Raw genomic sequence first — 115,343 nt, forward strand, 5'->3', positions numbered from 1 at the left:
CCGTCGATCGGCCTCACCGTGCCGCTGTTCGTCGCCATCATCGCCGTGGCGATCCTCGGCGTGATGGCCGGCGGCGTGGCGACCTGGTTCGGGCAGCGCCACTGGCGACGCGCGGCACGGCTGCACGAAGCCGATGCCCGGCAGGCGCGGATGGAACTGGCCGACTGGCGGGTCCGTGCCGCAACTGCGCCGCGCAACGAGCAGCAGCGTCTTCCGGCACCGCTGTCGCAGGGGGCGGCCTACGGGCTCCCGGGGCGAGACAAGCACGACGCGACGTTGTAGAACCCGCACCGTCGCGCCACATGATCGGCTGCGGCGCAGCCTGATCCCGAATTTGAGCAGACGTCCCCTGAACATGTCCCTGATCGTCAAAATCTGCGGCCTGTCGACGCGCGAGACTCTCGACGCGGCGCTGGCGGCCCGCGCCGACATGGTGGGCTTTGTGTTCTTTCCGCCGTCGCCGCGGCATATCGACCTCGATACCGCACGGGCGCTCGGCAAGCAGGCCAAGGGCCGGGCCGTCAAGGTCGCGCTGTCCGTCGATGCCGACGATGCGCTGCTCGCCAACAGCATCGACGCACTGCAGCCGCAGATTCTGCAACTGCACGGCAAGGAGACCGTGGCGCGCATCCGTGACATCAAGCAGAAGTTCGGCCTGCCGGTGATGAAGGCGATCGCGGTGGAAACCGCCGCCGATCTGGCGTCGCTGCCCGGCTATGCCGCGGTGTGCGACCGCATTCTGTTCGACGCCAAGCCGCCGAAGGACGCGACGCGCCCCGGCGGCCTCGGTGCCGCGTTCGACTGGCACCTGCTCGAGGGCCTCAAGCTGCAGCTGCCGTTCCTGGTGTCCGGCGGCCTCGATGCCGGCAACGTCGCCGAAGCCGTGCGGGTGACGGGCGCTGGCGGCGTCGACATTTCTTCCGGCGTGGAGCGCGCGCCCGGTATCAAGGATCCCGACATGATCCGCGCCTTCATCCGCGCCGCGCGCGCCAGCGAAGAGTTGATGACCCCATGAATTCAGCATTGCCCAATTCGTTTCGCTCCGGCCCTGACGATCGCGGTCATTTCGGCATTTTCGGTGGCCGCTTTGTCGCCGAAACCCTGATGCCGCTGATCCTTGATTTGCAGCAGGCCTATGAGGATGCCAAGGCCGATCCGGCCTTCCAGGCTGAGATGAATGGCTATCTCAAGGACTATGTCGGCCGTCCCTCCCCGCTGTATTTCGCCGAGCGCCTGACCAATCACCTCGGTGGCGCAAAAATCTATTTCAAGCGCGAGGAGCTGAATCACACCGGCTCGCACAAGGTCAACAACGTGCTCGGCCAGATCATGGTGGCGCGCCGCATGGGCAAGAAGCGCATCATCGCCGAGACCGGCGCCGGCCAGCATGGCGTGGCGACGGCGACTTTGTGCGCCCGCTTCGGGCTCGAATGCATCGTGTTCATGGGCGCGGTCGACGTCGAGCGGCAGCAGCCTAATGTGATCCGCATGGAAATGCTCGGCGCCAAGGTGGTGCCGGTGCAGGCCGGGGCGCGCACGCTGAAGGACGCCATGAACGAGGCGCTGCGCGACTGGGTCACCAACGTCCACGAGACCTTCTATTGCATCGGCACCGTCGCCGGCCCGCATCCCTATCCGATGATGGTGCGCGATTTCCAGTCGATCATCGGCACCGAGACCAAGGCGCAGATGCAGGAGGTCGAAGGCCGGCTGCCGGATTCTCTGATCGCCTGCATCGGCGGCGGCTCCAACGCGATGGGCCTGTTTCATCCCTTCCTCGACGATCCCACCGTGCAGATTTTCGGCGTCGAAGCGGCCGGCCACGGCCTGACCCAGTTGCATGCGGCGTCGATCGCCGGTGGCCGCCCCGGCGTGCTGCATGGCAACCGCACCTATCTGCTGATGGATGAAGACGGCCAGATCCAGGAAGGCCACTCCATCTCGGCGGGCCTCGATTATCCCGGCATCGGCCCGGAGCATTCCTGGCTGCACGAAACCGGCCGCGTCACCTATCTCTCGGCCACCGACGACGAAGCGCTTGCCGCCTTCCAGCTGCTGTCGAAACTCGAAGGCATCATCCCGGCGCTGGAGCCGGCGCACGCTATCGCCAAGGTGATGGCGCTCGCACCGAAGCTGCCGAAAGATCACCTGATGGTGGTCAATCTCTCCGGCCGCGGCGACAAGGACATTCCGCAGGTGGCGGAAATTTTGAAGGGCGCGAAGCAGTCATGACCACCCGTATCGACACCCGCTTCGCCCAGCCGAAGACCGAAGGCCGCGCGGCGTTCGTGACGTTCGTGATGGCCGGCGATCCCGATCTCGCCACCTCGCTGGAGATCGTCAAGGCGTTGCCGAAGGCCGGCGCCGACATCATCGAGATCGGCATGCCGTTCACCGATCCGATGGCCGATGGCCCGGCGATCCAGGCCGCCGGCCTGCGCGCGCTGAAGGCCGGCACCACCCTGAAGAAGACGCTGGCGCTGGTTGCCACCTTCCGCAAGGACGACAACGCCACGCCGATCGTGCTGATGGGCTACTACAATCCGATCTATATCTACGGCGTCGACAAGTTCCTCGTCGATGCAAAGGCCGCCGGCGTCGATGGCCTGATCATCGTCGACCTGCCGCCGGAAGAAGATACCGAACTGTGCCTGCCGGCGATGAAGGCCGGCTTGAACTTCATCCGGCTGGCGACGCCGACCACCGACGACAAGCGGCTGCCGGCGGTGCTCGAAAATACCTCGGGCTTCGTCTATTACGTGTCGATCACCGGTATCACCGGCAGCGGCAGCGCCAAATCTGCGGATGTCGGCGCCGCGGTTGCGCGCATCAAGCGTCACACCGGCCTGCCGGTCTGCGTCGGCTTCGGCATCCGCACGCCGGACGCGGCACGCGATATCGCTGCGCATGCCGATGGCGCGGTGGTGGGCTCGGCGCTGATCGATGCGCTGCGCGCCACGCTGGATTCCGAGGACCGCGCCACCGCGGCCACCGTGAGTGCCGTGGCCGACTTGGTGTCGGCGCTGGCCCAGGGTGTTCACAGCGCCACGCAGGCCGCGGAATAAGCCACAATTGCAGCCGATAGAACGGCTCGAATAGCGGGTTGTTCGCCCCCGATCGGGCAGCCATATAACGAGTGCGACGCCCCACGCGACGCGGAGATCGAGATGAACTGGTTAACCAACGTCGTCCGGCCGAAAATTCGCAGCATCCTGCGCCGCGAGACCCCGGAGAATCTGTGGATCAAGTGCCCCGATACCGGGCAGCTGGTGTTCTACAAGGACGTCGAGCAGAACCAGTTCGTCATCCCCGGCTCGAACTATCATATGCGCATGAGCGCCACCGCGCGGCTGAAGTCGATCTTCGACAACGAGACCTGGTTCGACGTCGCGCTGCCCGAGGTGACCGCCGATCCGCTGAAATTCCGTGACGAACGCAAGTACGTCGATCGTATCAAGGACGCCCGCACCAAGACCAGCCTGCATGATGCCGTCAAGGTCGGTTACGGCAAGCTGGAAGGCGCCGGCGTCGTCGTTGCGGTGCAGGATTTCGACTTCATGGGCGGCTCGCTCGGCATGGCCGCCGGCGAAGCGCTGGTGCGCGGCTTCGAGCTCGCGGTCGAAAAGAAATCGCCTTACATCGTGTTCGCGGCCTCCGGCGGCGCGCGCATGCAGGAAGGCATCCTGTCGCTGATGCAATTGCCGCGTACTACCGTCGGCGTGCAGATGCTGCGCGAGGCTGGGCTGCCCTATATTGTGGTGCTGACCAATCCGACCACTGGCGGCGTCACTGCCTCCTACGCCATGCTGGGCGATGTCCAGATCGCCGAGCCCGGCGCACTGATCGGCTTTGCCGGCGCCCGCGTGATCGAGCAGACGATTCGTGAAAAGCTGCCGGAAGGTTTCCAGCGCGCTGAATATCTGAAGGATCACGGCATGATCGATATGGTGGTGCACCGCCACGATCTGAAGCCGACATTGGCGCGGCTGTGCCGTATCCTCACCAAGTCGCCGGCGGTGGAAACCGTGTCGCCGCCGCGTCCGGCGCTGGAGCCCATCACCATTCCGGCCGAGATCGCTGCCAGCCCGGACGCCGTGCCGGCTGCGCCCCACGCGTGAGTACTCCTGCCGTCGGGCGCCCCACGCCCCTCGACGACCTGCTGGCCCGGCTGTCGACGCTGCATCCGCAGCGCATCGATCTCGATCTGGGTCGGATGCAGCGATTGCTGGCACAGCTCGATCATCCCGAGCGAAAGCTGCCACCGGTCGTCCATGTCGCCGGCACCAACGGCAAGGGCTCGACCATCGCTTTTCTGCGCGCGATCCTCGAGGCCGCCGGCCTGCGCGTCCATGTCTACACCTCGCCGCATCTGGTGCGGATCAATGAGAGCATTCGTCTCGGCCAGATTGGCGGCGGCGTGCTGGTCAGCGACGAAGAGCTGCTGGCGACGCTGCAGCATTGCGAACGGCTGAATGCCGGCGCGCCGATCACTTTGTTCGAGATCGAGACCGCGGCGGCGTTGTTGCTGTTCGCGCAGCATCCGGCCGATGTGGTGCTGCTCGAGGTCGGCCTCGGTGGCCGGCTGGATGCGACCAACGTGATCGAGACGCCCGCCGCCTGTGTCATCACGCCCATCAGCATCGATCACACCGAATTTCTCGGCGATACGCTGATGAAGGTCGCCGCCGAAAAGGCGGGGATCATCAAGCGCCGGGTGCCGGTGATCATGGCAGAGCAACTGCCCGAGGCCACCGCGATCATCGAGCAGCAGGCCCGCCGCATGTACGCGCCGCTGCATTCGGCGGGGCAGGAGTGGCATGTCAGCATTGAGCGCGGCCGGCTGGTCTATCAGGACGATCGCGGGTTGATGGACCTGGCCGCGCCAAAACTGTTCGGGCGGCATCAATTCTATAACGCCGGTCTGGCGATCGCGACCTTGCGAGCGTTGGACAATTTCAGGATCGACCCGACTGCCTATGAGGCTGGCATAGCACGCGCGGAGTGGCCGGCGCGGATGCAGCGTCTGACATCCGGAAAGCTGCTGGAGATGGCGCCGGCCGATGCCGAGCTGTGGCTCGACGGCGGCCACAATGCCGACGGCGGCCGCATCGTGGCCGCGGCGCTGGGGGATCTCGAGGAGCGGGTGTCGCGGCCTTTGGTGGTCATCGTCGGCATGATGGCTAACAAGGACGCCGGCGGCTTTCTCGCCAACTTCGCCGGGTTAACGCGGCATATCATCGCGGTGAAGATCCCGGATCGCGACGGCGCCATGGGCTTGGATGCGCTGAGCGACGCCGCGCGCCATCTCGGCATGCGGATCGAGACCGCTGCGAGCGTCGCAGCGGCGCTGCATGCGCTGACCAAGCTTGCCTACGAAGTGCCGCCGCGTATCCTCATCACCGGTTCGCTCTATCTCGCCGGCCATGTGCTGGCGGAAAACGGCACGCCGCCGACATAGACTCTCGGGGAGAAACGATGCGCTTTGCTGCGATCGCCGACGTCCACGGCAATTATCTGGCGCTGCAGGCCGTGCTCGCCGATATCCGCGGTCAGGGCATCGACGACATCGTCAATCTCGGCGACATGGCCAGCGGCCCGCTCGATGCGCGGCGCACGCTGGACATCATGATGGGCCTCGATGCCACATGTGTGCGCGGCAATCACGACCGATATCTCACCGACCATAAGCCCGAGGACATGTATCCGTCCGACCGCTTTTCTCATGGCCAGCTGGAAGAAAAGCATCTCGACTGGCTGCGTGCGCTGCCGTTCGCCACGGTCTATCGCGACAGCGTCTATCTCTGTCACGCAACGCCCTCCGACGATAACACCTACTGGCTCGAAGCGGTGACGCCCGACGGCGTGATGCACATGGCCAGTATTGAGGGCATCGAGGACAAGGCCAAGGGCATCGAACAGTCACTGATCCTGTGCGCCCACAGCCACATTCCGCGCGCGGTAAAACTTCGCGACGGCAGGACGATCGTCAATCCCGGTAGCGTCGGTTGCCCCGGCTATCGCGACGTGGCGCCGTTTCCCCACATCATGGAAACCGGCACGCCGGATGCGAGTTACGCCATTCTCGACGGCGGCAGCGATGGCTGGCAGGTGACGTTTCGCCAGGTGCCCTACGATCACGATGCGATGGCCAGACTGGCGCGGCACAATGGACGGCCCGAATGGGCCAGTGCGCTGGCGACGGGCTGGATCCGATAGGATTCTGAGAGACGCTGCCCCTCATGGTGAGGAGCGCGTCTTCGCGCGTCTCGAACCATGAGATATTGCGCGCCGAGCTTGCGGCCATCCTTCGAGACGCGGTCAAGAGACCGCTCCTCAGGATGAGGCAAACAGTCCGTAGGCCCTCAGGATGAGGTCTGCGCAAACAAAACGGCCGGCGACATGGTCACCGGCCGTCAAAACAATCAGCGGGAAGCGATCAGACCGCAGCGGTGATCCACTGCTGCAGCTTCTGCTTCGGCGCGGCGCCGACCTGGCGCGAGGCCATCTCGCCACCCTTGAAGATCATCAGGGTCGGGATCGACATTACGCCGTATTTCGAGGCGGTCTTCGGGTTCTCGTCCACATTGAGCTTCAGGATCGTGACCTTGTCGCCCATGGCAGTGGAAATCTCGTCGAGCGCCGGTCCGATCATGCGGCAGGGGCCGCACCATTCGGCCCAGAAATCGACAACCACCGGGCCGGTCGCCTTGAGCACTTCGGCTTCGAAATCGGCGTCAGAAACCTTGCCAACGGCCATTGTATTCCTCGTTCTGTTGGTGAGAGAGCGCGTCGGATGAATCGCGCTGGGATGATGCATCCAACCTATGAACGCACCCTTGCCGGGTCAAGGTTTGCTCACGGCGAGATGATGGTGAGCAGTGCTGCGTCCAGCGCGGGGGCAGAAATCTCCATCATTTCAAGGCTCTCGGTCCAGAGCAGGGCGGCCCGGACGGGCCTGTCGGGATAAAGCCTGGCCAGCACCGCGCGATATTGGGCCAACTGGCTGACATAGCTGTCCGGCGCCTCGGTCGCCTTGCGTGGCGGCGCGTGGTTGGTCTTGTAATCGACGATCCAGACCTCGCTTGGCGTCACCGCCAGCCGGTCAATCCGGCCGGAGACGATTCGTTTGCGCGGGCCGAGCCGGCCGGCGATCGCCACCTCGGCGCGGTTGCCCGGTGCAAACAGGGGCGCAAAGCGGGCGTCGTCGACCAATGCCAGCAATTGCGCGGCCAGCGCCGCGCGCGCGCTGTCGCTCCAGTCCGCAGCGTTGCGGGCCAGGAAGCGCAAAGCGGCATCGCTGCGGCGTGCGATGTCCACATCCGGCAGCGATTGCAGCAGTCGGTGCACCAGCGTGCCGCGCTGCAACGCCATCTTGCGTTCCTGATCGGATTCGCCGTTCTTGAGACGGCGCTCGCCGGCGTCGGACTCCGATGGCCGCAGCACATGGTCGCGGCGCGGCTCGGCGGTGACTTGCGCGCGCAGCCACGCCGGCAGCGCGATCGGCGCAACAGCCGCAGCGGCCGTCGTGGTTCCCGGCGGCGGCGTGGCGTCTTCGAGCCGCGAATAGCGTTTCACCACGCCGTCCGGCGGCGGCACCGTCTGCATGTGCAGGCCGGAATTCTCCAGCCCTTTGCAGATCAGGTCGTACCACGACAGCGGCCGCACTTCGTTGCGGTTCCCCGGCATGCAGCCGCCGACGATCAGCCGGTCGGCGGCGCGGGTCATCGCCACGTAGAGCAGCCGGCGATACTCGTCCTCGGTCTCCTCGATCATCGCGGCGCGGGCGGTCGCCACGGCCGGCGGATCGTCGGCCTTCTTGCCGGCCCACACCACCACGCCCGCCGTGTTCGGCGCGGCATTGCCCTGCGGCAGATGGATCAGGTTGAGACGTTGCGAGATCCGCCGGCGACGAGGTGGTGTCGACCAGGAACACCACAGGCGCCTCGAGCCCCTTGGCGCCGTGCACGGTCATGACGCGGACCTCGTCGCGCGAGATTTCCATGTCGCGCTTTACCTCGGTGTCGGCGGCGCGCAGCCACGCGACAAATCCCTGCAGCGAGGCAGGCGCCTTGCGCTCATAGCCCAGCGCCAGTTCGAGAAATTCGTCGAGTGCGTCATTGGCCTCGTGGCCGAGCCGGCGCAGGATTTTTGCGCGGCCGCCGTCGCCGCCGAGCAGCCACGCATAGAACGAAAACGGCGTTTCGCCGGCGAAGCGCCGCTCGCAGGCCGCAAGTCGTTTGAGCGCGCCGTTGAGCTTGCCGTCGCCGGCGGCGTGGTGATCGAGGGCGGCGCGCAGCGAGCCCGGGCGATCCCAGGCCAGCTTGAACAGGTCGTCGTCGTCGAGGCCGAACAGCGGGCTCTTCAAGGCTGTCGCCAGCGCCAGATCGTCCTGCGGCAGCAGCAGCGCGTCGGCCAGATTCATCAGGTCGATGATAGCGATATGTTCGGTGAGCTTCAGCCGGTCGGCACCGGCGACCGGAATGCCGGCATGCTTCAGCGCCTGGATGATAGCATTGAAGGCCTTGCCGCGGCGGCGCACCAGCACCAGCATGTCGCCATAGCGCAAGCGTCGCCGCTTGCCGATGGCGCCGGTTTCGGTGCCCTCGGCGATCAACGTCCTGATCTCCGCTTGCACGCGGCGCGCCAGCTTCACTTCGGGACTGGTCTCGGAGACCGCATCGAATGGCGCCTGCCAGCCTTCGAGATCCTGGCGCTCATCGGGCTGCTGCAATTCCCACAGGTCGATCAGGCTGGGGCCGGCGTCGGCGAGCGACTCGTGGATCGGATAGGCGTTCTCCGCGTGAATGCTGCGATAGATCGCCTCGTCGCGAAACACATGATCGACGGACTGCAGGATCGCCGCACCGGAGCGGAACGAATAGGTGAAGGCCACGGGATCGAACTTCAGGCCGGCAGCCTCGAACCGCGTCTTGAAATACTGCCGGCGGTCGGCGAATTCGCGGGGAACGGCGCCTTGGAACGAAAAGATCGACTGTTTCTCGTCGCCCACCGCGAACACGGTGCGCTTGACGCCGTCGCGCGCACCTTCGCCGGTGGTGAATTCGGAGATCAGATGGGTGACGATGTCCCACTGTCGCGGGCTGGTGTCCTGCGCCTCGTCGATCAGCACGTGGTCGACACCGCGGTCGAGCTTGAAATGCACCCAGGCCGAGGACACGTTGTCCAGCATGGCTAGGGTCCTGTCGATCAGGTCATCATAGTCGAGCAGGCCGCGCTCGTTCTTCTCGCGGCGATAGTTCTCGGCGACATTGCCGGCGATCACCAGCAGCGCCTGGGTGCGCTCGCGCATGGCCACCGCGCGGCGGCGCGCCAGCAGGCCGGACAGACGCTCGCACTCGTTCTTCAGCGTGGCGGCAAGGTTGGGATGGCCGTCATTGATCTTCTTGGTGGCGAGCGCCTTGCGCGGCTCCATGCTGGCGGTGAAGAACACCCGGAGATATTCGTCGACCTGCGCTGCGCCGTGGAAGTCCAGCGCCGTGCGCAGACGGCCGGCCTGGTCGTTGTCGGTCTTGGTGCCACCGGCAAATATCCCCGCCGCGTCTTTCCAGCGCCGCCGCGGCAGATGCGGTCCATCGACGATGTCCAGCTCTACGGCTTCGGTGGAATCGTCCGCCGCCACGCCGAGTGCTGCAGTCAGTTGCGCCATCGCCGCGTCGGTCGAGCCGGCGCGTGCGATCCAGGCGAGAAACTGGTCGCGGCTGAGCGAGGCCTCGCGCACCACGTCGCGGAAGGTGACGTCGGCGGCCGAGGTCATGGCGATCGCCAGCGCGCGGCCCTCGCCGCTGTCCGGCGCGGCGGCGGCCTGCAGCAGCACCGCCAATGACGCCCGCTCCATCATCTCGTTCTGGTCGCGGTCGTCGAGCACGCTGAAGCGCGCCGGGACATTGGCCTCGAACGGAAACTGCTGCAGCAGCCGCGTGCACAGCGCGTGGATGGTCTGCACCTTCAGCCCGCCCGGCGTCTCCAGCGCGCAGGCGAACAGTTCGCGCGCCCGCATCCGCATCCTGCTATCGAGCTTGCCGACGCCGGCATTGCGGATCTCGGCGTCGAGCGCGGTATCGTCGAGGCTCACCCAGTGGCCGAGCTTGCTGAACACCCGCTCCGCCATGTTGGCGGCGGCAGCCTTGGTGAAGGTGACGCACAGGATCTTTTCCGGCGGCACGCCGTCGAGTAGCAGCCGGATCACCCGATTGACCAGCACATAGGTCTTGCCGGAGCCGGCATTGGCCGAGACGAACACCGAGGCGCCGGGATCCGACGCCAGCGCTTGCTTGGCGCGCGCGGCGTCGGGAATGGTGCGCGGGCCGCTCAAGATTCGGCTCCGGCGTCGCCGGCGGCCGACCATTCCTTGATCCGCGCGAGATCGTCGTAGCTGCCGTAGCGGTTCGACCACATGGACAGGTTCAGCGAGGCATAGGGCGTCGCCTCGTTCTCGAACTTGCGGATCAGGCCTTCGAGCTTGGCGCGCGCCTCGTCGGCGGCCTCGTCGGGATATTGCGGCTCGTCCTTGCGCTCGATCTTCAGTTCGAGCACGCGCTCCTCGCCGGGCGGATTGTTGCCGCTGAGCCGGACATAGACGAGTTCGCTGACCGAGGCACCGGCAGCAATGCCCTTGAAGCCGCCTTCACGCAGGATCGCGGCTTCCAGCGTCGGCTGTGGCGACAGGCCCATGCGAACCTGCTTGCCGGTGGGCGGCTGGCCGGTCTTGTAATCGAGGATCGCGAAGGTGCGGTCGTTGCGATGCTCGATGCGGTCGGCACGAGCCGACAGATAAAAGACGCGGTCGCCTGCGAGCGGGATCGCAATCTCGCCGCGCACTTCGGCGTCGATGCCGGCGACATTGATGCGCCGGTCGGTCTCCCAACGGGCAAACCAGTCGGCGATGCGCAGGAAGCGCGGCCACCACAGCGCCCGCGATTCCGGTCGCGTCATCAGCGGCGCGAAGTGGCCTTCGCCGATTTTGCGCAGCACAGCGGCCGGATCGTCCGGCAGCGCCTTGCTGTAGGCTTGCGTGAAATCGCCGAGCGAATCGTGGATCGCCGAACCCCTGTCGGCGGCCGACAGCGGCATGTCGACGGGATCGAGCGGCGCCAGCTTGAGGATGAACTTGGCGTAGATGGTGTAGGGATCGCGCAGCCAGTCCTCGATGGCGGTGACCGACAGCCGCAGCGGGCGCGCTTCGCGCGGCGGCTTCGGCATCGGCTGTGCGGTCGGCGTCACATCGAGCGGGCGGTCCAGTTCGTCGGCGTATTGAACATATTTGTCGCCCGCCGCGACGGCCGCTTTCCAGCGCTCGGCGCCGGCAACGGCTTCGAGCCGATGCAGAAAGCGCGATGCCACCGCCGGCGCGCCGCCGACCTTGGCCGCGTGGCTGAGGATCACGTCGTCGGCGCCGAGCAGCTGCGCGAAGTCGTGCGCGCTCAGGCCGATGCGGCGCTCCGGCAGATCGAGGCCGAGCTGGTGCCGCATCGGGCGGCTAAGCCACGGATCGATCCGCGGCGACGGCGGCCAGATGCCTTCGACGAGGCCGCCGAGGATGACGCGATCATTCTGCGTCAGCCGCGCTTCCAGCGGGCCGTAGATGCGCAGGCTGGCATCGGCCACCTCCGGGCGTCGCACCACCCGGTCGGCGAACGCCGTCTGGAAGACCTCGGGATAGTCGCGAAGCTGCACCGTCAGGCCGCTGAGCCGCAGTCTCTTCTCTTCGCCCGACTCTGTTTCCACGATCTCAAAGACGAGAAGATCGTCGAACGCCGCAGTCAGCGCCGTTCCTTCGCGTCCCTCGAAAGCGACACTCGTTTCTTGGTCATCGCGCGACAGCGCCATGAGCACGGTCCGATGGCATCGGGCGACATCGGAAAAATCCACCGGCTTCGACGGGTGAATGCTCTCCAGCGGCGCCAGCGCGTCGCGAAGCGTCGCGATCAGGGCCGCGGCCTGGTCGAGTGCGGCATCATCGAGCCGGGCGCGCGGCTCCGAAGCATGCAGCATCGAGATCTCGCGGCGTTTCAGCTTGCCGAGTTCGTCGCGAAATTTTGCAAAGTCCTGCGCCAGCCCGTTGCAGCCCGCAGCCGGCCGTGTGCCGCGCAGCAGCGCCAGCTCCAGCGTCTCGATCGCCGCCTTCCATGCGCTCGCGGCCTTGCCGAGGCGCAGCAGCGGATGTTTCAGCAGGGCCAGCAAGGTCGCCGGCTCCAATTGTTCGGCGGCGGCCTCGGCAGCGAGCCGCGCGAAAATGCCGGTCGAGGTGTCGGTCAGCGCGTCGCCGCCGGAATCGTCGAAGCTCAGGTTCCAGCGGCCGAGCGCCGCCATCACCCGCCGCGCCAGCGCGCGGTCGGGCGTCACCAGCGCCGCCGACTTGCCGAGTTCGTGCGCCTCGCGCATGGCGACCGCGATGGCCAGCGCTTCCATTTCCGGATTGGCAGCGGCGATCACCGCGAGGTTCTGCATGCCGTCGGCAATCTTCTGCATTGCCAGGGGCTCGGCGAGCCGGCGGTGCCACTGCGCGGTGGCGTTGGACGGCCGCATCGCCTCGGAGGCCAGCAACTCGCGGCCGCGTAGCGCCGCTTTGCCGAGTTGTGCGACGTCGCGCCTGGTAATGCCGAGGCGTTCCAGCAATCCGTGCAAGGCGAATTGCGGATGGTTGGAGGCCGACGATGTGGTGTGACCGAATGCATCCTTGATGCCGCCGATCAGTTTCCAGGCGTCGTCGTCGAGATCCGTATCGAGGCCCGGCAGCACCACCGCGCCATGTGGAAGTTCAGCGACGGCTTTTAGGAATTTCGCCGTGGTCGGCATCGAACCGGTGGAGCCTGCGGCAATCACCGGGCCGCCCTGATGGGCCAGCAGTCGCTTTGCTTCTGCGTCGATCAGGAGATCTCGCCGGCTCGCCGGTTCGATCGCGCCCTGCGCAGCGAGTATGGGCGGCCAGACCTCTTTCGCAATATTCAGGAACTGCAGCGTCGGCTGCCAGTATTTGTCGAGCGCGTCCGGCACCAGCCCGTCCAGCGCGCTCCAGTCGACCTTGCGCGTCGCCATGTCGTCCATCAGTCGCGCCAGATCGTCAGCCAAAGCCAGCGTCGAAGCAGGGCCGCCGACCACCAGCGGCGCCTGCGTGGGATCGCCGGGCGCGAGCTGTTTGGCCCAGGCGGCAATCGGCTGCGCCAGCAGCAGCCGGCGCTGCAACCCGTCCAGCGCGGGCGGCATGTCGAGCGGGTCCAGCGCATCCGGCGAGATCGCCTGCGCGAAGTCCAGTTCGTCCTCGTCGACGTCGCCGAGCGGAACGATGCGCGGCAGCAGGACGGCGTCGGTGCCGAGCACGTCGAGGAAGATTTCATGGGCCATGCGCCCGGCGCGGCGGGTCGGCAGATAGAGCGTCGCCTCTGCCAGTCGCTCGGGATGGCTACGCGCGGAAAACCCCTCGACCAGATCGCCATCGACCAGCGCCGTGATGACCGTGCGCAGAAACGGCGCCGACGATGGAACACTGAATACGCGCATGGGCATCCTGATTCGCGAACAGGATGCATCATGGCATGGGCAGCAAGGTGGCGGGAGTCAGGGAGGAGGCGAGGTCTCAGGCCACGCTGGCGAGAAACGCCTCTTCGGCGGCATGCACGGCATCGGGCGTGCCGACATGCATCCAGACGCCGTCGAGCCGCAGCCCGTAAAGGCGTTCCTGCTCATTGGCGCGATCGAACAGTTGCGTCAGCGGGAATTCGCCGGCCGGCGCACCGGCGAAAAGCGCCGGCGACATGATCGCAACGCCGGCATAGACGAACGGCACCACCTGGTTTTCCCTGCGGCGGCGCAGCGTGCCGTCCGGCAGCATGGCGTAGTCGCCGGATCCGGAATAGCCGATGCTGCTGGCGGTCGGCGCCATCAAGAGCAGGATATCCATTTTCGCCGGGTCGAAGGCTTCGGCGAGCCGCGCCAGATTGGGCCGCACGCCGTCGATCCACATGGTATCGGCGTTGAGATGGTAGAACGGTTCGTTGCCCAGCAAGGGCAGCGCCTTCACCACGCCGCCGCCGGTGCCGAGCACCATGTCGCGCTCGTCGGAGATGACGACCCGGGGATTCGTGCGGGTGGCGACGTGATCGATGATCTGGTCGGGCAGGTAGTGCACGTTGACTACAGCTTCCTCGACGCCAACCTCGGCCAGCTTGTCGAGCACGTGGTCCAGCAGGGCGCTGCCGGCGACCTGGACCAGCGGCTTCGGCATGTGATCGGTAAGCGGGCGCATCCGCAGGCCGAAACCGGCGGCGAGGACCATGGCTTTGCGGGGTTTCACGGACATGATCGAATCGGTCTCGACAAATCGCTGGCGGTCTCAAATTCTGACCGGATCATAGCATGAGCCGGCCGGGGGTGCTTGAATCGATCAAGCCATAGGCGGAGGGCATGACGCCGATGCGACATCCTCCCGGGCGTCCACGGTTCAGGCGGTCTCTTCGCTCTCCGACCGCTTGGACTTTTTCTTCTTGTCGCCTTGCTTGAGGAAATTGACGCCGATCTGGTCGCCGTTGACCCAGGCCAGTTCGCAGCGGCGATAGGCCAGACCGGTCGATGACAGCAGCAGGAAGAACTCCTTGAGATGCAGCCCCTCGACCGAGCCCTCGACGGTCAGCTTGGCGCCAACCTCAGAAATGTCTTCCATGGTGCAGGCGCGACGCCAGGTGCCGTCGATGCCCATCATATGCGCCGGGAAGCCACGCTCGAATACGACGCGCTCACCCTTGCGCCGTTCTGTCGTTGCCATGTGCTCACCTCTTCCACCGGAACCGCCCAATCCCGCCGATCTCGACGGAATACGCACCCAAAATAGGCGCGCCGGGGCTAATAACCTGTAAAAGCACGGGTCAATTCAGCGGCGGTGGTACATTTGCCGCATACCAGGCCCGAAATGCGGCCAGAGTCGGGTGCGCCAGCGAGCGATTCAGATAGGTCCAGAGCCGTGGCTGGTGCCGCAGGTATTGCGGCTTGCCGTCGCGCCGGTTGAGCCGCGCGAAGGTGCCGAGCAGGCGGGTATTCCGCTGGGCCGACATGACCGCGTAAAGCTCGACGAAACCGGCGGGGTCAAAATCCGGATCGGCGGCGCGGCGGGTTTTGACATAGCGCGTCAGCAGGGTCAGTTCGAGGGATTCGGGGATGTCGATCCGGGCGTCCTGCAGCAGCGACACCAGGTCATAGGCAGCAGGACCGAGGACGGTATCCTGGAAGTCGATGACGCCGACCCGCCGGGTTTCCACACGGTCGGCGAGCCAGATCAGATTGGGTGAGTGGAAATCGCGCAGCACCCAGGTCTTCGGCGCCGCCGCCGGGATGGCCAGCAGCTCGCGCCACATGGCGATGAATTCCGCGTGGATCTCCGCGGGGGGCGCGGCGTCGCGATCCGGCAGGTACCATTCCGGCATCAGCCCGACTTCGACCAGCAGCGCCTCGGTGTCGAACACCGGAATGGCATAGCTGATCCCCGGCGCCACCTGCAGGGTCTCCGGCAATGTCTGGCCATGCAGCTCGGCCAACATGTCGGTCGCCGCCTGGTAGCGCTCGGCGATCGGCGCCGGGGGATCGCCTTCGATAAAGCTCGCGGTGCCGAAATCCTCGGTGATCAGGAATCCTGCGTCGAGGTCGGCGTGATGGATCGCCGGTGCAGAGAAGCCGAATTTGCGCAGGCCGTTGGCGATGGCCACGAACGGCGTCACTTCCTGCGCCAGATGCACCGCGGCGCTGTAGGACTTGCCGCCATAGGCGGCCGCGCCGTCCGGCTTGCGCGGCGCGTTCATCAGGATCACCACGCCGTCGTCGCGGGTCAGCCGCGCATAGGAGCGGGTCGAGGCGTCGCCGGCCATGCGCTGGCGTTTCGCGTCGAGGTAGCGCGCGCCATCGAGAAAGCCGCGCAGCGCCTGCAGGCGCGCGACCACGGCGGTGGCCTTGCCATAGCCGGTGATCTCGGCGGCGCGCGCCGACGAGCCCAGCGCCGGACGATGGCTGAGCGCGATGTCGATGCGGTCCTCGGGCAGCGCTCCGGGCGCGCGCTCCGGCCATTCGATCAGCGCCACCGCGCCGTCCGGCAGCGGCGACAGGCCGATCTCCTCGAGTTCGATGGGATCGTTGACGCGGTAGAGGTCGGCGTGAACCAGCGGGAACGACGGCAGCTCGTAACCCTGGACCAGTGTGAAGGTCGGGCTCGGCACTTCCAGCTCATCGTCGCCGGCGAGGTAGCGGATCATCGCCCGCGCCGCCGCGGTCTTGCCCGCGCCGAGATCACCGGACAGGGTGATGACATCGCCGGGACCGATCAGTAGCGCGAGATCGGCCATCAGGTCGGCGGTGGCGGCTTCGTTGACCAGCGCCAGCGAAAATGTCGCGGGTGCGCTCATTCGGCGGCGTTGCGATGCGCGGTCTGGTCGAGCGGGAAGTCGCAGGTGACGGTGGTACCCTTGCCGACGACGGAGTCGACCCGCACCTTGCCGCCATGCAGCTCGACGAAGGAGCGCACCAGCGACAGGCCGAGTCCGGCGCCGCGATGGCGTGAGCCGTTCGAATGGCTCTCGAACCAGTCGAATACCTTGTCCTTCACGTCAGGCGCAATGCCCGGCCCGGCATCGGTCACGGCGAACACCACATTGTGGTCCGAACGGCGGACGCTCAGGGAGATCGCTGCATCCTGCGGTGAGAAGCCGACGGCGTTGGCGAGCAGATTGTACAGCACCTGCACCACCCGGCGTTCGTCGCCGGTGAAATTTCCGATGCCGGGATCGACGTCGACCTGCAGCGTGATGCGGTCGCGCGCCAGCCGGTCCTGGATACCCTCGGCCGCAGCGTCGATGGTCTTGCGGATGTCGATCGGGCCGAGATTCAGCGTCATGGCGCCGGCGTCGATGGTGGCGAGATCGAGGATGTTATTGATGATCGCCAACAGCGCATTGGTCGAGGTGGTGATGTAGCTGAGATATTCGGCCTGCTTGTCGGTCAGCGGGCCGGTCGAGGGGTCGCTGAGGAAATGCGCGAAGCCGATGATGGTGGTGAGGGGCGAGCGCAGCTCGTAGGAGACGTGGTGGACGAAGTCGACCTTCATCTGGTCGGCGGCTTCCAGCGCCTCGTTGCGCTCGCGCAACGCGCGCTCGACGTTCTCGGCGTCCGAAATATCCTGGAACGTCAGCATGGTGGCGCCGTCGGGCAGCGGCATGGTCATGCAGCCCAGCACGCTGCCGTCCTTGCGCTCCAGCTTCAGCGGCACCGCGACGCGATTTTCGATGCCGGTAATGGCGCCGCGCAGGGTCTGCCAGGCCGAGGTGTCGTCGAACAGCGGCCGGCACCAGCCTTCCACGGTCTCGATATGCGGATGCTGCTGCAGCGCCTCGTCGGACAGCTTCCACATTTTCGCGAAAGCGGGATTGAACGACTGCGCGCGGCCGTTGCTGCCGAACACCGCGACCGCTTCGGCAAGGTTGTCCAGGGTCTCGCGTTGCACCCGGATCAACCCGTCGAAGCGCCGCGCCAGTTCGAGGCTTTCGGTGACGTCGTCGAACAGATAGGTGACGCCGCCTTCGGGATTGGGCGTGGTGACGATGCTGAGCGCGCGGCCATCCGGCAGATACCAGACATCCTTGGCGGGCTCGATGGCACGGTAGGCTTCATGCAGCTTGGTCTTCCAGGCGCGGAAATCCGGCTGCTCCGGCAACTTTCGCGCGGCACGGAGACGGTCGAGCACGCTGGAATCGTCAGGATTGTTGTCGAGGAAGGCGCGGTCGAGATCCCACAGCCGGCGATAGGAGTCATTGTAGAACGCCAGCCGTCGCTGTCCGTCGAACACCGCGACGCCGGATGACAATTGATCGAGGGTCCGGCGGTGCGCCTCCGCCATCCGCACCAGCGCGGCTGACAGCGCCGAGGCTTCGGAGGCGTCGATCGCCATGCCGGCGCTGCCGCCGGAGACATTGAGCGCGTGCACGTCATAGATCCGGCGCTCGCCGCCCATGACGATCGGCACACGCGCTTCGAACGGCTGGTTGTCGTTCAGCGCCTGGGCCATGTTGCCGCGGTCTTCGCTGTCGAGCAGTTCCAGGTTGCGGGTGATGGCGTCGGCGGGATTGCTGGCTTCGGTGGCGCGCGCGTAAGCGGCGTTGGCGAAGCTCAATGCGCCCTTGGCGTCCCTCGCCCAGATCGGCCACGGCGCTGCGGCGGCGAAGCCGCGCAGGGTTTCGGTCTCTTCCGACAGCTGCTTGTAGCGCAGCGTCATCTCGGCAAGTTCGCGGCGCAGGCCGCTGAGTTCTCGGATCCGAACGATGGCCTGGCCACCGATGGCGCGGCCCATGGCCTCGATGGCGCGACCTGTCGAAGTGGTGAGGTTGAGCAGAAATCCTTCGCCGGCATCGAGCAGCGCGTCGACCGCATGGTCCATCAGCAGCGCGGGCTCGGGCGACAGCCAGGTTCCAAAGGCCAGGATGCGCTGTGGCTGATGAGCCTGCGGATCTTGCGACATCACCAGGGACGTGTCGCCGGAGATTTCGGGGCGGGTGTCGCCCGCCGCCCATGAGATCAGTACCTGCGGTTCCGCAAACAGCAGTGCGCGAAAACGGTCGGCCTCGACCTGCAGCCCGTGCAGGTCGCTGCGTAGCCGCACCTCGGTCTTTGCAGCGCGGATTCGCGTGCGCATCAGCAGGATCGTGGCAACGACGGAAAAGCCGAGCACCGCCAGCGCCATGGTGAGCGCGGCGATCTCCTGGCGATCGAGTTCGAAAAAGGTAGCGAGATTGCCGTCGGTTAGGGGATCGGCGGCAGCGCGGGCTCCTGAGGTCGCCCAGACCACGGACGCGCCAAGGCCAACAACGCCGTCGCGCACCAGTGAAGTGCACGAAAGCAAAGTCCGACGCATCGCCGCGATCACGCCTGACATTATTCGCCCCAAAACCACACGAGTCCTCGACCGGCATCCCCCACCGATCGCGAATCGATTGACTTTATCCTCTTCGGGAGTCAGCGGGTAAGAGTCCAGACCGTGAACGCAAAGCGGCCGGCGGAAAAATGCGAGTCGTTTGAATTTAATTTTCGCGACGTGTGGCGAAAAGCGCGTCAGCGCCCGGTGGAACCGAAGCCGCCGCTGCCGCGCTCGGTCGCAGTCAACGCAGAAGCCACCACGAGTTCCGCGCGGGCGACCGGCGCGATCACCATCTGCGCGATGCGTTCGCCGCGGTGGATCGTGAACGGCGCAGTGCCGTGGTTGATCAGCAGCACGCCGATTTCGCCGCGATAGTCGGCGTCGATGGTGCCGGGCGCGTTGAGCACGGTGACGCCGTGCTTGGCGGCGAGGCCGGAGCGCGGTCGCACCTGTGCCTCGTAGCCCGACGGCAGCGCGATGGTCAGGCCGGTCGGCACCAGCGCGTGCTTGCCGGCGTCGAGAACGAGCGGCGCGTCGCCGGGTACCGCGGCCAGCAGGTCGAGACCGGCGGCATGGGCGGTCTGATAGGCCGGCAAAGCGAGTCCTTCGGCGTGGGCGAGTTGCTGGACATCGACGATGACGGGGGCGCTCATGACTTTTCTTTCGTGACGGTTTCGGCGATGCGCGCGACCAAGGCTGTCGCGACCTGCTCTTTGCTCATCGCCGGCCAGGAATCAACGCCGATGTCGCCGTCGTCGTTGCGCGTCAACAGATGCACGGTGTTGCGGTCGCCGCCCATGATACCGGTCGCAGGCGAGACATCGTTGGCGACGATCCAGTCGCAGCCCTTGCGCGCGATCTTGGCTTTCGCATTGTCGATGAGGTGTTCGGTTTCTGCGGCAAAGCCGATCACCAGCGGCGGCCGGTTGTCGTGCAGCTTCGAAACCGTCGCGAGGATATCGGGATTCTCCGTGAGCTGCAGCGGCGGCAGCGCCTTGCCATCCTTCTTCAGCTTTTGCGCGCCCTCGCTGACCACGCGCCAATCGGCGACGGCGGCGGCGAAGATCGCGATATCGACGGGCAGAGCGGCTTCGACAGCGGCGAGCATGTCGCGCGCGGATTCGACCCGCGTCACCGTCACACCAGCGGGATCCTTCAATTCCACTGGACCCGACACGAGCACCACCTCGGCGCCGGCCGCGGCCGCCGCGGCTGCGATGGCATAGCCCTGCTTGCCGGAGGAGCGATTGGCGATGTAGCGCACCGGATCGATCGGCTCGTGGGTGGGGCCTGCGGTGATCAGCACGCCCCGGCCCTTGAGTGGCTGCGCCTGCGGCGGTCGCAGCATCGCATCGGCGGCGTTGGCGATCTCCGTCGGCTCGGCCATGCGGCCAGTGCCGGCTTCGTTGGCTTCGGCCATCTCGCCGGCATTGGGGCCGATCATCGCGATGCCGTCGCGCTGCAACTGCGCGACGTTGCGGCGGGTGGCGGCGTTGTTCCACATCAGCGGATTCATCGCCGGCGCCAGCAGGATCGGGCGATTGGACGCGAGCAGCGTCGCGGTGGCGAGGTCGTCGGCATGGCCATTGGCCATCTTGGCCATCAGGTCGGCGGTCGCCGGCGCGACGATCACGAGATCGCATTCGCGCGCGAGGCGGATGTGGCCGGCGTCGAATTCACTCTGCGGATCGAACAGGTCGGTGTAGCAGCGCTCGTTGGACAGGGCGGAGGCCGCGAGCGGGGTGACGAATTGGGTTGCGGCGCGGGTCAGCACCACCCGGACATGGATGTGCCGCTCCTTCAGCCGCCGGATCAGGTCGAGCGCCTTGTAGGCGGCGATGCCGCCGCCGATGATCAGGGTGACGCGGGGCTGGCCGGTCACGTTCCGGGGCTGCGGCGGGGCGTCGTTCGGGGTCGAAATTTCTTGCGACGGCGTTGCGGCAAACCCGGGGCGATTTTGCGACGCGTCGCGCAGGATCACCCGCACCTCGTCCTCCACCGACCGGCCGTTGCGGGCGGCGCGGAGCCGCAATTCGTCGCGGATGGCGTCGTCGAGTTTCCGGATTGTCAGGCTGGCCATGGTCGCATCCACCGTCGTTTGATTGCAATGCTATCACATAATGAAAGCACTGCAATCAATTCGGCGTCAGCGCACCGACAGGAGGATGCCGATGAAGGTCAGCGCGATGACCCAGATGCCGACGGTGCGCCAGCGCGACTGCCGTGCCCGTGCCCGGGCAATCGCTGCGATGGTTTCGGCGTCGAGCCGCATCCCGTTGCGGCTCATCTCTTCCAGCTGCTCGAGCGCCGCCACCGCGCGCGTCGCGATCGCCGGCAGGCCGGAGACGATGCGACCGAGTTCGCCGGCGCCGGACATGGCGCCCTGGATCTTGCCGAGCGGTCCGAGGTTGCGTTCGATCCATTCGCGGACCACGGGGTCAGCGACCTTCCAGATGTCGAGCTTCGGATCGAAGCTGCGCGCGACGCCCTCGACCACCACCATGGTCTTCTGCAGCAGGATCAGCTCCGGCCGCGTGCGCATGTCGAACAGGCCGGTGACCTCGAGCAGCAGGGTCAGCAGCTTGGCCATGGAAATTTCTTCGGCCGTGCGGTTGTGGATCGGCTCGCCGATGGCGCGGATGGCCTGGGCGAAATTCTCCACCGAGTGATGTGCGGGCACGTAGCCGGCCTCGAAATGCACTTCGGCGACGCGGCGATAGTCGCGGGTGATGAAGCCGAGCAGGATCTCGGCGAGGAAGCGACGTTCCTTCATGCCGAGCCGGCCCATGATGCCGAAGTCGACGGCGACGAGGCGGCCGGAGTCATCCAGAAAGAGGTTTCCGGGATGCATGTCGGCGTGGAAGAAGCCGTCGCGCAGGGCGTGGCGCAGAAAACTCTGGATCACCTTGCGGCCGAGATCGGGCAGGTCGACCTGCGACGCCGCGAGCCGCTCGTGATCGTTCAGCGCGATGCCGTCGATCCATTCCATGGTGAGCACGTTATGCGAGGTGCGGTCCCAGTCGACCTGCGGCACGCGGAAGTCGGGATCGTCGCGAGTGTTCTCCGCCATCTCCGACAGAGCGGCGGCTTCCAGCCGCAGGTCCATCTCCATGGCGACCGAGCGCGACATGATATTGATGATCTCGATCAGCCGCAGCCGGCGCGCCTCGGCTGAGAACTGCTCGGCCTTGTTGGCGACGAAGAAGAAATCGCCGAGGTCGCGGCGGAAGCGCGCGGCAACATTCGGCCGCAGCACCTTGACCGCGACGGAGCGGCGCGCGCCTCTGTGCTCGACCTCGGCGCGATGCACCTGGGCGATGGAGGCCGCCGCCACCGGCGGGCCGAAGCTGGTAAGCGAGCTGCGCCACCGGGCGTTCCAGCGACGCCGCGACCACGCCTTCGGCTTCGGTCATGGAGAACGGCGGCAGCCGGTCCTGCAGGCTTTCGAGATCGCGGGCCATGGCGACGCCGACCACGTCGGGCCGCGTTGCCAGAAACTGTCCGAGCTTGAGATAGGCCGGGCCGAGCCGCGTCAGCGCGCGCGACAGCCGCGGGCCGGACTTGACGCCCGGCCGCTCGATCAGCCGGGCGATGCGCAGCGCGAGCTGGCCGGGCGGCGGCACCAAGGAGGGATCGACGACGCCGAACACGCCTTCGCGCGCGAACACGAAACCGGCGCGGGCGAGCCGCGCCATGTGGGTGATGGCAGAGATCACAAACGCCAGCCCGAATGCAGGGCGACGATGCCGCCGGACAGGCTCTGATGATTGACGCGGGAAAAGCCGGCGCTGCGGATCATCTCCGAGAAAATGTTGGGCCTGGGAAACTTGCGGATCGATTCCACCAGATACTGGTAGGATTCGGCGTCGCCGGTCACCGCCTTGCCCATCGGCGGGATCAGCTTGAACGAGAACAGGTCGTAGATCCTGTCGAGGCCGGGGATGTCGACGGCGGAGAATTCCAGGCACAGGAAGCGGCCGCCGGGCTTCAGCACGCGATAGGCTTCAGCGAGCGCGCGGTCGATGCGCGGCACGTTGCGGATGCCGAAGGCGATGGTGTAGGCGTCGAAGCTCTTGTCGGGAAACGGCAGTTCTTCGGCATTGCCCTCGATGAAATCGACGCGGTCGTCGAAGTGCTGGGCGATGGCGCGTTCGCGGCCGACGTCCAGCATCCCCGAATTGATGTCGCAGACGGTGGCGTGGAAGCCATAGCCGGAGGCCTTGGCCGCGCGAAACGAGATGTCGCCGGTGCCGCCGGCCACGTCGAGCAGCGCGAACGGCGCGTCATTCCGCGGCGGGTTGAGCGCCTGGATCATCACATCCTTCCAGACGCGATGCAGCCCCATCGACATCAGGTCGTTCATCAGGTCGTAGCGCTTCGCCACGCTGTGGAACACGTCGTTCACCAGCGTCTGCTTGTCGTCCACGGGGACGTCCCGGAAGCCGAAATGGGTGGTTTCGCCGCCCTTATCCATGGTTTTCATCCAAAAGCCTCATCGCGGCGGACCATAGCGTGGCCGCCGCAATGGCGCTATCACGTCCCCGTCTCAAGGTGAATGACATAGAAGCATGCCCGAACTCCCCGAAGTCGAGACCGTCCGCCGCGGCCTGCAGCCGGCCATGGAGGGTTTTCGCATCGACCGCGTCGAACTGCGCCGGCCCGACCTGCGGTTTGCCTTCCAGCCGGATCTCGCCGCCCGGCTGACCGGGCGCACGGTCACCAGCCTCGGCCGCCGGGCAAAGTACCTGCTGGCGGACCTCGATTCCGGCGACGTGCTGCTGATGCATCTGGGCATGTCCGGCTCGTTTCGCGTGGTGTCCGACGGCACGCAAGCGATGCCCGGCGCGTTCCACCATCCGCGCAGCGACGAGCGCGCCCACGACCACGTGGTGCTGCACATGTCGTCGGGGGTCTCGATCATCTACAACGACCCGCGCCGCTTCGGCTTCATGAAGATTTTCGCCCGCAGCGAGATCGAGAACGAACCGCTGCTGAAGGACCTTGGCCCCGAGCCGCTCGGCAACGCCTTCGACGCAGCGATGCTGGCGTCAGCCCTGGCCGGCAAGAAGGTCAGCCTGAAGGCCGCGCTGCTCGACCAGCGTGTGGTCGCCGGCCTCGGCAATATCTATGTCTGCGAGGCGCTGTTCCGGTCGCATCTGTCGCCGCGCCGGCTGGCCGCGACGCTGTCGACCAAGAAGGGCGAGCCCACCGAGCGCGCCGCCAAACTGGTCGAGGCGATCCACGCCGTGCTGAACCAGGCGATCAAGGCCGGCGGCTCGTCGCTGCGCGATCACCGCCAGACCTCCGGCGAGCTCGGCTACTTCCAGCACTCGTTCCAGGTCTACGACCGCGAAGGCGAGCCGTGCCAGACCGACGGCTGCGGCGGCATCGTCAAACGCTTCGTGCAGAACGGGCGCTCGACGTTCTGGTGCCCGAAGTGTCAGAAATAAGTGACGTTCGGTAACGATTCGATGCAAGGCATCCGGGCAATTGGCGGCAGCAGGACGCTACAGGCCTCTGGAATTCGGCGCATCGATCCGTAATACTATCCCTGTGATCCGCGACGCCGTCCAATGAGCGTCGCTATCCGGAGAAAACGATGATCCGTCATCCCATTCACATTCCGCAGCTTCATCACGTGACGCTAAAGACCACGCGCATGGAGGACATGGTTGCGTGGTACGGCGTTGTTGCCGGCATGAACGTGCATTTTGCGTTTCCCGGCGGCACCTGGCTGAGCAATGATAGTGCCAACCATCGGCTGGCTCTGCTTGCCAGCCCTGCGATCTCCGATGATCCCGCTAAACTGGCGCACACCGGGTTGCATCACATCGCCTTCGAATTCGCCGACATGGATGGCCTGCTCGACACCTATGCGCGTCTCAAGGAGGACGGCATCGAGCCGCACATGGCGCTCGACCATGGCATGACGCTGTCGATCTATTACGTCGATCCCGACGGCAACAGCGTCGAACTTCAATGCGATACGTTCGGCGACTGGGAGCTCTCCACGCAATGGATGAGGACCTCGCCCGAATTTGCCGCCAACCCGATCGGAGTCGCCTTCGACGGCGACCGTCTGCTGGAAGCGCGAGCGGCGGGCGCCACCGCCGAGGAAATCCACCGCCGCACCTATGCCGGCGAATTCCTGCCGAGCGGGCCGCTCGACTTGCGGATGCCGCTGTAAAGCAAGCGCTTTTTGTTTCGCAGCTTGCGGCTTACAGCCACCCGTAATGCCGGAACCGCAGATACAAGAATCCGCAGATCGCCGCGATGCCGCCGATCACCGTGTGGTAGCCGTATTCCCATTTCAGCTCTGGCATGTGCTCGAAGTTCATGCCGTAGATGCCGGCGACGGCCGTGGGCACTGCGAGGATCGCGGCCCAGGCGGCGAGGCGGCGGGTGATCTCGTTCTGCTGCGACTGGCCGGCCACGGGCGCTCGCGGCCCATCCTTCGAGGCCGTCGCTGCGCGACGGCGCCTCAGGATGACGGCGTGTCTGTGGAAACGGCTCAAAGCATGTTGCCCCGTACTGGCGCCAGTCCCTCGTCGACGTCTGGGAACGGTTCAGTAAACGGCTCCATGCTGTCGAGCAGCGCCAGCAAGCCGCGTTTGCGTACCAGCTCGATTACCAGTCGGTCGCCATCGCGATGCATGATCGCCTTATCGCCGGGCAATTCGAATTCAACGGGGATACGGACGGCCTGGTGGCGGCCAATCCGGAATAGCTTGACGCGGCGTGGATCGGCCATCGGCGCCTCCGTGGCATAGGCCGCAGCATGTGCCAGGACTGGCACGATTTCCAGTCCTGCCTTCTGGTCGATCACCCAAGGGAAGGGCGCGCTGAACGGGCGTCAACGGTCGCGGTGTCAGGTGAGCGGATTGTGTGGAACTCTCCGTCGTCATCCTGAGGCGCTCGCCTCTTGGCGAGCCTCGAAGGATGCGGCGCCGGGTGCCTGCGGCCCATCCTTCGAGGCCGTCGCTGCGCGACGACGCCTCAGGATGACGGCGTAGTTTGTGGAAACGGCTCGGCAGAACCGTCGCGGCTGTTGGCGCCGCCGCCTCTCAACAAACTCCGGTCGTTTTCACAATCGCCGCATGCGGCTCACGATGCGGTGGCGTGACCTCGCAGTTCCTTCATCTGCCCCTCGCCTTAGAGCGATTCAAATCCTGCCTTGTTCATTTACGGCCGCGCGGCTGGTAGACGCAGCGACGACGATTGATCCCGGATTTGGAAGTGAACGACGTGACCACCCAAGCAGCGCGCCGCGACGGCAGGCTTCGACATTCCTTCAGCCGCCGCGCGCCGTTGCTGGCGGGGGCAGCGTTCCTGCTGGGCGACCTGTCATCGGGCGCGGCGGTGGCGCAGGCGCAATCGGGCGTTGCCTTGCCCGCCGTGACCGTGGATGCACCGACGCAGAAGAAGCGGCCGGCGCAGGCGGCCGCGGCGCCCGTCCGCAGCGCATCGCGCGCGGCGGCGCGCCGGCAGACCCGAAACATTGAGGCTGCGGAGCCGACGCCGACGGAACGCGCCATCGCCGCGGCTGCGGCGAAATACGAACAGATTCTCGGCTATCGCGCGATGCCCAGCGCGACCACCCTGCGCGGCGTCACTTCGCCGCTCGACGCCGCGCAGACCGTCAACGTTGTGCCCGAACAGGTCATCAAGGACCAGTTGCCGCGCAACCTCGACGACGCTCTGGTCAACATATCAGGCGTCACCCAGGCCAATACGCTGGGCGGCAGCATGGACGCGGTGATGCGGCGCGGTTTCGGCGACAATCGCGACGGCTCGATCATGCGCAACGGCATGCCGCTGGTGCAAAGCCGGTCGCTCAATGCGGCGGTGGAGAGCGTCGAGGTGCTGAAGGGCCCGGCCTCGATGCTCTACGGCGTCATCGATCCCGGTGGCGTGGTCAACACCATCAGCAAGCGTCCGGACCTCTATCAGCACGGTTCCGTCTCGGTGATGGGTTCGACCTATGGCGGCGGCAAGGACGGCGGGAATGCCGCGTTCGATCTGACCGGGCCGATCGGTAAGGACGGCCTCGCCTATCGTTTCATCGCCTACGGCGTCAACGAGGACTACTGGCGCAATTTCGGCCGTACCCGGGAGACCCTGATCGCGCCGTCGCTGGCCTGGTATGGCGACGCCACCACGGTGCATCTCAATTTCGAGCACCGCGAGTTCCTCTATCCGTTCGACCGCGGCACGCTGCTCGATACCCGCACCAAGCAGCCGCTCGCCATTCCGGCGACGCGCCGCATCGACGAGCCCTTCGACAACACCTGGGGCGTCTCCGACCTGATCCAGGCCTCGGTCGAACACCGGTTCAATGCCGACTGGAAGCTCAACGCCGCCTACAGCTACAATGCCGAGACCTCCGCCGCCAACCGGCTGCGCACCACGGCGGTCAATCCGGTGACCGGTGTCGCGACCCGCAGCAATGACGGCACCGGGGGCTCGCTGTCGCAGGACAGCTACGGCACCGCTTATGTGCAGGGCGGCTTCTGGCTCGGCGAGATGCGCAATGAAGTGCTGTTCGGCGGCGACGCGCAGTACCGCGTGATCTACCGCAAGGACCTGTACCGCCAGAACGTGTCCAGCGTGTTCAACGTCTACAATCCCGTCTACGGCCTGATCTCGCCGGGCACCACGGTCTCGCCCGCCGACAGCGAGCAGACCGACAAGCTCGCGACCCGCGCGCTGTTCTTCCAGGACACGCTGCATCTGACCAACCAGCTCGCGCTGGTCGGCGGCGTCCGCTACATGCAGTTCGAGCAACTGGCCGGCAAGGGCCGGCCGTTCGTCACCAACACCGACCTCACGGGCGACAAGGTGCTGCCGCTCGGCGGCATCATCTACAAGCTCACCGACCAGGTCTCGCTCTATGCCAGCTATACGCAGTCACTGAAGCCGACCTCGACCATCGCCGCGTTCTCGTCGAGCCTCGCGAATTTCGTGGTCGGCTCCAACCTCCCGCCGGAGGAAGGCACCCAGTGGGAGACCGGCGTCCGGTTCGACATCAACAAGCGGCTGTCGGGCACCGTGGCGCTGTACGACATCGAGAAGAAGAACGTACTGGTGACGCAGCTCAACACCGGCACCGGCCTGCTCGAGGCCCGCGCCGCCGGCAAGGTGCGCTCGCGCGGCGTCGAGGTGGATGTCACCGGCAAGCTGACTGACGGCTGGAGCATGATCGGCAGCTATGCCTACACCGACGCGCGCGTCACCGAAGATCCGGTGTTCAAGGACAATGCGCTGCAGAACGTGGCGCTCAATACCGGCTCGCTGTATCTGGTCTACGACTTCGGCACCACGCTGCCCGGCCGGCTGCGACTCGGCGCGGGCGGCCACTACGTCGGCGACAGGCCGGGTGATGCCGCCAACAGTTTCGTGCTGCCGTCTTACGCCGTCGCCGATGCCTTCGCGACCTATGAAACGAAATACCAAAATCTGCCGGTGACCTATCGGCTGAACGTCAAGAACATCTTCGACAAGGTGTATTACCCGTCCGCGGCGAGTTCGATCTACGTTGCGGTCGGCGATGCCCGGCGGTTCTCGCTGTCGGCGACGGTGGCGTTCTGATGCCGGCGCGCAGCGGCATCGCCGGCGCGAGGCGCGCGCCATGAGCCATCGTCCGGTCAAGGCTGCGCTGCTGCAGGTCCATTCCGTGATCGGGCTGGCCGTTGCACTGGTGCTGTCGGTGATCGGGCTGACCGGCGCGACGATGAGTTTCGAGGACGAGATAGGCGCCTTCATGAATGCCGATATCATGAAGGTCGAGGCGCGCGGCGCGCCGATGCTGACGCCGGATGCGCTGGTGGCGCGGCTGCAGGCGACGCAGGATCTCGGCAAGGTGTCCGCCGTGACGCTGTCCAGCGATCCGTCGGTCGCAGCGCGCATCCGTTTTGCGCGTGGCGGCGACGGGGCGCGACCGTCCTCGGTCTATGTGGATCCCGCCGACGGCCGTCTGCTCGGTGCGCCGCGCGGCGAGGACTTCTTCGCCACCGTGCGCAAGCTGCACCGCTGGCTGCTGCTGCCCGGCGACGGCAAGGGCGTCGGCCGGACGATCACCGGCGTGGTGGCCATCTCGCTGTTCGTCATGCTGGTCTCCGGCCTGGTGCTGCGCTGGCCGCGCCGGGTCCGCAGCATCAAGACCTGGCTGAAGCCGAATTTCGCCATGCGCGGCCGCGGCTTCCAGTGGTCGCTGCATTCGGTGGTCGGCACCTGGGTGCTGCCGATCTATCTGGTGATCGCGCTCACCGGGTTGTGGTGGTCGTTCGACTGGTACAAGGACGGCGCCACCTGGCTGCTCGGCCGGCCGGCGACGGCGACGAAGATGCAACCCAAGGCGCCGCCGCGCCCGGCAAATGCCGAAGCGCCGGTGCCTTCCTTCGATCGGGTGTGGTCGACGTTCCTGCGCGAGCAGGGCGACCGCTACGCAACGGCGCAACTGACGCTGCCGCCGCAAGGCACGGCTGTGCGCGTGCGGTCCTGGGCGCGCGGCTCATGGCACGAGGGCTCCCGCGACGAATTCCGCATTGATGCCGCCAGCGGCCGCGTGCTGTCGGCCGAGCTGTATGCCGACAAGCCGCCCGGCGAGCGCGTGCTGGCCAGCGTGCTCGATATTCACAGCGGCGCCATTCTCGGCTGGCCCGGCCGGCTGCTGTTCATGCTGGCGGCGGCGTTGATGCCGCTGTTCATGGTGACGGGGTTCTTGCTCTATCTGTCGCGGCGGAAACTCCGGCAGGGCGCAGCGCCCGTACGCGGGGCGCTCGTCGCCGGCGAATGACGGCCCGGGCGTCGTGAACTCGTCCGGCGCGCTCACAGCCAGCCGTAATGCCGGAAGCGATAATACAGGAAGCCGCAGATCGAGGCGATGCCGCCGAGCACCATATAGTAGCCGTAGGCCCATTTCAGCTCCGGCATGTGCTCGAAGTTCATGCCGTAGATGCCGGCCACGGCGGTGGGCACCGCGAGGATCGCGGCCCAGGCGGCGAGGCGGCGGGTGATCTCGTTCTGCTCGGACTGGCCGGACATCAGGCTGGCCTCGAAGGCGAAGGCCAGCACCTCACGCAGCGCGTCGATGTCTTCCTGGGCCCGGTTGATATGATCGAGCACGTCGCGGAACAGCGGCCGCATCTCGGGATCGACCAGCACCACGTCGGAATGTTCGAGCCGGTGGCAGACGTCGACCAGCGGACCGACGGCACGGCGCAGCTTCAGCAGTTCGCGGCGCAGCTTGTAGAGACGCTCGAACTCCGAATGATGCAGCTTGCGCTGCAGCACGCGGTCCTCGAGCTGCTCGACCTCCGCCTGGATCGCCTCGATCACCGGCAGGTAGTTGTCGACGATGAAATCGATGATCGCATAGAGGATGTAGTCCTCGCCGCGGGTCAGCACCGTCGGGCAGGCCTCGCAGCGCTGGCGCACCGCGGCGTAGGAGGCCGAGGCGCCGTGGCGCACCGAGACCACATAGCCGCGGCCGACGAAGATGTGCGTCTCGCCGAAGCCGATTGCGCCGTCGACCATCTGCGCGGTGCGCGCGACGATGAACAGCGCCTCGCCATATTGCTCGACCTTGGGATGCTGGTGCGCCTTCGAGGCGTCCTCGATGGCCAGCGGATGCAGGTCGAACTGGACGCGGATCTTTTCCAGCAAAGTGGTGCTGGGCTCGAACAGCCCGATCCACACCACGTGGCCGGGCTTCTGCGACCAGGCCTTCGCCTCTTCGACGGGAATGTCGGCCACGCGCCGACCGTTGGCGTAGACGCTGGAGGCGATGACGCCGGCCTCGCGCGGGGCCTGTTCCGGTAACTTGCTGCCGTGCACGGCATCCCCCACGTCGGTCGCGTCTGGCACTATGCTATGCGCAATAGACGCGCGGGAGAGCTGAAAGTTTCGTGACGCCGCTGCCAGGGGGACGGTTCGTCCGTACGGCTCTGAGGACCTGGTGTTGACCCTGGTCAATCCGCGGACCGCGGTTTCGATGCACCCTGTGAGCCCGCTGCAAGGAGTCTCGCATGAAACGCAAACCGGTATGGGGTCTGCTGGCCGCGCTGATCGCGGTCGTCGCGGGCCACCCCGCCGCGGCGTTCCTGATGATGCCGCACGCCACCATGCCCAATCCACCGCTCAGCCGAAACGATGCCCGCGACATCGCCGCCTTCATCATGACGATGAAGAATTAGGGCGCAGCCCGTTACGAGGTGTCCGGCCGGAGGGAGGAGTGTCCGCCGCCAACAGCAGCGTGCCGATGATCAGAAGCGCAATGATGATCTTGATGTTCATCGTCAGCCCCCGCCGACCAACCTCGACATAATTTTCGCCCGTCCGCGCAACAGAGCATGCGATGCGCGACAAGCAATTGCGGCAGGTCAAATGCCTGTGTCGGCATGCCCCCTAAAGGACGGGATGTTCGCCGATGCCGGCCAGGCCGGCCGTCGGGCGACGTTTTTTCTCTCAGGGAGGTTCCATGGCGGGTGGCAGAGCGCGGATCATGTCGTCGGCGTTTCGGGCAAAGCTCATGTCCGCCGACGATGCCGCGGCGCTGGTGCCGCACGGTGCCAATGTGGGCATGAGCGGCTTTACCGGATCGGGCTATCCGAAGGCCGTTCCGCAGGCGCTCGCCCGCCGCATCGAGGACGCCCACGGGCGTGGCGAGCCGTACCGGATCGGGATGTGGACGGGGGCTTCGACCGCGCCGGAACTGGATGGCGCGCTGGCCAAGGTCAACGGCATCGAGCTGCGACTGCCCTACCAGTCCGACCCGATCACCCGCGAGCGCATCAACTCCGGCACCATGGACTATATCGACATCCATCTCAGCCATGTGGCGCAGCACGTCTGGTTCGGCTTTCTCGGTCATCTCGATGTCGCGGTGGTCGAGGTCGCCGCGATCCTGCCCGACGGCCGGCTGGTGCCGTCGACCTCGATCGGCAACAACAAGACCTGGCTCGACCAGGCCGACCGCATCATCCTCGAAGTGAACACGGCGATGAACCCTGCGATGCAGGGCATGCACGACATCTACTATGGCACAAGGCTGCCGCCGCACCGCACGCCCATCCCGATCCTGGCGCCGGGCGACCGCATCGGGGAGACCACCTTTCGCTGTGATCCCGCCAAGGTCATCGCGGTGGTCGAGACCGATGCGCCGGACCGCGACACCAGCTTCGCGCCGCCGGACACGGTGTCGAAAGCCATCGCCGGGCATATCCTGGAGTTTCTCGGCCACGAGGTGAAGCGCGGCCGGCTGCCGCCCGAACTACTGCCGCTGCAATCCGGCGTCGGCAACGTTGCCAATGCCGTCATGGCCGGGCTGGAGGATGGCCCGTTCTCCGGGCTCACGGCCTATACCGAGGTGCTGCAGGACGGCATGCTGGATCTGATCCGCTCCGGCCGCATGGTGCTCGCCTCCGCCACTGCCTTGTCGCTCAGTGCGGAAGCGGCCGGCGTGTTCAACCGTGAACTCGAACAGCTGCGCGACCGCATCGTGCTGCGGCCGCAGGAAATCTCCAACCATCCCGAGGTGATCCGGCGGCTCGGCGTGGTTGCCATGAACGGGATGATCGAGGCCGATATCTATGGCAACGTGAATTCGACCCACATCCGCGGCACCAGCATCATGAACGGCATCGGCGGCTCCGGCGACTTCGCCCGCAACGCCTATCTGTCGATCTTCATGACGCCGTCGACGGCCAAGCAGGGATCGGTATCATCGATCGTGCCGATGGCCACCCATGTCGACCACACCGAGCATGACGTGCAGGTGGTGGTCACCGAGAACGGCCTTGCCGATCTGCGCGGCCTGTCGCCCAAGCAGCGGGCGCGGATCATCATCGCCAACGCGGCGCATCCGTCATTCCGTCCGGCGCTCACCGACTATTTCGAACGCGCCTGCCTGACGTCGCCGGGCAAGCATACGCCGCATCTGCTCGACGAGGCGCTTCGCCTGATCCGGCCGGTCTGATCGCCGGCATCGCCCGGCTCATCCCACGCCGGCGATGAAGCGCTCGATTTCCAGCGACAAATGGCCGGACTGGCGGCCGAGATCGTCGGTGGTCTGGCGCACCTGGCCGGCCGCGGCGACGGTACCGGCCGCTGCGGCCCGCACCTCGTTGATCTGGGTAGAGACGCGGTCGGTCAGCAGCGCAACTTCCTGGGCGTCGCGCGACACCTGGTTCATGGCGTTGACCTGGCCCTGGATGGCCTGGGTGATGGCCCCGGTCAGCCCGTCGACCTCGCGGATGCGCGCGCCGATGCCGTCCATGGCGAGCACCGCCGACTCCGTGGCGGCCTGGATGGCCGACACCTGCGCGGTAATCTGACCGGTGGCGGTGGCGGTCTGCGACGCCAGCGATTTGACTTCGCCGGCGACGACGGCGAAGCCGCGTCCGTGCTCGCCGGCGCGCGCGGCCTCGATCGTCGCGTTGAGCGCCAGCAGGTTGGTCTGCGCGGCGATGGTGGTGATGACGCCGACCACTTGGCCGATTTCGGCGGCGGCCACCGACAGCCGCGCCACGTTGCGGTTGGTGGCCTCGGCCTCGCCGACCGCGTCGGCCGACAGTTTCGAGGACTGCTCGACCTTGGTCGAGACTTCCGCAAGCGAGGTGCGCATCTCTTCCGATGCTCCGGCCACCGAATTGATGCTCTCCGCGGCCTGCTGCACGGCGCGCGCGATCTCGTCGGTGCGGCGCGTCGCGTCGGTTGCCGTCTCGGTCATGGCATCGGCGGCGACAACCATCTGCTGGTTGGCCCCGGCCACCGTATCGAGCGTGCGGCCGACCGATGCCTGGAAGTCGCGGCACAGGACGCCGAGACGCGTCGCCCGTTCGATGTCATTGGCCTGGGCGGCCTGGCGCTCGGCGTTGGCCAGTTCGGACGTGATGGTGCCCAGGCGCAGCGATTCCAGGGTCTCGGCCATGGCCGAAAATTCGTCGTCGTCGCCGACCTGCGGCACCGGAGCCTCGTATTCGTGCCGCGACAAATGTCCGATGGCCTCGTTCAGGGTCCTGACCGGCTGGATCACGCGCCGACGGATCAGCCGCAGCACCAGCGCCGCCGCGGACAGCATCAGCAGCGTCACCGCGATGGTGGCGACGAGGGCAAACCGCGCCGCGTCGTATTGTGTTTCGGCGCGCTGCTGCATCAGGTCCAGCGCAGTCCGCGCAACCGCCATGATCGGCTCGAACGGCGCGTTGCACAGCGTCGTCCATTGCGCCGGGGTGACCGACGATGCCGATCCCTTGCCGAGCTCGCGATAGACGGCGTCGCGCGCGGCCATCGAGCCGCTGAAATCACGTTCGCCGGCGGTCACCGCGCTCGCCAGTTGCGGCGGGACGTCGCTGCGGACCATCAGGCCCTTGAGCGCGCTCCAGCCGGCCTCGTCGGCGCCGCGCAACCGCCCGATGGTGGAGAGGTTGGCAGGTGACAGGGGTTCATTCGCAGCGACGCTGCCGCGCAGCGCCGAGCATTCGGAGCCGGCTGCCTCGCGGATGCTCCAGGCGGTCTGACGCGCCGCGACCAGCTCCGCCACATAGGGATCGGCAAGTCGCGCCTCGGCCGCGACACGGAGCGATGCGTCGTTCAGATTGTCGAGCACGCGGGTCGTCGACTTGTACCAGACGTCGGTATCCGCAACCTTGCGGGTCGGCTTCGGCTTCGCGGCGGCCGCGCCGAGTTCCTGCCACTTCTGCTCGGTCTCGCTCCAGCGCGTTCGCAGATCGGCCACCAGGGCATCCAGCGCGGCACCGCCGATGCGCGGGAGAACCGCGACGGCCTCCAAATATTTCGTCGTCCCTCGCGCGCGCAGCTCAGCGAATTTTGCCGAGGGATCGTCCAGATTCAGCAAGACGGTCTGAGCCTCGCCGCGCGACAGGCGCAGCACCTGCATGGTGTTGAAGACCGTGCGGTCGGCCTCGGCAAGTGTGACCAGTCGGCTCGCGGCGGTCATATCGCCGAAATTCGTGACGAGCCGCAGACCGAGCAGAACGACCACCACTGCGGTCAGGCCAAGGAAAGCGCCGTTGAGCAGGCTGCCAACACGGCAATGAAATCCGATCTCGCATAATCTATCCGTGCATTCTGCAAATGAATAAATTGCATGGCGACTGCCGTTGCTGCGTTGCACGCTAGTCGAAGAGCGTTAATTTTATGGGAACCGTTTAGCGTCCGATTAACGGTGTTTATATCCTGTGCGGCGCCCTCCGGCGGGCAGGAAGAGGTCGGTGCCGCGTCGTGGCGGGCTCAAATATCGTAGAGCGGACTCTGGGGCGCAGCTCGACAGTCCGGTGCCGGACATGGCAGGACTACGCCGTTGCCGGGACCGCCAGGCCATGCAGGGATTCAGCCGATGAACGACGCTTCCATCCGCTTCAACGACGGTGCCGCCTATGAGCGGATGATGGGACTGTGGAGCCGGCTTGCCGGCGATATCTTTCTGGACTGGCTGAAGCCGTCGCCCGGCCTGCGCTGGGTCGATGTCGGCTGCGGCAACGGCGCCTTCACCGAGGCGATCGTGCAGCGCTGCGCACCGGCGGAGATCCAGGGCATCGATCCCTCCGAGGGGCAGATCGCCTTTGCCCGCACCCGCGCCGCGGCGCGTCCCGCCGTGTTTCAGCTCGGCGACGCCATGGCGCTGCCCTACGCCGACAAGGCATTCGATGTCGCGGTGATGGCGCTGGTGATCTTCTTCGTGCCCGATCCGGCGAAAGGCGTCGCCGAAATGGCGCGGGTGGTGAAACCGGGCGGCATGGTGGCGGCCTATGCGTGGGACATGGACGGCGGCGGCTTTCCGCTCGAACCGGTGATGCGCGAGTTGCGCGCCATGGGCTTCGTGCCGTCGATGCCGCCGAGCATGGATGCGTCGCGCAGCGAGAACCTGCAGCGGCTGTGGCGTGCGGCGGGCCTGCGCGAGGTCGAAACCCGCCGCATCGATGTGACGCGTAGTTACGACGACTTCGAGGATTTCTGGTCGGCCTCGACCGCGGGCACCACGGTGAAGCCGACGGTAGCGGCGATGGACCCGGACGTGCTCGCCGAGTTGAAAGCACGCGTCCGCGCGCATCTCACCGAGGATGCTTCGGGCCGGGTCAGCTACGCGGCCTTCGCCAATGCGGTGAAGGGCAGCGTGCCGGCATAGCTCGGCTTAGAGTCTGATCCATCAAGATTGAACCGGATCATCGTGTCCCGGACGCGGTACGGCATTCTTATGCCGCTCCGCAGACCCAGGGACCGTACCAAACTCCCGAGTGCGTGGCGGTCCCGGCTCTGCAGTGCATGACGCCTTCTGACGGAGGCGCATAGCACTGCGTCCGGGACACGGTTCAAGCGAATGGAATCCGACTCAAGGGAAAACGCTGCTATTCTAGCGGCACCGCGAGACGGCCGATCAGCGCCACGACTTCATCGAGATCCCGGGTTTCGCGATGCTCCAGCAACATGGCCAGCTTGCGCACGCATTCGTCGTCGCTGGACAGCCAGGCTGGCCAGCGGAGCGAGGGTGTCGGCCTGGGAGGACTGGGCGTGGGGCATGGGATCACCTTCATTCCGAGGGTCAGCCGACCGGTCGCACGGCGCGAATCGATCAGCCTTGAACGAAGGTATTGAGGCGCGCCTTTCTCAATCGTTAAGTTCCGTGCTCGCGTGACTACGGCGCCTTGCTGCGCGATGCCGATGACTTGCCGGCGTTCGTGCCGCGCGTCTTGCGGGCTTTCTTGCCGGCGTTCTTGCGGGTGGGCGTTGTCTTGTTGCGCGACTTGTTATTCCTGGCTTTGACCAGGGCCGCATGATCGAGGATGGTCTGGTCGGCATAGGCCATGGCAAAGGCGGCAATGGCGTCGTCGAAGGCCGCGGTCTTGCCCATGTAGCCGGTGATGATCGCGGCGTCGCCGGAGCGCGCGTGGGCGCGCGCAAGGGTACGGCCGCACAGAGCGGCGTAGTCCGCCAGCGCCTCGCCTTCGCCGATGTCGCTGACACCGCCGAGCCGGCGGTTCTTCAGGGTCCGGATGTAGAAATCCCGGCCCGAGGCGTCATCGCGGGCATAGCCGAGGAAGATGTCGCTGGCGGCCTGCATCATGCGCTGACCCTCGACGACGCGGCGGCCCTGGTTGCCCTTGTAGGACGGCCTGCCGCCGAGCCGTTCCAGCACCGACTTTTGCGCCTGCTTGATCTGCAGGAACAGCGGCTCGCCGTCGCCGGTGAGGAACAGGCAGACGTAGCAGTAGGTCCCCACCGAGCCGACGCCGACCGCCTTGAATGCGAAGTCCTGCAGGGTGAAGCGGTCGAGCAGCCGTTGCCGGTCCGGCCACAGGTCCTTGCGATAGCTGGCGAGCACGCCGGCGATATCGATGCGGTGATGGGCATCTCGGCGCGAATCCAGGTGGAAGATGGTCGGCGGCTTGTCGACGATCCGCGGCGCGTCGCCGGCGGTGAGATGCGGAAAGTTGTCGTCCAGCGCCAGGCCTTCGCCGCGCGCCTTGTCGATGATCGACGCGAGCTTGCGCTGCAGGCCGGCATGGCCGATGGCGCCGATCTCCTCCTCGAGGTCGATGCGGCTGTGCCAGATTTCCAGCGGCGACATTTTCGACAGCGCCGCCATGTGCCAGCGATAGGCCTTGACCGTGCTGGCGGCCAGCGCGCGCGACTGCTTGCGCGACGCATCGGTGGCCAGTGCGGCGACCGCCACGCTGGCCGCCAGACGCTTGACGTCCACGGTAAAGTCGATGCCGGCCAGCGTCTCGTCGAAATCGTTGACGTCGAACAGGATGTTGTCTTCGGGAGTGACGAAGGCGCCGAAATTCATCAGATGGCTGTCGCCGCCGGCCTGCACCGGGATGCCGGCCATCGGCTGGCCGGCCAGATCGGTTGTCATGATCGCTGCCGCGCCGCGCAGGAACGCGAACGGGCTGGCTATCATGCGCTTGTAGCGCTCCGGGACCAGCTCGGGGACGCGGTCGGCATCGCTTTCCGCCAGGATGGCCACGGCGCTGCGCGCCAGCGGACCCTTGAACTCGGCATGGGCCTCGCGAGGCGTCTTGCGGCGCAGCGCCTTGCCCTGCTTCAGTCGCTCCGCCCGATTGCTCAACGTGGTCATGATCGCACCCCTGGTGTCGCCGCTGTCACGACGCTCGGGCTGGCCCGCCCCGACCGGTCGTGATCGATCCCGCATGTGTAACGGGCCGGCAACGAACGGCAAGATGCGCGCTACGCAGTCGCGGGATTTCGTCGGCAGCGGTGCGGGGAGGCGTATCGGACAAGACGGCCTATTCGAGCGGAATCGCCAGGCGGGCGATCAGCGCCACCACCTCGTCGAGGTCGCGGTTCTCGCGATGCACCAGCAGCATCGCGAGCTTGCGCACGCATTCGTCGTCCCTGGCCAGCCATGTGTCCAGCGATGCGGCGGGTTCGGCGGCGGAGGGCTGGGCGTGCGGCATGGGTCACTTTCGGTTGCGTGCAAGACGACCGGCCGCTTGGTGCGGATCGATTCGCCTGACACCGTCGAAGGTATTCTGGCGCTCCTCTGCGAAGTATGAAGTTCCGCCACCGTGGAATTGCGGGACGGACCGCAGTCTTCGTGCACGGTCGTGTCAAAAAAATCGCGCCCCTGTCGCAAGGACAGGAGGCGCGCAGTTGGGTAGTACCGGGTCCCGAGGAGAAAACGGGGCCGGATTCAGGAAACGAAAATGACCGTATCTGCGTCCGTCGGCGTGGGGCCCCACAGCGTAGGCACAACATCGGCCGACATATCGAGTTCGGCGGCGATCGATTGCAGGTCGGCCAGGGCGGCGATGCCGAGCTTGTCGGCGACCCACTGCCACAGACCGCGGATTTCTTCCGACGACTTTCCGGTCGGGGCGAATTCGGTGACGGCGAGGCCGGCCGCGAGCGCGTCCTGGTGGTCGTTGCGCATCACGATGAACGGTTGCGCGACGATGCCGGTGAGATCGGGCACGTCATCGCCCGCCAGGCTGTTGGCCGCGTTCTGGATGCGCTGGCCGCGGATAGGCGTCTGGTTGAGCACGAAGGCGAAGGCCTTGTCGAAGGCGCGGATGGCGCCCAGCGTCGAGGCGGTGGCCTCGATGTCGGCAACGCTCGGGCGCGACGGGATCAGGCAGAGGTCGGCGCAGCCGATCGCCGTGGTGGTCACCGCGCTGGTACCGGCGGCGGTGTCGATGATGGTCAGCGTGATGCCGCTCTGGTCCAGCAGCCGCAGGCGCGGCTCGAGTTCCGAGGCGCAGTAGATCGGCTCGACCAGGGGTTCGGCATAGGGGCGGCGGGACTGCCAGTTGGACAGCGTGCCCAGCGGGTCGGTCTCGATCAGGCGAACGGTATGCCCGTCCGCGATCGCCGCCAGCGCGAGGCCGATCGAGAGAGTGCTCTTGCCGCTGCCGCCCTTTTGGGTGGCCAGTACGATCGTATGCATGTTCGGTCCTTGAATGGTTGAGTATTGGAGGCGGTATCGCCAGACCTGAGCCGCTACCGCCTTCGGCGGTACGACTCAATTTTGCCTGGACGTGTCGGCCCGACCTACAGAACCATTCACGGGTCGCCGCGTGTCCGAATCAGCAATGTCCTGACGATGCGGCAAGACCGGCGGCAAGGATACTCCGGTTGACTACGGTCCGTGGAACTACCGTTTTGATATCAAAACGATTTGGATAGTTCCGCTATCAAAAGTATGGTCTGGCAGGCGTTTGAAGTCGTCGCGTGCTGTGCAGTATGCAGCGCTCGATGCTTTGCTTGCTGTCGATGCACTGCAAGTGGTTGTTACTTGCGCACGCAGATCACGCGCACCATCGACGCCTTCGCGTTGCCCGCGGCGCCCGCGGCAAAGCTCACGCCATTGGTCTTGAGGAATTCGCGCACCGTGTCCGCGGGCACCAGGGTTGCCTGTGTGGCGACGCCGTTGGCAGGGCCTGCGACCACCACCGGCTTCAACTGCGCGAGGCCGGCGAAGGCGCCATCGGCGTCGGTCGCGGCGGCGCCGGAAAAGCCGATGCCGGGCGCCGGCGACAGCGCCAGTTCGCCGTTGCTGCCGACCGGTGCGACGGAGGCCTTGACCGTGCTGACTGCCGCATTGCCGCCCTGGCTCTGCGGATCGGCAATGCCGGTGAGGTCGAGCGCGGGCTTCGCTGCCGCATTGCCCAGCGCCAGCGGTTTCAATCCGTGGACGCCGTAGATGCGCAGCAGAGCGAGGTCGCGCACCTTGTCCTCGGCGACGCGATCGGCATTGCCGGGAGTCGCCAGATTCTGGCCCGCGACGACGACGGACATGCAGCCGTCGATGAGCTGGCGGTCGGTGAGGATCGCGCCGTCCTCGCTGACCACGATGCCGCTGCCATATTCCACCTTCTTGCGCGGCGGCGGGCCGGAGGCCGCCTGCGCGCCGACCGGAAACGCGTTGAACGCCGACGACATGGCAATGACCACCGGCTCCATGGTGCCTTCGGTGGCCTGGTCGTAGAGGATGGTGAGGATGCGCACCTCGGCGTCCTTGAAGGTGCCGCGCACGTAGAATTTCTTCAGCCCCTGCATGCCCGACAGCACGAAGAAGTCCGGCTTGATTGCGCTGTATTCGATCTTGCGGCCGGCCGGTTCCTTCTTCTCAAGTTCGGCGAGTTTCGCGGTGGTGACGCCGGCTTCCTTGCGTCGCGCAAGCTGGATCTGGATCGTGCCTGACGTCGACGACCACTTGCTGCCATTGGCGTCGGAACTCTGCTGCGGCACCAGCTTGGTCGGCAGGCCGAGCCGCGCGCCGGTGACCATGTCGGTCACGGTCTTCCAGCCGACATTGGCCTGCAATTTTCGCGCGGCGTCCGAAAGCAGCGTGCGCTCCTGCGGATTGAGCACGCCGGTCTGCTTGCCGCCGTTGTCCTTCTGGAACCCCTTGATGGCCGCGACCATGCGCTCGCTGACTTCGCCATTGATGGCGCCGTTGTACTGGCCGACCCAGGCGAGGTCCGACTGGATGCCCTGGCGCTCCGCCAGCACCATGGCATTGGCGGTGTCGGCGGGCGTCTGCAGCGCCGGGCGCACCGGCACGGTGGCCACCGGCTTCGGCTTGACGCCCTGCACCGCCGGCGGCGTCGCAACGGTCTGGGCCGCGGCCGCTTGGGCCGAGGCGACGATCAATGTTGCGGCCAGCATCGATCTCATGACATGTCCCGTGGTTGATGTTGTCGGATTGAAGCACATCTGCTGGGTCGGCAACAGCAGGGCGATGGTTCAGGGGAACCGTCACCAGCGTCGTCATCCTGAGGTGCCGTCGCTCTTGCGACGGCCTCGAAGGATGCGGCCACGAGCACTGAACATGCATCCTTCGAGGCTCGCCGAAGACGGCGAGCGCCTCAGGATGACGGTTGAGTGTGTTGAGATATCAATGATGGGCGTCACTGCATGCTAAGCTCGGAAGAACTCGAACGCTATGCCCGCCACATCGTGCTGCGCGAGGTCGGCGGCCCCGGCCAGGCGGCGCTGAAGGAGGCGTCGGTGCTGGTGATCGGCGCCGGCGGGCTCGGCGCGCCGGTGTTGATGTATCTGGCGGCGGCGGGCGTCGGCACGCTCGGCGTGGTCGATGACGATCACGTCTCGCTGTCCAACTTGCAGCGCCAGATCATCCATTTCACCTCCGATGTCGGGCGGCCCAAGGTCGACAGCGCCGCGGCGCGGGTCGACGCGCTCAATCCGCATGTGAAATTCGCCGCGCATGACACGCGACTGACCGCAGCCAATGCAATGGCGCTGATCTCCGGCTACGATCTGGTGCTCGACGGCTCCGACAATTTCGCCACGCGCTATCTGGTGTCCGACGCCTGTCATCTCGCCGGCGTGCCGCTGGTCACCGCGGCGCTCGGCCAGTTCGACGGGTCGCTGACCACGCTGCGGCCGTTCGAGCGCAATGCCGAAGGGGAACTCAACCCGACCCTGCGCTGCCTGTTCCCGGAACCACCGCCGCCGGGCACGGTGCCGAGCTGCCAGGAAGCCGGGGTCATGGGCGCGCTGGCCGGCGTGCTCGGCTCCATGATGGCGCTGGAAGCGATCCGCGAGATCGTCGGCTTTGGCGAGGGGCTGGTCGGTCGCCTGCTGATGGTCGACGCCCGCGCCATGCGCTTCGAGACGCTGCGCTACAAAAGGGATCCGGAGAACCCGCTCAACGGCGACGCGCCGACGATCGTGGATCTTAGCGGGCACGAGTAGGACACCCTATATTGCGGAGCACAATAAGTGCATTTTGTGCAATGCAGCATCTGTCGTCGCTGGCGGGAATCCCCGATCGGCCATTGATGAAGCCGTGCCGCAACGGACTGGAGCGGGAGCGCCTCGAATGGTGCGGCGCATCATTCCGAAATTTCGTTTGCAATTCAAAAGCTTGGTGAGGAACAAGGGCGGCTGCCCGCGACGTCGATCCTGATTGATCCGCTCCTCAATGCTGCACCTTGTTGCGCAGCAAAACAGGCGACTGGCGACGAAAATGCTGCAGCAATGCTGCAGCATTTTGGGCCCTACAGCATTCCCGGCAGCACGCGGTCCGGCGGCTTGTGGCCGTCGAGGAAGGCGCGGATGTTGACCACGACCTTCTCGCCCATCTCGACGCGGCCCTCGATGGTCGCCGAGCCCATATGCGGCAGCAGCACCACCTTGCCGGCCTTGGCCAGCCGCACCAGCTTGGGATTGACCGCCGGCTCGTGCTCGAACACGTCGAGGCCGGCGCCGGCGATGTCGCCGGATTCGATCAGCTTGGTCAGGGTCTCTTCGTCGATGATCTCGCCGCGCGCGGTGTTGACGATATAGGCGTCCTTGCGCACCAGCTTGAGGCGGCGGGCCGACAGCAGGTGGAAGGTCGCCGGGGTGTGCGGGCAGTTCACCGAGATGATGTCCATCCGCGCCAGCATCTGGTCGAGCGAATCCCAATAGGTCGCGCCCAGTTCCTCGGCGATCTTCGGGGCCACCGGCTTGCGGTTGTGATAGTGGATCTGCAGCCCGAAGGCGCGGGCACGGCGGGCCACGGCCTGGCCGATGCGGCCCATGCCGATGATTCCCAGCCGCTTGCCGCCGAGTCGGCGACCGAGCATCCAGGTTGGCGACCAGCCGGGCCAGTCCTTGCCGTCGGTGAGGATCGAGGCGCCCTCGATCAGCCGCCGCGGCACTGCCAGGATCAGCCCCATGGTCATGTCGGCGGTGTCTTCGGTGAGCACCTTCGGCGTGTTGGTTACGGTGATGCCGCGGGCCTGGGCGGCGGGCACGTCGATATTGTCGACGCCGTTGCCGAAATTGGCGATCAGCTTCAGCTTGATGTCGGGCTGCTCGAGCAGTTCCTTGGTGATTTCGTCGGTGACGGTGGGCACCAGCACGTCGGCGGTGCGGATCGCTTCCGCCAGCTCGTTCGCTGGTCATCGGCTGGTCGTCGAGATTGATGCGCGCGTCGAACAGCTCGCGCATGCGCGTCTCGATGCTGTCCGGCAGCTTGCGGGTGACCACGACCAGAGGCTTTTTCTTCACCGACATGTCCAGCGCTCTCGTAACTTTAGCCTACCCGTTCAGTTCGCATTAACCCGGTTGTCTGAAACTGCCGCCATCACGCGAGCGTTACGTTTCCTCGGGGTTCCGCGAGCCTTTTTGGCTTCCGGCGTTCGGTCCTCTCTAGCAGAAGGCCGGGCCAAGACAAGAACCCAGCGGCGCGTGCGACGCGATGGCGAATGATGTGTGCGGGGCGGGGTTGATGGCGTTGAAGCGTGTGGTGGTGTCGGTCTTGCTCGCAACTGCGATGGCGGGCGCCTCGATCGAACCGGGATTTGCGGCCAGGGATACGTCCAAGGACACCAATGTCGGCGCCAGCGGCCTGCCCGTGCCGCGCTATGTCAGCCTGAAGTCCGACCACGTCAACGTCCGCGCCGGTCCGACCAAGGACAACGACGTGGCTTGGGTCTACACCAAGATCGGCCTTCCCGTGGAAATCACCGCCGAATACGAGAACTGGCGCCGGGTCCGCGATTCCGAGGGCGCCGAGGGCTGGGTCTATCACTCGCTGCTGTCCGGCCGCCGCACCGCAGTGGTCACCATGAAGAACAAGGACGATCTGGCGTCGATCTACGACAGCCCCGACCCCAAGAGCGCGGTGGCGGCCCGGCTGCAGGCCGGCGTGGTGGCGCAGGTCAAGCGCTGCAACAACGGCTGGTGCCGGGTGATCGGTACCGGTTTCGACGGCTGGATCGAGCAGCAGCGGCTGTGGGGCGTCTATGCCGACGAGAAGGTGGATTGAGGACAGTCGCGTCAAACGCGGTTGTCGTCCCCGCGCATGCGGGGAACCAGTAAACGGCGCAGCCGCAGTTAGATCATCAAATTCAGCGGTTACTGGGTCGCCCGGTCCTGGCGCGCAAGGGCGCGCGGCCGGGCGATGACAGCGAGTGTGCTGGGCTTCAGCGCTTCTTGCGCAGCCGGACGACCATGTCGATGCGGCTGATCTCGTAGCCCTCGGGCACTTCGGGCATCGACTGCAGCACCAGGTTCGAGTCGGCGATATCGACCAGCTCGTGGTTGTTCTCGAGGTAATAATGGTGGTGCGCGGTGACGTTGGTGTCGAAATAGGTCTTGGTGCCGTCGACGCTGACCTGCCGCAGCAGGCCGGAATCGGTGAGCTGGTTCAGGGTGTTGTACACCGTGGCCAGGGACACCGGGACCTTCGCGAGGGTGGCTTCCTCGTAGAGCATTTCCGCGGTCAGATGGCGCGCGCCCTTGCCGAACAGCAACCAGCCCAGCGCCATGCGCTGCCGGGTAGGGCGCAAGCCCACCGACTGCAGCATTTCGTTGACGTCATGCCACGGACAGCCGGTCAGCGCGGGCTGGCGACCATGACCGATCGCCGCAACATTGGCGACGTCATCATTCGTGCTCGAAGAGCTGTCACTCATATCCACGTCAGAATCCTGCCGTTCACGAAAACTGTAGCCTTCATTATATGAAGCCTGGGGTTCAGATGCAAGTTTTTCGCAACTGGGAGCCATGCGTCCGGCGCCGGGGCGCCCGCGGCCGGTGGCGGCCGTCGCGCATGGCGACGATGTCGGCCCAGCGGCGTGAGCCGCCGCTTTGCCGCCTCACAGGCCTGTGATAGAGAGCCCGCGGCGGACGGGGGATGTTCCGCCGGACTGGAACAGCGCGCACCCGCCGATGGGTAGGGAAGCGCGCCCGATTTGACGTTGTCGATTTGCATTTGGAAGGCCGGAGCATGGTTCAGGAACGACGCAGCAGCTACGAATACGAGGATCTGCTGGCGTGCGGTCGCGGCGAATTGTTCGGGGCCGGCAATGCGCAGCCGCCGCTGCCGCCGATGCTGATGTTCGACCGCATCACCGAGATCACCGACACCGGCGGCGAATTCGGCAAGGGGCTGATCCGCGCCGAACTCGACGTCAATCCGGACCTTTGGTTCTTTGCCTGCCACTTCAAGGGCGATCCGGTGATGCCGGGCTGCCTCGGCCTCGATGCCATGTGGCAGATGGTCGGCTTCTTCCTCGGCTGGTCCGGCGGGATCGGGCCCGGCCGCGCGCTGGGGCTCGGCGAGCTGAAGTTTTCCGGCCAGGTGCTGCCGAACATCAAGAAGGTCGTCTACACCATCGACGTCAAACGGGTGATGCGTTCAAAATTGTGGCTTGGCATTGCCGACGGCTCGCTTTCCGCCGATGGCGAGGTTATCTATCGCGCCAAGGATCTGAAGGTCGGCCTGTTCAAGCAATAGACGCGTGCCGCATTGCGGCCGGGAAGGTCATCTAACCCGTGCTGCGCAAACGGCGGTCTCCAGCAGGACATCGTCAGTCGATAACACGTAATTTTAGAGGGCGAGGCGATCATGAGGCGGGTTGTCGTCACGGGGATGGGCATTGTCTCATCTATCGGAAACAACACTCAGGAAGTGCTTGCGAGCCTCCATGAGGCAAAGTCGGGCATCACGCGCGCCGACAAATATGCGGAGCTCGGCTTCCGCTCGCAGGTGCAGGGCGCGCCGACGCTCGATCCCTCGGGGGTCATCGACCGCCGCGCGATGCGCTTCCTCGGTGAGGGCGCGGCGTGGAATCACGTCGCCATGGAGCAGGCGCTGCAGGATTCCGGGCTGGAACAGTCGGATATCTCCAACGAACGCACCGGCATCATCATGGGCTCCGGCGGCCCTTCCGCGCGGACCATCGTGGAAGCTGCCGACATCACCCGCACCAAGGGCCCCAAGCGCGTCGGTCCGTTCGCGGTGCCGAAGGCGATGTCGTCGACGGCCTCCGCGACGCTCGCCACCTGGTTCAAGATCAAGGGCGTCAACTATTCGATCTCCTCGGCCTGCGCGACCTCGAACCATTGCATCGGCAACGGCTACGAGATGATCCAGTGGGGCAAGCAGGACATCGTGTTCGCCGGCGGCTGCGAGGAACTCGACTGGTCGCTGTCGGTGCTGTTCGACGCCATGGGCGCCATGTCGTCGAAGTACAACGACACGCCGTCCACCGCCTCGCGTCCCTATGACGTCAGCCGCGACGGCTTTGTCATCGCCGGCGGCGCCGGCGTGGTGGTTCTCGAGGAGTACGAGCACGCCAAGGCGCGCGGCGCCAAGATCTACGGCGAGATCATCGGCTATGGCGCCACGTCCGACGGCTACGACATGGTGGCTCCCTCCGGCGAAGGCGCCGAGCGCTGCATGAAGATGGCGCTGGCCACCACCGGCGGCATAAAGATCGACTACATCAACCCGCACGCCACCTCGACTCCGGCCGGCGATCCGCCGGAAATGGAGGCCATCCGCAAGGTGTTCGGCACCGGCGAGAAGTGCCCGCCGATCTCCGCCACCAAGGCGCTGACCGGCCATTCGCTGGGCGCAACCGGCGTGCAGGAGGCGATCTATTCGCTCCTGATGATGCAGAACGGCTTCATCTGCGAGAGCGGCAACATCACCGAGCTCGATCCGGTGTTCGCCGACATGCCGATCGTGCGCAAGCGCATCGACAATGTGAAGGTCGGCACCGTGCTGTCGAACTCGTTCGGCTTCGGCGGCACCAATGCCACGCTGGTCTTCAAGCGCATGGATGCGTGATCTTTCTTCCTAACCTCTCCCCGCCCCTGCACAGCGAAGCTGTGCTAGGCGGATTTCGGGTGAGGGGCGATTTCCACAAGACCCTCATGGTGAGGAGGCGCTTTTTCAGCGCCGTCTCGAACCATGAGATGTTCGGCCCATCCTTCGAGACGCGCGCAAGGGCGCGCTCCTCAGGATGAGGACGGTTAGAACCGGAGAGCGATAGAAGATGCAGGGACTGATGCACGGCAAGCGCGGGCTGATCATGGGCGTCGCCAACGATCATTCGATCGCTTGGGGAATCGCCAAGACGCTGGCGGCGCACGGCGCCGAGCTGGCGTTCAGCTACCAGGGCGAGGCGCTCGGCAAGCGGGTCAAGCCGCTGGCGGAATCGCTGAAGTCGGATCTGGTGCTGTCCTGCGACGTCGAGGACATCGACAGCGTCGATGCCATGTTCGCGACGCTGAAGGAGAAGTGGGGCAAGCTCGACTTCGTGGTCCACGCCATCGGCTTCTCCGACAAGAACGAATTGAAGGGCCGCTACGCCGACACCACGCGCGCCAACTTCTCGCGCACCATGGTGATCTCCGTGTTCTCCTTCACCGAGGTGGCAAAACGCGCCGCCGAGATGATGCCGGACGGCGGATCGATGATCACCCTGACCTTCGGCGGCTCGACCCGGGTGATGCCGAACTACAATGTGATGGGCGTTGCCAAGGCCGCGCTCGAAGCATCGGTGCGCTACCTCGCCTCCGACTTCGGCCGCCAGGGCATTCGCGTCAATGCGATTTCCGCCGGCCCGGTGCGCACGCTGGCCGGTTCCGGCATCGGCGATGCCCGCGCCATGTTCGCATTCCAGCAGAAGCATTCGCCGCTCGGCCGCGGCGTCACGCTGGACGAACTCGGCGGCTCGGCGCTGTATTTCCTGTCGGATCTCTCCGGCGGCGTCACCGGCGAGACCCACTTCGTGGATTCCGGCTACAACACCATCTCGATGCCGCATCCCGATGCGCTGAAGGCCGACGCGACGGAGTAAGGCTGCGCGCGCGGACTCGCGGCGGCGCGCAAATCGTCCTAGGCTCGGCGGCATCGATCGATCCGACTGCTGCAGGAGTCGTCCATGTCCGTCCAAGCTATCGCGCCTCCCGCCGATGCCCGCACCTTTCTGCCGGGCGCGCAGTTTGCCGATGCCTTTACCCTCACGGTGAGAGATCCGGCGCTCGACGCGCGCGGCGCGGCGCAGCGCCTGTTCGGGACATCGCCGGGCTGGGTGCGCGCGCTTCTGGTTCTACGCGACGCCATCGTTGCGCCGTTCGGCATCACAACGTCGCAGACCGCTGCCCGGGCCCCCGTCGACCGCGTCGGCATGTTCCCGGTGGTCTCGGACACCCCGCAGCGTCTGGTCGCCGGCTTCAACGACGTCCATCTCGATTTTCGCGTGCTGGTCGATGTGGCGCCGGCGCAGGGCGGCACCCGTATCACCGTCACCACCGTGGTACTGACCCACAATTGGCTCGGCCGCTGCTATCTGACTGTGATCTTGCCGTTCCATCGGCTGGTCGCGCGCGCCGCGCTGAGTCAGGCGGCCGGCTGAGCGATCGGCGGGAACTTCAGCGGCTTGTGGCCGTTGCCCAGCATGGATGCCACCGACAGCCAGCGCGATGACGATGCCGAAAAGCTGATGCTGGCCCGTGCCTTCGACGCGGCGTGGGAGCAGTTCACCCTGCGTGAAGGCACCAATGCCGCCAACGACGACAATCGCAAGCGTCTGGCGGCGCGGCTTGTGGCGATGGCCAAGGCCGGACAGTCCGACGAGGACATGCTGAGTGAAGCCGGCCTGATTCACCTGTGCGTGCTTGCCGAGGCTTCGCGCCTCGGCCAGCGCCAGCGCAGGGCACCGGCGCAACTCGCCACGCCGACCGCCGATGTCTCCGATCCCCAGGACGCGGCCGGCAAGGTATTTGCGCCGGATACGGTCGAGGCGATGTCCACCGCGCTGAACCTGTGTCTCGATGAACTGCCGCTGCGGATCCCGTCCGAGGCCCTGAAACTGCTGTCCACCAGCATTCTCGACGAGGCGTCGCGCGGCGAGCGCGATCCCGAGCGTCTTCAGGAACATGCGCTAGATGCGCTGAAGGCGCGGCAATAGCTCCGCGTCAGTCCGCCGCGATGCCTTTCGCGGCCGGCGAAGCCTCGCTCCAGTCGGAGACACAGCGTTCCAGATCCTTCAGATCCTGCCGCATCTGCTCCAACGCAAAGCCAAGCGCGAAGAATCGTTCGGCCACGTCGCCGGGAATGCCGCGGGTCAGCCCTTCGCTGCGCACTGCGGCAATTTCCGCGCTGTAGCCCTGCAGCGCGGCCAGCACCGGCCACATCGCCGGCGCGCCCTTGCCGCTGCGCAAGGTCACGGCGACGCTGCGCAGATAGGTGGTGATGGCGTCGCTGACCCTGGCCAGCGGCGCGGCGAGCCGGATCTGCAATGCGTAGGGCAGCGGCACCAGCGTGGCGCGGCCGAGAATCACCAGGTCGTGGCGCAGCCGCAGCACGGTGCGCAGCAGCGGCCCGGTGTCGGGACCGGACGACAGATGCGCGGCGCGTTCGCGCTCGGCCTCGGCGCCAATGTCGTTGAGCCCGGTCAGCGACCTGCCGATGCCATCCTGCAGGCGATGCAATTCGTCGTTGTCCAGCCCGCGTGTCAGTCCCGCGAGCAATTCCTTCAACGCTGCGGCCATCAGTTCGAGCACGTTCGCAGCGGCGATGCGGATCTGGCTGTGCGCCCGCGACGGCAGCACCAGGAACGATACCAGCAGGCCGGTGACGGCGCCGACCGCCACTTCCAGCACGCGATCGATGGCCGATTCCAGCGGCGTGCCGTGGTTCATGGTCGGCAGCAGCAGCACGATGATGGCGGTGACGGTGGCGACGTTGAGGCTGGGATTGATGGCGGCGATGAAGGCCAGTGGCGCCACCGCCAGCACCAGGACCGCGAGCAGCGCGCCTTCGCCGCTGTGCGGGATGAGAATGGCCACCGCGCCGCCATAGATCGCACCGCCGATGGTGCCGACCAGGTAATCGCGCGTCGCCTTCAGCGAGCGGCCGACGCTCATCTGCGTCACGATGATCGAAGTCAGCACCGCCCATAGCGGCAGCTTGAGGCCGAGCGCGGTGGCCACCGCCAGCGCGCTGAACGCCGCGGCGGTCACGCGGATGCCGAGCCCCAGTTCGACCTTGCGGGACTGCAGCAGCGCAAGCGCGCGTTTCAATATTGCGGTCATGATGCCTTGCGCCGGCGTCGGCCGGTCGTGGTTGACATGACAGTCGTCGGGTTGCGGCATGGCTGCTGCCCCCGTCGTGCTGTCGGCTTGAAGTCCGGAAGTGGCCCCCTTACGGTATCGCCATAAAAGTGAGGAAACACGATGGCCGATGAAACCGCAACGCTCGCCGCCTATGTCGCCGACCTGAAATTCGATGATATTCCGGATGAGGTGCTGGCGCGCGCCAAGGTGCTGACGCTGGATTTCCTCGGCAGTGCGATTCGCGCCCGGCGCGAGGCGGAATCGACGCCGGCATTGCTGAAGATGCTGCAGGTCCTGGCGCTCGACGGCGACGGCGGCTCCACGGTGTTCGGCGACAGCAAGACCTGGACGCCGGCAGTCGCTGCCCTGCTGAACGGTGCGCTCGGCCATTCGCTCGACTTCGACGACACCCACGCGGATTCCTCGCTGCATCCCAGCGCGCCGGTGGTGCCCGCCGCCTTTGCGGTCGGCGAGATGGTCAATGCCTCCGGCCGCGACGTGCTCACCGCCATCGTCGCCGGCTATGAAGTGTGCTGCCGGCTCGGCAATGCGCTCGATCCCACCTCGCATTACGCGCGCGGCTTCCATCCCACCGCCACTGCCGGCACCTATGGTGCGGCGGCCGCCGCCGCCAAACTGTTCGGCCTGTCGAAAGACCAGATCACCTCGGCCTTCGGCGTGTCCGGCAGCCAGGCCGCGGGCTCGCTGCAATTCCTGGTCAACGGCGCCTGGAACAAGCGCTACCAGGTCGGCGCCGCCGCCATGAACGGCGTGTTTGCAGCGACTTTGGCGAAGAACGATTTTGTCGGCGCCACCGAATCGGTGGAAGGCAAGCACGGTCTGCTGGTCGGCTACAGCAACAACGCCCATCCGGAGAAAGCCACCGCCGGTCTCGGCACGGTCTACGAGACCATGAAGATCGGCGTGAAACCCTATCCGAGCTGCCGCTACACCCATGCGGCCATCGATGCCCTGATCGCCATGCGCCGCGAACACAATCTGACGCCGGATCAGGTCAAGCGCGTCGAGATCGGCCTGCACCGCAACGGCATCACGCTCACCGGCGACGCCGCCACCAAGCGGCATCCGACTTCCATCGTCGGCGGCCAGTTCTCCATGTTCTTCACCGGCGCGCTGGCGCTGGAGCAGGGTAGTTTCGGCTGGGACGACTATACGAAACTCGGCGATGCCGCGATCAATACGCTGGCCGATCGTTTCGACGTGGTGCAGGACGCCCGCCTCGAGGGCAAGGTGCATCCGTTCGGCGCCCGCGTCAGCATCACCACCGAGGACGGCGTGCACGAGCGGATCTATGCCGATCCGTCCGGCGAGCCGAACTCGTTCCCCGACGCCGCAGCGATGCAGCAGAAGTTCCTGCAGCCGGCGCGCCCGGTGCTGAACGGCGGGGCCGAGAAATTCTCCGACGCGATTTTGACGCTGGAACGTTACGACCGCGTCAGCACGGCGACGGCGCTGGGACGATAGCGAGTACGTAGGATGGGTTTCGCTGGGACGATCAACCCATCCTACTGAACTACGCCCCGTCGATGATGATGAAATCGGCCTCGGCATATTTTTGCCGGATCGCTTTCGCCGCCTCGTATTCCGGGCTGCGATAGCAGGCCGTTGCAGTGGCGCGGTCGGCGAATTCGACCACCACGTTGCGCTCACGCGCATTGCCCTCCATTGCCTCGAAGGCGCCGCCGCGCACGATGAAACGCGCGCCGAATTTCTCGAACGCCGGCCTAGCCGCGGCGAGATAATCCGGATAGCGGGCCTCGTCGCGCACGGAAACGCGGACGATCCAGTAGGCTTTCGACATCATGGTTCTCCAGTTGTGATGTGATGAACGTGGGGCCGTCGACGCCGGGTCGGCGGTGCCGCGGATGGCGGTCTCGATGCCGGCGCGGGTCACGCCGATATCGCGCAAATCGTAGTCGCTCATGTCGCGCAGGGACGCGCGCGCCTTCTGCTGTTCGTTCACGCGGCGCCAGCCGGAGCGCAACGCGGTGAAGGCCGCGCGGAGGCCGGCGCGGATCATCCGGGCGCGTTCGGCCCGGGCGTTGCGAATGATGGTCTGTCTCGTTGCCATCCACTGCTGCGGCGTCAGAAGGCGCGCGTCGTGCGCGCGTGGATCGAAGTCGTCTGCCATGGCCGATCCTTTCGTCGGCTGGTTTACCCGACGCAGAACATCCCATAAAATGAATAATCGAGATCATTTTGATCTTACGGAGAGATGAATGGATCTGGCCGAACTGCGCATCTTCCGCGCCGTGGTGCGCGAGGGTGGTGTCACCCGCGCGGCCGAGCGGCTGCATCGCGTGCAGTCCAACGTGACGACAAGGGTGCGTCAGCTCGAGGACGATCTCGGCACGCCGTTGTTCGTGCGCGAGGGCAAGCGGCTGCACCTGACGCCGGCGGGCCAGACACTGCTCGGCTATGCCGACCGGCTGCTGGCGCTGGCCGACGAGGCGCGCGATGCGGTGCAGGATCCGCGGCCGCGCGGCATGTTTCGCCTCGGCGCCATGGAGAGCACCGCCGCCGTGCGGCTGCCCGGGCCGTTGAACGAATTCCACCGCCTCTATCCCGACGTGCAGCTCGAGCTGCGCATCGGCAATCCGCAAACGCTGGCCAAGGGAATTCTCGCCGGCGACCTCGACGCCGCCTTCGTTGCCGAGCCGATCGCCGCGGCGCCATTCGATCGCGTGCATGCCTTCGACGAGGAGCCGGTGATCGTGTCGGCGGCGGGCCATCCGCCGATCGGCCGGAAAGACGGCGCACCGCGCGCGGTGCTGGTGTTCGAGAACGGCTGCCCGCATCGCAAGCGGCTGGAGGACTGGTATGCGAAGCGCGGCGAGATGCCAGAGCGCACCATCGAACTCGGCTCCTATCACGCCATGCTCGGCTGCGTGGTCGCAGGCATGGGCATCGCGCTGCTGCCGGAGAGCGTGCTGTCGACCTTTCCCGAAGGCAAGCGGCTCACCGTGCACCGGCTGCCGGTCGGCGAGAACCGCGCCGAGACGGTGCTCATCTGGCGCAAGGGCGCCGCCTCGCCGAACGTGCAGGCGCTGCACAGGGTGCTGGTGGACTCCCGCCCGGCCGCTCCTGTGCGCGCGAAACGCAAGGCGTAGCGGGCCTCTACGGCGCGTCCCGTTCGCTGCGGGTCGCAGAGATCACGTCCGCCACCAGCCGCGAGACGCCTTCGATGTCGCCACGGTCGCGCGCGATGCCGAAGCGGGCGATCACCAGGCGCTGCGACGGCAGCACGATGACATATTGTCCGAAGGTGCCGCTGGCATAGAAGGAGTCGGCGGGCCAGCCGTGCCCGGTCCGGAATTTCGCGCCAAAACTGTCGCCGCGGTTGGTCCAGAAGCCGGCGCCGATGCCGACCCAGGCTTCGGGCGTCGGCGTTGCTGACACCGCGACCCATCGTTCCGGAAGGATGCGCTTGCCGCCGACCATGCCGTCGTCGAGATAGAGTTGGCCGAACCGCGCCCAGGCGCGCGCCGGCGCCAGCATCTGGCTGGAGCCCTCCGGCGTGCCGGTGGCGTCGAATTCCAGCGTGACGTTGCGCATGCCCAGCGGGTCGAACAATTCCCTTCGCGCAAACCGCAGCACGTCGGCAGCCGTGCCGCCCACGGCATCGCGGATCAGCCGCGACAGGATGACGGTGTTGCCGTCGTGATAATTCCAGGCGCTGCCGGGCGCCGTTTCCAGCGCGGCGCGTTCGGCGAAGCCGGCCATGTCGCGTTCGGCGAACTTCATCTGGTTGACCGGCGCGATGGTGCTGGCGAGCGAAGCCTGGAGCGAACTGCCCATCGCCAGTCCGCTGGTGTGACGGAGCAGATGATCGAGGGTGATGGCATGGCGTGGATCGCCGGGACTGCGCCACGCAGCGACCGCGGCAGGTTGATCCAGAGCGAGCTTGCCCTGACGCACCAGAATGCCCGAGAGCGCCGACATCACCGACTTGGTTGCCGACCAGCCGAGAACCGGCGTGTCGATGCCGTAGCCCGGCGCATAGCGCTCGGCGATAACGCGGCCGTCCTTGAGCACGACGATCGCCTTGGTGTGGCGCAACGGCGGCTGCTCCGGCTCGGCGAAGGCGCGGTCGAGCGCTTGCCGCAGCTCCGGGGTTGCGGCTTCGACCATGGCGGGGCCGGCGATCTCCGGCAGCAACGGTCGCTGCGGGGCCACCGTCGGCAGCGGCGTTGCCGCGGCGGATTCCCCCTCATCGACGAGGCGACAACCGAGCCCGGCGCGCTCGACCGCGCGGCTGCGGCTGCCGCCGAGCAGGGTGCTGGTCACCTCGCGGCGGTCGCGGTCGACATTGTAACGAAGCGCCCAGCCGATCAGCCCGACGCCGGGCATGGCCTCCAGGGTTTCCGCATAGGCCGCGTCGGGATCGACGCCGGACACGAAGGCCGCCGAACACAAGGTATGGGCGACGAAGCCGGTGGCGATGCGCGGTGCGTCCTGCGCGCGGGCGGCGGCCCAGGTGAGCGCACCCAGCGCCGAGACGGCGGCGAAGATTGTGATCTGTCGTTGTCGGGTCATGGCCTGCTCCGGTCATCCGCACCACTGCGGTGCACGGAGCAGGCCCGAGCGCGGCATCGGCGGCTCGCCGAATTCGAAATCGTGCAGCCGGAAAATCGGGCGCGGCTAGCCGATTCTGAAATTCTCTTTCAATTGCAATGGTGTGGGCGGTGGCGCGGGGACCGCATGGCGGCGGCGATAGTCGGTGGGGGTCAGTCCTGTCGCGGCCTTAAACGCGCGGTTGAACGGTCCCAGCGACTGAAAGCCGGCATCCATGGCGATGGTGATGACCGGCACCGCGGCCTGGGTCGGGTCGGCCAGTGCGGCCTTCACTTCGGCGATGCGGTGGTCGTTGAGAAAGACATTGAAGTTGCGGTGGCCCAGTCGCTGGTTGATCAGCCGCCGCAATTTGTATTCGGGCACGGCGAGCCGGGTGGCCAGCGATCCGATGGTGACGTTCTCGTGGCGATAGATGCGGTCATTGGTCATCAGCCGGTTCAATGCTGCGAGCATCTTTTGATCGGCGGCGTCGGCGAGGTCGCTGCGAATCTCCCGCGGCGCATCGGCAACCGATCGCGGCATCGCCGGCGCGGCGAACAGGTCGCGGCCATCGATCCGCGTCAGTGCCAGGGCCATGCCGGCGACAACTGCGGCGAGCAGTGCGGCGTTGACGGTCGTGGCCATGTCGGCGCCGGCGCGACCGAACCAGGCGAGCTGCATGACGGCATTGATGGCGCCATAGGCGGTGGCCGCGACCACGACGGCCAGTCGCAGCCGGCGACGGCCTTCGACCAGGTCGGCCCGCCAGGAGGAGACGGCCTGCGCCACTGCCAGCGCGATGAAGCCCAGCGCGGCGATGTTCAGTGCGGTGCCAAGTACCTGTGCGAGCCGGAGATGGTCGGGCACCAGCAGCAGGCAGTCGACCAGGCTGAGCGCGACCATCGCCGCCCATGGCAGCGCATGCCACCTTCGCAGCGCGAAGCCGTCGTCGAACAGCGCCCGTGTGAACAGCCACAGCACCACGACGTTGCCGGTGGACAGCGCGATCAGCGGTGCGCGCCATGCGGCAACCGGCGCAACAAATCCTGCACTGACCGCATGGGCCGCGGCGCCCAGTGCCAGCGCGGCCGCCAGCCGTCCGGCCACGCCGCGGCTGTCGCGCAGCAGCAGCGTGGTCAGCAACAGCAGCAGCGCCACCGTGCCGGCCTTCAGCGCGAGATCAATCATCGGAAATGACGTCATGGCCTGGCTACCGAAATTATCTCTTTGCGCACTGCGCGGCTTGGCGATTTACAGGACCGCGATCCCGGGTCTAACTTGATATCAACAAAAGACCCATGGGAGGAAAGCAACATGAAACGCATCGCTGCGATCGCAGTCTGTTATGTCGTCAGCTTTGCTGCCTTGCAATATGGCAGTATCACCCATGGCCAAACCGACGAGGGCTGGATCACGCTGCTTCAGGACCAGACCATCGGCGACTGGGACAAGGTCGGCGACGCCAACTGGACAACCACCGACGACGGGCTCGTCGCCGACCGGCTGATCGGAAAGGATCCCGCTTATCTCGTCAGCAAGACGTCCTACAAGGATTTCCAGATCAGGGCGGAATTCTGGGCCGACGACGCCGCCAACAGCGGCATCTTCATCCGCTGCGATACCAACAAGACCATCGACTCGAAGGTCTGCTACGAGGTCAACATCTTCGACAAGCGCCCCGATCCGAGCTACGGCACCGGCGCCATCGTCGATGTCGCCAAGGTCAATCCGATGCCGAAGGCGGCGGGAAAATGGAATACCTACGAGGTCACGGCAAAGGGCACGCATCTGATCGTCGTGCTGAACGGTGAAAAAACCGCCGACGTCGAGAATTCGCAGCACGCCGAAGGGCCGATCGCGCTGCAATACGGCTCCGGCATGATCAAGTTTCGCAAAGTGCAGATCAGGCCGCTGTAGCCGGCGCCGATGGTGTGGTCGGGCTGACAATCGGACCCTCGGGCGCGGGTTGCAGCATCCCCTCCGTGGCCAGCGCGCTGCGCAGCATGCGCGCCAGCTCGGTCTTGCGGTACGGCTTGGCTAGTAGCAGCACGCCGGTGTCGAGCCGCCCGTTGTGGATGATGGCATCCTCGGAATAGCCCGACGTGAACAGGACCTTGATCTGCGGGCGGCGCAGCAGCGCGGCGGCGGCGAGCTGACGGCCGTTCATCGCGCCCGGCATGATGAGGTCGGTGAACAGCAGGTCGATCTCCTGCGCGCCGTTGATGACGGCCAGGGCCTCATCTGCGTTGGCTGCGGTCAGCGTGACGTAGCCGAGGCTTTCGACCTGGGCCAGCACGAAGGTCCGCACCAGCGGATCGTCCTCGACCACCAGCACGGTCTCATGCCCGCTCTCCATGCGGGATGGACTGTTCGGCTCGACCGCATGAGCGGCACCGGTGGCTTGCGGCAGGTAGATCCTGATGGTCGTGCCCTGGCCGGCCTCGCTGTAGACGGTGATGTGGCCGAGCGACTGCTTGACGAAACCGTAGACCATGCTGAGGCCAAGCCCGGTTCCCTTGCCGACCTCCTTGGTGGTGAAGAACGGCTCGAACACCTTGTCCAGGTTCTCGGCGGCAATGCCGTGGCCGGAATCGCTGACCGCGACCAGCACGTAGTTGCCCGGGGCCACATCGCCATGGGCGGTCGCATAGGCGTCATCGACGGTCACGTTGCTGGTCGCAATGGTCAGTTTGCCGCCGTCCGGCATGGCGTCGCGCGCGTTGAGCGACAGGTTCAGGATGGAGCTGGTCAACTGGCTTGGGTCGATCAGCGCGCGGACCGTGTCGCTGGAGAGCGCCATCTGGATCTCGATGTGTTCCCCAAGCGTCGGCTGCAGCAGGCCGGTGGCCTCGATGATCAGTGAGTTGACGTCAACCTCCCGCGGGTGCAGTGGCTGCTTGCGGGCAAAGGCCAGCAGGCGCCGCGTCAGATCGGCGCCGCGGCCCGCGGCATCGTCGATCATCCTGGCGAGGGTGGCCAGTTGCGGCCGGTCGGCGACGGCGTCGGTGAGAACCTCGATCGCGCCAACGATCACGGTGAGGATGTTGTTGAGGTCGTGGGCCACCCCGCCGGTGAGCTGGCCCACCGCTTCCATCTTCTGCGCCTGGCGTAGATGCACGTCGACCACGTTCTTCTCGCGCAATAGCCCGTCCTTCTCCGCGACCAGTACCTTCATACGGTCGAGAGCAACCTGCAGGGCCTCCGCACGTGAGGCCGTCGCCACCGCCTCGGCCAGCACGTTGGCGAAGCCGGTGAGAAAGTTGATGTCGTACTGATCGTAATCGTGCTGCCGGTCGTTATCGATCTCCAGGACGCCATAGGGGAGGTCATCGCTGCCCTTGATGATGACGTCGATGGTCGAGACGATGCCGTGCTCGGCATAGAAGGCAGGCAGTATAAAATGGCCATCCAGGCGCAAATCTCTGCAGATCGCGGGCTCGCCAGTGGAGAAAGCGCGACCCTGCGGTGAGCTCATGTCGACGCGCAAGACGCAGCCGACGACGCCATGCTGCCAGCCGTGGCCAGCGACAATCAGCAGGTCGTTTTCCTGGGGCCGATAGCGGCAGACCTTGGCGAACGGCACGTCGAGGCCCTCGGCGCAGACCCGTACGGCCTCCGCCAGGATCTTGGTCATGTCCCATTGCCGCAAAGCGAAGCTGCCGAACCGCGCGATGGCCGCCTGCTGCCTCAATAGCTTGCGAATCTTCGCGGCGGCGTCGGTCATGGCGCCATCGAGGGAGGAATGGTCTGCCAAAGTTGCGAGCGCCAGGTCGGCGCCCGCGCTCGGCGTGTGGATGAGCGAACTGGGCAACGCAGACTCCCCGATTCCGGCACAGCCGGCCAAGCGATCGATTTCAGACATGTCCCATACGGCCTGCCGGGCTGGACAAATCGGCAAGGTGGAAACGCGACCAATGAATCGCGCCAAGGCTGCGCCAAACAGCATGGCACGTCTGTTTCGTCCTGACCACCGCAGGTTGCGGGTGCGCGGCTGCGGAACGCTACGTTGGGTGGCCTTCCCGCTGGCGCGCCGCCGGTAAAGCCGCCATTGTCAGCTCCTGCGCGGCGCGGGATAATGCCGCCGCAACCGCAGACTTCCCGGAGCCCTTATGAGCTGGCAGCCCTCCAACGATCCGATTCTCGGCGATCCGCAGTCCTGCGACGCGCTGGAACTGGTGATCGTGCCGCGCACCCGCGATCTCGGCGACGGCTTCCAGGTCCGCCGGGCGCTGCCGCACGGCAAGCGGCAGATGGTTGGCCCGTTCATCTTCTTCGATCATTTCGGCCCGGTGCAATTCATGTCCGGTAAGGGCATGGACGTGCGCCCGCATCCGCATATCGGCCTCGCCACCGTCACCTATCTGTTCGACGGCTCGATCATGCACCGCGACAGCGAGGGCAATGTTCGCGAGATCCAGCCCGGTGCCATGAATCTGATGACCGCCGGCCGCGGCATCGCGCATTCCGAGCGCACGCCGGACGTGCAGCGCGCGAACGGCCAAAGAATGCTCGGCCTGCAGAGCTGGATTGCACTGCCCAAAGGCTCCGAGGAGATCGCGCCGTCATTCCAGCACTATGCGGCGGACAGCCTGCCCACCGTCGCCGATACCGGCTTCACCGCGCGGATCATTGCCGGCGCTGCGTTCGGCAAGGCATCGCCGGTGACCATGGTGTCACCATGGTTCTACGCCGAGGTGACGGTCGAGGCCGGCACCAGCGTGCCGCTCGATCCCGACCATGATGAGCGCGCCATCTATGTGGTCGACGGCGAGATCGAGATCGCCGGCGATCGCTATGAAGGGCCGCGGCTGCTGATCTTCCGGCCTGGCGACGCCATCACCGTGAAGGCGCTGCGCCCGACCCGCATGATGTTCCTCGGCGGCGATGCGCTGGAAGGACCACGTCACCTGTGGTGGAATTTCGTCTCCTCCAGCAAGGAGCGCATCGAGCAGGCCAAGGCGGACTGGAAGTCCGGCCGCTTCGCCCATGTGCCGGACGAACACGAATTCATTCCGCTGCCGGAATAGCCTTCAAACCTCATCCCCACGGCCACCGGCGCGCGCGCCGGAACGGCGCTGCTTTCGAAAGTCCAGTCCATGACCACCGCCACCATGTCCACCAGCGACCTGCCGCTTCCCCGCATCGGCCGCGGCAAGGTCCGCGATATCTATGCGGTGGGCGACGACCGCGTGCTGCTGCTGACCACCGACCGCATCAGCGCCTTCGACGTGGTGATGGCCGAGACCATCCCGATGAAAGGCGCTGTGCTGACCCAGATCAGCGCCTGGTGGTTCAACCAGCTCGGCGGCGTGGTGCCGCATCACATGATTTCCGCCGACGCCGACGACATCATCGAACAGGTGCCCGAACTGGCCGGTCATCGTGCCGCGCTCGCCGGGCGCGCGATGCTGTGCAGGCGCACCATGGTGTTTCCGGTCGAATGCGTGGTGCGCGGTTATCTGTCGGGTTCGGCGTGGAAGGAATATGCGGCGTCAGGCACGTTGGCGGGTGAGAAGCTGCCGGACGGGCTGCAGGAAAGCGAGAGGCTCGAACCCGCGATCTTCAGCCCGGCCACCAAGGCCGAGACCGGCCACGACGAGAACATCACCATCGCGCAGATGCGCGAGGTGCTCGGCGAAGAGACCGCCTATGTGCTGGAGAGCATGAGCCGCGCGGTTTACACCCAGGGCGAGGAGATCGCCCGCGAGCAGGGCATCATCATTGCCGACACCAAGTTCGAATTCGGCCGGGATCTCGACGGCCGCATCATCCTTATCGACGAGGTGATGACCCCCGACAGTTCGCGCTTCTGGGCCGCCGACGCCTACAAGCCCGGCCAGCCGCAGCCCTCCTTCGACAAGCAGCCGCTGCGCGACTATCTCGACAGCGAACGCCGTGCCGGTCGCTGGAACGGCGAAGCCCCGCCGCCGCCGCTGCCTGCGGAGGTCACCGAGGCCACCAGCAAGCGTTATCTGGAAGCCTATCGCCGGCTCACCGGCGAAGAGTTGGTAGTCACCTAATTTTTCCAACCGGGTCCGCTCCGCGCGATCTGTAACAAAATAGAACTTGTCCGCATGAGCCGCCGTCGTCTACCAAAGACGGCGGCGATTGCGCCAGCCGCATGGCTCCGACGGGTTTTGTCCGTGATCGATGTCGATTTTCTCCCTTGCCGCTCGGCCATTGCACATTGGGCCGCGCGTGACTGAGCCCGCGAGCCTCGCCACGCGTCTCGCCGGCTGGCGCGACGACCTGTTTGGCGGCGCGCTGGCTAGCGTGCTCACAATCGCCTTCGGACTGTCCTATTCGGTTCTGATCTTCGCCGGCCCGCTGGCGCCGCTGCTCCCCTATGGCGTGGCCGCCACGTTCATATCGGCGTCGGTTGCCGCGGCGGTGGTGGCGATCGGCAGCTCGTTTCCGTTTGCCGTCGCCGGCCCCGACAGTTCGACGGCCGCGGTCACGGCCATCCTGGCCGCGACACTGGCGGAACACATGATCGCCGGCCACCCGGAGGCCATCCCTCCCGGCCCGGTCCTGATGACGTTGTCGGGGGCGGCCATCGTCACCGGCATTGTGCTGTACGGATTCGGTGTGTCGCGGCTCGGCCGCGCGATCCGCTACGTGCCCTACCCGGTGATCGGCGGTTTCCTCGGCGCCACCGCCTGGCTGATCACCGTCGGCGGAGTCCAGGTAGTCAGCGGCCGCAAGCTGCAGATCGATACGCTGGACGCGCTGGTTAATACCACCACCTGCTATCAGTTGCTCGCCGCCTGCGCGCTCGCTCTGACCATCTACCTGACCTGGCATCGCTCGCGCAGGCCGCTGGCGTTGCCGTCGATCCTAGTCGCAGGTGTGATCGTTGCGCACATCGCTTTTCTGGCCGCCGGCATGACGGTTTCGCAGGCGCAGGCCGCGGGCTGGACGTTCGCGTCGCTGCCCAAGGCCAGCCTGGCGCTGCCCTGGCTGCTGGCGGATGCGGCGCCTTTTCCATGGCGGGAGCTGCCGGCTCTGGCCGGCAACCTCGTCGCCGTGGTGTTCGTCACCGCCATCAGCACCCTGTTCAACACCACCGGGATCGAGGTGGTCACCCACCGCGAGGCCGACCTCGAGCGCGAATTGAAGACAGCCGGCGCCGCCAATATGCTGGTTGGCGCGCTTGGCGGCTATGCAAGCTGCATCTCCATCAGCCGCTCGCTGCTCAATCGCAGCGCCGGCGGCAGCGGCCGGCTGTCCGGCGCGACCGTGGCGGCGGTCGCCGCGCTGATGTTGGTGGTCGATCCGGCGTTGCTCGGCTACGTGCCGAAGTTTGTGCTCGGGGGATTGCTGATCTATCTCGGCGCGGAGCAGTTGCACCGCTGGATCGTCGACTCGCGGCGCCGGCTGTCGCTGCTCGATTACCTGTCGCTGCTGTCGATCATCGTGATCATCGTGCAATGGGGGTTTGTCGCCGGCGTGCTGATCGGCGTCGTTATCGGCTGCACCACCTTCGCACTCAGCGTCTCGCGCATCTCCTCGATCAAATACGGCTTCGACGGATCGGAATATCGCAGCTCGCTTGATCGGTCGCTCGACGACCAGCGTGCGCTCACCGCCCACGGCGGCGAAATCCAGGGCCTCAACCTGCAGAGTTATCTCTTCTTCGGCTCCGCCAACCGGCTGTACCAGCACATCAAGGCGCTGCTGCTGCGCCATCCCGAATGTCGTTTCCTGGTGTTCGATTTCCGTCAGGTCACCGGCATCGATTCGTCGGCGGCGCACAGCTTCATGCAGATCAAGCGGATTGCGCAGCAACGTGGGTTGCGGATCGTGCTGGTCAACATTCCTCCGCAGGCGGAACGCAGCCTGCGCACCAGCCCCTTCATCGACGAGAGCGTCAGCGTGATCGGCGAGCTCGATCACGCACTGGAGTGGTGCGAGAACGAGGTGATCGCACGGCACCGCGGGTTGCAGGCCGACGAAGACGGGCTGCGCGACTGGTTTATGAAGATCTTGCGCACGGCGGAAGATGCTGAACAGTTGATGAGTCGCTGCGAGCGCGTCGAGGTCAAGGCTGGCGATATCGTGGTTGGCGCCGGCGACCCCGCCGACTCTATGCACTTCATTCTCGACGGCCGCCTCGGCATCATGGTGCCGGCCGGTGACGGACGGCTCACACGGGTGCGCAGCCTCGGCCGCTACACCACGGTGGGCGAGATGGGGTTGGTTTCGCAGGCGCCACGCAGCGCCACCATCCAGGCAGAAGTTGCCAGCGTGCTCTACGTGCTGCACGCCGCCGCCTTCGACGAGATCAAAGCCCATCACCCGGTGCTGAGCCAGAAGCTGCTGACCTTTTTCGTCACCGTGATGGCGGAGCGACTGGCCTTCGCGAGCCGAACGATCGCGGTGCTGCGCAGGTAACTCCTCTCTTCCCCTCTCCCCCAAGCCGCCGCTGCGCGGCGGCCGTGGGAGCGGGAAGAGAAGACGCTGCTGCTATCAGATCCCTGACTCCCTGACGCCATCTCACCGGCGAGAAGCAGGTGGTGTCGTAAAAATTGCCGACGCCTGCGCCTACTGCGTCACCGGTCAGGCCGGGCAATTCAATCGCCGCGAATCGGCCCCCGCGTGTCCGCTTCGGGCAACGCTTGTAGCTTCGCGCCAGTACCGGCGTCCGGCCCCGGCCCTGCCGCATCCACCTGATCGAGTGCCAGCAGCAGTGAGGCGACGCGGTTGGCGGAGGATGCCCACTCGGCAAGCTTGGCATAGTTGTCGGTGAACCAGTTGAAGGCGCCCTGCACCACGACGAAAGCCGCGGCGGCCTGCACGACTTCGCCCAGCGTCATCATCCCCGCCAGGTATTTCGGGATACACAGCAGCAGGCCGACCACGGGCGTGACGAGGAGGCTGGTATAGGTGACCAGCGTCAGGCGCATCGGCTGCCAGCAATAGATCCGCCAGATCGCGATCACCGCCTTGAGCGCTGCGGCAATGGTCTGGCGGCCGTCCTTTCGGGCATCCGCCAGCGCCAGACCCTCGCCGCTTTCGCGCAGATGGGTGCCGACCGAGCGGAGCTCGGCTTCGGCGCGCTTGTTCTCCTCGATCACCCGCGTCAGATGGCGGGCGATCAGGACGGTCGCCCCCGACAGCAGCAGCGAATAGACGATCACTGCGATGACCAGGTAACCGGGAATCACGAGGGTCACGCCGTCGAGCGGGAGCGCCAGGCTGTCGCCCACCGACCACAACACGCCGATGAAGGTGATCACCGTGAGCAGCGAGTTCAACAGTCCGAGTGCGAGGTCGACGGGCAGGTCGGTGGCCAGCCTGGCATCCTCGGCGATGCGGAATTCCGGCGCCTGAGAATCGCCGGCGATGAATCGCAGCCGCGTGTGCCGGTCGTTGCCCAGCCAGTAGTCGTAGAGATGGTTGCTCAGCCAGTTGCGCCAGGTGCGCTGCGTGGTCATGCGCGCCCACACCGACAGCACGGTGAGGAACAGGCTGGCGGCGGCGAGCGGCAGGAAGCGCAGCGCCTGGATCCACAGATCGGCTGCGTCCTTACGACCGATGGCGTTGAAGAAATCGCGATTCCAGAAATTCAGCGCGTATTGAATCACCAGCCGCAGCAGGATGGTGGCGATCAGCAGGGCGCCCAGAAGCCAGGCGCGCCATGCCTGACGGCCGCGCCAGAATCCGGACGCGCTCTGCCAGAACCGGCTCAGCAACTGCCTTTCGTCGGGCGCAAGATAAGCGGGTTTCAGCATGCTGGCATGTCTGGCATCTGCCGCGCGAAGGCGCGAACGGCTTTCCTTGGCGGCATTGTAGCTGAAATTATTCGACACGCGACAGCACAGCTTGACCTGCGTCAAGCTGGACGGGCGGCTCGCACCGCCCTGACGGTGACCTCGGCGGCAAGGCGATGCACATCCGCGGCGCCGCACAGTTCGGTGCCGGGATTGAGCAGCGCGGCCGAGCCCCCGGCCACGCCGTAGCGCAGCGCCTGTTCAAGACTGCCATCCTGCGTCAGGCTCCAGACCATCGCGCCCAGGAAGCTGTCGCCCGCGCCGGACACGCTGGCCGGCGCGATGGGGAAGCCGTTCGCCCGCAGGACCGTGTCGCGCGTCATCAGCAGGGCGCCTTCGGCTCCCATCGAGAGCGCAACGACTTCGATGCGGTAGCGATCAAACAGGTCGCGTCCTGCCGCGACGAGCGACGCTTCGTCGGCTGAGGTTGTTCCGGCGAGGTCCTGAAACTCGTGCAGGTTTGGCTTGATGAGATAAACGCCCATTTCCAGGGCTGACTTGAGCGAGCTGCCGGACGTGTCAACGATGACCCTCCCGGCGCCTTTGGCAGCCTGAACGACCCTGCCGTAAAAATCCGCGGGCACGCCGGCAGGCAGGCTCCCACTGGCTATGACGAATGCGGCCTGCGGCGCCATGCGCGCTATCGCGTCGAGGCATTGTTGCCATTCAAATTCGCTGAGAACGGCGCCCGGGAATACCAGGCGAAACTGCTCCCGGCTGGCTTCGTCATAGATCGTGATGTCCTCCCGGGTGTCGTTCCGGGTCGGGATCACGATGCTTGGCACGCCTTCGCCTTCGACCAGCGCCGCCAGTGCCTGTCCGGTTGCGCCGCCGGCCGGGTAAACCGCAGTTGCTTCGGCACCGAGCCGTTTCAGAACCCTGGCGACGTTGATGCCGCCGCCGCCCGGATCGCGCTGCGCGGGTGCGCAACGCATCTTGGTGAACGGCATCATCTTCTTCACCGATGTCGAAATGTCGATCGCCGGGTTGATGGTGAGGGTGACGATCCCGGTCGCCGGATCCCGGAGCTGGTCGGAGCCGGCGCTCATCGTTGATGCACTGCCTTGATCAGTCCCGCATACCAGTCGAACGACGCTTTGGGGACTCGCCGCAGCGACGCATAGTCGACGTAGACCAGGCCGAATCTGATGCTGTATCCGGAGTCCCATTCCAGATTGTCGAGCAGCGACCAGATGAAATAGCCGCGAATGTCGACGCCGTCTGCGGCGGCGGCATTCATCGCTTCGACATAGGCACGCAGGAATGCGATTCGTCCGCTGTCGACCACCGCGCCGGCCTGGTCAGGCTGCAGCGCATCGCCATAGCCGTTCTCCAGGACGTAGATAGGCAGACCGTAGCGTCGATGGACCGTCCGCAATGTCTCGCCGAAGGCCGCCGGATCGATCGGCCATCCGATCGGCGTCAGGGCAATGCCCGACGGCTTGTCGCCGAAGTCGTAGCCCAGCATCGCGTCCGGCTTCGCCGTGACGTAGACCGGGCTGTAGTGATTGAGGCCGAACCAGTCGAGCGGGCGGCGGATGCGCGCCAGATCGCCCGGCTGGATGTGCGGCGCGAGCGCCGGACGCATCGCCGCCGGATACTCGCCCAGGCACTGCGGGTCGGGGAACGCGTTGTTCCAGTAGGTGTTCAACCGGGCGGCTGCCGCGGCATCGGCTTCGCTGCTGCTCGATGGCAAGCACGGCTGATAGTTGTGGATGCATCCGACGGAGACGTCGCTGACCGTGTTGCGCAGCACATCCACCGCGGCGCCATGTGCGAGATTGACGTGGTGGATCATGCGGTGGAGATCGTCTTCGCGGCTCCGGCCCGCCGTCCCGAGCGAGCGGCTGAACAGGCTGAAGATCGACGGTTCGTTGAAGGTCGCAAAGCGCTTGACGCGATCCCCGTAACGTGCGGCGACCAGCCTCGTATAGTCCGCGAACCATGTCACGGACTCCCGGTTGAGCCAGCCGCCGGCATCCTCGAGCGCCTGCGGCAGGTCCCAATGATACAGGCAAAGCCACGGCGCGATGCCTGCGGCCAGCAATTCGTCGATCAGCCGGTCGTAGAAGGCAAGGCCCGCTTCATTTGCGGTGCCGCGCCCCTGCGGCAACACGCGCGGCCAGGCCACCGAGAAGCGGTACGCCTGAACGCCCAGCGCCTTCATCAGCGCGACGTCCTCGCGGTAGCGGTGGTAATGATCGCAGGCGACGTCGCCGGTGTCGTGATTCCTGACTGCGCCGTCGTGGCAATAGGTGTCCCAGATACTCGGCCCGCGACCGTCTTCCTGCGCGGCACCTTCGATCTGGAAGCTTGAGGTCGAGACCCCCCAGATGAAATCCGGTCGCAAGCCGGCGATGCTGGGAAACTCCGATATCGCCATGGATGACCTGCCTGATTCCAGAGCCCGTTCCCGGCGGGGCCCGACGCGCGGCGTTTCCGTCTGTCTGATCGTTGCAATAGCAATAGTCAGGCCCGTGGCCGGCGATCTTGAGCCAGATCAAGAATTGCCGGTTGCGACGATGCGATGAAGAGGAGCTTGTAGCTCTGTAGCCGAGGTATTGGGTTGCGAAGAACGAAGTGGGGTGGAATCGCCGACGACTGCTTCCACGGCAGCGGCTTCTTTCGTGTGGCGGAACAGAATGGCGTGTCCTGGTTCGTCGATCCCGATGGCGGTCGCTTCATTTCCAAGGGCGTCAATACGGTCCGCTTCGATCAGGACCACATCGCGAACAGCGATAGCGTGCCTTACGCCGACACCTGCCGCGCCAAATACGGTAGTTTGCATGCATGGCGCGCTGCAGCATCGGATCGGCTCGCAGGCTGGAAGTTCAATACCGTCGGCTGCTGGTCCGACGAGCTTGTCGCCAGCGCCGGAATGCAACGCCTGGCAATGACGCCGACGACGGCGCTGGGCGCCACATTCCGGCTGCACCGCCGCGACCAGATCTTTCCCGACGTCTTCGACGCCGCCTTCGCGGCGCATATCCGTGAAAGCGCCAGGGATCGCTGCACAAGATGGCGCAACGAACCGGGCCTGCTCGGGACGTTTATCGACAATGAATTGTACTGGTCGCCGGACTGGCGCGGCGCTGACGAGCTGCTGACCATCTTTCTGAATTTGCCGTCGCACCGTCCCGGTCGCGTTGCCGCAATTGCCAGGTTGCAGCAGCATTATCGCGAGTTTTCCCAGTTCAATGCGGTCTGGGGCACGCTGGCGCGATCATGGGAACATCTCGGCCACATCGCACATATCGACGCGCCGTTCTTCAGGATGCCGCCCGGCGGACTGAACGACGCGCTCGAAGCCAGGGCCAATCGCGAAAATCCCCTCCGGGCGCAATTCTCCACGGACTGCGACGCTTTCAGCGCGATGGTGGCCGACATCTATTTCGAACTGTGCGCGTCGGCCATCAGGGCTGTCGATTCCAATCATCTGGTGATCGGTTCGCGGTTTGGCTATCAGCCGCAAACCAATGTGATCGCCGCCGCCGGCCGGCACCTCGATGTGGTGTCGTTCAATTGCTACGACTTCGACGCCAGTCCGGCGATCGATGCCTATGCGGCAACCGGCAAGCCGTGCCTGATTTCGGAATTTTCCTTTCGCGGCGACGATTCCGGCCTGCCGAATACCCGCGGCGCCGGACCGCGGGTGGCGAGCCAGCTCGAGCGCGCGCAATGCTTCGAGCGCTACGTGACGGCGGCTCTGCGCAAGCCGGCGGTGGTCGGCTATCACTGGTTCGAGCATGCCGATCAGCCGGCGGAGGGGCGCTTCGACGGCGAGAACTCGAATTTCGGCACAGCGACGATCCAAGACGAGCCCTACGCCGAACTGACGGACACCATGACCAGGGTCAACGCCGCAGCCGAGCAAATTCACGCCGCCGCCGTTTCCGCGCAGGCCTGACGGCAATCGCCGTCCGGCGTCGTCAGGTCTTGATGGCGGTCTGACCGGCTTCGGCCTCGAGCACGGCAGCCATGGTGCGAAATACGCTTGCTGGATTGACGCTGATCGAATCGATGCCGAGCCCGGTCAGGTAGCGCGCGATCTCCGGGTAGTTGGCGGGAGCCTCGCCGCAGATGCCGACATGGCGGCCATTGCGCTTGGCGCCGGCCACGGCCTGGCGGAACATCTCCAGCATGCCGGGATCGCGTTCATCGAAATCGAAGGCGACAATGTCGGAGTCCCGGTCGACCCCCAGCGTCAGTTGCGTGAGGTCATTGGAGCCGATGGAAAAGCCGTCGAACAGTTCGGCAAAGGCATCGATCTGGATCACGTTGTTCGGGATCTCGCACATGACGTAGATCTCGAGTCCGCCTTCGCCGCGCGTCAGCCCGTTGGCCGCCATGGTGGCGATCACGCGCTTGCCTTCCGCGACGGTCCGGCAGAACGGCACCATGACGCGCAGATTGGACAGTCCCATGTCCTCGCGCACCTGACGCAACGCCGCGCACTCCAGGGCGAATCCGTCTGCATAGGCGGGATGGCTGTAGCGCGCCGCGCCGCGGAATCCGAGCATCGGATTCTCCTCCTTCGGCTCGAACGCCTGGCCACCCAGCAGGCTGGCATATTCGTTGGTCTTGAAATCGGACAGCCGCACGATCACCGGCTTGGGATAGAAGGCTGCGGCGATGGTGCCGACGCCTTCCGCCAATTTCTCAACAAAGAACTCGGACGGGCTTTTGTAGCCTTTGACCAGACGCGCGATCGCCATCCGCTCCTTAGTGGAGGCAATCCTGTCCGGCTTGAGCAGCGCCATCGGGTGCACGCCGATATGCTCGCCGATGATGAATTCCATGCGCGCGAGACCGACGCCGGCCTGCGGCTGCATCGCGGTGCGAAACGCCATTTCGGGGGTGCCGACATTCACCATGATGGCGGTGCGCGGCTGTTTCAGCTCGCTCAGCGCGGTTCGCGTCACGTCGTAGGCCACCGCTCCCCGATAGACGTTGCCGGCATCGCCTTCGGCGCAGCAGATCGTGACGTCCGTTCCGGTCTTGAGCCGGTCGGTGGCATAGGTGGCGCCCACCACTGCGGGGATGCCGAGTTCGCGGGCGACGATGGCCGCATGGCAGGTCCGGCCACCCTTGTCGGTAATGACACCGGCCGCGATCTTCATGACCGGCTCCCAGTCCGGGCTGGTGGCCGGCGCCACCAGAATCTCGCCGGGCTTGAAGGCCGCCAGATCGCGCGCGGTCGCGATGCGGCGGACGCGGCCGGTGGCGATCTTCTCGCCGACCGCGCGGCCCGTGACGATCACCTCGCCGCGCGCCTTGAGATTGTAGGTCTCGTGGAAGTCCGCCGAGCGCTGCGAGGCGACGGTCTCGGGGCGCGCCTGAATGATATAGAGCTTGCCGTCGGCACCGTCCTTGGCCCATTCGATGTCCATCGGCATCGCGCTGCCGGCATGTTTCGAATAGTGCGCCTCGATCCGCACGGCGATGTCCGCGAGGCTCAGCACTTCGGCATCGGAAATGCAGAATGCCTGTCGCTCGGCAGTCGGCACATTGCGGGTCAGCGTCGCATGGCTGCCGCCGCGCTTGCCGTAGATCATGCGGATCTGCTTGGCGCCGAGCTTGCGCCGCAATACGCGACGAAAGCCCAGCTTGAGCGTCGGCTTGTGGACGTAGAACTCGTCGGGATCGACCTGGCCCTGCACGATGGTTTCGCCGAGGCCGTAGCAGCCGGTGACGAACACCACGTCGCGAAATCCGGATTCGGTATCGAGGGTAAAGATGACGCCGCTGGCCGCCAGATCCGAGCGGACCATTTTCATCACCGCGACTGAGAGCGCGACCTTGAAATGATCGAAGCCATTGTCGATCCGGTAGGAAATCGCGCGATCGGTGAAGATCGAGGCGAAGCAGCGCCGGCAGGCCTCGAACAGATCCTTCGGGCCGCGCACATTGAGAAAGCTTTCGTGCTGCCCGGCAAAGCTGGCGGTCGGAAGATCCTCCGCTGTCGCCGAACTGCGCACCGCGACGGCGACGCCGGTCCCGGCCTCCCCTTCAAGCTGACGGTAGGCGTCCACGATCTGCGCGCGCAGAAGCGGCGTATCCATCGCCTTGTAAATGATCTCGCGCGCTTTGGCGGCCGTGCTGGCAAGCTGCCGGATCCTGCTCTTGTCGAGCCCGTCAAGGAGTCGGTGAAGCTGCTCCGCGACATCGCCCTGCAAGAGGGCATCGCGATAGGCATCTGCCGTGATCGCAAAACCGTTGGGGACGGCAACACCTTCGGATGCGAGCATCGCATAGAGTTCGCCGAGCGACGCGGTCTTGCCGCCGACTAGTCCGACGTCGTCCAAGCCGATTTCGAGGAATGACCTGATATATCCCGACATCGCACCAGCAGATCATGCCGGTTTCGCTGCGGTATTGAGGCAGGTCAAATTCACGCGGATGAAGGGGCCCGGAGCGAGACACTCGCCCTAACCCGGCCGTGCAGACGCCGCAGCCGATGCTTCGCATCGGCGTTCTGTTGGGCGGGCGCGGAAGGCGGCCTGCGCACCCTCTCCCGCAAGCGGGAGAGGGTGAGGGAAGCAAGCGAGTCTCAGATCCCTGACATCATGATGTATTTGATCTCGACATATTCTTCCATGCCGTGATGCGAGCCTTCGCGGCCGAGGCCGGACTCCTTGACGCCGCCGAACGGCGCCACCTCGGTGGTGATCAATCCGGTGTTGACGCCGACCATGCCGGACTCCAGTGCTTCGGCGACGCGCCAGACGCGGCCGAGATCGCGGGAATAGAAGTAGGAGGCGAGGCCGAACGGCGAGGCGTTGCACATGGCGATGACGTCGGCCTCGTCCTTGAAGCGGAACACCGGCGCCAGCGGGCCGAAGGTCTCTTCCTGCGATACCAGCGCATCGGACTTGACGTTGGACAGCACGGTCGGCTCGAAGAAGCTGCCGCCGAGCGCATGGCGCTTGCCGCCGGTGACGACCTTGGCGCCGCCCTTGACGGCGTCGGCAATGTGGCGCTCGACTTTCTCGATCGCCTCCATGTTGATCAGCGGCCCCTGGGTGATGCCGGCCTCCGTGCCGTCGCCCACTTTCATGGCTGCGACCTTCTTGGCGAGCTTTTCGACGAAGGTGTCGTAGATGCCGTCCTGAGCGTAGAGCCGGTTGGCGCAGACGCAGGTCTGTCCCATGTTGCGATATTTCGAGACCATGGCGCCGTCGACCGCGGCATCGATGTCGGCGTCATCGAACACCACGAACGGCGCATTGCCGCCGAGTTCGAGGCCGAGCTTCTTCACCCCGACCGCAGCCTGCTTGTAGAGGATCTTGCCGACCTCGGTGGAGCCGGTGAAGCCGACGAAGCGCACGGCCGGGTGTTCGCACAGCACCAGCCCGATTTCCGAGGCCTTGCCGGTGATGATGTTGAGCACGCCCTTGGGCACGCCGGCGCGTTCGGCCAGTTCCGCCAGCGCCAGCGCCGACAGCGGCGTCTCATTGGCCGGCTTCAGCACCACGGTGCAGCCCGCGGCCAGCGCCGGTGACACCTTGCGGGTGATCATCGAATTCGGGAAATTCCACGGGGTGATGGCGCCGCAGACGCCGATAGGCTGCTTGATCGCCAGCAGCCGGGCATCGGGCCGTTGCGTCGGGATGGTCTCGCCATAGACCCGGCGGGCCTCTTCGGCGAAGAATTCGATATAGGCGGCGCCGATGTCGACCTCGCCCAGCGCTTCCGCCAGCGGCTTGCCCTGTTCGGAGGTCAGGATCAGCGCCAGGTCCTCGCGATTGGCGATGATCAGCTCGAACCATTTGCGCAGGATGTTGGAGCGCTGCTTGGCGGTGAATTTGGCCCAGAGCGGAAAGGCGCGCTCGGCGGCTTCCACCGCTTGCGTCGTCTCCTTGGTGCCCATGTTCGGCACCTTGGCGAGCTCGATGCCGTTGACCGGATTCGTGACCGAAGTCGCGCCTGTGCCGGCCCAGGCGCCATCGACATAGCACTGCTCGCGCAGCAGCGAGCGGTCCTTGAGGCGGTCGCGCAGCGAGGGCGTGGCGGAGGACTGGCGTGCGGCGGCGGGCGGATTCATGGGCATTCTCCTCAAAGTGTCGCTGACTTCGGCTGTCGCGGACTTGTAAAGGAGTATAGGCCGGATTGCGCCTTCGCGCAGCGTATACCTGCTATCGCAAGCGATACCGGGCTATTGCAAGAGATTGCAGCGACGTTACGCCGCGCCGCGCAGGTAGGTCTCGCGGCGGTCGATCATCCGGGCAGCGGCGATCCGCGCATTGGCGCGGGTGGTGGTCGAAAAGGTGCGGTATTCCAAGTCCGGCAGCATCGTGCTGTCGCGACGGCCAAACCAGGAAATGAAGGATTTGGGCGGCGCGGAGATCTTTGCCAGCGCCTCCGCCAGGTTATCGGCGGCATCGAAGGCGAACAGCGCGCCGGAGCCGGCGTGCCGGACTTCGAAAATGCCTGGCCCGATGGGAGCCTCGATGTTCTCGCCACGGGATGCGCGGGGGTAGCGTTTCCATTCGGTCCAGTTGGCAATCATCGTCAGTCTCCGCAGCGTTGCTGCAACAAATTTCATCAGTCTTTGGTCGGCGCAGCGCGTCCGGGCACAAGGCCGCATTTTGAACACGCGTCCGCAATGTTTGTTCCCAAGCTTCGGCCCGACCGTGTCCAAACCGTGCGCGTGGTTCACGATTTAGGTTGCGAATGCCTGCTTTGCTTGTCGAATCCGAATCATTTTTCGTGAATCCACCGCCGCAGCGATCACAACTCGGTGCGTGATCGTTCGTCGCGGCAAAAACCGCAGCGGTTCATGCCAAACCGCGCCGCAACATCGATATTTCTTGCCGGTCATGTCGCCGGGGGCGAGAATCCGTGTCGAAAATATCGGGGATGTCCACATGCAAGACGAGATCGACCAGGCGCTGCAGCGGGCCTGCGAGGCCGGGCAGATTCCCGGCGTGGTGGCCATGGCGGCGACCGGCGATGAGGTGATCTACCGCGGCGCGTTCGGCCGGCGCGATCTCTCGACGGATACGGCCATGACCGAGGACAACGTGTTCTGGCTGGCCTCCATGACCAAGGCGATCACCGCCGCGGCGGTGATGCGGCTGGTGGAGCAGGGCCGGCTGTCGCTCGACGGGTCGATCGGCGACGTCCTGCCGGATCTCGCCTCGCCGATGGTGCTGGAAGGGTTCGATGCCGACGGCGCGCCGCAACTGCGGCCGGCGCGCAACCCGATCACCTTGCGGCACCTGCTGACCCATACCGCCGGCTTCTGCTACGATATGTGGAACGGCGACATGGTGCGCTATCTCGCGGTGTCCGGCACGCCGCCCTTCCGCACCGGCCTCAAGGCGGCGCTGAGGGTGCCAGTCATGAGCGATCCCGGCACGCGTTGGGAATACGGCACCAGTCTCGATTTCACCGGCCAGGCCATTGAGGCCGTCAGCGGCGCTCGTCTCGAGGCCTATTTTCGCGATCATCTGTTCACACCGCTGGGCATGACCGACACCGCGTTCCGGATCGGCGAATCGCAGCGCGCCCGGCTGGTGCGTATGCACAGCCGCGGCGCGGATGGCTCGCTGACGCCGATTGCCTTCGAAATCGGTCAGGACCCGGAATTCCATGCCGGCGGCGGCGGGCTCTACGGCACCGCCGGCGATTACATCAAATTCGTGCAGATGATGCTGAACAGGGGCCGCGCTGGCGGGCTTGAGGTGCTGAAGCCCGAGACGGTGGCGCTGATGGGCGAAAATCACATCGGTGAACTCACCATGACCCGCATGACCTCGGCGATTGCGACGGCCACCAACGATGTCGATCTCTATTCCGGCATGGAGAAGAAGTGGGGCCTCAGCTTCATGATCAACACGGCCGAGACGCCGGAGGGCCGCAGCCCCGGCAGTCTGGCCTGGGCGGGCCTTGCCAACACCTATTACTGGATCGATCCGGCGCGCGACGTCGCCGGGGTGATTCTGATGCAGGTGCTGCCGTTCGCCGACAGGACGTGCCTTGAGGTGTTCGCGGGATTCGAGCGCGGGGTCTATGCCGGGCTCAATGCGGCGCAGCGCGCGGCTTGACGCTCGGTTCGTTCCCCGCACGCGATGCGATACCAGGCGATGCAACAGCATCGCCGCCAGTATCGCTTCGCAGATGCGGGGCCCCGCTGGTTGCTCTCAACCGGGATGCCGCATCTGCGGAGCGGCACAAGAGTGCCGCACCGCGTGCGGGAAACAAGGGCGCCTTAGACCGGCAGGCCGTTCTGCTGCGCCAGTTCCTTCAGCGACACCTGCGGACGCGCGCCGATGTGCTGGATCACTTCGGCGGCCGCCAAAGCCGCGAGGCGGCCGCAGACCTTATGATCGAGGCCGCGCGCCAGGCCGAACAGGAAGCCGGCGGCGAACAGGTCTCCGGCGCCGGTGGTGTCGACGAGCTTGTCGATCGGGAATGCCGGCACCTCGACCACGCCCGACTTTGAGGCGATCATGCAGCCCTTCTCGGAGCGGGTGACGACGCCGAGCGCGACGTCCTTGCGGAGTTGACCAAGCGCTGTGTCGGTGTCGGCGGTCTCGTACAGCGCGTGCAGTTCGGATTCATTGGCGAAGATCAGATCGACGGTCCCGTCCCGCATCGGCTGCAGGAATTCGTCGCGGTAACGGCTGACACAGAACGCGTCGGACAAGGTCAGCGCGACCTGGCGGTTGGCGCCGTGGGCGATCTTGGAGGCCTTCAGGAACGCTTCCTTGGCGCTCTTGGGGTCCCACAGATAGCCTTCGAGATAGACCATGGCCGAGGCGGCAATTTCCGCGGGGGCGATATCGTCGGGGGTAAGGTCCTGCGCCGCGCCGAGATAGGTGTTCATGGTGCGCTCGCCGTCCGGCGTCACCAGAATGTAGGAACAGCCGGTGGCCGGGCCGCCGGTGGCAGCGGGGGTGGTGAAGCTCACGCCGGCGGCGCGGATATCGTGGCTGTACAGCTTGCCGATCTGGTCGTCCTTGACCTTGCCGACATAGGCGGCGCGGGCGCCGAGCGAAGCGATGCCGACGATGGTATTGGCGGCGGATCCGCCGGACATTTCGGTGGCCGGGCCCATGGCCCCGTAGATCGCCAGCGCGCGCGCCTCGTCGATCAGCGCCATGCCGCCCTTGGTCATCTCATGGGCCGCGAGGAAGCTCTCGTCGGTCTGCACCAGCACGTCGAAAATCGCGTTGCCGATTCCGAGCACGTCATATTTCGCTGAAGTCATGAAGAATATCCGGTTGCGGCAATTGCGGTTGTGCGGGAAATCCGGTCCAAGTCTGCGGGACAGGACGGGTTCTGCAGGGTGCTGCGACCTATCACTTCCGCCCTCCGCCAGCAAGCTTGGCCCGGTTAGAATGCCGCCATGATCCGCTCCATCCTGACCGTTTCCATGGGTACGCTGGTGTCGCGGCTGCTGGGTTTTGCGCGCGATGCTATGGTGGCGGCACTGCTCGGCGCCGGGCCGGTGGCGGACGCGTTCCTGGTCGCGTTCCGGCTGGTCAATGTGGTCCGGCGGCTGCTCACCGAGGGCGCGCTGAATGCCGCCCTGATACCGGCCTGGCTGCGGATACGATCCATCGATGGCGAGGCTGCTGCGGCGGCGTTTGCGGGTCGCGTACTCGGCACGCTGAGTGCTGCGCTGGTGATCGCCACCGTCGTTGTCGGCGTCGCCATGCCGCTGCTGATCGCGCTTCTGGCGCCCGGCTTCCGGGGAACCGCGACGCTGCAGCTGGCGGTCGACAATGCCCGGCTGATGCTGCCCTATCTGGCCTTTGCCGGGCCGGTGGCGGTGATGATGGGGCTGCTCAATGCGCAGGACCGCTTCGCGCTCACCGCCTTCTCGCCGGTGCTGTTCAACCTCGCGCTGATCGGCGTCATGGCGGCGCTGCTGCTGGAGCGACCGGACGCCGCAGCGGCGGCGACGCTGCTGGCGGCGACGGTCGGCATGGCCGGACTGCTGCAACTGGCCATGTTCGCGCTGCGCAGCGGCGAGGCGGTGGCCACGCCATTGCGGCTGTCATGGGACGCGCAGATGCGCGGATTTCTGCGCAAGGCGATGCCCGGTATGATCGCCAATTCCGGCCCGCAGCTGCTGATCGTGGCCGGTGCGATCATCGCATCGCACGCACCCTCGGCGGTGTCGTGGCTGTATTTCGCCAACCGGCTGATCGAACTGCCGCTCGGCATCGTCGGCACCGCCATGGGCACGGTGCTGGTCCCGGAGCTGACCCGCGCGGTGCGATCCGGCGATCCCGCTGCCATCCATGGCGCGGAATCGCGCGGCCTCGAACTGGCGGTCGGCCTGGCGCTGCCGGCGACGCTCGGCCTGATGGTGCTGAGCGCGCCGATCGTGCAACTCCTGTTCGAGCACGGCGCCTTCACGGCCGTCGATAGCCTCGCAACGGCGCAGGCACTGACGCTGCTGGCTCTCAGCCTGCCGGCGCATGTGCTGGTGAAGGCGCTGGCGCCGGCGTTCTTTGCCCGCGACGACACCATGACCCCGCTGATGGCCACGCTGGCCGGGCTGCTGGCGGTGGTCACGGCCGCGTGGCTGCTGCGCGGATTCGGCGTCGCCGGCATCGCCGGCAGCATCGCGCTGGGCGCCTGGAGCTGTGCTGTCGTCCTGATCTTGCGCGGTCGTGCCACGTTCGGATTTTCGATCGATGCCGCCGCGCAAATGCGACTGCCGCGCATCGTGCTGGCGGCGCTGGCCATGGGCGCCGCGCTGTGGCTGGAGGCGCATGTCGTCCGGGCCTGGGTCCCGGACGCGCTCGTCATTGCGCAGGCGGCGCTGGTCGGCGTGCTGATCGCCAGCGCGCTGGTCGTCTATGGCGCGGCGCTCGCGCTGTTCGGCGTGGTCACGCCGGCCGGCGCGTGGCGCGCATTCCGGCAATCCCGCGCCGGCGACTTGCGTGCCTAGTCCCCGCGTGGCAATGGACGGCGGATAGCGCCGAGTCCACATCGGCGCGCATGGGAACAGCACAATGCCGATCACCGAACGGGTTTTTTCTGGCGTCCAGCCGACGGGCAATCTGCACCTCGGCAACTACCTTGGCGCCATCGTCAATTTCGTCAAACTGCAGGAGACGCATAACTGCGTGTACTGCGTGGTCGACATGCACGCCATCACGGTGCCGGTGGCGGTATGGGGCGGTCCCGACGAACTGCGACGCAACACCCGCGAGGTCACCGCGGCCTTCATCGCGTCGGGTATCGATCCGAAAAAGCAGATCATCTTCAACCAGAGCCAGGTATCCGGCCATGCCGAGCTGGCGTGGATCTTCAACTGCATCGCCCGCCTGGGTTGGCTGAACCGCATGACCCAGTTCAAGGAAAAGGCCGGCAAGGACCGCGAGAACGCGTCGGTCGGCCTGTACGACTATCCGGTGCTGATGGCCGCGGACATTCTGCTCTATCGCGCCACCCATGTGCCGGTCGGCGAGGACCAGAAGCAGCATCTCGAACTGTGTCGCGACATCTCGCAGAAGTTCAACAATGACTTCTCGGAATCCATCGCGGCGCAGGGCCATAACGGCGTGTACTTCCCGATGCCGAAACCGGTGATCACCGGCGCGGCGACCCGCGTCATGAGCCTGCGCGACGGCACCAAGAAGATGTCGAAGTCGGATGCCTCCGACAATTCGCGCATCAACCTCACCGACGACGCCGATACCATTGCGCAGAAGATCTCGCCGGGCGAAGACCGATCCGGAGCCGTTGCCGTCGGAAGAGGAAGGGCTCAAGCCGCGCCCGGAGGCCGACAATCTGGTGGGCATCTACGCCGCACTGGCCGACAAGCCGAAATCCGAGGTGCTGCGCGAATTCGGCGGTGCGCAGTTCTCCGGGTTCAAATCTTCGCTGGCCGAACTCGCGGTGAGCAAGCTGGCGCCGATCGCCGCCGAGATGAAGCGGCTGTCCGGCGACCAGGCCTATGTGGATTCGGTGCTGGCCGACGGCGCCGAACGCGCCAACGCGATCGCATCGGAAACGCTGAATGCCGTGAAGGACATCATGGGCCTGGTGCGGAGAAAGTAATTTCTCACGCGCCGCGTTTCGGTTTCATCTCATTGCCACAATCGGCGCGGCGACGGCACGCCGCCGCGCCGTGCTTGTGGAACGATGCTGCGTCGTGGCAGCATGACGCAGCCGCAGTTCGTGCGGTTCAGCATCGGGACATGCATGAGCACCCAGAGACGCAGCTATGAATCCGGCCACAAGCCGAAATGTCTCGTGGTCGTTGACGACAGCGAGGAATGGGACCGCGCAGTCTATTACGCCAGTCGCTGGGCCGTGCGCGTAGGTGGCGGCGTGGTGATGCTGCGGGTGATCGAGACGGAAGATCTGAACCAGCAATGGCTGGGCGTCGCCGACATCATGCGCGCCGAGGCCGAGGAGGGCGCCAACACCGCGCTCGACCGTGCCGCCGGACGCGCCAACGGCATCGCCGCGATCACCCCGGAACGGGTGATCCGCGAGGGCGATTCCACCGAGCAAATCCTCGACGTGATCGACAAGGATGTCGATATCGCCATGCTGGTGCTGGCGGCCTCTGCCGGTCCCGAGGGGCCGGGGCCGATCGTCACCATGATGGCCAAGCTGGTCGGCGCATTCCCGATCCCGGTGACCATCGTGCCGGGCGGATTGACGGACCTGGAGCTCGACGCGCTGTCGTAGCGCCAAACTCGCCTGTCATCGCCCGCTTTCGCGGCCGCGACAGGCGAGGATGGCGCAGCTACCCCGGAATGACAGCCCAACGCCCCTTGATCGTGCGTTCCCCGTGGCCATCTGCTAGACAAGCCCATTCTCAACCGAGAGCGCGCCGGCCTTGAACCGGTGATGTACCGGAGATTGCTCATGTTTATCCAGACCGAAGCCACCCCGAACCCGGCCACCCTGAAGTTCATCCCCGGCCGCGACGTGCTCGCGAGCGGCACCATGGAATTCACCAGCCGCGCGGCAGCCGCGGCTTCGCCGCTGGCGGAGCGGCTGTTCGACGTCCCCGGCGTCACCAGCGTGTTCTACGGCTCGGATTTCGTCACCGTGACCAAGGATGCCAGCGACTGGCAGCACATGAAGCCGGCGATCCTCGGCGCTATCATGGAACACTATATGTCCGGCGGTCCGCTGATGGCCGACGGCAGTGTTTCCGGTGACGTGGCCGTCAATGGTGAGGAAGAGTTCTTCGCCGAGGCCGACGCCGAGACGGTGGAGATCATCAAGGACCTGATCGAGACGAGGGTACGTCCGGCCGTTGCCAATGACGGCGGCGACATCACCTTCCGCGGCTTCAAGGACGGCATCGTCTATCTGAACATGAAGGGATCGTGCGCCGGCTGCCCGTCGTCGACGGCGACGCTGCAGCACGGCATCCAGAACCTGCTCAAGCACTTCGTGCCGGACGTGGTGGAAGTCCGTCCGATGTAGACAGCGCAGCGTGCCGGCCGTGCTTTGCGCGGCCAGCGTCGCGGTGATCGGGCCGCGCTGCTAGCGGCCGATGCTGGCGGCCTCGGCCGCTGCGCGCTGCATGCTCGACGACATCTCGCTTGTCACCGTGCTCTGTTCCTCGACGGCCGCCGCCGTGGCCGTGACGTATTCACTGACGTTCTGGATTTCCTGCTTGATCGCGATCAATGCGGAGACCACATCGCAGGAAATGCCATTGAGGCTGCCGATCTCGCTGCCGATCTTGTCGGTGGCCTGCTTGGCCTGGTTGGCGAGGTTCTTCACCTCGGACGCCACCACAGCGAAGCCGCGGCCGGCTTCACCGGCGCGCGCAGACTCGATGGTCGCGTTGAGGGCCAGCAGGTTGATCTGACCGGTAATATTTCCGATCAGTTCGACGATACCGCTCATGGCTTGCGCTGCAGAGCTGAGGCGCTGGGCCTGTTCGTCGGCTTGCTCGACCTTGCTCACCGCCGACATCGCGGTGTTCTTCGATTTCATCATCGCCTCGGAGATTTCGCGCACCGAGGCATTCAGCTCTTCGGCGCCGGCGGCGACGGATTCCATCATTCCGCGGACCCGATCGCTCTTCATGCGGGCAATCACCTGCTCGGTGGTGTCGGTGGCGTATTTGACGACCTTGAACGGCTTGCCGTTGAGGTCGAGGATCGGATTGTACGACCCCTGGATCCAGACATCGCGACCGCCTTTGCCGACACGCTTGTATTCGGCGGCCTGGTATTCGCCGCGGTTCAGGCTGGCCCAGAATTCACGATAGGCGGAGCCGTCGCGTTCCGACGGGTCGACGAACATGCTGTGGTGCTTGCCCTTGATCTCGCCGAGCGAATAGCCCAGCGCGTGCAGGAAATTATCGTTGGCATTGAGGACGGTACCGTTCATGTCGAACTCGATCACCGCCTGCGATTTGCCGATCGCGGCGATCTGGCCGGCGAGGTCGGCGTTTCTGAGTTTCTGCTCGGTCACGTCGGTCGCGTACTTGACGACCTTGTACGGTTTGCCGCGCTCGTCGAAGATCGGATTATAGTTGGCGAGAATCCAGACTTCCTTGCCGCCTTTGCCAATGCGTTTATATTCAGCGGCCTGGTACTCGCCGCGGTTCAGTTTCGCCCAGAATTCGCGGTAGGCCGCGCCGTCGCGTTCCGCAGGCGCGATAAACATGCTGTGGTTCTTGCCCTGGATTTCCGGCAGCGTGTAACCGAGCGCGCTCAGGAAATTCTCATTGGCAGTGATGATGGTGCCGTCCATCCCGAACTCAATGGAGGCCTGCGCCCGGCCGATTGCCGTCACCTTTGCCGTAAATTCCAGGTTCTGCAGCCGAAGCGTCGAATCGGACCATTCGACCACCGTGCCGACGCGGGTGCCATCCTTGTTCTTGACGGGCGTCGCGACGAGGTCGAAAATTCTGCCGCCGACCTTGATCGTGGCGCGATGCGTCGCCTGCAGGCTTTCGAGCATCTGGCGCTGATGGGCGGGGTTCTTGTGAAAGACGTCGATATTGCTGCCGATCAGCTTGGCAACGCTGAAGCGCGGGAGGTCTTTCTGGATATCGGCCTCGGCCTCGCTCAGCAGACCGACGACAGCCTCGTTCATGTAAACGATATTGTGGTCGGCATCGGCGACCATCACATTCGCTGTCAGAATATCCGTTGCAAGGGATTTGGCCTGCTCGCTTCTGCTCGGACGGCGATTGAACATGTTTTGGTTCCAATGTTGTCGGGGATTGCGCGCCGTTCGGTGTTTGAAATGCAAACAGACGGGCGCCATCACGGTCGATGGACGATGTGCATCATCGGCTCCATTCGCGAAGATTTTGTTAAGTGGGAGTTCCGTAGAAATGCGGGAACCCCTGCAACTAAAGGGTGTTACGTCGCGGAACAAAAATGTCGCACCTTGTCCTCCCTGCTTGTCGAGTTGAAAAAAATTCCCTAGAGGCCAACTGCGATCTGCCGGTATCGCGCAACGTATCCGACCAAATTGCTGCGACGCGAGATCTGCCGCGCGGCCGAATCGGCGCGCCCAAAATGAGTTGTGGGCAGCGTGCAAAATTGCTCACAAGTCATGCTAAAGATTGCAAATGCTGATCCTCGCCATCGATACCGCCCTCGATGCCTGCGCCGCCGGTGTGCTCGACACCCGCGTCAGCCGGCTGATCGCCCATGAATCGTTGCCCATGAAGCGCGGCCATGCCGAAGCGCTGATGCCGCTGATTGCGCGGGTCATGGCGCAATCCGGCATCGGCTTCGCCGACCTGGGTCGTATCGCCGTCACCACCGGACCCGGCAGTTTCACAGGCCTGCGGGTCGGGTTGTCCGCGGCGCGCGGACTCGGCCTCGCCGCCGGCAAGCCGGTAGTCGGCGTGACTACCCTGACGGCCTACGCCGCGCCGGTGGTGAGCCGCAACGAGCCGCATCCGATCATCTCCGCCATCGATGCCCGTCATGACCACGTCTATTTCCAGGTGGTTGCCGGCGACGGCAGCCCGCTGATCCGCCCACGCGTCGCGCCGGTTGGCGAGGCGCTGGAAGTCGCGCGGCTTGGCGCGCCGCATATCGTCGGCAACGCGGCGCAGATCCTCGCCGACAGCTGGCCAGCCGACGCCGCCCCGCCGCTGCAGGTCGATGCACAACCGGCGCCCGACATCACCTGGATCGGCTGGCTCGGCGCCGCCGTCACCCCGGAGAATGCGCCGGCCCGGCCCTATTACCTGCGTGCGCCCGACGCCAAGCCGCAGATCGATCCGCTGCAGAAAGCCACGCAGGCCGCCGCGTCATGACGGCTTGGCTGTCGCGCCTGTGGAGTCGCCGACCTGCCGTGGTCGAGCCTGCCACCCTGCGCGACGCGCGCGCTTTGGCGCGGCTGCACGGCGCCTCGTTCCATCGCGGCTGGGGCGAGACCGAATTCGAGCAGATGCTCGGCGAAGGCAACACTCTGGTGCACCGGTTGCGCCAGGGCCCCGCCGTCATCGGCTTTGCGGTGTCGCGGATGGCCGCGGATGAGGCGGAAATCCTGTCCATCGCGCTCGCTCCCGCGCATCGCGGCCGCGGTCTGTCGCGGGAGTTATTTCTCACCCATCTCGGCCATCTCGCGGGCCGCGGCATCCGCACCGTGTTCCTGGAAGTCGAGGAAAACAATCAGCCGGCGAGGCGGCTGTATGAACGGACCGGATTTGTCGTCGCAGGGCGCCGCGAACGCTATTACAAGGAGGCCGGCGGCCAGGAATTGAACGCCTTGGTGATGCGCCGCGACTTGTCGTAAGGCGTGCGCGGTGGCACAAGGGGCGACATTTGCAGCGCGCGATCGCTCGCCGCGCCGAAAGCTCAAAGCATGACAGCATTCAAACCCACGCCTGCGCTGAAGGCCACCGGAATCGAGGCGCGCTGCGCCGCCACCGGCATGCGCATGACCGAACAGCGCCGCGTCATCGCGCGCGTGCTGGCGGAAGCGGTCGATCATCCGGATGTCGAAGAACTGTATCGCCGCTGTGTTGCCGTCGACGACAAGATCTCGATCTCCACGGTGTATCGCACCGTCAAGCTGTTCGAGGATGCGGGCATCATCGAACGCCACGATTTCCGCGAAGGCCGCGCGCGCTACGAGACCATGCGTGACAGCCACCACGACCACCTGATCAATCTGCGTGACGGCACGGTGATCGAATTCACCTCCGAGGAAATCGAGAAGCTGCAGGCCGAGGTCGCCGCGCGTCTCGGCTACAAGCTGGTCGACCACCGGCTCGAGCTGTATTGCGTGCCGCTCGACGAGGATAAGTCGGCCAAGTGAGTTTCGATCTCGTCATTTTCGATTGCGACGGCGTGCTGGTCGACAGCGAGGCGCTGGCCTGTGTGGTGCACGCCGAGGTGCTGACGGCGCACGGCTACGCGATATCAGCCGAGCAGGTGCATGATCGCTTTCTTGGCCGCTCGTCGCGTGAGGCGCGATTCGAGGTCGAGACGGAAATGGGCCGCGTTTTGCCCGATGAGTACACGGTCGATCTTAAGGCGGCCATCGACCGGGTGTTCGGCGAGCAGCTCACGCCGGTGCCGCATGTCGCCGAAGCGCTCGCGAGACTGTCGCTGCCGATCTGCGTGGCGTCCTCGGGCACACCGACGCGGATTGTCAGCAGCCTGACCACGACCGGCCTGCGCGATCGTTTCGGGCCCCACTTGTTTTCCGCGAGCCAGGTCAGCCATGGCAAGCCGGCGCCGGACCTGTTCCTGTTCGCGGCGGCCGAAATGGGCGCGACGCCTGCGCGCTGCGTGGTGGTCGAGGACAGCGTGCCCGGGGTCACCGGTGCGGTGGCTGCGGGCATGACCGTGCTCGGTTTTCATGGCGGCGCGCATTGCCGGCCAGAAACCGCCGCGGCGCTGAAAGCCGCCGGCGCGACGGCCATCTTCGGCGATATGCGGGAATTGCCCGGCTTGGTTGGGCAGGAAGCTTAACCGCCCCCTCCGCTGTCATCGCCCGGCCTGCGCGCAATAGCGCGCCAGGACCGGGCGACCCAGTAGGCGCCGGCAGTGGTGATGGAGCCATAGGAGTGCCGGTTACTGGATCCCCGCATGCGCGGGGATGACAACCGAGATTGTCGCTCGGGATTCGACAAGTCATTGAAAATTCAGATATTTCTCAATCGGGCTGGATTTTCCGGGCGTTCCCCTATATCTGAAGCCCGCGCAGCAAGCGCCGCTCCATCCAGCATTCAGGTTTCATGACCCCGCCGCGCAAGCTGCATATCAAGTCCTATGGTTGTCAGATGAACGTCTACGATGCCCAGCGCATGGTGGACACGCTGGCGCCGGAGGGATTTGTCGAGACGGCAAGTGTCGACGATGCCGATCTGGTGATCCTCAACACCTGCCACATCCGCGAAAAGGCCTCGGAAAAGGTCTATTCCGAACTGGGCCGGCTGCGCGTCGCCAAGGACGTGGCTGCCGCCGACGGCCGCAAGATGAATATCGTGGTGGCCGGCTGCGTGGCGCAGGCGGAAGGCAACGAGATCATCCGCCGCGCCCCGGTGGTCGATGTGGTGGTCGGGCCGCAGAGCTATCATCATCTGCCGCAACTGCTGGCGCGGGCCAAGGCCGGCGGGCGGGCGCTGGAAACCGAGTTTCCGGTCGCGGACAAGTTCGGCTTCCTGCCGCCGCCGAAGCCGGCGGCGATCTGCGCCCGCGGCATCTCGTCGTTCGTCACCGTGCAGGAAGGCTGCGACAAGTTCTGCACCTTCTGCGTGGTGCCGTACACGCGCGGCTCGGAAGTGTCGCGCCCGGTGGCGAAGATCGTCGACGATATCAAGCGGCTGGCCGACAACGGCGTGCGCGAGATCACCCTGATCGGCCAGAACGTCAACGCCTATCACGGCGACGGGCCGGACGGTCGGCCGTGGCCGCTCGGCACTTTGCTGCGCCATCTGGCCGATATCCCGGGCATCGAACGGCTGCGCTATTCCACCAGCCATCCGTGCGACGTCGAGGACACGCTGATCGAGGCGCATCGCGATCTGCCGCAGCCGATGCCGTTCGTGCATCTGCCGGTGCAGTCCGGTTCTGACCGGATTCTGGCGGCCATGAACCGCAAACATACTGCAGAAGATTATCGCCGGGTGATCGATCGTTTTCGCGGTGCGCGGCAAGACATTGCATTTACGTCGGATTTCATCGTCGGCTTCCCCGGCGAGAGCGATGAAGATTTTGATGCGACCCTCGCACTCGTCACACAAATCGGTTACGCTGGTGCATATTCGTTCAAGTATTCGTCCCGGCCGGGCACGCCGGCGGCGGACATGCAGGAGACGGTGCCGACAGCAGTGATGGACGAGCGCTTGGTGCGACTTCAGGAACTGATCGACAGCCAGCAATCGGCCTTCAACACGGCCACGATTGGCGCAACTGTTGATGTGCTGTTCGAGCGCGCCGCGCGTAATCCCGGCCAGATCGTCGGCCGCACCGCTTGGCTGCAGCCGGCCCATGTGATGGCCTCAGACGATATCATCGGCCAGGTCCTGCCGGTTCGCATCGAGAGCCTCGAGCGCTACAGCCTGCTCGGCTCCCTCGTCGCCACGCCGTCACCGCAGCCCGCGCAGCACGCGCATTCCCCCACCACTGGAGCCTGAACCCTTGCCCAAAAGCGCATCGGATTCGCCTACGCTCGCTGCCCGCAAACTCGATACACAAGTCCAGCCCGAGACGCAGGTCGTCGTTGCCTTCGACGACAACCGCGCGGCATCGTCGCTGGTCGGCCCCTACGGCCAGAACCTCGCGCTGGTGGAGCGCAGGCTCAACGTCGTGGTGGATTCCCGCGGCAACCACATCACCTTGACCGGCACCCGCGATGCCTGCGACGGCGCCCGCCGCGTGCTCGAAACGTTGTATGCCCAGGCGATGACCGGCCACGACATCGCGCAAGGCGACGTCGAGGGCGCGATCCGCGCCACGCTGGCGCAGGGCTCGCTGTTCGCCTTCGATCCCAAGGCCGCGAAGGCCTCGACCTTCGAGGCGATCAACCTGCGCAAGCGTCCGGTGCGCGCCCGCACCGCGGCTCAGGACACCTATATCCGCGCGCTGAAGAGCCACGAACTGGTGTTCGGCATCGGCCCCGCCGGCACCGGCAAGACCTGGCTGGCAGTGGCGCAGGCTGCGCAACTGTTCGAGCGCAAGGAAGTCGACCGCATCATCCTGACCCGCCCTGCGGTGGAGGCCGGCGAGCGACTGGGCTTCCTGCCCGGCGACCTGAAAGAGAAGGTCGATCCCTATCTGCGCCCGATCTACGACGCGCTCTATGACCTGATGGATTCGCGCATCGTCGAGCGCGCGCTGCAGACCAACGAAATCGAGATCGCGCCTCTGGCCTTCATGCGCGGTCGCACGCTGACCAACGCGGCGATCATTCTCGACGAGGCGCAGAACACCACCTCGATGCAGATGAAGATGTTTCTGACTCGGCTTGGCGAGAACAGCCGCATGATCGTTACCGGCGATCCCAGCCAGGTCGATCTGCCGCCCGGCCAGACGTCCGGCCTGGCGGAAGCCGCGCGCCTGCTCGACGGCATCACCGGCATCGCGCAGGTCAAGTTCAAGGCGGAAGATGTGATCCGGCACGAACTGGTGGCGCGCATCGTCTCCGCCTATGAGGGAATGTCGCAGAAGCCGGCAACCACAAAGTCCTGAAGTACACACCTCACGCTGCCGGCGAATCCGCAATCGGGCTCGTCGGCGAAAGAAGCTACTGAACGATGACGACGCATACACTTCCCGCGACAGAGGTTCTCATTGTCGCCGACTGCTGGAACGCCGAGGCCGAGGCCGAAGCCATCATCTTCCGCGCCATCGAGGCGGCGGCGGGGATGGTCGATGCTGACACCGGCGATGCCGAGCTGGCGGTCATGCTGACCGACGACGCCGGCATCCGCACCCTGAACCAGAACTGGCGCGGCATAGACAAGCCGACCAACGTGCTGTCGTTTCCGGCGCTGCAGCCGCCGTCCGGGCAGGAGGCCGACGATGCGCCGCGCATGCTCGGTGACATCGCGATCGCCTACGAGACCACACGCCGCGAGGCGGACGACGAGGGCAAGCCGTTTCCCCACCATCTCAGCCATCTCAGCGTGCACGGCTTCCTGCATCTCGTCGGTTACGACCACGAGAAGGACGGCGAGGCCGAGGTCATGGAAGAGCTGGAGCGCGACATCCTCGCCACCCTCGGCATTCCCGATCCCTATGCCGAAAAAGATCCATCGACGGATCGGGTGGTCTGACATGCCGGAGGGCGACCCTAGCAACGACAATCCGAACTCCACGGCGAACCTGCCAGCGGTGATCCACGACGGCGAAGTCATGCGGCCGTCGGCCGAGAGCTGGCTGACCCGCGCGATCCGGCAACTGTTCGGCTGGAAGCCCGGCTCGGTGCGCGCCGATCTCCAGGTGGTGCTGGATGCCTCGACGCCGGACGAGACCGGCTTCTCGCCCATCGAGCGCACCATGCTGCGCAATATCCTCGGCCTGCACGAACGGCGCATCGCCGACGTGATGATCCACCGCGCCGACATCGTCGCCGTGAAGCAGGATATCTCGCTCGGCGAGTTGATGGGCCTGTTCGAGAGCGCCGCGCATTCACGCTTGGTGGTCTACAACGAGACGCTCGACGATCCCGTCGGCATCGTCCACATCCGCGACCTCCTCGCTTACATGACCACCAAAGCGCGCGTCACCGTCACCACCGTCGCCAAGCGGAAGAAGGTGCTGCCGGCGGGCCTCGACCTGCGCGCCGTGGATCTCGCGGCGCCGCTCACCGCAACCGGCATCATCCGCAAGTTGCTCTACGTGCCGCCATCGATGCGCGCCATCGATCTGCTGGCACAGATGCAGGCGTCGCGAATTCACCTGGCGCTGGTGGTCGACGAATATGGCGGCACCGACGGCCTGGTCTCCATCGAGGACATTGTCGAGCAGATCGTCGGCGAGATCGACGACGAGCACGACAGCGACGAGGCGCCCTCGATCGTCAAGCAGGGTGATTCCTTTATCGCCGACGCCCGCGCCAGTCTCGAAGATGTCATCGCCATGGTCGGCGAAGAGTTCGTCACCGGCGAAGCCGGCGAAGAGGTTGAAACCCTGGGCGGCTACCTGGTCACCCATGTCGGACGGCTGCCGGTGCGCGGCGAGGTGATTTCCGGTCCCGGCAATTTCGAGATCGAGGTGCTCGACGCCGATCCGCGCCGGGTCAAGCGGCTGCGCATCGGGCCGCGCAAGGAGCGCCCGGTGGTGCGTGCGCGCACCGCCCGCCGCGGCGATGGCGGCTCCGACGCCGTGCAGGCCAATGACAATTCAGGCCTGTCGCAGGCCGGCGACGGTGCGAGCTCATCGTGACTTTCAACAAACTGCGTAGCGTCGGCCTCTCGATCATCCTGGCCTGGGGCTGGAAGCGCGCGGCGATCGCCGTGGCGGCCGGTGCGCTGTCGTCGCTGGCGATGGCGCCGTTCAACGCATGGCCGGTGCTGTTCGTCACCTTCCCGGTGGTAGTCTGGCTGATCGACGGCTCCGCGGCCGGCCGGATGCGTGGCGTGCCCGCCGCGGCCATGGCCGGCTGGTGGTTCGGCTTCGGCTATTTCGTGCCGGGCCTGTACTGGATCGGCTATGCCTTTCTCGTCGATGCGCAGATCTTCGGCTGGCTGCTGCCGGTGGCGGTCTGCGGGTTGCCGGCCTATCTGGCGCTGTTCACCGCGCTCGGCTTCGCGCTGGCGCGGCTGCTGTGGACCAGGGACGCGTCGCGCGTGCTGGCGCTCGCTGCCAGCCTGACCATCGGCGAATGGTTGCGCGGCCATGTGCTCACCGGCTTTCCCTGGAACACGTTCGGCTACGCGCTGACCGAACCGCTGGCGCTGGCGCAGAGCGCCTCTCTGATCGGCATTTGGGGCCTGACATTCGTGACGGTGGCGATCTTCGCCAGCCCCGCCGTGCTGATCGACGGGCGCGCCCGGATGCGCCGGCCATGGCTGGCGCCAGCGGCGGCATTGCTGCTTCTGGCGACGATGGGGCTGTACGGCGTGGTGCGACTGTCGCAGCATCCGACTCAGATGGTCGCCAAGGTGAAGTTGCGCATCATGCAGCCCAACGTGCGGCAGGATGTCCGCTTCAACTATGCCGCCAAGGCGGACGTGATGAAGCAATACCTGGCGCTGTCGGATCGCGCCACCGGCCCGCAATCCAGCGGCGTCGCCGATGCCACCGTGCTGGTGTGGCCGGAATCGGCGTTTCCGTTCTTCCTGTCGCGCGAGGCCGACGCGATGGCGCAGATCGCCGATTTGCTGCCGAAGGGTACCGTGCTGGTCACCGGCGCGGTGCGCCCTCCCGACCAGCCGCCCGGCACGCGCATCAGCCGTGCCTATAATTCTATTTATGTGATCGATCACGATGGCACGATCCTGTCCGTGTACGACAAGCTGCATCTGGTGCCGTTCGGCGAATATCTGCCGTTCCAGGACTGGATGGAAAAAATCGGTTTCGTCCAGCTCACCAAGGTGCAGGGCGGTTTTATTCCGGGCGACCGGCGCCGGACCATGGAGATTCCGAACGCGCCGCGGATGCTGCCGCTGATCTGCTATGAAGCGATCTTCCCTGGCGACGTGACCTCACGCGACGATCGTCCCGGCTGGATCGCCAACCTCACCAACGATGGATGGTTCGGCATTTCGACTGGGCCCTATCAGCATCTGCAGCAAACCCGGGTGCGCGCCATCGAGGAAGGACTACCGGTCGTTCGCGCAGCGAACACCGGAATCTCCGCGGTGATCGATCCCGTCGGGCGCTTTGTGGCGCGACTCGGACTCGGCGTCGAAGGCGTGCTGGATTCCGGCCTTCCCACTGCCATTCCACAGACAATTTATGCACGTATCGGTGACATTCCAGCGGCGATGATCGTTGCGCTGGCAATCATCGTCGCGGTGCGTCGGCGCAACGCCCGGCGGATCTGAAAGCGTTGCTGCACAGGCATTTCTTGCGACGACCGCGGCATTTCGAGCGGACGCCGCGGCGAGACTGGAGGCCCGAAAAGGCCAGTCCGGTAAAATTCTAACGATCGCGTTCTCAGGTGTTGGGAATTGGCCATGTGCGTGGCACAAAATTTTCGCTTAGGAAAATTTGCACGGGTGCCAAAATCGATTACGATACGTCCATACCGTTACGGAGCGTGGTGCGAACATTGAGGCCCGCTTTCGAACGGCGTGTCTGCCACGCGATCGAGGAGTGTTTGCGATGTCCACCAAAGCGCCCAATCCTGTTGACAAATATGTCGGCAGTCGTGTGCGCATGCGGCGCATCATGTTGGGTATGAGTCAGGAAAAGCTCGGTGAGGCGCTGGGGCTGACATTCCAGCAGGTGCAGAAATACGAGAAGGGCACCAACCGCGTTGGCGCCAGCCGGCTGCAGCAGATCTCGGAAATCCTTCAGGTTCCGGTATCGTTTCTGTTCGAGGGCGGCCCCGGCGCCACGCTCGGCAGCGACGGGTTCGGCGAGGCGGCGTCGCCGGCCTATGTCTCGGACTTTCTTGCCACCTCCGAGGGGTTGGCGCTGACGCGTGCCTTCACGCGGATTACCGACAGCAAGCTCCGCCGCAGCATCGTTGAGATGGTCGAGCAGATCGCCGCGCGCGAACCACCGGACAGCCGCTGAACGTTGCACGGAGTTTCGTCGCGGCCGGTATTGCCGGCCGTTGGCATCCGCTGCGGTTCGGCTGTATCACTCCCGCGATGACAACCGCACCCGCCGATTCCGACGATCACCATGACGATGCCAGCGACGGTGCTCCGGCGTTTGGCCATGACGCCGGCCAGGGCTCGTTCTTCGGCCGCCGCAAGGGCCACAAGCTGCGCTCGCACCAGGCCGACCTGATCGCCGGGTTGCTGCCGCGTCTTGCCCTCGACATCGCCGGCGCGCCGCCGGCCGAGCTGCGCTCGTTGTTCGCGTCGGAGGTCGATGACGTCCGCCTCGAAATCGGATTCGGCGGCGGCGAACATCTGGTCGCGGAGGCGCTGGCGCATCCGCGCACCGGTTTCATCGGCTGCGAGCCCTACGTCAACGGCATGGCCAAGATCCTGTCGCAGATCGAAGCGCACGACGTGCGCAACATCCGCCTCGTCGCCGGCGATGCGGCTGAACTGCTGGCGTGGGCGCCGCCGCAGTCGGTGGTGCGCATCGACCTGATCCATCCCGATCCGTGGCCGAAGAAGCGACACTGGAAGCGGCGCTTCGTGCAGGACGCCACGCTTGCGGCAATGGCCCGGGTGCTCAGGGCGTCCGGCGAATTCCGCTTCGTCCATGACATCCCGGATTACGTCGCCTGGACGCTGTGGCATCTGTCGCGTGCGCCGGATTTCATCTGGACCGCCGAGCGTGCGGACGACTGGCGCCTGCCGTGGCCGAACTACACAATGACGCGCTACGGCCGCAAGGCCACCCGCGAAGGCCGCAAGGCGGCGTACCTAATTTTCAAAAGAACGGCGGAGACGCGGTAAGCCTAGGCGGTCATGGATTTGGGATCGCGGGTCTGCCAGAAGGTCAGCACGCGCTGCGCAGTCGCCGGTACCAGACGCTCGAAGTTGAGCCGGGCTTCCTCGACATCTGCCGCGGCAGTGGAACGCCCAGGCCCCATCCGCAATGCCATCAGTGCGCGAATCGTCGCCCAGGATATTCCGATCGATTTTCCGAGAATCAGGATCGGATCGTCGCGGTCGCCCTTGAGCAGATGGTCGATGGTCTCGATCCGCACGCCGGACATCGCCGCCAGCGCAGCCGCAGTTTCTTCATACTGGTGGGCGCGCGCGAAGCGCAGCAGCGTACCCTCGTTGAGGTCGTCGGCCTGGTGCAGCTTGTTGATCGCGCGTTGCGCCGTCGCGAAGTCGCGGATCACCAGCATATGCCGCGGCGACCCGGTGATTTCCTCCATGGCGCGATTGATGGCGGCCTTCTGGTCCGGCCTCGCCGACTCGAACAAGCGGCGGCGAACCACGTCGATCGAACGCGACAGGAGGTCCTTGAGCTGAGGGCCGGTCAGGTCATTGCGCTGTCCGACGGTCACGGCGAGCACGCCGTCGTCGCCGGCGCGCCGGATCAGGCCGGAATAGCCGACGATGGAAAACTGTGCGCCGCCATTGCTGGCGACCTGACGGATGACATCGCGATCGCCACGGCGAACGATGACGTCGGTGATTCCCGGCGACAGCGTCGGACGGTGGGTGATCGCGAGCAGATGCGGCTGACCCTTGACGCGCGCGATGTCGACCAGCGTCGGCTCGTCGATGAGCGGCGAATGGCGCAGCAGGGGGCCGGCAATGGTGATCTCGTCGTCACGTACCAGCAGGTTGACCAGTTGCGGTGGCGCGTTGGCGAGGGACGACAGCCGCTCCGCCAGTTCGCCGCGGGCCTCGATCTCGGTCTGCGGCACCAGGCTGACCAGGATGCCGTCGAACAACTCGACATGGTTGGGCTGGAAATGTGCGGCGCCCTGCACGAACAGATCGGAGATCTTGCGCAGCGCGTCGCCGCGACGCCGGGGATCGCCGTTTTTGACGATCTCCTCCAGCCCGGGAATGAAGGCATGCGCCACTGTCATAGAAACCTGCTTAACGCTCGCCGCTCAGACGGCTTTGCGGAAGGTAATGCGGCTTGATGAAGGAAGGGTTAGCTGAGAAAACGTGATCCGATTACCGGCGAAATCGGCGGTTTGGGCCTCTCGGCCCTTGCCCGTGCCCCGCAAAACGGCTATATCGGCGGCAACTTATGGTTTCTCATACGATCGCGTTTGAGAGTGGGCCCCTCGGGACCCGCTCTTTTTTATTACCTGAATGGACCCCTGCCGGCACGGCGGGGTCGGTGCAGGAGCTAACGGCCGGGCCGAAGCCCGGCTTCGCCTCATCTCACAACCGTTACAGCCAGACAGATCTTGACGCCGGACATGACCGATCCAATCGCCGATAAAGTGGATCTCGAACTGCTTTCCGAGCCGCGCCTGGTTATTGAACCGGGTGCCGCCGCGCGGGTGTCCGCGATTGCCGGTCCGGTGTTGCAGGGCATGGGCTACCGGCTGGTCCGCATCAAGATTTCCGGCGAACTCGGCTGCACCGTGCAGATCATGGCGGAGCGCCCTGACGGCACCATGCTGGTCGAGGACTGCGAGGCGATCTCGCACGCTCTGTCGCCGGTGCTGGACGTTTCCGATCCGATCGAGCGCGCCTACCGGCTGGAAGTCTCCTCGCCGGGGATCGACCGTCCGCTGGTCCGCCGCACCGATTTCGAGCGCTACGAAGGCTATCTGGTCAAGATCGAGATGGCCGTGCCGGTCGGCGGCCGCAAGCGGTTCCGTGGCCTGCTCGGCGCCATCGAGGGCGACGTGGTGTTGCTGGACCGCGAAGGCGCCCGCGACGGCGAAGACCCCATTACGCGGCTGCCGCTGGAAGATATCTCCAACGCCAATCTGGTTCTGACCGACGATCTGATTGCGGAATCGATGCGCCGCGGCAAGCAGGCCGAGCGCGACATGAAGCAGAGCCTCGGCGTTTTGCCCGCGCCGCCGCCGCACGCCAAGCGCAGCGACCCCACCAAGAGCTTTGCACCGAAGCCGAAACTCAAGGCCGCGAAGAAAGCGGCTGCGAAACCTGCCCCTAAGAACACCAAGGAACACCGGCTGGCCGCTGAAAGACAGCGGCTGGGCCTCGACCCCACCGAAGGAGACTGAGCCATGGCAGCTGTCAGCGCCAATAAACTCGAATTGCTTCAGATTGCGGACGCGGTCGCGCGGGAGAAATCCATCGACCGCGGCATCGTGATCGAGGCGATGGAAGACGCGATCGCCAAGGCGGCGCGGGCGCGCTACGGCTCCGAAACCGACGTGCATGCCGAGATCAACCCGAAGACCGGCCAGTTGCAGCTCACCCGCCACATGCTGGTGGTCGAGGACGTCGAGAATTCGTCCAACCAGATTTCGCTGTTCGATGCCGAACGCGCCAATCCCGGTGCGCAGATCGGCGATACCATCGCCGACACCCTGCCGCCGCTGGAATACGGCCGCATCGCTGCGCAGTCCGCCAAGCAGGTCATCGTGCAGAAGGTGCGTGAGGCCGAGCGTGACCGCCAGTTCCAGGAATTCAAGGATCGCATCGGCGACATCGTCAACGGCATCGTCAAGCGCGTCGAATATGGCAGCGTGATCGTCGATCTCGGCCGCGGCGAGGCCATCGTGCGCCGCGACGAGATGCTGCCGCGCGAAGTGTTCCGCAACGGCGACCGCGTCCGCGCCTATATTTTCGACGTTCGTCGCGAGACCCGCGGCCCGCAGATTTTCCTGTCGCGCACCCATCCGCAGTTCATGGCGAAGCTGTTCGCGCAGGAAGTGCCGGAAATCTATGACGGCATCGTCGAGATCAAGGCGGTTGCCCGCGATCCCGGGTCGCGCGCGAAAATCGGCGTGATTTCAAGGGATTCCTCGGTCGATCCGGTCGGCGCCTGCGTCGGCATGCGCGGCTCGCGCGTGCAGGCCGTGGTCAACGAGCTGCAGGGCGAGAAGATCGACATCATCCCGTGGTCGCCGGATATCGCCACCTTCGTGGTCAACGCGCTGGCGCCGGCGGAAGTCTCCAAGGTCGTGATCGATGAAGATCGCGAGCGCATCGAGGTTGTCGTTCCCGACACCAATAACCAGACTGTCTCTTGCGATCGGGCGTCGCGGCCAGAACGTGCGTCTGGCCTCGCAGCCGACCGGCTGGGATATCGACATCCTCACCGAGCAGGAAGAATCCGAGCGCCGTCAGGCCGATTTCGAAAATTCGACCCGCGTCTTCATGGAATCCCTCAATGTCGACGAAGTCGTCGGCCAATTGCTGGCGTCCGAGGGGTTCACGTCGGTGGAAGAACTGTCGATGGTCGACCTCAAGGAATTGGCCAGCATTGAAGGCTTCGACGACGAGACCGCCGCAGAGCTGCAGAGCCGGGCGCGCGAATTTCTCGAACAGCTCGAGTCTGAGCTCGAAAACAAACGTAAGGAACTGGGTGTGGAAGACGCATTGAAGACGGTACCGGGCGTGACCTCCAAGATGCTGGTCAAGTTCGGCGAGAACGACATCAAGAGCATTGAGGATCTCGCCGGCTGTGCGACCGACGATCTGGTCGGCTGGACCGAGCGCAAGGAAGGCGCCGAGCCGACCAAGCATCCGGGCATTCTCGACGCTTCGGAAATCTCGCGTGAAGACGCCGAGCGCCTCATCATGCAGGCGCGCGTTGCTGCGGGCTGGATCACCCAGGCGGATCTGGACAAGGGCGCCGAGGTCGACGCCACCGAAGATCAGCCGGTTTAAGGAACGATGCCACGCGCATGCTCGCCCCCGCTGACCCGGCAGATCTCGACAACGGACCTCGGACCAACAAGTCCGGGACCGAGAGGATGTGCGTGGTCACGCGCAGCGTGCGCCCGATCGATGAGCTGATCCGTTTTGTCGTCGCGCCCACGGGCGAGGCGATCCCGGATCTGAAGCGCAAGCTGCCCGGCCGCGGGCTGTGGGTGACCGCTTCCCGCAAGGCCGTGGCCGAAGCGGCAAAGCGCAATCTGTTCGCCAAGGGCTTCAAGAAAAACGTCAAGGCGTCCGCCACGCTGGCGGACGACACCGACCGGCTGATGGTCCGCGGCGTCATCGAAGCGCTGGCGATCACTGCCAAGGCCGGCCAAGTGGTGTCCGGCTTCACCAAGGTCGCCGATGCGCTGCGGCAGCGCCAGGCCAAGGGACTGATCCACGCCTCGGACGGCGCCGCCGACGGAATCCGCAAACTGGACGGAATCGCCCGGCAAACCTCGTTGCTGGAGCAGGAATTCCAGCAAGAGCGGGCCTCTCAGGCGCCTTCGGCTGCTGATGGTGCTTCCGAATTGCCCTCCGAAGGACTATCTGAAGAGCTGCAGGCGCCACCGGCCCTGCGCGAACTGCCCATTGTCACTGTTTTGACGTCCGACGAATTGGATTTGGCATTAGGCAGGTCAAATGTGATACATGCTGCCCTGCTCGCGGGTCCGGCGAGCAAAACGTTCCTGTCGCGCAGCCAGACACTGGTCCGATACCGGATGGCGGACGACGGCACAGCAGGCGTTGGCGGCAAGGTTAAAACGACGGCCAGACACGTAGTGAGTGAGCCTTCGGCGACCGGGATCCTGGCAACAGGGACTTTGGAGCCTGAGGCTTTGGCGACGGCTAAACCGCCGGCGACGCAGGATTGATGGAACAGACGGTGCGGACACGCACAACGCAACAAGATTGGGACTGCTGAATGGTTGATACGAAAACGCCTGGCGACAAGACTCTGAGTGTTCCTTCCAAGACTCTCTCGCTGAAGCCGCGGGTGGAGACGGGAACCGTGCGTCAGAGCTTCAGCCATGGCCGCACCAACGTGGTGGTCGTCGAGAAGCGCGGCAAACGCCGCATTCCCGCCGAAGCCCCGGCGGCTGCGCCGACGCCTCCACCCGCTCCCGCCCATGTGGCAGCAGCGCCTGCGCCCGCACCGGTTGCACCGGCGCCAGTGGCTGCGGCTCCTGCTGCTGTTGCGCCGGCTCCCGTTGCAGCAGCCCCGGTCGCGGCCGCTCCCGTTGCAGCAGCCCCGGTGGGCCCCGGCCCCAACATGACCCGGCCAGCGCCGACGCCGTCAGCTCCGGCGCCCCGTCCGCCGATGGGCCGTGGCGCGCCGCCGGCGCCGCCGTCGCGCGCGCCAGTGGGCCGCCAGTCCAGTCCGCCGAGCCGGCAGTCGAGCCCGCCGAGCCGCAGCGGTTCCGGCGTGGTGTTGCGCACCCTGACCGAGGAGGAGAAGAACGCACGCGCCAGCGCGCTGGCCGATGCGCGCCTGCGCGACATCGAAGAGCGCCGCCTGGCCGAAATCGAAGCCGCCCGCCGCAATTCCAAGGAAGGCATTGCCCAGGCCGAGCGCGAAGCCGCCGAAGCCCGCAAGAAGGCCGAGGACGAGCGTCACCGCATTGAGGAAGAGGTCAAGGCCAAGGCCGAGCGCGAAGCCAAGAAGCGTCAGGCCGAAGCCGATGTGAAGGCCGCCGCTGCCGCCAAGGCCGCAGGCCTGCCGCCGCCGCGTGCGCCCGGCGTCGCCGCCGATGCCACCGACGAGGACGAAGGTCCGCGCCAGGTCCGCCGTGGTCCCGGCGGCGTTGCCCGTCCTGTCATGGCTGCCAAGCCCACCGCCAAGCCGGCGCCTGCCAAGCAGCGCGGCCGTCTCACCCTGGTAACGGCACTGAGCGCCGACGACGTGCGCGAGCGTTCGATCGCCTCGTTCCGCCGCCGCACCCAGCGCCTGAAGGGTCACCAGTCGAACGAGCCGAAAGAAAAGCTCATTCGCGAGGTCATCATCCCGGAAGCGATCACCATCCAGGAACTCGCCAACCGTATGGCCGAGCGCGCCGTGGACGTGATCCGGATGCTGATGAAGCAGGGCCAGATGGTCAAGATCACCGACGTGATCGACGCCGACACCGCCCAGCTGATTGCCGAAGAGCTCGGTCACACCGTCAAGCGCGTCGCCGAATCCGACGTGGAAGAAGGTCTGTTCGACACGGTGGACGATTCCACCGACGTAGAGCCGCGTTCGCCCGTCGTCACGGTCATGGGCCATGTCGATCACGGCAAGACCTCGCTGCTCGACGCGCTGCGTCACGCCAACGTGGTGTCCGGCGAAGCCGGCGGCATCACCCAGCACATCGGCGCCTATCAGGTCACGTCGCCGGAGAGCGGCAAGAAGATCACCTTCATCGATACGCCGGGCCACGCCGCGTTTACCGCGATGCGCGCCCGCGGCGCCAAGGTCACCGACATCGTGATCCTGGTGGTGGCTGCCGATGACGGCGTCATGCCGCAGACCATCGAAGCCATCAACCACGCCAAGGCGGCGAAGGTGCCGATGATCGTGGCGATCAACAAGATCGACAAGCCCGATGCCAAGGCGGAGCGCGTGCGCACCGAACTGCTGCAATACGGCGTCCAGGTCGAATCCTTCGGCGGCGAAGTGGTCGACGTCGAAGTCTCGGCGAAGAACAAGACCAATCTCGACAAGCTGCTCGAGATGATCGCGCTGCAGGCCGAGTTGCTCGACCTCAAGACCAATACCGAGCGCCCTGCCGAGGGCACCGTGATCGAAGCTAAGCTCGATCGTGGCCGCGGTCCCGTGGCCACCGTGCTGGTGCAGCGCGGTACCCTCCGGGTCGGCGACATCATCGTCGCCGGCGCCGAGATGGGCCGCGTCCGCGCGCTGATCAGCGATCAGGGCGTGCAGATGACCGAAGCCGGCCCGTCGGTGCCGGTCGAAGTCCTCGGCTTCAATGGCCCGCCGGAAGCCGGCGACCGCGTCGCCGTGGTCGAGAGCGAAGCCCGCGCCCGCGAAGTCACCAGCTACCGTGCCCATCAGAAGCGCGAGAAGTCCGCATCGGCCATTTCCGGCATGCGCGGCTCGCTCGAGCAGATGATGAGCCAGCTCAAGACCACCGGTCGCAAGGACTTCCCGCTGGTCATCAAGGCCGACGTGCAGGGCTCGCTCGAAGCGATTTTGGGATCGCTGGAGAAGCTCGGCACCGACGAAGTCGCCGCGCGCATCCTGCATGCGGGCGTCGGCGGCATCAGCGAATCCGACGTCACGCTGGCGGAAGGCTTCAACGCCGCCATCATCGGCTTCTCGGTCCGTGCCAACAAGGAAGCCGCCGCGCTGGCCAAGCGCAACGGCATTGAGATCCGCTACTACAACATCATCTACGACCTCGTGGATGACGTGAAGAAGGCAATGTCCGGCCTGCTCGCGCCGACCCTGCGCGAGACCATGCTGGGCAATGCCCTGATCCTGGAAGTGTTCAACATCTCCAAGGTCGGCAAAGTCGCGGGCTGCCGCGTCACCGACGGCACCGTGGAACGCGGCGCCAATGTGCGTCTGATCCGCGACAACGTCGTGGTGCACGAAGGCAAGTTGTCGACCTTGAAGCGCTTCAAGGACGAAGTGAAGGAAGTGCAGTCCGGTCAGGAATGCGGCATGGCGTTCGAGAGTTACGGCGACATGCGCGCCGGCGACATCATCGAGTGCTATCGCGTCGAGACCATTCAGCGCTCCCTGTAGGTCCGGATCTTTCTGTAAGTCCAAGTCTTACAGTCAGCCGGAGCAACGAAGAGGCGTCATGGCCGGGAGTTTTCCCGGCCATCAATGCCTTTGTCAGACTCAATGCGAAGTCGTGGATGCCCGCACTACCGGCGGGCATGGCGCAAGCTTTGGAACTCAGCGATGCCCAAGCATCATCAAAAAACCTCGACCCCCGGCGGCTCGCAGCGACAGTTGCGGGTCGGCGAAATCATACGTCACGCGGTCGCCGACATCCTGTCCACCGGCGGCGTCCACGATCCCGTGCTGGAAACCAACCTGATCACCGTGCCCGAGGTGCGGATGTCGCCGGACCTCAAGCTCGCCACCGTCTATGTGATGCCGCTCGGCGGCCGTGACACCGACAAGGTGCTGAAAGCGCTGGCCGCCAACAAGCCGTTCATCCGCACCGCGGTGGCCCGCAAGGTGAACCTCAAATTCGCCCCCGATCTGCGTTTCCGTATCGACGAACGTTTCGACGAGGCGGATCGCATCGAAAAACTGTTGCGCACGCCCGCCGTGCAGCGCGACCTCGAACAAAATTCGCAAGAACCGGAAGATAATTGATGACCGTGACGACCCCAGACGCCGCCCTCGATTCGCAGATCGAAGAACCGACCGGCGTTGAAAAAAGCATGCCCTCCCATGACGGTCATGGCGACCATACGGCCCATGTGCCGGCCATCGCCCCGCGGGGCGCCGAGGCCGATGCGCAGCAGGGCCGCGACGATAACCGTTCGCGCGGCGGCAAGCAGTCGCGCCAGCAGGGTCAGGTGCGCCGCGACAAGCGCGACGTCCACGGCTGGGTGATCCTCGACAAGCCGATCGGCATGACCTCGACCCATGCGGTCGCCGTGGTGAAGCGGCTGTTCCAGGCCAAGCGTGCCGGCCATGCCGGTACCCTGGATCCGCTGGCGTCCGGCGGCCTGCCGATCGCCATGGGCGAAGCCACCAAGACCGTTCCCTTCGTGATGGACGGCCGCAAGCGCTACCGCTTCACGGTCACCTGGGGCGAGGAACGGGATACCGACGACACCGAGGGGAAGGTGACGTTCTCCAGCGACATCAGGCCGACGGCCGAGCAGATCCGCGCACTGCTGCCGCAGTTCATCGGCAATATCGAGCAGACCCCGCCGCAATATTCCGCGATCAAGATCGCCGGCGAGCGCGCCTATGACCTGGCGCGCGACGGCGAAGTGGTGCCGCTGGTTCCCCGGCCCGTCGTGATCCACGATTTTGTCCTTACAGAACAGCTAGATGGCGGCCACTCGGTGTTCGAGGCCGAATGTGGCAAGGGCACCTATGTGCGGGCGCTGGCCCGCGACATGGGCCGTCTGCTCGGTTGTTACGGCCATATCAGTGCGCTCCGGCGCACGCTGGTCGGTCCATTTGCCGAAGCCGACATGATTCCGCTGGAACAGTTGGAGGCTTTGTGCGATAGAGCCGCGTCTGGCGAGGGTCACCTCGCCGACGCGCTACTGCCCGTTGAGACCGCGCTGGACGACATCCCGGCACTGGCCGTCACACGGGCAGATGCGGCAAGGCTCCATCGGGGCCAGGCCGTTTTGTTGCGCGGACGGGATGCGCCCAATTGTAGCGGCACAGTTTATGTCACGGTGGCAGGCCGGCTTCTGGCCCTCGCCGAGATTAACAATGGCGAACTCATCCCCAAGCGCGTCTTCAACCTGACCGGACTGACCGCCAGTTCGGCTCGCAAAGAAAGTGTTTGACGATGTCGATTACCGCAGAACGCAAAGCGGAAGTCATCAAGACCAATGCCAACAAGGCCGGCGATACCGGTTCGCCGGAAGTTCAGGTTGCGATCCTCTCGGAACGCATTGCCAACCTGACCGGCCACTTCAAGACCCACGTCAAGGATAACCATTCCCGCCGTGGTCTTCTGAAGCTCGTCTCGACGCGTCGTTCGTTGCTTGACTACATCAAGCGCAAGGACGAGGCGCGCTACAAGGCGCTGCTGGCGAAGCACAACATTCGTCGCTAAGGCAAACCGCGCGCGCAACTTGTTGCGCGCGTTTTTGCATCAATTGTAGTGCGGGCCAAAAGCGGGCCGCACGATAGCGTCCAGCAGCACTCCGGCGACTGGACGATGACGGGCAAGGTGCCCGTCGCGCGGGCGGGCTCACAAGAGTTGCCCGCGACCATCGGAAGGATGGACGCCATTTTGAATGCAGGAGCCAGGATTCTGGAGGATTCGGCAGGATCGCCGGACGCTGATTTCGCGGCATCGCGGACAGCTTCTTGCCGTCTTGCACGAGACTTCCAGATTCTGGCTTTTGTGTTTTCGGCGGCCGCCTTTCGTGAACCCATGAAAGAAAAACACGATGTTTAATATTCATACCGTCGAAATCGATTGGGGCGGTCGTCCGCTCAAGCTCGAGACCGGCAAGATCGCCCGTCAGGCCGACGGCGCCGTCATCGCCACCTATGGCGAGACCGTCGTCATCGCCACCGTGGTCGCCGCCAAGACCGCCAAGGATGGCATCGACTTCCTGCCGCTGACCGTCGACTACATCGAAAAGACCTACGCCGCCGGCCGCATCCCGGGCGGTTACTTCAAGCGCGAGGGACGTCCGACCGAGAAGGAGACCCTGGTGTCCCGCCTGATCGATCGTCCGATCCGTCCGCTGTTCGTCGATGGCTGGCGCAACGAGACCCAGGTCGTCGTCACCGTGCTGTCGCACGACATGGAAAACGATCCGGACATTCTCGCTCTCGTCGCCACCTCGGCCGCGCTGACGATTTCCGGCGCTCCGTTCCAGGGCCCGATCGGCGCCGCCCGCGTCGGCTTCATCAACGATGAATACGTGCTCAACCCGACCCTCGACGAAATGGCCGACACCCAGCTCGACCTGGTCGTCGCCGGCACCGGCGATGCCGTGCTGATGGTCGAATCGGAAGCCAAGGAACTCGGCGAAGAGATCATGCTCGGCGCCGTGATGTTCGGTCACCGCCACTTCCAGCCGGTGATCAAGGCGATCATCGAGCTCGCCGAGAAGGCCGCCAAGGAGCCGCGCGAAGTCGTCACCATCGACGACAGCGCGCTCGAAAAGGAAATGCTCGGCATGGTCGAGACCGAGCTGCGCTCGGCCTACGCGCTGCCGATCAAGCAGGAGCGTTACGCCGCCGTCGGCGCCGTCAAGAAAAAGGCGATGGCGCACTACTTCCCGGAAGGTGAAGAGCCGAAGTACGACAAGCTGCGCGTCGCCGCGGTGTTCAAGGAACTGGAATCGAAGATCGTTCGCTGGAACATCCTCGACACCAAGAAGCGCATCGACGGCCGCGACCTGACCACGGTCCGTCCGATCGTCTGCGAAGTCGGCGTGCTGCCGCGCGCGCATGGTTCGGCGCTGTTCACCCGCGGTGAGACCCAGGCGCTGGTGGTGACCACACTCGGCACCGGCGAAGACGAGCAGTACATCGACTCGCTGTCGGGAACGTACAAAGAGACGTTCCTGCTTCACTACAACTTTCCTCCCTACTCGGTCGGCGAGACCGGTCGCATGGGCGGTACCAAGCGTCGCGAAATCGGCCACGGCAAGCTCGCCTGGCGCGCGATCCATCCGATCCTGCCGGGCCACCACGAATTCCCGTACACGGTGCGCGTGGTTTCGGAGATCACCGAGTCGAACGGTTCGTCGTCGATGGCTTCGGTCTGCGGCGCCTCTCTCGCGCTGATGGATGCGGGCGTCCCCCTGAAGCGGCCGACCGCGGGTATCGCGATGGGCCTCATTCTCGAGGGCGAGCGCTTTGCGGTTCTGTCGGACATCCTGGGTGATGAAGATCATCTCGGCGACATGGACTTCAAGGTCGCCGGCACCGACACCGGCATCACCTCGCTGCAGATGGACATCAAGATCGCCGGTATCACCGAAGAGATCATGAAGGTCGCTCTGGGCCAGGCCAAGGAAGGCCGCATTCATATTCTCGGTGAGATGTCGAAGGCGCTCAACAACGCCCGTGCCGAGCTCGGCGAATACGCGCCGCGCATCGAGACGTTCAAGATCCCGACCGACAAGATCCGTGAAGTGATCGGCACCGGCGGCAAGGTGATCCGCGAGATCGTGGAAAAGACCGGCGCCAAGGTGAACATCGACGACGACGGCACCGTCAAGGTGGCGTCCTCCGATGGCGAGTCGATCAAGGCCGCGATCAAGTGGATCAAGTCGATCGCGTCGGATCCGGAACTCAACGCGATCTATGACGGCACCGTCGTCAAGGTCATGGAGTTCGGTGCGTTCGTGAACTTCTTCGGCGCCAAGGATGGCCTGGTTCACATCAGCCAGCTCGCTCCCGGCCGCGTGCAGAAGACCTCTGACGTCGTCAAGGAAGGCGACAAGGTCAAGGTCAAGCTGCTCGGCTTCGACGATCGCGGCAAGACGCGTTTGTCGATGAAGGTTGTCGACCAGACCACCGGCGAAGACCTCGAAGCCAAGCAGAAGGCCGAAGAAGGCACCGCTGCTGCAGAGTAAATTTCGCAACTCGCGAACGCGGAAAGGGCGGCCGAAAGGCCGCCCTTTTTGTTTGCGTGCCTGGACTCGTGTCCCGGACGCGGTGCGGCATTCTCAGGCAATGCGAAGCATTGCTGCTATGCCGCTCCGCAGATCCGGCATCCCGCTTTCTTCTTCAGTGACCGGACCCCGGATCTGCGAAGCAGCACCTCGTGCTGCGTCGCGTCCGGGGAACCAAAGAGTTCTGTAATTCCTCTGTGCGATTCCGCCGCAGCGTCACTATGACCATCGGCGAAACCGGCGCAGACTGCCTCGCGTAGTTGCTTCTCACGAACGCCATTTTATCCCGCTATCGTCGCAGCAGATTGCTCGCCCATCCCTTCACCACGGAGAGTTCCGATGTCCATGATGTCCCGCCGCCACCTGATGCTCGCGGCAACCGGCGCCGCAGCCATTGCCGCCACGCCGCGCTTTGCCTTTGCACAGGCCGCGGCGCCTGCCGCCGCGACGCCGTTCACGCTGCCGCCGCTGACCTATCCGGTGGCGGCATTCGAGCCGCACATCGATGCGAAGACCATGGAAATTCACCACGACAAGCATCACGCAGCCTATGTCGGCAACCTCAACACCTTCGCCAAGGACACGCCGATGATCGCGGCGATGCCGATCGTCGAGGTGCTCGGCAAGCTCGGCGACGTGCCGGAGGCGATCCGCACCGGCGTGCGCAACAACATGGGCGGCCACGCCAACCACACCATGTTCTGGCAGATCATGGGCCCCAACGGCGGCAAGCCGGACGGCGAGGTGCTGGCCGCGATCGATCGTGATCTCGGCGGTATCGAAAAATTCCAGACCGACTTCAACGCCGCCGGCGGTCGCCAGTTCGGCTCCGGCTGGGTCTTCGTGACCGTCGACAAGGCAGGCAAGCTGTCGATCGAAACGCGCCCGAACCAGGACAGTCCGATCATGGACGGCAAGCGCGCGCTGCTCGGCAACGATGTCTGGGAGCACGCTTATTACCTCAACTACCAGAACCGCCGCGCGGACTATCTGAAGGCGTGGTGGAACACGGTGAACTGGAAGGTGATCGGTGAACGCTACGCCGCGGCGAAGGCCGGAACGCTGGGGATTTAAGCAGCTCTCACTTGTCCCGGACCAGCCGCAGCGTGAAACGCTGCTGCGCAGAGCCGGGACCGTCACGAACGTCGGTGTTTGATACGGCCCCGGATCTGCGAAGCAATACTTCGTATTGCATCGCGTCCGGGGCAAGTACTACACGCACCCCTTCACCGCATCGCCCAGCGCCGCAAAATCCGCCTTCCTTGGCGAGGTCTTGCGAAACGCCAGGCCGATGCTGCGCCCCGGCTGCGGATTCTCCATCCGCAGGAATTTCACCCTTTGGTCGCGCTGCTCCACGTCTGCGGCGATCTGCGGGATCAGCGTGATGCCGTAGCCGTTGGCGACCATCTGCATCACCGTGGACAGGCTCGAGGCCGCGAACGCCATGCCGGGTGTCCCGGACCCGTTCGAGCGCCCGACACTCCCGCAGAACGCCAGCGCCTGGTCGCGGAGGCAGTGGCCGTCTTCCAGCAGGATCAGCCGGCGCTGGTCGATTTCGGCGGCGTTGATGCGGGTCGTGACCGGCCGCGGATCGTTCGCAGGCACTGCCAGCAGAAACAGATCGTGGAACAGCTTGAGCGTTTCGATCTCCGGCTCGCCAAGCGGCAGCGCCAGCATCGCCGCGTCCAGTGCACCGCTCTTGACGTCGTCGACCAGCTGCCTGGTCTGGGTTTCGCGCAGCTCGAGCCGCAGCTCCGGAAACTGCTTCTGCAGAACCGGCAAAATCCGCGGCAGCAGATAGGGCGCCAGCGACGGAATCACGCCGAGGGTCAGTCGCCCCGTGAGAACGCCGCCGCGGTGTCGCGCAAAATCGACCAGATCGCGCGACGCTGCCAGCACGTCTTCGCCGCGCCGGGCAATCTCGCGTCCGACGTCGGTCAGCATCACCTCGCCCGGGCGCCGCTCCACCACCTTGACCCCCAGGGTGTGCTCCAGATCCCGGATCTGCATCGAAAGGGCCGGCTGCGTCACCGCGCAGGCCTCCGCGGCGCGGCCGAAATGGCCGTGTTTGGCGAGAGCGGCAAGATAGCGAAGCTGGCGGAGCGTGATCATGCGTCATCAGATAAACTGATCGAAGACCGAAGACAATTCGACTGGACCTGATCTTGGATATCTTCCAAGGTACTGTCACGAACCTTGGCTAGCATCGCCGGACGGCTTGCCGGGCGGGTTTGGCAGGCGTTTGAAAACACAGAGATTCTTGGAGAGGGCGGCGTTTTTTTGCGGCGATTGGCTTGTGGCCATGGCCGATAGCGTCCGCAATCCCAACGGCCCGAAGGAGAGAAACATGGACCAGAAGACAGATGAAGCCGGCAAGTGCCCGGTGCCGCACGGCGCCGCGAGCAAGGGACCGAAGAGCAAGGGTCCGCGCAACATGGACTGGTGGCCGGAGCATCTCGACATCGGTGTGCTGCACGCGATCCATCCGTCCGCCGATCCGCTGGGCGGCGCCTTCAATTACGCCGAGGAATTCAAGACCCTCGACCTCGATGCCGTGATCAAGGACCTGCATGCCCTGATGACCGATTCGAAGGACTGGTGGCCGGCCGATTTCGGTCATTACGGCGGCCTGTTCATCCGTCTGGCCTGGCACAGCGCCGGCACCTACCGCACCACCGACGGCCGTGGCGGCGCCGGTGGCGGTCAGCAGCGTTTCGCGCCGCTCAATTCCTGGCCGGACAACGTCAACCTCGACAAGGCGCGCCGCCTGCTGTGGCCGATCAAGCAGAAGTACGGCAACAAGCTGTCCTGGGCCGATCTGTTCGTGCTGGTCGGCAACGTCTCGCTGGAATCCATGGGCTTCAAGACCTTCGGCTTCGCCGGCGGCCGTGCCGACACCTGGGAGCCGGAAGAACTCTACTGGGGCCCCGAAGGTTCGTGGCTCGGCGATGAGCGCTACAGCGGCGAGCGCGAGCTGGCGGAGCCGCTCGGCGCCGTGCAGATGGGCCTGATCTACGTCAATCCGGAAGGCCCCAACGGCAATCCCGACCCGCTCGCCTCGGCAAAGGATATCCGCGAGACGTTCTTCCGCATGGCGATGAACGATGAAGAGACCGTGGCGCTGATCGCCGGCGGTCACACCTTCGGCAAGACCCACGGCGCCGGCGATCCGTCGTTTGTCGGCGTCGACCCGGAAGCCGGCGCGCTCGAAGACCAGGGCCTCGGCTGGAAGAGCAGGCACGGCACCGGCGTGGGCGCCGACGCCATCGGCAGTGGCCTGGAAGTCACCTGGACGCAGACCCCGACCAAGTGGAGCAACCACTTCTTCGACAACCTGTTCAAGTACGACTACGAACTGACCAAGAGCCCCGGCGGCGCGAACCAGTGGGTGGCGAAGAATGCCGTGGCCGATATCCCGGATGCCTTCGATGCGTCGAAGAAGCATCTGCCGACCATGCTGACGTCGGACCTCGCGCTGCGCTTCGATCCGATCTACGAGAAGATCTCGCGCCGCTTCTACGAGAACCCGGACCAGTTCGCCGACGCTTTCGCCCGCGCCTGGTTCAAGCTCACCCATCGCGACATGGGCCCGGCAGTGCGCTATCTCGGCCCGCTGGTGCCGAAGGAAACGCTGATCTGGCAGGACCCGATCCCGGCCGTCGATCATCGGCTGGTCAACGACGCCGATATCGCCGAGCTGAAGGCGAAGATCCTCGCCTCCGGCCTCACCGTGCCGCAGCTGGTCTCGACCGCCTGGGCCTCGGCCTCGACCTTCCGCGGCTCCGACAAGCGCGGCGGCGCCAATGGCGCACGCATTCGCCTGGCTCCGCAGAAGGACTGGGAGGTCAACCAGCCCGCGCAGCTCGCGACCGTGCTGGCCAAGCTGGAAGAGATCCAGAAGGGCTTCGGTAAGAAGGTGTCGCTCGCCGACCTGATCGTGCTCGGCGGCAATGCCGCCATCGAGAAGGCCGCGAAGGATGCCGGACAGAGCGTCACCGTGCCGTTCACGCCGGGCCGCATGGACGCTTCTGCGGAGCAGACCGACGCAGACTCGTTCAAGCCGCTGGAGCCCCGTGCCGATGCCTTCCGCAACTACGTCTCGGGCAAGCCGCAGTTCATGAAGCCTGAAGAGGCGATGATCGACCGTGCCCAGCTCCTGAAGCTGACCGCGCCGGAACTGACCGTGCTGATCGGCGGCCTACGCGTGCTCGGCGCCAATGCGGCGGATTCCAAGCATGGCGTGTTCACGTCGAAGCCGGGAGTGTTGAGCAACGACTTCTTCACCAACCTGCTCGACATGGACACCGTGTGGGCGAAGGCTGCCGGCCAGGACGGGATCTACGAAGGCAAGAAGCGCAACAGCAGCGAGGTCAAGTGGACCGCAACCGCCGTCGACCTGATCTTCGGTGCGCACTCGCAACTCCGCGCGCTGGCCGAGGTCTATGCCATGGGCGATGCCAAGGCGAAGTTCGTCAAAGACTTCGTCAAGGCCTGGACCAAGGTGATGAACGCCGACCGTTTCGAGATCAAGGCCGAGCCGATGCTGCAGGCGGCGGAGTAGTCTTCGCTATCTGTGATCGTTGAGTTGGAGAGCCCCCGCGAGACATCGCGGGGGCTCTTTCTTTGCGCCACACCCACAGCTGTCATCGCCCGGCCAGGCGCGCAATTGCGCGTCTGGACCGGGCGATCCAGTAAACGCGGGCTTCAGTGACAGAACCTCGGCGCCCGCGTTTACTGGATCCCTTGGGTTCTCAAACGAAGTGCAACACCAGATTAAGGTGTTGCGATGGAACGACGATATGCCCAGCTTTCGCGGGAAGACCGATGTGCCATTGCCTCGCTTCATGCCCAAGGGCGCTCGATCCGGCAGATCGCGGCAGCTCTGGATCGCTCGCCATCGACCGTATCTCGGGAGCTGAAGCGCAACGGCGCCAACAGGTCGGCTACAAGCCGTCCTACGCCCAAGAGCAGACCCGGGCACGACGCTGGACGGGCGCCCGGCTCGACCGTAACGCGCAGCTTCGCGAGCAGGTGCTGGAAGGTCTCGGCCTCGGCTGGTCGCCGGAGCAGGTGTGCGCCGTCCTGGCCCGACAGCACGGCACCCCGGTCATCTCGCCGGAGAGCATCTATCGCTTCATCCACGCCCAGATCGCACGGACCAAGGACTACAGTTGGCGGCACTACCTGCCACGCGGCAAGAGCAAACGCGGCCTGCGCGGTCGCAAGGGCGGATCATCCGCGCTGCATATCGAATGCCGGGTGCCGATCGAACAGCGACCGAAGCAGGTCGAGAACCGCGCCATCGCCGGCCATTGGGAGGCCGATCTGATGATGTTCTCCCGCTACGGGCAGGCCATTCTCGTCCTGCACGAGCGGTCGTCGCGGCTTCTGATGGCGGCCAGCCTGCAAGGCAAGGCCGCCAGCCCGGTTGCCGAGATCATCGCCGGCCTGCTGGCTCCGCTGCCGCCGGACCTGCGCCGGAGCATCACCTTCGACAATGGCACCGAGTTCGCCCGCCACTACGAGCTGCATGCACTCAACCTGCAGACCTACTTCTGCGATGCCTATGCTCCCTGGCAAAAAGGCGGTGTCGAAAACGCTATCGGCCGGATGCGGCGCAGAATCCCGCGCAAGACCGATCTAGCCGCCCTGACGCCGTCCGATCTCGCCCGTTGCGTACTCGCCTACAACAGCACGCCACGCAAATGCCTTGACTGGCAAACCCCGGCACATGTCTTTGGCAGCCAGTCTGTTGCACTTCAAATGTGAATCCAGCTCCCCGCATGCGCGGGGATGACAGCCTGCGTCTGTTGCGCCTCTCATCCAACCTACCTTGCACCTCGCCCCGAATCTCCGCACAACTGCCCGGCTATTCACCGGAGGTCCCGCCATGATGAAACTGTACTGGTCGCCGCGCTCGCGCTCCTTCACCGCCCTGTGGCTCATGGAAGAGACCGGCGTGCCCTATGAGCGCGTGCTGACCGACATCAGCACCGGCGCACAGCGATCGCTGGAATTCCTCATCGTCAATCCCATGGGCAAGGTGCCGGCGCTGCAGGATGGCGAGGCGACCATGGCCGAGGCTGCGGCGATCTGCGCCTATGTGGCCGAGCGCTATCCGGAGGCGGGATTGGCACCGCCGCTGGGCGACATGCATCGCGCCAAATATCTGTACTGGCTGTTCTTCGCACCGAGCTGCATTGAGCCGGCGATCGCGCAGCCTGGCTGCCAAGTTCGAGATGAACTCGGTGGCCGCCGGCTGGGGCGACGCCAAGCGGGTGTTCGACGTGCTGGAAGCGGCGCTGGAAGAAGGACCGTGGATCCTCGGCGAGACGTTTTCGGCTGCGGACGTCGCCATCGGCTCGAGCCTCAACTTCGCGGTGCGCCAGTTCAAGATGATCTCGCCGCGGCCGGCGTTCGATCGCTACCTCGACCGCTGCGAGGCGCGTCCGGCCTTCCAGCGCGCCTCGGCCTATGCTTCGGGAGCGAAGCTGTAGCGACAGGCGCTGCAATTGACGTGGCGCAACAATGGCCATCGCATCGCGGGCGATAGTCGTACTGTGAGCCGGCTGCTTTCGGCACCAGGCCGGATTTCACGGCATCGTCACCTCGACGGCAACATTTGGCACAGAACGACATGCCTGACCCTCGCGCCCAGGAGTCGCCGGCGCTGCGTCGCCGCCTCGGCCTGCCGCTGCTGACACTGTACGGCATCGGCATCACCGTCGGTGCGGGCATCTATGTGTTGATCGGCGCGGTTGCCGGCCAGGCCGGCGTCTACGCGCCGTGGTCGTTCGTGCTGGCCGCGGTGGTGATGGCGTTCACCGTGGCCTCCTATGCCGAGCTGTCGACGCGCTTCCCGGTCAGCGCCGGCGAGGCTGCCTATGTGCGGGCGGCGTTCGGGTCGCGCACGCTGTCCACCGCCACGGGTCTGCTGACCATCGTCATTGGTGTGGTGTCATCGTCCACCGTCACCCTCGGCGCCATCGGCTATCTCCGACAATTCGTCGATCTGCCGCAGGGCATTCTGGTGCTGGGGGTGGTGGCGCTGCTGGCCGCCGTCGCGGCCTGGGGAATCCTGGAATCGGTCGTGCTCGCCGGAATCTTCACGCTGGTCGAGGTCGGCGGCCTCCTGATCGTCATTGTCGCGGCGGTTCGTGTCGACCTGCCGATCGGCACCACGCTGGCGAAGCTGCCGCCGCCCGAGATCGGGGCGCTGTCGGGCATAGGCTTTGCCAGCCTGCTAGCGTTCTTCGCCTTCATCGGCTTCGAGGATCTCGCCAATGTGGTCGAGGAAGCCGAGAATCCGCGCCGCGACATTCCGCGCGCCATGGCGCTGACCCTGCTGGTGTCGACGGTGCTCTACGTGGTCGTCGCCGCGGTCGCGGTGACGGCGGTCTCGACGGAGCGGCTGGCGGCGTCGGCGGCGCCGCTCAGCCTGGTGTTCCGCGAGGTCGCCGGCGTCAGCCCGGCGACCATCAGCGTTATCGCCATCGTCGCCACCCTGAACACCATCCTCGCGCAGATGACCATGGCGGCGCGGGTGATCTATGGCATGGCGAGGCAGGGCGACTTGCCCGTATCGCTCGGCGCCGTGCATCAGGCAACGGGAACGCCGCTGCTGGCCACCGCGCTGATCGCTGCGGCGGTCATCCTGCTGGCGCTGGGCGTTTCCTTCGTCCGGCTCGCCGAGTGGACGTCGCTGGCGACGCTTGCGGTGTTCGCGCTGGTCAATCTGGCGTTGCTTTGGCTGCGCTGGCGCGGCGTGACGTCGGCCCAGCCGCACGTCACGGTGCCGGCCTGGATCCCTGCCGCGGGATTGTTCGGCTGCCTTGTCATGATTGCAGCCGGGCTGCTCCGCTAACGGGTCCCGGCCGCGCCATTCCTGCGCTAGATCAATTCGCCGCGGTGGAAGGTGCTCTACGCTCGCTAAGTGTAACTCAGGCGGGCGGAGAGATAGATGGCCATCAAGGACATGCTGCTGACATTGACGACCTATCCGGAGCCGACGCCGGTGCAGGTGGTCGAGGACGCTGTCGCCGTCGCCGCGTTACTCGGCTCGCATATCGCGGCCATTGCCTGCGAGACCCATGTGGAGGTGCCGGGCAGTTTCCTCTCGAGTTCGCTGGTCAACGTCGCCGCCCTTGTGGCCGACGAAGCGCGCAAGAGCCTCGTCAACGCCCGCAATCTGCTGGCGACGTTCGAGGCGACAGCGGCTAAGCAGGGCGTGCTGTACGAGACGATCACCGAGCGTTGCATGGCCGACGAGGTGCCTGACGTCATGGTCGACTACGCCAAGCTGCGCGACCTGACCATCGTCTCGGTTCCGGAGGGCTCCGATGAATGGATCGCCGAAGCGATCATCTTCGGGTCCGGCAGGCCGACGCTGGTATTGCCGGATCGGCCGCGTATCCGGCCGCTCGAATTGAAGACCGTCCTGGTGGCGTGGGATTTCAGCCGCGCTGCGACGCGCGCCGTCGCCGACGCCATGCCGATCCTTGAACAGGCCGGCTCTGTCCGCATTGTCACAGTGTCCGGTGAGAAGGATTTCGACAGCAATCGCTCTGCCGAAGAACTGGCCAAGAACCTGGCGCGCCACGGCCTCAACGTGGTGCTGGAGGAAGTCGATGCCGGCGACGATGATATTGGTGACGTGCTGGAGGCCCGCGCGCTGGCCTGCAGCGCCGATCTGCTGGTGATGGGCGCCTACGGCCATTCCCGATTCCGCGAATTCATCCTCGGCGGTGCCACCCGGAGCCTGCTGGCAGAGGCCCCGTTGCCGATTCTGTTCTCGCACTGACGTGGCGCCGTCAGCGACACACATGGTCCAGGGATGAACGAGCAGACACTTCCCCTCCCGCGCATCCACGCCGTGACGGGCGCGAAGGTCTGGGGCGCATTGTGGTCCCATCGCTGGTTCGTGCTGGCTGTCGTTGTCGCGCTCGGCATCGGCGGCTGGCAGGGGGTGCGATTGCTGCTCGGCCCATCTGTTGTTGTCGACGTGGTCAAGCGCGGCGATCTGGTGGAGACCGTGGTCGCCAGCGGCCACGTCGAGACGCCGTTCCGGGTCGAGATCGGCAGCCAGATCACGGGGACCGTGAATGATGTGCTGGTCAAGGAAGGCGAGCACGTCGCCAAGGGCCAGCCGTTGATCGCGCTGGAGGCGCGCGAACTGAAGGCCGCGGTTGTGCAGTCCACCGGCGCAGTCGCGCAGGCCGAAGCCCGGATGCGCCAGCTCGCCGAGCTGACCTTGCCTTCGGCGAAGGAAGCGCTGACTCAGGCCAAGGCCAACCTGCTGAATGCGCAGCAGACATTCGACCGCACCTCGCAATTGACGCAGAACGGCTACGCCACGCGGGCGGCGCTCGACGACGCGCAAAAGGTGCTCGACGTCGCGCGAACCCAGGTGCGCACCGCGGAATTCCAAGTCTATACCGCCAGTCCCGAGGGCAGCGACTACGTCATGGCGCAGACCCAGCTCAACCAGGCGCGCGCCAATCTCGACACCGCGGAATCGCGGCTCGGTTATGCCACCATTGCTGCACCGCGCGACGGCGTGTTGATCACGCGCAATGTCGAACGCGGCACAGTCGCCCAGCCGGGCAAGGCCCTGCTGGTTCTGGCGCCGGCCGGCGAGCTGCAACTGGTTCTGCAAATCGACGAGCGCAATCTTGGCAAGTTGGCGCTTGGCCAGAAAGCCGTCGCCTCGGCAGATGCTTACCCGGATCGGCGGTTCGCTGCGGTGGTGTCCTACATCAACCCCGGCATCGATATTTCGCGCGCTTCGGTGGAGGTCAAACTGACGGTATCCGATCCGCCGGACTATCTGCGGCAGGACATGACCGTATCGGTCGATATTAGCGTGGCCGAGCGTGACGACACGTTGGTGCTTCCCATCCGCTCGGTTCACGATCTCGCTCTCCGGACAGCCTTGGGTGCTCGGAATCAAGGACGGGCGGGCGAGCAAGAAGCCGGTCCGGCTCGGTCTGCGTGGCAATACCCAGTTCGAGATGATCGATGGCCTTGCGGAGGGAGAGCCTGCAATCCCCGCCAATTCCGGTGTCGTCACCGGGCAGCGTGTGCGGGCGGTTCAGCCATGACCCGATGGCTGCCGTTCGAGTGGATCGCGGCGGTCCGTTTCCTTCGCGAAGGCCGCATGCAGACGCTGTTCATCATCGGCGGCATTTCGATCGGTGTCGGAGTGATCGTCTTCATGTCGGCGATGCTGGCTGGACTGCAGGCGAATTTCATCAAGCGGGTGCTGACCTCGCAGCCACAGATCCAGCTGCTCACGCCCGATCAGGTCGCGCGCCCGCTGCGCAACGCCCCCGGCCTGTTCGAGGATGCCACCATCCAGCGTCCGAGTCAGCGCGTCGTCTCCATCGACCAGTGGCCGAAGATTCGCGACCAGATGCTGGCGATGCCGGAAGTGACGGCGGTCTCGCCGACGATCCTGGGCTCCGGCCTGGCGATTCGCGGTGACGCCAACCGTGCGATCTCGATTTCCGGCGTCGAGCCGGCGTCCTATTTCAAGATCGTGCGAATACCCGACTACATCGTCGCCGGCGAGGCGCGGCTGACCAGCGAGGACATTGTCATCGGCACCGAACTGGCGAAAAATCTTGGCGCGACGGTCGGCGACAAGCTCAATATCCAGGCGGCATCGGGCGCCAATCGCGTGCTGACCGTTACCGGGTTGGCGGATTTCGGCAACAAGGGTGTCAACCAGCGCAATGCCTTCGTGGCGCTGCGCACGGCGCAATCGCTGCTCGGCATGATCGGCGGCGTCACCACCATCGATATCACGGTGAGCGACATCTATGCCGCGGAGGATATCGCGCAGAGGATCCAGGCGTCGAACGCGGTGCAGGCCGACAGCTGGATCAAGACCAACGCGCAGTTTTTCACCGCGGTTCAGGCGCAGCAGACCTCGAATACCCTGATCAGGGTGTTCGTCGGCATGTCGGTGGCGTTCGGGATCGCCGCGGTGCTGATCGTCTCGGTGATCCAGCGTTCCAAGGATATTGGCATCCTGCGGGCGATGGGGACATCGCGGGGGCAGGTGCTGCGGGTATTCCTGCTGCAGGGCGGCCTGCTCGGCTTTTTCGGCTCGCTGATCGGC

The 115,343-nt window shown here is 65.5% G+C and carries 88 protein-coding genes and 10 pseudogenes (2 of these 98 cut by a window edge); 61 read left to right on the top strand and 37 right to left on the bottom strand.

The window, feature by feature from the left end:
* From ACUXVA_RS06920 to ACUXVA_RS06950, 7 genes are all read left to right on the top strand, one after another.
* Positions 1–282: the 3' portion of a LapA family protein gene (locus ACUXVA_RS06920; RefSeq protein WP_265080964.1), read on the top strand. The gene continues 117 nt to the left of window position 1, outside the view; 282 of the gene's 399 nt are visible here — the last part of the coding sequence; the start codon falls outside the window, past its left edge; the stop codon is at positions 280–282.
* Between the two features lie 73 nt (positions 283–355).
* A complete protein-coding gene (locus ACUXVA_RS06925; RefSeq protein ID WP_445491408.1) occupies positions 356–1,015 on the top strand; it encodes a phosphoribosylanthranilate isomerase in 660 nt (219 codons plus the stop codon).
* The gene (gene trpB, locus ACUXVA_RS06930; RefSeq protein WP_265080963.1) at positions 1,012–2,232 is read left to right on the top strand and encodes a tryptophan synthase subunit beta; all 1,221 of its coding nucleotides are present in this window, start codon (positions 1,012–1,014) and stop codon (positions 2,230–2,232) included. The genes ACUXVA_RS06925 and trpB overlap by 4 nt, the downstream gene beginning before the upstream one ends.
* Positions 2,229–3,065, top strand: a complete 837-nt coding sequence (trpA, locus tag ACUXVA_RS06935) for a tryptophan synthase subunit alpha (RefSeq protein ID WP_445491410.1) — start codon at positions 2,229–2,231, stop codon at positions 3,063–3,065. Before trpB ends, trpA begins: the two co-directional genes overlap by 4 nt.
* A gap of 102 nt (positions 3,066–3,167) precedes the next feature.
* Positions 3,168–4,118 carry an acetyl-CoA carboxylase, carboxyltransferase subunit beta gene (gene accD, locus ACUXVA_RS06940; protein ID WP_265080961.1) on the top strand — a complete coding sequence of 317 codons (951 nt, stop codon included), beginning with the start codon at positions 3,168–3,170 and terminating at the stop codon, positions 4,116–4,118.
* Positions 4,115–5,458, top strand: coding sequence for a bifunctional folylpolyglutamate synthase/dihydrofolate synthase (locus ACUXVA_RS06945; protein WP_265080960.1), 1,344 nt, complete (start codon positions 4,115–4,117; stop codon positions 5,456–5,458). Before accD ends, ACUXVA_RS06945 begins: the two co-directional genes overlap by 4 nt.
* A 17-nt stretch (positions 5,459–5,475) precedes the next feature.
* Positions 5,476–6,216, top strand: a complete 741-nt coding sequence (locus ACUXVA_RS06950) for a metallophosphoesterase family protein (protein ID WP_265080959.1) — start codon at positions 5,476–5,478, stop codon at positions 6,214–6,216.
* 220 nt (positions 6,217–6,436) lie between these two features.
* On the opposite strand, the gene trxA is transcribed toward ACUXVA_RS06950, so the two are convergent.
* The 11 genes and pseudogenes from trxA to ubiE all read right to left on the bottom strand — a co-directional run bounded on the left by trxA (position 6,437) and on the right by ubiE (position 23,378).
* Complete coding sequence (gene trxA, locus ACUXVA_RS06955; RefSeq protein WP_265080958.1) at positions 6,437–6,757, bottom strand: thioredoxin; 321 nt, start codon at positions 6,755–6,757, stop codon at positions 6,437–6,439.
* A 98-nt stretch (positions 6,758–6,855) separates the two neighbouring features.
* Positions 6,856–10,366, bottom strand: a pseudogene (gene addA, locus ACUXVA_RS06960) (double-strand break repair helicase AddA).
* Complete coding sequence (gene addB, locus ACUXVA_RS06965) at positions 10,330–13,518, bottom strand: double-strand break repair protein AddB (RefSeq protein ID WP_445491414.1); 3,189 nt, start codon at positions 13,516–13,518, stop codon at positions 10,330–10,332. The pseudogene addA and the gene addB overlap by 37 nt, the downstream one beginning before the upstream one ends.
* A gap of 76 nt (positions 13,519–13,594) precedes the next feature.
* Entirely contained in the window at positions 13,595–14,317 is a 723-nt protein-coding gene (locus ACUXVA_RS06970; RefSeq protein WP_265080956.1) for a nucleotidyltransferase family protein, read from the bottom strand.
* Between the two features lie 141 nt (positions 14,318–14,458).
* Entirely contained in the window at positions 14,459–14,779 is a 321-nt protein-coding gene (locus tag ACUXVA_RS06975; RefSeq protein ID WP_265080955.1) for a PilZ domain-containing protein, read from the bottom strand.
* Between the two features lie 100 nt (positions 14,780–14,879).
* Positions 14,880–16,403, bottom strand: a complete 1,524-nt coding sequence (gene tsaE, locus ACUXVA_RS06980; RefSeq protein ID WP_445491417.1) for a tRNA (adenosine(37)-N6)-threonylcarbamoyltransferase complex ATPase subunit type 1 TsaE — start codon at positions 16,401–16,403, stop codon at positions 14,880–14,882.
* Complete coding sequence (locus ACUXVA_RS06985; protein ID WP_445491419.1) at positions 16,400–18,922, bottom strand: ATP-binding protein; 2,523 nt, start codon at positions 18,920–18,922, stop codon at positions 16,400–16,402. The genes tsaE and ACUXVA_RS06985 overlap by 4 nt, the downstream gene beginning before the upstream one ends.
* Positions 18,923–19,098: 176 nt before the next feature.
* The gene (gene dut / locus ACUXVA_RS06990) at positions 19,099–19,557 is read right to left on the bottom strand and encodes a dUTP diphosphatase (RefSeq protein WP_265080953.1); all 459 of its coding nucleotides are present in this window, start codon (positions 19,555–19,557) and stop codon (positions 19,099–19,101) included.
* Positions 19,554–20,984, bottom strand: coding sequence for a bifunctional phosphopantothenoylcysteine decarboxylase/phosphopantothenate--cysteine ligase CoaBC (gene coaBC, locus ACUXVA_RS06995; protein ID WP_265080952.1), 1,431 nt, complete (start codon positions 20,982–20,984; stop codon positions 19,554–19,556). The genes dut and coaBC overlap by 4 nt, the downstream gene beginning before the upstream one ends.
* A gap of 66 nt (positions 20,985–21,050) precedes the next feature.
* A pseudogene (ubiB, locus tag ACUXVA_RS07000) lies at positions 21,051–22,620 on the bottom strand (2-polyprenylphenol 6-hydroxylase).
* Entirely contained in the window at positions 22,617–23,378 is a 762-nt protein-coding gene (gene ubiE, locus ACUXVA_RS07005) for a bifunctional demethylmenaquinone methyltransferase/2-methoxy-6-polyprenyl-1,4-benzoquinol methylase UbiE (RefSeq protein WP_265083897.1), read from the bottom strand. Before ubiE ends, ubiB begins: the two are co-directional and overlap by 4 nt.
* A 94-nt stretch (positions 23,379–23,472) precedes the next feature.
* Here ubiE and mutM point away from each other — a divergent pair, with 94 nt between their 5' ends.
* On the top strand, positions 23,473–24,354 hold the full coding sequence (gene mutM / locus ACUXVA_RS07010; RefSeq protein WP_265080950.1) for a bifunctional DNA-formamidopyrimidine glycosylase/DNA-(apurinic or apyrimidinic site) lyase: 882 nt from the start codon (positions 23,473–23,475) through the stop codon (positions 24,352–24,354).
* Between the two features lie 149 nt (positions 24,355–24,503).
* The gene (locus tag ACUXVA_RS07015; RefSeq protein ID WP_265080949.1) at positions 24,504–25,091 is read left to right on the top strand and encodes a VOC family protein; all 588 of its coding nucleotides are present in this window, start codon (positions 24,504–24,506) and stop codon (positions 25,089–25,091) included.
* A gap of 31 nt (positions 25,092–25,122) precedes the next feature.
* Here the strand turns inward: ACUXVA_RS07015 and ACUXVA_RS07020 are convergent.
* Both ACUXVA_RS07020 and ACUXVA_RS07025 read right to left on the bottom strand, forming a co-directional pair.
* A pseudogene (locus tag ACUXVA_RS07020) lies at positions 25,123–25,338 on the bottom strand (CorA family divalent cation transporter); the annotation flags it as partial.
* A gap of 77 nt (positions 25,339–25,415) precedes the next feature.
* Positions 25,416–25,655 (bottom strand): antitoxin, encoded by a 240-nt coding sequence (locus tag ACUXVA_RS07025; RefSeq protein ID WP_265083896.1) that lies wholly within the window; start codon positions 25,653–25,655, stop codon positions 25,416–25,418.
* Positions 25,656–26,149: 494 nt separating this feature from the next.
* On the opposite strand from ACUXVA_RS07025, the gene ACUXVA_RS07030 reads away from it, so the two are divergent.
* Positions 26,150–28,492: a TonB-dependent siderophore receptor gene (locus ACUXVA_RS07030; RefSeq protein WP_445491423.1), complete on the top strand. Its 2,343-nt coding sequence runs from the start codon at positions 26,150–26,152 to the stop codon at positions 28,490–28,492.
* A gap of 40 nt (positions 28,493–28,532) precedes the next feature.
* Entirely contained in the window at positions 28,533–29,699 is a 1,167-nt protein-coding gene (locus ACUXVA_RS07035; RefSeq protein ID WP_265080947.1) for a PepSY-associated TM helix domain-containing protein, read from the top strand.
* 32 nt (positions 29,700–29,731) lie between these two features.
* Here the strand turns inward: ACUXVA_RS07035 and corA are convergent, their stop codons facing one another.
* Positions 29,732–30,739, bottom strand: a complete 1,008-nt coding sequence (corA, locus tag ACUXVA_RS07040; protein WP_265083895.1) for a magnesium/cobalt transporter CorA — start codon at positions 30,737–30,739, stop codon at positions 29,732–29,734.
* A gap of 191 nt (positions 30,740–30,930) precedes the next feature.
* Here corA and ACUXVA_RS07045 point away from each other — a divergent pair, with 191 nt between their 5' ends.
* Positions 30,931–31,098: a hypothetical protein gene (locus ACUXVA_RS07045; RefSeq protein ID WP_265080946.1), complete on the top strand. Its 168-nt coding sequence runs from the start codon at positions 30,931–30,933 to the stop codon at positions 31,096–31,098.
* Positions 31,099–31,382: 284 nt separating this feature from the next.
* Complete coding sequence (locus ACUXVA_RS07050; protein WP_445491426.1) at positions 31,383–32,879, top strand: acetyl-CoA hydrolase/transferase family protein; 1,497 nt, start codon at positions 31,383–31,385, stop codon at positions 32,877–32,879.
* A gap of 18 nt (positions 32,880–32,897) precedes the next feature.
* On the opposite strand, the gene ACUXVA_RS07055 is transcribed toward ACUXVA_RS07050, so the two are convergent.
* On the bottom strand, positions 32,898–34,862 hold the full coding sequence (locus ACUXVA_RS07055) for a methyl-accepting chemotaxis protein (RefSeq protein WP_445491428.1): 1,965 nt from the start codon (positions 34,860–34,862) through the stop codon (positions 32,898–32,900).
* A 399-nt stretch (positions 34,863–35,261) separates the two neighbouring features.
* On the opposite strand from ACUXVA_RS07055, the gene ACUXVA_RS07060 reads away from it, so the two are divergent.
* On the top strand, positions 35,262–36,050 hold the full coding sequence (locus tag ACUXVA_RS07060) for a class I SAM-dependent methyltransferase (RefSeq protein WP_265080943.1): 789 nt from the start codon (positions 35,262–35,264) through the stop codon (positions 36,048–36,050).
* Positions 36,051–36,557: 507 nt separating this feature from the next.
* On the opposite strand, the gene ACUXVA_RS07065 is transcribed toward ACUXVA_RS07060, so the two are convergent.
* From ACUXVA_RS07065 to ACUXVA_RS07080, 4 genes are all read right to left on the bottom strand, one after another.
* A complete protein-coding gene (locus ACUXVA_RS07065; protein ID WP_445491430.1) occupies positions 36,558–38,003 on the bottom strand; it encodes a DUF2252 domain-containing protein in 1,446 nt (481 codons plus the stop codon).
* Positions 38,004–38,172: 169 nt separating this feature from the next.
* On the bottom strand, positions 38,173–38,343 hold the full coding sequence (locus ACUXVA_RS07070) for a hypothetical protein (RefSeq protein ID WP_265080940.1): 171 nt from the start codon (positions 38,341–38,343) through the stop codon (positions 38,173–38,175).
* A 236-nt stretch (positions 38,344–38,579) separates the two neighbouring features.
* Positions 38,580–39,332, bottom strand: coding sequence for a nucleotide-binding protein (locus ACUXVA_RS07075; protein WP_265080939.1), 753 nt, complete (start codon positions 39,330–39,332; stop codon positions 38,580–38,582).
* A gap of 344 nt (positions 39,333–39,676) precedes the next feature.
* Positions 39,677–41,065 carry a serine protease gene (locus ACUXVA_RS07080; RefSeq protein ID WP_265080938.1) on the bottom strand — a complete coding sequence of 463 codons (1,389 nt, stop codon included), beginning with the start codon at positions 41,063–41,065 and terminating at the stop codon, positions 39,677–39,679.
* Between the two features lie 240 nt (positions 41,066–41,305).
* Between ACUXVA_RS07080 and ACUXVA_RS07085 the strand changes: the two genes are divergently transcribed.
* Positions 41,306–42,106 (top strand): HesA/MoeB/ThiF family protein, encoded by an 801-nt coding sequence (locus ACUXVA_RS07085; RefSeq protein WP_265080937.1) that lies wholly within the window; start codon positions 41,306–41,308, stop codon positions 42,104–42,106.
* A 305-nt stretch (positions 42,107–42,411) separates the two neighbouring features.
* Here ACUXVA_RS07085 and ACUXVA_RS07090 read toward each other — a convergent pair.
* A pseudogene (locus tag ACUXVA_RS07090) lies at positions 42,412–43,414 on the bottom strand (2-hydroxyacid dehydrogenase).
* A 214-nt stretch (positions 43,415–43,628) separates the two neighbouring features.
* Between ACUXVA_RS07090 and ACUXVA_RS07095 the strand changes: the two are divergent.
* Positions 43,629–44,168: an SH3 domain-containing protein gene (locus ACUXVA_RS07095; RefSeq protein ID WP_265080935.1), complete on the top strand. Its 540-nt coding sequence runs from the start codon at positions 43,629–43,631 to the stop codon at positions 44,166–44,168.
* A 157-nt stretch (positions 44,169–44,325) separates the two neighbouring features.
* On the opposite strand, the gene irrA is transcribed toward ACUXVA_RS07095, so the two are convergent.
* Entirely contained in the window at positions 44,326–44,817 is a 492-nt protein-coding gene (gene irrA, locus ACUXVA_RS07100) for an iron response transcriptional regulator IrrA (RefSeq protein WP_265080934.1), read from the bottom strand.
* Between the two features lie 314 nt (positions 44,818–45,131).
* On the opposite strand from irrA, the gene fabA reads away from it, so the two are divergent.
* From fabA to ACUXVA_RS07125, 5 genes are all read left to right on the top strand, one after another.
* Complete coding sequence (fabA, locus tag ACUXVA_RS07105) at positions 45,132–45,641, top strand: 3-hydroxyacyl-[acyl-carrier-protein] dehydratase FabA (protein ID WP_445491435.1); 510 nt, start codon at positions 45,132–45,134, stop codon at positions 45,639–45,641.
* A 111-nt stretch (positions 45,642–45,752) separates the two neighbouring features.
* Positions 45,753–46,979 carry a beta-ketoacyl-ACP synthase I gene (gene fabB, locus ACUXVA_RS07110; RefSeq protein ID WP_265080932.1) on the top strand — a complete coding sequence of 409 codons (1,227 nt, stop codon included), beginning with the start codon at positions 45,753–45,755 and terminating at the stop codon, positions 46,977–46,979.
* A 208-nt stretch (positions 46,980–47,187) separates the two neighbouring features.
* Positions 47,188–47,994, top strand: a complete 807-nt coding sequence (gene fabI, locus ACUXVA_RS07115; protein WP_265080931.1) for an enoyl-ACP reductase FabI — start codon at positions 47,188–47,190, stop codon at positions 47,992–47,994.
* 84 nt (positions 47,995–48,078) lie between these two features.
* A complete protein-coding gene (locus ACUXVA_RS07120; RefSeq protein ID WP_265080930.1) occupies positions 48,079–48,552 on the top strand; it encodes a DUF2867 domain-containing protein in 474 nt (157 codons plus the stop codon).
* Between the two features lie 24 nt (positions 48,553–48,576).
* Positions 48,577–49,107 (top strand): hypothetical protein, encoded by a 531-nt coding sequence (locus ACUXVA_RS07125; protein ID WP_265080929.1) that lies wholly within the window; start codon positions 48,577–48,579, stop codon positions 49,105–49,107.
* Positions 49,108–49,114: 7 nt separating this feature from the next.
* Here the strand turns inward: ACUXVA_RS07125 and ACUXVA_RS07130 are convergent, their stop codons facing one another.
* Positions 49,115–50,233, bottom strand: coding sequence for an FUSC family protein (locus ACUXVA_RS07130; RefSeq protein ID WP_265083894.1), 1,119 nt, complete (start codon positions 50,231–50,233; stop codon positions 49,115–49,117).
* Between the two features lie 141 nt (positions 50,234–50,374).
* Between ACUXVA_RS07130 and ACUXVA_RS07135 the strand changes: the two genes are divergently transcribed.
* Positions 50,375–51,739 carry an MmgE/PrpD family protein gene (locus ACUXVA_RS07135; RefSeq protein ID WP_445491438.1) on the top strand — a complete coding sequence of 455 codons (1,365 nt, stop codon included), beginning with the start codon at positions 50,375–50,377 and terminating at the stop codon, positions 51,737–51,739.
* A gap of 49 nt (positions 51,740–51,788) precedes the next feature.
* Here ACUXVA_RS07135 and ACUXVA_RS07140 read toward each other — a convergent pair whose 3' ends face one another.
* Together ACUXVA_RS07140 and ACUXVA_RS07145 are read right to left on the bottom strand one after the other, a co-directional pair.
* On the bottom strand, positions 51,789–52,076 hold the full coding sequence (locus ACUXVA_RS07140) for a DUF1330 domain-containing protein (RefSeq protein ID WP_265083893.1): 288 nt from the start codon (positions 52,074–52,076) through the stop codon (positions 51,789–51,791).
* A gap of 93 nt (positions 52,077–52,169) precedes the next feature.
* Positions 52,170–52,406 (bottom strand): annotated as a pseudogene (locus tag ACUXVA_RS07145) (hypothetical protein); the annotation flags it as partial.
* Positions 52,407–52,494: 88 nt separating this feature from the next.
* Between ACUXVA_RS07145 and ACUXVA_RS07150 the strand changes: the two are divergent.
* Positions 52,495–53,385, top strand: coding sequence for a LysR family transcriptional regulator (locus tag ACUXVA_RS07150; protein ID WP_265080927.1), 891 nt, complete (start codon positions 52,495–52,497; stop codon positions 53,383–53,385).
* 7 nt (positions 53,386–53,392) lie between these two features.
* Here the strand turns inward: ACUXVA_RS07150 and ACUXVA_RS07155 are convergent, their stop codons facing one another.
* Positions 53,393–54,811 carry a serine hydrolase domain-containing protein gene (locus tag ACUXVA_RS07155; RefSeq protein ID WP_445491440.1) on the bottom strand — a complete coding sequence of 473 codons (1,419 nt, stop codon included), beginning with the start codon at positions 54,809–54,811 and terminating at the stop codon, positions 53,393–53,395.
* 105 nt (positions 54,812–54,916) lie between these two features.
* Complete coding sequence (locus ACUXVA_RS07160; RefSeq protein ID WP_265080926.1) at positions 54,917–56,032, bottom strand: helix-turn-helix domain-containing protein; 1,116 nt, start codon at positions 56,030–56,032, stop codon at positions 54,917–54,919.
* Between the two features lie 111 nt (positions 56,033–56,143).
* Between ACUXVA_RS07160 and ACUXVA_RS07165 the strand changes: the two genes are divergently transcribed.
* On the top strand, positions 56,144–56,746 hold the full coding sequence (locus ACUXVA_RS07165) for a 3-keto-disaccharide hydrolase (RefSeq protein ID WP_265083892.1): 603 nt from the start codon (positions 56,144–56,146) through the stop codon (positions 56,744–56,746).
* Here the strand turns inward: ACUXVA_RS07165 and ACUXVA_RS07170 are convergent.
* Positions 56,733–58,640 (bottom strand): ATP-binding protein, encoded by a 1,908-nt coding sequence (locus ACUXVA_RS07170; RefSeq protein ID WP_445491443.1) that lies wholly within the window; start codon positions 58,638–58,640, stop codon positions 56,733–56,735. The two genes, ACUXVA_RS07165 and ACUXVA_RS07170, sit on opposite strands and share 14 nt — an antisense overlap.
* Before the next feature lie 298 nt (positions 58,641–58,938).
* Between ACUXVA_RS07170 and ACUXVA_RS07175 the strand changes: the two genes are divergently transcribed.
* From ACUXVA_RS07175 to ACUXVA_RS07185, 3 genes are all read left to right on the top strand, one after another.
* On the top strand, positions 58,939–59,856 hold the full coding sequence (locus ACUXVA_RS07175) for a pirin family protein (protein ID WP_265080925.1): 918 nt from the start codon (positions 58,939–58,941) through the stop codon (positions 59,854–59,856).
* Between the two features lie 69 nt (positions 59,857–59,925).
* Positions 59,926–60,849, top strand: a complete 924-nt coding sequence (locus tag ACUXVA_RS07180; protein WP_445491446.1) for a phosphoribosylaminoimidazolesuccinocarboxamide synthase — start codon at positions 59,926–59,928, stop codon at positions 60,847–60,849.
* 130 nt (positions 60,850–60,979) lie between these two features.
* Positions 60,980–63,223 carry an SLC26A/SulP transporter family protein gene (locus ACUXVA_RS07185; RefSeq protein ID WP_445491447.1) on the top strand — a complete coding sequence of 748 codons (2,244 nt, stop codon included), beginning with the start codon at positions 60,980–60,982 and terminating at the stop codon, positions 63,221–63,223.
* A 179-nt stretch (positions 63,224–63,402) separates the two neighbouring features.
* Here ACUXVA_RS07185 and ACUXVA_RS07190 read toward each other — a convergent pair whose 3' ends face one another.
* From ACUXVA_RS07190 to ACUXVA_RS07200, 3 genes are all read right to left on the bottom strand, one after another.
* Positions 63,403–64,563: an SbmA/BacA-like family transporter gene (locus ACUXVA_RS07190; protein WP_445491449.1), complete on the bottom strand. Its 1,161-nt coding sequence runs from the start codon at positions 64,561–64,563 to the stop codon at positions 63,403–63,405.
* Positions 64,564–64,664: 101 nt separating this feature from the next.
* Positions 64,665–65,651, bottom strand: a complete 987-nt coding sequence (locus ACUXVA_RS07195; RefSeq protein WP_265080923.1) for a 1-phosphofructokinase family hexose kinase — start codon at positions 65,649–65,651, stop codon at positions 64,665–64,667.
* Positions 65,648–66,985 carry a GH1 family beta-glucosidase gene (locus tag ACUXVA_RS07200; protein ID WP_445491452.1) on the bottom strand — a complete coding sequence of 446 codons (1,338 nt, stop codon included), beginning with the start codon at positions 66,983–66,985 and terminating at the stop codon, positions 65,648–65,650. Before ACUXVA_RS07200 ends, ACUXVA_RS07195 begins: the two co-directional genes overlap by 4 nt.
* Positions 66,986–67,168: 183 nt before the next feature.
* Between ACUXVA_RS07200 and ACUXVA_RS07205 the strand changes: the two genes are divergently transcribed.
* Complete coding sequence (locus tag ACUXVA_RS07205; RefSeq protein ID WP_445491454.1) at positions 67,169–68,509, top strand: agarase; 1,341 nt, start codon at positions 67,169–67,171, stop codon at positions 68,507–68,509.
* A gap of 22 nt (positions 68,510–68,531) precedes the next feature.
* On the opposite strand, the gene ppsA is transcribed toward ACUXVA_RS07205, so the two are convergent.
* From ppsA to ACUXVA_RS07220, 3 genes are all read right to left on the bottom strand, one after another.
* A complete protein-coding gene (ppsA, locus tag ACUXVA_RS07210) occupies positions 68,532–70,943 on the bottom strand; it encodes a phosphoenolpyruvate synthase (RefSeq protein WP_265080920.1) in 2,412 nt (803 codons plus the stop codon).
* Positions 70,944–71,152: 209 nt separating this feature from the next.
* Positions 71,153–72,646 carry an NAD-dependent succinate-semialdehyde dehydrogenase gene (locus ACUXVA_RS07215; RefSeq protein WP_265080919.1) on the bottom strand — a complete coding sequence of 498 codons (1,494 nt, stop codon included), beginning with the start codon at positions 72,644–72,646 and terminating at the stop codon, positions 71,153–71,155.
* A 135-nt stretch (positions 72,647–72,781) separates the two neighbouring features.
* Positions 72,782–73,111 carry a hypothetical protein gene (locus tag ACUXVA_RS07220; RefSeq protein ID WP_265083891.1) on the bottom strand — a complete coding sequence of 110 codons (330 nt, stop codon included), beginning with the start codon at positions 73,109–73,111 and terminating at the stop codon, positions 72,782–72,784.
* Between the two features lie 358 nt (positions 73,112–73,469).
* Between ACUXVA_RS07220 and ACUXVA_RS07225 the strand changes: the two genes are divergently transcribed.
* Positions 73,470–74,651: a serine hydrolase domain-containing protein gene (locus tag ACUXVA_RS07225; RefSeq protein WP_445491457.1), complete on the top strand. Its 1,182-nt coding sequence runs from the start codon at positions 73,470–73,472 to the stop codon at positions 74,649–74,651.
* 164 nt (positions 74,652–74,815) lie between these two features.
* Here the strand turns inward: ACUXVA_RS07225 and ACUXVA_RS07230 are convergent, their stop codons facing one another.
* Positions 74,816–75,817, bottom strand: a complete 1,002-nt coding sequence (locus ACUXVA_RS07230) for an adenosine kinase (protein WP_445491459.1) — start codon at positions 75,815–75,817, stop codon at positions 74,816–74,818.
* A gap of 138 nt (positions 75,818–75,955) precedes the next feature.
* Here ACUXVA_RS07230 and murJ point away from each other — a divergent pair, with 138 nt between their 5' ends.
* The 4 genes and pseudogenes from murJ (at position 75,956) to ACUXVA_RS07250 (ending at position 80,016) form a co-directional block, all read left to right on the top strand.
* Positions 75,956–77,512 carry a murein biosynthesis integral membrane protein MurJ gene (murJ, locus tag ACUXVA_RS07235; RefSeq protein WP_445491460.1) on the top strand — a complete coding sequence of 519 codons (1,557 nt, stop codon included), beginning with the start codon at positions 75,956–75,958 and terminating at the stop codon, positions 77,510–77,512.
* Positions 77,513–77,576: 64 nt separating this feature from the next.
* Positions 77,577–78,627 (top strand): annotated as a pseudogene (gene trpS / locus ACUXVA_RS07240) (tryptophan--tRNA ligase).
* A 144-nt stretch (positions 78,628–78,771) separates the two neighbouring features.
* Complete coding sequence (locus tag ACUXVA_RS07245) at positions 78,772–79,266, top strand: universal stress protein (protein ID WP_265080915.1); 495 nt, start codon at positions 78,772–78,774, stop codon at positions 79,264–79,266.
* Positions 79,267–79,446: 180 nt separating this feature from the next.
* The gene (locus tag ACUXVA_RS07250) at positions 79,447–80,016 is read left to right on the top strand and encodes a NifU family protein (RefSeq protein ID WP_265080914.1); all 570 of its coding nucleotides are present in this window, start codon (positions 79,447–79,449) and stop codon (positions 80,014–80,016) included.
* Between the two features lie 60 nt (positions 80,017–80,076).
* Here ACUXVA_RS07250 and ACUXVA_RS07255 read toward each other — a convergent pair whose 3' ends face one another.
* Positions 80,077–81,750, bottom strand: a complete 1,674-nt coding sequence (locus ACUXVA_RS07255; protein WP_265080913.1) for a methyl-accepting chemotaxis protein — start codon at positions 81,748–81,750, stop codon at positions 80,077–80,079.
* 379 nt (positions 81,751–82,129) lie between these two features.
* On the opposite strand from ACUXVA_RS07255, the gene tsaB reads away from it, so the two are divergent.
* The 11 genes from tsaB (at position 82,130) to ACUXVA_RS07310 (ending at position 92,056) form a co-directional block, all read left to right on the top strand.
* Positions 82,130–82,828, top strand: a complete 699-nt coding sequence (gene tsaB, locus ACUXVA_RS07260) for a tRNA (adenosine(37)-N6)-threonylcarbamoyltransferase complex dimerization subunit type 1 TsaB (protein ID WP_265080912.1) — start codon at positions 82,130–82,132, stop codon at positions 82,826–82,828.
* Positions 82,825–83,310: a ribosomal protein S18-alanine N-acetyltransferase gene (gene rimI / locus ACUXVA_RS07265; protein WP_265080911.1), complete on the top strand. Its 486-nt coding sequence runs from the start codon at positions 82,825–82,827 to the stop codon at positions 83,308–83,310. The genes tsaB and rimI overlap by 4 nt, the downstream gene beginning before the upstream one ends.
* A gap of 69 nt (positions 83,311–83,379) precedes the next feature.
* Positions 83,380–83,835 carry a Fur family transcriptional regulator gene (locus ACUXVA_RS07270; protein ID WP_265080910.1) on the top strand — a complete coding sequence of 152 codons (456 nt, stop codon included), beginning with the start codon at positions 83,380–83,382 and terminating at the stop codon, positions 83,833–83,835.
* Positions 83,832–84,494 carry an HAD family hydrolase gene (locus ACUXVA_RS07275; RefSeq protein ID WP_265080909.1) on the top strand — a complete coding sequence of 221 codons (663 nt, stop codon included), beginning with the start codon at positions 83,832–83,834 and terminating at the stop codon, positions 84,492–84,494. The genes ACUXVA_RS07270 and ACUXVA_RS07275 overlap by 4 nt, the downstream gene beginning before the upstream one ends.
* A gap of 266 nt (positions 84,495–84,760) precedes the next feature.
* Positions 84,761–86,161, top strand: a complete 1,401-nt coding sequence (gene miaB, locus ACUXVA_RS07280; protein ID WP_445491465.1) for a tRNA (N6-isopentenyl adenosine(37)-C2)-methylthiotransferase MiaB — start codon at positions 84,761–84,763, stop codon at positions 86,159–86,161.
* A 4-nt stretch (positions 86,162–86,165) separates the two neighbouring features.
* The gene (locus ACUXVA_RS07285) at positions 86,166–87,215 is read left to right on the top strand and encodes a PhoH family protein (RefSeq protein ID WP_265080908.1); all 1,050 of its coding nucleotides are present in this window, start codon (positions 86,166–86,168) and stop codon (positions 87,213–87,215) included.
* A 65-nt stretch (positions 87,216–87,280) separates the two neighbouring features.
* Entirely contained in the window at positions 87,281–87,802 is a 522-nt protein-coding gene (ybeY, locus tag ACUXVA_RS07290) for an rRNA maturation RNase YbeY (protein ID WP_265080907.1), read from the top strand.
* A 1-nt stretch (position 87,803) separates the two neighbouring features.
* Positions 87,804–88,913: a hemolysin family protein gene (locus ACUXVA_RS07295; RefSeq protein ID WP_265080906.1), complete on the top strand. Its 1,110-nt coding sequence runs from the start codon at positions 87,804–87,806 to the stop codon at positions 88,911–88,913.
* A complete protein-coding gene (lnt, locus tag ACUXVA_RS07300) occupies positions 88,910–90,517 on the top strand; it encodes an apolipoprotein N-acyltransferase (RefSeq protein WP_413776417.1) in 1,608 nt (535 codons plus the stop codon). Before ACUXVA_RS07295 ends, lnt begins: the two co-directional genes overlap by 4 nt.
* Positions 90,518–90,797: 280 nt before the next feature.
* Positions 90,798–91,214, top strand: coding sequence for a helix-turn-helix domain-containing protein (locus ACUXVA_RS07305; RefSeq protein ID WP_265080905.1), 417 nt, complete (start codon positions 90,798–90,800; stop codon positions 91,212–91,214).
* Between the two features lie 77 nt (positions 91,215–91,291).
* Positions 91,292–92,056 (top strand): tRNA (guanine(46)-N(7))-methyltransferase TrmB, encoded by a 765-nt coding sequence (locus ACUXVA_RS07310; RefSeq protein WP_265080904.1) that lies wholly within the window; start codon positions 91,292–91,294, stop codon positions 92,054–92,056.
* A gap of 2 nt (positions 92,057–92,058) precedes the next feature.
* Here the strand turns inward: ACUXVA_RS07310 and ACUXVA_RS07315 are convergent, their stop codons facing one another.
* Positions 92,059–93,153, bottom strand: a complete 1,095-nt coding sequence (locus ACUXVA_RS07315) for a DUF2336 domain-containing protein (protein ID WP_265080903.1) — start codon at positions 93,151–93,153, stop codon at positions 92,059–92,061.
* 342 nt (positions 93,154–93,495) lie between these two features.
* On the opposite strand from ACUXVA_RS07315, the gene rimP reads away from it, so the two are divergent.
* The 10 genes and pseudogenes from rimP to ACUXVA_RS07365 all read left to right on the top strand — a co-directional run bounded on the left by rimP (position 93,496) and on the right by ACUXVA_RS07365 (position 105,295).
* Entirely contained in the window at positions 93,496–94,275 is a 780-nt protein-coding gene (rimP, locus tag ACUXVA_RS07320; protein WP_445491471.1) for a ribosome maturation factor RimP, read from the top strand.
* Between the two features lie 3 nt (positions 94,276–94,278).
* A pseudogene (gene nusA, locus ACUXVA_RS07325) lies at positions 94,279–95,890 on the top strand (transcription termination factor NusA).
* Positions 95,891–95,907: 17 nt separating this feature from the next.
* Positions 95,908–96,798 (top strand): RNA-binding protein, encoded by an 891-nt coding sequence (locus tag ACUXVA_RS07330; protein WP_265080900.1) that lies wholly within the window; start codon positions 95,908–95,910, stop codon positions 96,796–96,798.
* Positions 96,799–96,848: 50 nt separating this feature from the next.
* The gene (gene infB, locus ACUXVA_RS07335; protein WP_265080899.1) at positions 96,849–99,674 is read left to right on the top strand and encodes a translation initiation factor IF-2; all 2,826 of its coding nucleotides are present in this window, start codon (positions 96,849–96,851) and stop codon (positions 99,672–99,674) included.
* Between the two features lie 162 nt (positions 99,675–99,836).
* The gene (rbfA, locus tag ACUXVA_RS07340) at positions 99,837–100,259 is read left to right on the top strand and encodes a 30S ribosome-binding factor RbfA (RefSeq protein ID WP_265080898.1); all 423 of its coding nucleotides are present in this window, start codon (positions 99,837–99,839) and stop codon (positions 100,257–100,259) included.
* Positions 100,259–101,422 (top strand): tRNA pseudouridine(55) synthase TruB, encoded by a 1,164-nt coding sequence (gene truB / locus ACUXVA_RS07345; RefSeq protein ID WP_445491474.1) that lies wholly within the window; start codon positions 100,259–100,261, stop codon positions 101,420–101,422. The genes rbfA and truB overlap by 1 nt, the downstream gene beginning before the upstream one ends.
* Before the next feature lie 2 nt (positions 101,423–101,424).
* Positions 101,425–101,694 carry a 30S ribosomal protein S15 gene (gene rpsO / locus ACUXVA_RS07350; protein WP_265080896.1) on the top strand — a complete coding sequence of 90 codons (270 nt, stop codon included), beginning with the start codon at positions 101,425–101,427 and terminating at the stop codon, positions 101,692–101,694.
* A gap of 105 nt (positions 101,695–101,799) precedes the next feature.
* Positions 101,800–102,042, top strand: a complete 243-nt coding sequence (locus ACUXVA_RS07355; protein WP_265080895.1) for a hypothetical protein — start codon at positions 101,800–101,802, stop codon at positions 102,040–102,042.
* Positions 102,035–104,182 carry a polyribonucleotide nucleotidyltransferase gene (pnp, locus tag ACUXVA_RS07360; RefSeq protein WP_265080894.1) on the top strand — a complete coding sequence of 716 codons (2,148 nt, stop codon included), beginning with the start codon at positions 102,035–102,037 and terminating at the stop codon, positions 104,180–104,182. Before ACUXVA_RS07355 ends, pnp begins: the two co-directional genes overlap by 8 nt.
* A gap of 378 nt (positions 104,183–104,560) precedes the next feature.
* Complete coding sequence (locus tag ACUXVA_RS07365) at positions 104,561–105,295, top strand: superoxide dismutase (RefSeq protein WP_265080893.1); 735 nt, start codon at positions 104,561–104,563, stop codon at positions 105,293–105,295.
* A gap of 138 nt (positions 105,296–105,433) precedes the next feature.
* Here the strand turns inward: ACUXVA_RS07365 and ACUXVA_RS07370 are convergent, their stop codons facing one another.
* On the bottom strand, positions 105,434–106,333 hold the full coding sequence (locus ACUXVA_RS07370) for a LysR substrate-binding domain-containing protein (RefSeq protein ID WP_265080892.1): 900 nt from the start codon (positions 106,331–106,333) through the stop codon (positions 105,434–105,436).
* Between the two features lie 235 nt (positions 106,334–106,568).
* On the opposite strand from ACUXVA_RS07370, the gene katG reads away from it, so the two are divergent.
* From katG to ACUXVA_RS07405, 7 genes and pseudogenes are all read left to right on the top strand, one after another.
* Entirely contained in the window at positions 106,569–108,782 is a 2,214-nt protein-coding gene (katG, locus tag ACUXVA_RS07375; RefSeq protein ID WP_265080891.1) for a catalase/peroxidase HPI, read from the top strand.
* 225 nt (positions 108,783–109,007) lie between these two features.
* Positions 109,008–110,018: pseudogene (locus ACUXVA_RS07380) on the top strand (IS30 family transposase).
* Between the two features lie 93 nt (positions 110,019–110,111).
* Positions 110,112–110,718: pseudogene (locus ACUXVA_RS07385) on the top strand (glutathione S-transferase family protein).
* Between the two features lie 140 nt (positions 110,719–110,858).
* On the top strand, positions 110,859–112,085 hold the full coding sequence (locus ACUXVA_RS07390) for an APC family permease (protein ID WP_445491479.1): 1,227 nt from the start codon (positions 110,859–110,861) through the stop codon (positions 112,083–112,085).
* Between the two features lie 96 nt (positions 112,086–112,181).
* Positions 112,182–113,021 carry a universal stress protein gene (locus ACUXVA_RS07395; protein ID WP_265080888.1) on the top strand — a complete coding sequence of 280 codons (840 nt, stop codon included), beginning with the start codon at positions 112,182–112,184 and terminating at the stop codon, positions 113,019–113,021.
* A 33-nt stretch (positions 113,022–113,054) separates the two neighbouring features.
* Positions 113,055–114,321: pseudogene (locus tag ACUXVA_RS07400) on the top strand (efflux RND transporter periplasmic adaptor subunit).
* On the top strand, positions 114,318–115,343 hold the 5' portion of the coding sequence (locus tag ACUXVA_RS07405) for an ABC transporter permease (RefSeq protein WP_265080886.1). It continues 201 nt past the right edge of the window; 1,026 of the gene's 1,227 nt are visible here — the first part of the coding sequence; its start codon is at positions 114,318–114,320; the stop codon falls past the right edge of the window. Before ACUXVA_RS07400 ends, ACUXVA_RS07405 begins: the two are co-directional and overlap by 4 nt.

The sequence above is a fragment of the Rhodopseudomonas sp. RCAM05734 genome, from assembly GCF_052658035.1.

What these genes read in the sequence shown, in the direction of transcription:
- ACUXVA_RS07230 (WP_445491459.1), bottom strand. Translation starts at nt 75,817, where the DNA reads ATGACTTCAGCGAAATATGACGTGCTCGGAATCGGCAACGCGATTTTC.
- ACUXVA_RS07060 (WP_265080943.1), top strand. Translation starts at nt 35,262, where the DNA reads ATGAACGACGCTTCCATCCGCTTCAACGACGGTGCCGCCTATGAGCGG.
- ACUXVA_RS07225 (WP_445491457.1), top strand. Translation starts at nt 73,470, where the DNA reads ATGCAAGACGAGATCGACCAGGCGCTGCAGCGGGCCTGCGAGGCCGGG.
- accD (WP_265080961.1), top strand. Translation starts at nt 3,168, where the DNA reads ATGAACTGGTTAACCAACGTCGTCCGGCCGAAAATTCGCAGCATCCTG.
- ACUXVA_RS07355 (WP_265080895.1), top strand. Translation starts at nt 101,800, where the DNA reads ATGACGGGCAAGGTGCCCGTCGCGCGGGCGGGCTCACAAGAGTTGCCC.
- rpsO (WP_265080896.1), top strand. Translation starts at nt 101,425, where the DNA reads ATGTCGATTACCGCAGAACGCAAAGCGGAAGTCATCAAGACCAATGCC.
- rimI (WP_265080911.1), top strand. Translation starts at nt 82,825, where the DNA reads ATGACGGCTTGGCTGTCGCGCCTGTGGAGTCGCCGACCTGCCGTGGTC.
- ACUXVA_RS07255 (WP_265080913.1), bottom strand. Translation starts at nt 81,750, where the DNA reads ATGTTCAATCGCCGTCCGAGCAGAAGCGAGCAGGCCAAATCCCTTGCA.
- trpA (WP_445491410.1), top strand. Translation starts at nt 2,229, where the DNA reads ATGACCACCCGTATCGACACCCGCTTCGCCCAGCCGAAGACCGAAGGC.
- mutM (WP_265080950.1), top strand. Translation starts at nt 23,473, where the DNA reads ATGCCCGAACTCCCCGAAGTCGAGACCGTCCGCCGCGGCCTGCAGCCG.
- ACUXVA_RS06950 (WP_265080959.1), top strand. Translation starts at nt 5,476, where the DNA reads ATGCGCTTTGCTGCGATCGCCGACGTCCACGGCAATTATCTGGCGCTG.
- ACUXVA_RS07140 (WP_265083893.1), bottom strand. Translation starts at nt 52,076, where the DNA reads ATGTCGAAAGCCTACTGGATCGTCCGCGTTTCCGTGCGCGACGAGGCC.
- ACUXVA_RS07185 (WP_445491447.1), top strand. Translation starts at nt 60,980, where the DNA reads ATGTCGATTTTCTCCCTTGCCGCTCGGCCATTGCACATTGGGCCGCGC.
- ACUXVA_RS07370 (WP_265080892.1), bottom strand. Translation starts at nt 106,333, where the DNA reads ATGATCACGCTCCGCCAGCTTCGCTATCTTGCCGCTCTCGCCAAACAC.
- ubiE (WP_265083897.1), bottom strand. Translation starts at nt 23,378, where the DNA reads ATGGATAAGGGCGGCGAAACCACCCATTTCGGCTTCCGGGACGTCCCC.
- ACUXVA_RS06970 (WP_265080956.1), bottom strand. Translation starts at nt 14,317, where the DNA reads ATGTCCGTGAAACCCCGCAAAGCCATGGTCCTCGCCGCCGGTTTCGGC.
- ACUXVA_RS07395 (WP_265080888.1), top strand. Translation starts at nt 112,182, where the DNA reads ATGGCCATCAAGGACATGCTGCTGACATTGACGACCTATCCGGAGCCG.
- ACUXVA_RS07190 (WP_445491449.1), bottom strand. Translation starts at nt 64,563, where the DNA reads ATGCTGAAACCCGCTTATCTTGCGCCCGACGAAAGGCAGTTGCTGAGC.
- ACUXVA_RS07075 (WP_265080939.1), bottom strand. Translation starts at nt 39,332, where the DNA reads ATGCATACGATCGTACTGGCCACCCAAAAGGGCGGCAGCGGCAAGAGC.
- murJ (WP_445491460.1), top strand. Translation starts at nt 75,956, where the DNA reads ATGATCCGCTCCATCCTGACCGTTTCCATGGGTACGCTGGTGTCGCGG.
- irrA (WP_265080934.1), bottom strand. Translation starts at nt 44,817, where the DNA reads ATGAGTGACAGCTCTTCGAGCACGAATGATGACGTCGCCAATGTTGCG.
- pnp (WP_265080894.1), top strand. Translation starts at nt 102,035, where the DNA reads ATGTTTAATATTCATACCGTCGAAATCGATTGGGGCGGTCGTCCGCTC.
- ACUXVA_RS07160 (WP_265080926.1), bottom strand. Translation starts at nt 56,032, where the DNA reads ATGACGTCATTTCCGATGATTGATCTCGCGCTGAAGGCCGGCACGGTG.
- ACUXVA_RS07150 (WP_265080927.1), top strand. Translation starts at nt 52,495, where the DNA reads ATGGATCTGGCCGAACTGCGCATCTTCCGCGCCGTGGTGCGCGAGGGT.
- ACUXVA_RS07155 (WP_445491440.1), bottom strand. Translation starts at nt 54,811, where the DNA reads ATGACCCGACAACGACAGATCACAATCTTCGCCGCCGTCTCGGCGCTG.
- ACUXVA_RS07035 (WP_265080947.1), top strand. Translation starts at nt 28,533, where the DNA reads ATGAGCCATCGTCCGGTCAAGGCTGCGCTGCTGCAGGTCCATTCCGTG.
- fabA (WP_445491435.1), top strand. Translation starts at nt 45,132, where the DNA reads ATGGTTCAGGAACGACGCAGCAGCTACGAATACGAGGATCTGCTGGCG.
- ACUXVA_RS07310 (WP_265080904.1), top strand. Translation starts at nt 91,292, where the DNA reads ATGACAACCGCACCCGCCGATTCCGACGATCACCATGACGATGCCAGC.
- dut (WP_265080953.1), bottom strand. Translation starts at nt 19,557, where the DNA reads ATGAGCGCCCCCGTCATCGTCGATGTCCAGCAACTCGCCCACGCCGAA.
- ACUXVA_RS07165 (WP_265083892.1), top strand. Translation starts at nt 56,144, where the DNA reads ATGAAACGCATCGCTGCGATCGCAGTCTGTTATGTCGTCAGCTTTGCT.
- miaB (WP_445491465.1), top strand. Translation starts at nt 84,761, where the DNA reads ATGACCCCGCCGCGCAAGCTGCATATCAAGTCCTATGGTTGTCAGATG.
- ACUXVA_RS07070 (WP_265080940.1), bottom strand. Translation starts at nt 38,343, where the DNA reads ATGCCGCACGCCCAGCCCTCCGCCGCCGAACCCGCCGCATCGCTGGAC.
- fabB (WP_265080932.1), top strand. Translation starts at nt 45,753, where the DNA reads ATGAGGCGGGTTGTCGTCACGGGGATGGGCATTGTCTCATCTATCGGA.
- ACUXVA_RS07025 (WP_265083896.1), bottom strand. Translation starts at nt 25,655, where the DNA reads ATGGCCGATCCACGCCGCGTCAAGCTATTCCGGATTGGCCGCCACCAG.
- fabI (WP_265080931.1), top strand. Translation starts at nt 47,188, where the DNA reads ATGCAGGGACTGATGCACGGCAAGCGCGGGCTGATCATGGGCGTCGCC.
- rbfA (WP_265080898.1), top strand. Translation starts at nt 99,837, where the DNA reads ATGCCCAAGCATCATCAAAAAACCTCGACCCCCGGCGGCTCGCAGCGA.
- infB (WP_265080899.1), top strand. Translation starts at nt 96,849, where the DNA reads ATGGTTGATACGAAAACGCCTGGCGACAAGACTCTGAGTGTTCCTTCC.
- tsaB (WP_265080912.1), top strand. Translation starts at nt 82,130, where the DNA reads ATGCTGATCCTCGCCATCGATACCGCCCTCGATGCCTGCGCCGCCGGT.
- ACUXVA_RS07120 (WP_265080930.1), top strand. Translation starts at nt 48,079, where the DNA reads ATGTCCGTCCAAGCTATCGCGCCTCCCGCCGATGCCCGCACCTTTCTG.
- ACUXVA_RS07220 (WP_265083891.1), bottom strand. Translation starts at nt 73,111, where the DNA reads ATGATTGCCAACTGGACCGAATGGAAACGCTACCCCCGCGCATCCCGT.
- ACUXVA_RS07250 (WP_265080914.1), top strand. Translation starts at nt 79,447, where the DNA reads ATGTTTATCCAGACCGAAGCCACCCCGAACCCGGCCACCCTGAAGTTC.
- ACUXVA_RS07315 (WP_265080903.1), bottom strand. Translation starts at nt 93,153, where the DNA reads ATGACAGTGGCGCATGCCTTCATTCCCGGGCTGGAGGAGATCGTCAAA.
- trxA (WP_265080958.1), bottom strand. Translation starts at nt 6,757, where the DNA reads ATGGCCGTTGGCAAGGTTTCTGACGCCGATTTCGAAGCCGAAGTGCTC.
- ACUXVA_RS07015 (WP_265080949.1), top strand. Translation starts at nt 24,504, where the DNA reads ATGATCCGTCATCCCATTCACATTCCGCAGCTTCATCACGTGACGCTA.
- ACUXVA_RS07195 (WP_265080923.1), bottom strand. Translation starts at nt 65,651, where the DNA reads ATGAGCGCCGGCTCCGACCAGCTCCGGGATCCGGCGACCGGGATCGTC.
- ACUXVA_RS07065 (WP_445491430.1), bottom strand. Translation starts at nt 38,003, where the DNA reads ATGACCACGTTGAGCAATCGGGCGGAGCGACTGAAGCAGGGCAAGGCG.
- ACUXVA_RS07085 (WP_265080937.1), top strand. Translation starts at nt 41,306, where the DNA reads ATGCTAAGCTCGGAAGAACTCGAACGCTATGCCCGCCACATCGTGCTG.
- ACUXVA_RS07080 (WP_265080938.1), bottom strand. Translation starts at nt 41,065, where the DNA reads ATGAGATCGATGCTGGCCGCAACATTGATCGTCGCCTCGGCCCAAGCG.
- coaBC (WP_265080952.1), bottom strand. Translation starts at nt 20,984, where the DNA reads ATGGCCAGCCTGACAATCCGGAAACTCGACGACGCCATCCGCGACGAA.
- ACUXVA_RS07200 (WP_445491452.1), bottom strand. Translation starts at nt 66,985, where the DNA reads ATGGCGATATCGGAGTTTCCCAGCATCGCCGGCTTGCGACCGGATTTC.
- addB (WP_445491414.1), bottom strand. Translation starts at nt 13,518, where the DNA reads ATGCGCGTATTCAGTGTTCCATCGTCGGCGCCGTTTCTGCGCACGGTC.
- ACUXVA_RS07245 (WP_265080915.1), top strand. Translation starts at nt 78,772, where the DNA reads ATGAGCACCCAGAGACGCAGCTATGAATCCGGCCACAAGCCGAAATGT.
- ACUXVA_RS07130 (WP_265083894.1), bottom strand. Translation starts at nt 50,233, where the DNA reads ATGACCGCAATATTGAAACGCGCGCTTGCGCTGCTGCAGTCCCGCAAG.
- katG (WP_265080891.1), top strand. Translation starts at nt 106,569, where the DNA reads ATGGACCAGAAGACAGATGAAGCCGGCAAGTGCCCGGTGCCGCACGGC.
- ACUXVA_RS06925 (WP_445491408.1), top strand. Translation starts at nt 356, where the DNA reads ATGTCCCTGATCGTCAAAATCTGCGGCCTGTCGACGCGCGAGACTCTC.
- ACUXVA_RS06975 (WP_265080955.1), bottom strand. Translation starts at nt 14,779, where the DNA reads ATGGCAACGACAGAACGGCGCAAGGGTGAGCGCGTCGTATTCGAGCGT.
- ACUXVA_RS07045 (WP_265080946.1), top strand. Translation starts at nt 30,931, where the DNA reads ATGAAACGCAAACCGGTATGGGGTCTGCTGGCCGCGCTGATCGCGGTC.
- trpB (WP_265080963.1), top strand. Translation starts at nt 1,012, where the DNA reads ATGAATTCAGCATTGCCCAATTCGTTTCGCTCCGGCCCTGACGATCGC.
- ACUXVA_RS07390 (WP_445491479.1), top strand. Translation starts at nt 110,859, where the DNA reads ATGCCTGACCCTCGCGCCCAGGAGTCGCCGGCGCTGCGTCGCCGCCTC.
- ACUXVA_RS07175 (WP_265080925.1), top strand. Translation starts at nt 58,939, where the DNA reads ATGAGCTGGCAGCCCTCCAACGATCCGATTCTCGGCGATCCGCAGTCC.
- ACUXVA_RS07295 (WP_265080906.1), top strand. Translation starts at nt 87,804, where the DNA reads ATGCCGGAGGGCGACCCTAGCAACGACAATCCGAACTCCACGGCGAAC.
- ACUXVA_RS07305 (WP_265080905.1), top strand. Translation starts at nt 90,798, where the DNA reads ATGTCCACCAAAGCGCCCAATCCTGTTGACAAATATGTCGGCAGTCGT.
- ACUXVA_RS07095 (WP_265080935.1), top strand. Translation starts at nt 43,629, where the DNA reads ATGGCGTTGAAGCGTGTGGTGGTGTCGGTCTTGCTCGCAACTGCGATG.
- truB (WP_445491474.1), top strand. Translation starts at nt 100,259, where the DNA reads ATGACCGTGACGACCCCAGACGCCGCCCTCGATTCGCAGATCGAAGAA.
- ppsA (WP_265080920.1), bottom strand. Translation starts at nt 70,943, where the DNA reads ATGTCGGGATATATCAGGTCATTCCTCGAAATCGGCTTGGACGACGTC.
- ybeY (WP_265080907.1), top strand. Translation starts at nt 87,281, where the DNA reads ATGACGACGCATACACTTCCCGCGACAGAGGTTCTCATTGTCGCCGAC.
- tsaE (WP_445491417.1), bottom strand. Translation starts at nt 16,403, where the DNA reads ATGAGCGCACCCGCGACATTTTCGCTGGCGCTGGTCAACGAAGCCGCC.
- ACUXVA_RS07330 (WP_265080900.1), top strand. Translation starts at nt 95,908, where the DNA reads ATGCTCGCCCCCGCTGACCCGGCAGATCTCGACAACGGACCTCGGACC.
- ACUXVA_RS07135 (WP_445491438.1), top strand. Translation starts at nt 50,375, where the DNA reads ATGGCCGATGAAACCGCAACGCTCGCCGCCTATGTCGCCGACCTGAAA.
- ACUXVA_RS07180 (WP_445491446.1), top strand. Translation starts at nt 59,926, where the DNA reads ATGACCACCGCCACCATGTCCACCAGCGACCTGCCGCTTCCCCGCATC.
- ACUXVA_RS07365 (WP_265080893.1), top strand. Translation starts at nt 104,561, where the DNA reads ATGTCCATGATGTCCCGCCGCCACCTGATGCTCGCGGCAACCGGCGCC.
- ACUXVA_RS07050 (WP_445491426.1), top strand. Translation starts at nt 31,383, where the DNA reads ATGGCGGGTGGCAGAGCGCGGATCATGTCGTCGGCGTTTCGGGCAAAG.
- ACUXVA_RS07270 (WP_265080910.1), top strand. Translation starts at nt 83,380, where the DNA reads ATGACAGCATTCAAACCCACGCCTGCGCTGAAGGCCACCGGAATCGAG.
- ACUXVA_RS06985 (WP_445491419.1), bottom strand. Translation starts at nt 18,922, where the DNA reads ATGTCAGGCGTGATCGCGGCGATGCGTCGGACTTTGCTTTCGTGCACT.
- rimP (WP_445491471.1), top strand. Translation starts at nt 93,496, where the DNA reads ATGACCGATCCAATCGCCGATAAAGTGGATCTCGAACTGCTTTCCGAG.
- ACUXVA_RS07215 (WP_265080919.1), bottom strand. Translation starts at nt 72,646, where the DNA reads ATGAATCCGCCCGCCGCCGCACGCCAGTCCTCCGCCACGCCCTCGCTG.
- ACUXVA_RS07055 (WP_445491428.1), bottom strand. Translation starts at nt 34,862, where the DNA reads ATGACCGCCGCGAGCCGACTGGTCACACTTGCCGAGGCCGACCGCACG.